Origin of the sequence: Azospirillum griseum (genome assembly GCF_003966125.1) — a bacterium.
GTDB classification, from domain to species: domain Bacteria; phylum Pseudomonadota; class Alphaproteobacteria; order Azospirillales; family Azospirillaceae; genus Azospirillum; species Azospirillum griseum.
Map to the genome: position 1 here is coordinate 1 of NZ_RXMA01000012.1, position 115,343 is coordinate 115,343.

Consider the following 115,343-nt stretch of genomic DNA (forward strand, 5'->3'; position numbering starts at 1 on the left):
ACACCGACTCAATCCGAGCCAGGCGAAAGCGGGCAGGTTGGTCCGACGAATACGCCAGAGCCATCCTCGGCCAAATGCGATAGCCCTGAAGGATTGCGTCACCGCCATTGCCCGGCGTCAAGAAACTGTGCAGAGTGTCTGACGCAGCAACGCTGTGTCACGGCCATCGCTGATCTTCTCGGCTCCTAGGGATTCACGATTGCACCGCCCCGCCGCTCACATCGACGACGACGCCACGCTCTGTTCGATTGAGATTCTCGCCGAAGCGGTCGAGATGGCCTTTGTGCCGGGCATCCTGGAATTGCGCACCCTGCGCGACGCGTTGCAGGACGCCCTGCGTTCGAACTCGCCCGACGCCATCCGTCTGGCCTACAGCGCCTTCAGCCGGGTGGACCGCGATTTCCGCCAGCGCATCAGCCACCACGCCCTGTCACTGGCCAACATCCGGCGGCAAAGCGCCGGACCGATCCGCCAGTCCGCAAGGCGCTGACGATCAATGCGCTGGATCGCCCGGCCACATCGCGGGATCCATGATCGCATCAAAGCCCCACGGGCATTCCGGCGGAAAGACCGAGTCCGGCAGGCCGGTTTCACCCGCCGCCTCGATCCGGGCGAGATCATAGGCGTCAACCACGGTTTCGGTGATGACCGCTTTCAGGCTCGGGTTCTTCCGGATGTGCTTGGTGATCGCCACGCGCTGGACGCGAATCGTCGCCTGCCAGGAGCTGCCCCGCCGTTCGGGCTGATGCTGCCATTTCAACAGGTGATGCAGCAGGATCGTCAGGCGGTGTTCAAGCTCACGCTGTTCGCTGCGGCCCATGCTTTCGATTTCCTCGGCGATGTGGGCGATGTCGGCCGCCGCCAGCTTTCCGGCGCGCAGCAGCGCCGCCTGCTCCTTGGCCCAGGCGTAAAAATCGCGGTCGTACAGGGTCGGGTCGGACATGGGGGAATCTCCGCCGGGAGGGTCGTCGGCATGGTGGAACGGATCGCCCAACGGGGCAAGCCCCCCGCCAGTGCGTCGCCCCACCGGTTCGTCAGGCCGCCGGACCGTCAGGCCGCCGCCTCCCCCGGTCCGTGCAGGCGCAGCGCCAGCAGGCGCGACACGCCCCACAGGGCGCTTTCGGCCAAGCCCAAGGCGGCGAGCAGGCGGGCGCGCTCGTTCAGGGGGATGTCGCTGTCGCTGTTGAGGTAGCTTTGCCGCAGCCGGGCGGCGGTCCCGCTGCGGTCGCCGATCAGTCCGTGCATCATCCGCAAATCCTCGGCGTTGCCGCTGTCCAGCGCCGCCAAGCTTTCCAGCAGAACGGCGTCCAGCGCCTCCAGCAGGATGTCGGCGAAGCGTTGCCCGCCGTCGGACAGGGGCGCGCCGCCCAGCTCGCGGGTGAAGTCGTAGAGCTGGCGTTCCAGCGTCCGGGCGTGGTCCTGGGCCTGCAAGGTGGCCATCAGCACCGGGACCAACGGCGGCGGCGGGTTGCGGGTGCAGAGCGCGGCGCCAAACCCGTCGATCTCCTTGCCCAGCGCGGCGAGCGCGGCGTGCAGCGCGTCGGCCCGCCGCGAACCCTCCACCCCCGCGCGCAGGCTGGCCAGCAGCGGGGCGAGCGCGGCGCGGTAGCGCGCCTGTTCCTTTTCCAGCAGGCGCAGGCCCGATTCCGGTTCCTCCACCGCGCGGGCGAAGAGGAATTTCGGCAGGGACAGATCGTCCTCGGCCCCCTGCCCCGCCCCGACCCGCGACAGCAGCCGCGCCATCAGCGGCACAAAGGGCAGCATGACCGCCGTGTTGAAGACGTTGAAGCCGGTGGAATAGGTGGCGATCGCGATGGGAACCAAGGGGTGGCTGACCGTGCCGTCCGCCGCCGTCACCGCCTGACCGGGATCACCGCCCAGCGTCCAGGCGACCAGCGACAGCGACAGCGGGAACAGCGGCAGCATCAGCCCGACGCCGATCAGGTTGAAGGACATGTGGGCGTAGGCGGTGCGCCGGGCGTTGATCGACAGGTTGAGCGCGGCGACGTAGGAGGTGGCGGTCGTCCCGATGTCGGCCCCCAGGGTGAAGGCAAGGGCGGTGTGCCAATCCATCACGCCGGACGCCCCCAGCCCCATGACGATGCCGACGGTGGCCGAGGAGGAATGGATGATCGCCGTGACCAGCGCCGACAGGGCCACGCACAGCAGGATGCCGCCATAGCCGTCCGCCGACAGCAGGGTGAAGACCTCCATCATCGCCGGGGCGGAGCGAATCGGGCGGAAGCCGCTGGTCAGCAGATCCAGCCCGTAAAAGATCATGCCCAGCCCGAGAATCGCCAAGGCGGAATAGCGGATCTTCGGCTTGCCGACGAAGAGATAGATCAGCGCGGCAACCCCGATGACCGGCAAGCCCCATTTGCCGATCGGCAGGGCGACGAAGACCGTGGTCAGCGTCGTGCCGATGTTGGCCCCCATGATCAGGCCGATCGCCTGTTCCAGCGTGACGATGCCGCTGTTGACGAAACCCACCACCATCACCGTCATCACCGTGCTGGATTGGATGACGCCGGTGACGAAGGTCCCGGTCAGCAGGGCAAAGATGCGGTTGGTGGTGAAACGCTCCATGATCTGGCGCATGCGGTCCACCGCCAGCGACTGGATGCCGTCGGACAGGAACTCCATCCCCAGCATGAACAGCCCCAGCCCGCCCAGCACGCGAAAGATCATGTCCTGAATGACCGCGCCGTCCATCCCGCTCCCCCTTCCTGCGAACCGACCAGCAGGATAAGCGGCTTTTCCGCCGAACGCACCGCGAAGTCGTGAAAGCGGGAGGAAATGCGCTGTTGCCGCCCCATCGCGCCCTATCTATGATGCGCCGCCCCGGCCAGACGGTCGATCTCCGCGCTCAGATTCGGATCCCATGCTCCAGTTCATTCGCACTTTCGCCGGTTCGTGGGTCGTCAAGATCCTGTTCGTGCTGTTGATCCTCAGCTTCGGCATCTGGGGGATCGGCGACGTGTTCCGCTCCAGCACGCCGACGTCGGTGGCGGAGGTCGGATCGGTCGAAATCGGGCGCGACGCGCTCGACCAGGAATTCCGCCGCCAGATCGAACGGCTGCGCCCGATGCTGGGCGGCAACCTGACGACCGAACAGGCCAAGCAGTTCGGCCTGCTCGACCAATCCTTGCAGTCCCTGATCCAGCGCTCGCTGTTCGATCAGGCCGCCAAGGATGTCGGCATCGCCGTGGGGCCGGAGGTGGTCAAGCTGCGCATCGCCGACGAACCGGCCTTCCGCAACGCCCAGGGCCAGTTCGATGCCAACCAGTTCCGCACCGTCCTGCGCAACAACCAGTTGACCGAGGACGGTTACATCGCCCTCATCCGCCGCGAAACCGCGCGGGAGCTGGTGGCCGGGGCGGTCAACGCCGGGGTGGCCGCGCCCAAGCCGCTGACCCAGGCGCTCTACCGCTATCGCGGGGAAAAGCGCGTGGCCGAGATGGTGACGCTGCCGCACGCCGCCATCGGCGACGTCGGCACCCCGGACGACGCCGAGATCACCCGCGCCTATGAGGACCATCAGGTCCGCTACACCGCGCCGGAATACCGCGCCCTGACCGTGGCCCAACTGCTGCCCGACGCCATCGCCGCCGACATCAAGGTCGATGACGCGCAGCTCCGCGCCGCCTATGACGAGCGCGCCGCCGAGTTCGGCACGCCGGAAAAGCGCAACGTGCTGATGACCGTCGTCGATGACGAGGCCAAGGCCAAGACCATCGCCGAGGCCGCCAAGACCAAGGGTCTGGCCGCCGCCGCCAAGGACGCCGGGGTTGAGCCGCTGACCCTGGACGGCATCGCCCGCGCCGAACTGCCGGAGCTGGGCGACGCCGCCTTTGCCCTGGAGATGGGCAAGACCAGCGAGCCGGTGAAAAGCGGCCTGGGCTGGCACGTTCTGGCCGTCACCGGCGTCCAGCCGGGCACGACCAGGAGCTTCGAGGAGGTGCGCGAGCGCCTGTCCGCCGACATCCGCAAGGAAAAGGCGCTCGACGCCGTGTTCGCCATCGCCAACCGCGCCGAGGACCAACTCGCCAGCGGTGCCTCGCTGGAGGAGGTCGCCAAGGCCCAGGGCTTGACCCTGACCAAGGTGGCGGCGGTGGACAGCACCGGCAAGGCCCCGGACGGCAAGGACGCCACCGCCGCCCTGCCCGCGCTCAAGCCCCTGCTGGCCAACGTCTTCCAGCTGAAGGCCGGGGCCGCCACCAATCTGGCCGAGGGCCAGGGCAGCGTCTTCACCGCCGCGCGGGTGGACAGCGTCATCCCGGCGGCTCTGCGCCCGCTGGCCGAGGTGCGCGATCAGGTCATCAGCGGCTGGCAGGCCGACAAGCGCGCCGCCCTCGCCGCCAAGAAGGCCGAGGAGATCGCCACCAAGCTGGCCAAGGGCCTGGAGGAGGCCGCGCAGGACGTCGCCACCCAGGCGGGGGCCAGTTTCGCCATGACGGTCCCCTTCACCCGCGACGCCAAGTCGGTCAACGGCCTGTCCGCCGATCTGGTGCTGAAGCTGTTCGACGCCAAGGCCAACGCCGTGGTCAGCGGGTCCACCGCCGACGCCCAGGTGGTCGCCCGCCTGCGCGAGGTGATCGCCGCCGACCCGTCGGCCGCCGACGCCGCGCTTGGCCCGGTCGAGACCAGCGTCAACCAGGGCATCGAGAGCGACCTGATGGCGCAGTTCGGCAACGCCCTGCGCGCCCGCTACCCGGTGCAGATCCACCGCCAGCGCATCGACCAGTTCTTCGCCGCCAACAACTGATCCGGTGGCAACTGATCCGGTGGCAACCGACCCGGCGCGGGTGCCACCGGTGCCCGCCGCCTTCCTCTCTGACAAAGGTTCGATCCCGTGAAGGTCCAGCCCGACTCCTCCGCCTTCGACGCCGCTTACGCCGACGGACGGCAGCAAGTGGTCTGGACCACCCTGGTCAGCGACCTGGAAACCCCGGTGTCGGCCTATATGAAGCTGGCGGACGGGCGGCCCTTCGGCTTCCTGCTGGAATCGGCGGAACGCGGGGCCGGATCGCGGCGCGACCGCTATTCGGTGATCGGCTTCAAGCCCGATGTGGTGTGGCGGTCGCGCGGGAATCAGGCGGAGATCAACCGCAGCGCCCTGCACGATTCCACCGCCTATGAGCCGCTGACCGCCGCCCCGTTGGAGGCGCTGCGCACGCTGATCAACGAAAGCCGCATCGCCCTGCCGGCGGAGCTGCCGCCGATGGCCGCCGGTCTGTTCGGCTACATGACCTACGACATGGTCCGTCTGATGGAGCGTCTGCCCGACGCCAACCCGGACGAGCTGAACATCCCCGACGCCATCCTGACCCGCCCCAGCATCGTGGCGATCTTTGACAGCCACACCGATTCGATCACGCTGGTGACGCCGGTCTGGCCCAAGCCGGGGGTCTCGGCCAGCGCGGCCTACGCCGACGCGCGCGAACGGCTGACCGACGCGCTGTCCGACCTGGAACGCCCGCTGCCCTACCGGCGCGAGCCGCGCAGCGAAGCCGGGTTGCCGCTGGCCTGGACCTCCAACACCACCCAGGCCGAGTATCACGGCATGGTGGAGAAGGCCAAGGAGTACATCCGCGCCGGGGACATCTTCCAGGTCGTGCCGTCGCAGCGCATCCGCTTCCCGTTCAAGCCGTCGCCGCTGGCGCTCTACCGCACGCTGCGCCGCCTTAACCCGTCGCCCTTCCTGTTCCATTGCGATTTCGGCGAGTTGACCATCGTCGGCTCCAGCCCGGAAATCCTGGTGCGCGTGCGCGACGGCAAGGTGACGGTCCGCCCCATCGCCGGAACCCGCAAGCGTGGCGCGACGCCGGAGGAAGACCAGGCGCTGGCCGAGGATCTGCTGAGCGATCCCAAGGAGCTGGCCGAACATCTGATGCTGCTCGACCTGGGCCGCAACGACGTGGGCCGGGTGGCGAAGATCGGGACCGTCAAGGTGACGGCCAAGATGATCGTCGAGCTGTACAGCCACGTCATGCACATCGTGTCGAACGTGGAAGGCGAGCTGGATCCGAAATTCGACGCGCTCGACGCCCTGATCGCCGGGTTCCCCGCCGGAACCGTGTCGGGCGCGCCGAAGGTCCGCGCCATGCAGATCATCGACGAGCTGGAAAAGGCCCGGCGCGGCGTCTACGCGGGCTGCGTCGGCTATTTCGGCGCGTCCGGCGCGATGGACACCTGCATCGCGCTGCGCACCGCCGTGCTGAAGGACGGCATGATGTATGTCCAGGCCGGTGGCGGCGTCGTCGCCGACAGCGACCCGGAAGCCGAATATCAGGAAACCGTCAACAAGGCCAAGGCCCTGATCCGCGCGGCGGAAGAAACCGTGCGCGCAACGTCGGAGCGGTGAGCCCCGCGCCGATGGCGGCGTTCCCCGGAAAAATAGCCTGACAACAGAAAGCCCCCGGTTCCACGCAGGACCGGGGGCTTTTCGTTTGGGGCCGGTTTTCCCCGCACCGCACTCACACCTTGATCGACGCCACAAAGCGGTCCGCGTCGGCTTCCAGCTGTTGCAGTTCGCTGGTGAGTTGACCGGCGGAGTACATCATTTCGATGGCGGATTTGCCGGTTTCGGCGGCGGTGATCGCCATGGTGCTGACGCTTTCCGACACCTCGTTCGAATTGTGGGTGGCGCGGTCGACCGCCAAGGCGATTTTCTGGGTGTGTTCCAACTGCTCGCTGACGGCGGCGGACACCTCGCTGGACAGGGTTTGCACCTCCTCCACCGTGCTGCGGATGGCCCGGATGGCGTCCACCACGTCGGCCGTCGCCCCCTGGATCGCGCCGATCTGGCCGCCGATGTCCTCCGTTGCCTTGGCCGTCTGGTTGGCCAACAGCTTGACCTCCTGCGCGACCACGGCAAAGCCCTTGCCCGCCTCCCCGGCGCGCGCCGCTTCGATGGTGGCGTTGAGCGCCAGCAGGTTGGTTTGACCGGCGATGTCGGTGATGAGGCGGACGATCTCGCCGATGCGCTGGGAGCTGTCGGCCAGCGCCTGCACCGCCGTGTCGCTCTGGCGCGCCCGGTTCACCGCGCGGTCCACCGCCGTCGCCGTGGTGCTGACCCGCCCGCCAATCTCGCCGATGGAGGTGGTCAGCGTCTGCGACACCGTGTTGACGATGCCCACCACTTCGGAGGTCTGTTCGGCCTTTTCCGCCGTGTGCAGCGCCTGGTTCTTCATCGTTTCGGCGATGTCACGCAGCAGATGGGCGCCGTTGCGGATCTGCTCGGTCGCGTTGCCGACGGTCCCAAGCACGCGGCCAAAGGCCCCGTCGAAATCGGTGGCGACCGCCCGCAGCGACTCCTTGCGGTCGGCCTCGGCCCGGCGTTCGGCCTCGCGCGCTTCGATTTCCAGATCGTGGGTGCGTTGCAGATTGTCCTTGAACACCGCCACGGCGCGGGCCATCGCGCCGATCTCGTCGCCGCGCGTCGTTCCGGGAACGGCGGCCTGCCGGTCGCCCGCCGCCAGCTTCTCCATCGCCGTTTCGATCAACAGCAGCGGGCGGGTGATGCTGCGGGCCACAAACAGGCTGGTGACGACGAAGCCGACCAGCAGGACCGATCCGGCCATCAGCGCGTTGGCGATCACGCTTTCCCGCACCGCGTTCTGCTTGTCCACCGCCCCGGTCATGCCGGCATTGGCGTTGACCAGCAGCGCGTCAAAGCGGGGAACCAGCGCCTGGAAGGTTTCGTTGAAGCTGGCGACCTGGGCGCGGAACGCCTTGCTGCCATCGACGAATTTGCCGAGATCGCTGCGGTAGGCGCGCGCCAGCTTTTCCATCTTGGCCTGGGTCGGCTCGTCCAACCCGGAATCGGCCAGGAAGAAGGTGAATTCGTTGAAGACCTTGCGCTGGCCCGCCAGCATCGCCTCGTCCTGGTAGATGATGAAGTCCTTCTCCATCTTGCGCATGGATTCCATGCGGCCGGTCAGCTTGTCGGCGTTGGGCCACTGCTTCAGCTCGTCCTCGATCTGCTTGGCCGAGGCGCGCAGCTTGCCGCGCAAACCGGCCTCGTCGGTCAGGCCCAGTTCCTTGGCCTTGTCCACCACGGCGGCGAATTGCCCCTTCAGGCCGGTCAGGCCCTGCACCACCGGGTCCAGATCCTCCGCCGACGCACCGGCCTTGTCCTTGATCTCGACCAGCATGGTTTGCGCTTCGCTGGCGGTGCTGTCAAAGGCGCGGGCGGCGGCCTCGTCGCGGTCGGTGACGAAGCGCTGCCCCTGATATTGCAGGCGGGCAACCCGGCGTTCGATCTCGGACGCGTGTTCGTAAATCTCGCGGTAGCGGTTCATCTCCGCCGTGGCTTCGAACACCTGTCCGGCCCCGACGAACACGGTTCCTCCCAACAAGCCCAGCGTGACCAGCGACGCGACAACCAACAACGCGATCCGCGTGCCGATGGGAAGGTTGGACAGCATGGGCAAGATTCCTTTGGACCGATCCGAACGCCCGCCCGATCAAATGTTATCGGCGGAGCGGCCCACATCTACGCCCCGCAGACGACGCCCTTGTTAAGGTTTGATGTCGTTTTTGTGTCATCGACTCCCGGCGTTGCCGACCTCACCGCCCACCGCCTATGGTCCGCGACGGTGCCGCGCGGAACGGAGAGAACCGGTGTTGTCCTTTGCGCTGTCGAAGCTGCTGTGGGGATTGGTGAATCCCGGCAATCTGATGGTTCTGCTGCTGCTGGCCGGGCTGGTGCTGCGTCGGCGCGACCGCTGGCGGCGGTTGGCCGACCGTTTGACCGCCGTGGCCGCCGTGGCGCTGGCGCTGGTGATGCTGACCCCGCTGGCCGCCCTGGTCGCCCTGCCGCTGGAAAGCCGCTTCCCCCGCGCGGAGGAGCCGGAACGGGTGGACGGCATCATCATGCTGGGCGGCGCGGTCAACCCGACCATCACCGCCGACCGGGGCGACCCGTCGCTGAACGACGCGGCGGAACGGGTTCTGGCCTTCGCCGATCTGGTCCGCCGCCACCCGCAGGCCCGCGCGCTGTCCACCGGCGGTTCCGGCGTGCTGCTGCGCCAGGGCATGAAGGAGGATCAGACCGTGCGCGCCGTGCTGGCCCAGGCGGGGATTCCCGACGGCCGGGTGCTGTACGAAACCGAATCCCGCAACACCTGGGAAAACGCCCTGTTCGGCCAGGCCATCGCCGCGCCCAAGCCGGGGGAGCGTTGGATCCTGGTGACGTCGGCCCTGCACATGCCGCGTTCGGTCGGCATCTTCCGGCAATTGGGCTGGCCGGTGATCCCCCACCCCGTCGATTACCGCACCCGGAGCGACGCCAGCCCGCCGGTTCCGGCGGAACTGGACCGGCCGCTGGCCTTGCTGGACGACGCCGTGCGGGAGTGGATCGGCCTGCTCTCCTATCATCTGATGGGGCGGACCGACCGGCTGTTCCCGGGGCCGTGACGGGGGGACGCCGCCGCCCGCCAAGGATTTCAAGCGCTTGGAAAAAAAGCGTCACCAAGCGCTTGACCGCGCCGCGCCGGGGCGCTATACCACCGCTCCACACCACGGCGCACCGCAACAGCGGCCCGCGCCGGAGCCGGTTGGGATGGCGCGGTGGCAGAGTGGTGATGCAGCGGACTGCAAATCCGTGTACGTGGGTTCGATTCCCGCCCGTGCCTCCATCCCGACAGAGCGGCATACAGGCAAGCCTCACCCAGCGGTGGGGCTTTTTTGTTGCGCCGATTGTGTTTCCGGGGGGCACGCCGGGAACGCCCCCCTCCCTCCGTCAACCAAACCGTCAGTTCAGCAGGCCCAGGACCGTTTGGGTCATCTCATCGCCGGTGGTGATGATCTTGGACGAGGCCGAATAGGCGCGTTGGGTGGTGATGAGGGTGGTGAACTGCTCCTCGATCGACACGTTCGATCCCTCGACCGATCCGACTTGCAGCGATTCACCGCTGTTCTGGCCGGTGCCGAAATCGCGGAAGGTGATGCCGCCCGAATCCGTCGTCACCGTGAACGCGGTCCCGGATTGCGCCTCCAGATCGGTGGGATTGACCACGGTCACGTCGGGGACCCGGAAGAAATCGCGGGTCTTGCCCCCGGCGAAGGTCCCGCGCACGAAACCGTCGGAGGTCAGATCGACGCTTTCCAAACTGCCCGAGGGAATGCCGTCGTTCGAGGTCGCGGCGTTGGTGATCGTCGTCTCGTCGGTCGAACCGCTGCCGACCGCCACCGACAGCCCGTCGCCGGTTGAGCCATAGGCCCCGAGATCGAGCGTCATCGCCGGAAGATTGCCCGCCGCGCTCAGGCTCAGCGTCGCCTCGGTCCCGCTGGTTCCGCCGCTCAACGTGCCGTCGGCGGCGAAGGTGACGCTGCCCAGCGACTCCCAACTGGTGGAATCGGTCACGCTCGCGCTGCCCGCCGCCGTGCCATCGCCGTTGGTGGCCCCGGCGCGGTACACGGTCCACACGCTGGTTCCGTCGGCGTTGCTGGCCGTTTTCATGAAACGCAGATCGACGCTGCCCGCCGCCCCGCCGCTGTCCACCACCGGCAGCTTGAGGCCGACGGTGGTGTCGTCGCTGGGGGTCTGCGCCACCGCCAACCCGCCCGGCAGAGTGGCGCTCAACGCGATGGTCGAGGTGGCGGCGTAATAGCTTTGCGCCGTGTCCAACGACACCAGTTGCAGATCCGCCGCGCTGCGGTTGGCCGTGCTGGCGGTCGGGTTGGCCGGATCGACGGCAAAGCCCATCAGGGCGCGGCCCGACCCGTTGACCAGATGGCCGAACCGGTCCTGCTGGAAATCCCCCGCGCGGGTCAGTTCCGGCGTGGCGCTGGCCGAGGTGCCGACGCGGCTGACGGTCCCGGTGGACGGATCGACGGCGGCCACGGCGAAAAAGCCCTGCCCGACGATGGCGGCGTTGGTGGTCAGGCCGGTCTGGCTGAGGCTGCCGCTTTTCTCCGCCGACAGGCGGGTGTCCGCCCGCACCCCCGCCCCGCTGTAGGACGCCCCCTGCGCCACCAGGGCGCTGAATTGGGTATCCCCCGCCTTGTAACCGGTGGTGGTCGAGTTGGCGATGTTGTCGGAAATGGTGGTGAGCGCCGCCGACTGCGCGGTCATCCCGGTGACGCCCTTGTTCATGATCGTGGTCAGCGACATCGCCCGTCACTCCTCATCACCCGGCTGGATCGCGCGCCCGCCGGACGGATTGCACCCTGCGTGGTACGGACGTCGGTGGCCACCTCCTGCGCGGCCCGATCGATGCCATGCGAAAGAACGGCGTTCGTCGATTTTTTGACAAATAGGGCTTGGCAGAGCGGCGATGTTTCGCTATACACCCGCCCACGCCAACAACGGCGCACGCCACACGGCGCTGCACCGATCCCGGTTAGCTCAGTTGGTAGAGCAGCGGACTGTTAATCCGCTTGTCGCTGGTTCGAGTCCAGCACCGGGAGCCAGACAGAAGGGCCGAACGCTTCGCGCGTTCGGCCCTTTTTCTTTATCCACATCGGTTTTTGTTGGGAAGGCCGCGCGTTGTCTTTGCCGCAACAGATGTGTTCGAAATGTCGCATCCATCAACAGAGCGCAACGGTTGGCCAAAAGACTCTGCCGCTTTCCCAGGCAAAGGGCTAGGCTGAAGGCATCCGAACCGCCGCGTCATCCGGGTGGTCGCCTCGGATGGCCGTTCCGGCGGGTTTGCCGGTTCCCCCATCCCCCGCCCCTGCACCCAAGGCGTTGGCTGAAGGCTTCTCCGAACCTGGAGGACCATCATGCTGTTGCCGCTTCACCTGCACCAACAGGCCGACACCGGCTTGGCCCACGACCACGACGAGCCGCTGCACGGCCGCGACTGCGTCGCCCCCTTGATTCTGTCCATCGTCGCCGCGCTGCTGGCGTTGGCGGTGCTGGGGGCCGACTGGCGCGGCACCTGGCTGGACCGGGACGCGTCGCTGCCGCCCAGCACGCGGAGCCTGGTCATCACGCCGATGCCGCGCTGAGTGGCCCGTTCGGCCCCGCGCCGATCAACTGACGAGATCGTCGTAAATCGTGGCCTCCGGGTCGCCATCGGCGGTTTGCGACAGCACGCGTTTCCATTCGCCGCACCAGGCGCTGGACAGGGTGACGGGAAAGTCGCCCTCCGGGCTGCGCGGTGTGACCACCGGCGGGTAGCGGTGGCAGGTCCCCTTCGGCCCACGCTGGCGCAGGCCCTGCCCCTCCCAGTACCGGCAGGAGTAACAGCTGTCGAGACGCTTCATCGCGGATCAGCCCCCTGTGAGCGGGTGTGCGGCGGTCATCCTGGCCGACCCCCCAACGTTGGCGACTGGCGTAATACGCCCGACCGCCCGCGTCCAGCCCCCAATGCCCGGCGGCATGGTTCAAGAATGACAGGACCGACGCCTTGATGCCACCGCCCGGCGCGCAATGTCATAGAGAGCGCCCGTGCATCGTTGCCGGGCGCGGCGGACGGGAGGGCGGGATCATGCGGATCACGGTCGCAACCCCATTCCGGCGGCGCTGGCCCGCAAGGGCGGTTGCCGCGCGTCTGCTGATGGCTCTGGTTGTGGCGCTGGTGAGCGGCTGGAGCCTGCCGACGGCGCGGGCCGACTCCGCAAAGCCGGACGGGCTGGACAGCGAACGGCTGGTGCAGGCCGTGGTCGGCGTGTCCGCCGTCATCCCGCCGGATTCGCAAAGCGCGCGCAATCTGGGGACCAGCCGCGAAGGGACCGGCATCGTCATCGACGGGGCGGGTCTGATCCTGACCATCGGCTACACGGTGATGGAGGCGTCCAGCATCGAGGTGACGACCGCCAGCGGCAAACGCTTCCCGGCCTCGCTGGTCGCCTATGATCCGGTCAGCGGCTTTGGCCTGCTGCGCGGGGAGATGGGGTTTGACGCGCCGTGGCTGCGGCTGGGTGGCAGCGCGGGGTTGTCGGAAGGCGACACGCTGCTGGTGCTGACCGGTGGGCGCAGCCGGGGAGCGGCGGCGGTGCAACTGGTCAGCAAGCGCGAGTTCGCCGGTTACTGGGAGTATCTGCTGGACGAGGCGCTGTTCACCTTCCCGCCGATCCGCGCCTTCAACGGGGCGGCCCTGGTCAACCAGGACGGCGCGCTGGTCGGGGTCGGGTCGCTGCTGGTGGCCCAAGCGTTGGAAGGGCGCGGGTTGCCCGGCAACATGTTCGTGCCGGTGTCGGCGCTGCAACCGATCCTGGCCGATCTGCTGGCCTATGGCCAACGGCAGGACCCGCCCCGCCCCTGGCTGGGCGTGACCCTGCGCGAGGAGAACGGGCGGTTGCTGGTGGAAAAGGTGTCGCCGCGCGGGCCGGCGGAAGGTGCCGGGCTGCGCCCCGGCGACTGGATCGTCGGCGTGGCGGGCAAGCGGTTCGACGGGCTGGCCGATTTTTACCGCAAGCTGTGGAGCGTCGGCCCCGCTGGCGTGGTGGTTCCGCTGGAGATCATGCGCGGCGCGCGTCTGGAGCCGCTGGCGGTCCCCTCGGCCGACCGCGTCCGCTTCCTGCGCCTGAACCCGACGCTGTGACCTCCGCGCCGGTTGGACAGAGGGGGGACAGGGTGGCGGTTGGTCCGGCGCTGCGCTAGACAGGGGGGCTTCCCCTCCCACGCAGACGCGGCCCCGCCCCGATGACGAACCACCCCGACATTGAGATCCTGAACAAGAAAACCGTCTACAAGGGCTTTCTTCAGGTCGATTCCTACGATCTGCGCCACAAGAAGTTTGACGGCACCTGGACCGGGGTGCTGCCGCCCCGCGAGGTGTGCGACCGTGGCCCGGCGGTGGGCGTGCTGCTCTATGATCCCGACCGCGACGCGCTGGTGATGATCGAGCAGTTCCGCGTCGGCTCGGCCATGGTGGGCGGCCCGGCCTGGATGACGGAGATCGTCGCGGGCATGATCAACCCCGGCGAAACACCCGAGGACGTCGCCCGGCGGGAAACGTTGGAAGAGGCGGGCTGCACGCTCGAAACCCTGGAGTTCATCGGCGACTATTTCGTCAGCCCCGGTGCCTTCACCGAACAGGTCTTCGTCTATTGCGGCCGGGTGGACAGCCGCAACGTCCCCACCAGCGGCGGGCTGGAGGAGGAGCATGAGGACATCCGCATCATGGTGGTCCCGACCGACGAGGCCATCGCCCTGATGGACCAGAACCGCTTGCGCAATTCGCTGGCCATCATCGCCATCGGCTGGCTGGCCCGCCACCGCGACGCCCTGCGGCGGCGCTGGTTGAATGAGGATGTGGATACAACGAAATAATTTCGTTCAATACAGGGTTTCACAGCGCAGTCTTGAATCCAGAAGCCTGAACCCCGATAGTCAATCAACCAACTTTCATTCGGTCAGGAGAGCACGCCGTGGACATTCGCAACGGCTTCATCGGCGCCATCGGCAACACCCCGCTGATCCGCCTGGACGGCCCGTCGAAGGCCACCGGCTGCGAGATTCTCGGCAAGGCGGAGTTCCTCAACCCCGGCGGGTCGGTGAAGGACCGCGCCGCGCTGGCCATCGTGCAGGACGCGGTGGCGCGCGGGGCGCTGCGCCCCGGCGGAACCATCGTGGAAGGCACGGCGGGCAACACCGGCATCGGGCTGGCGCTGGTCGGCAACGCGCTGGGCTATCGCACCGTCATCGTCATGCCGGAGACCCAGAGCCAGGAGAAGAAGGACATGCTGCGACTGGTCGGCGCGGATCTCCGTCTGGTTCCGGCGGTCCCCTATTCCAACCCGGACAATTACGTCCGCTACTCCGGCCGTCTGGCGGAGGAGTTGGCGCAGACGGAGCCGAACGGCGTCGTCTGGGCCAACCAGTTCGACAACACCGCCAACCGCGAGGGCCACCGCCTGACCACCGGCCCGGAAATCTGGGAGCAGACCGGCGGCCGGATCGACGCCTTCACCTGCGCCGTCGGCAGCGGCGGCACGCTGGCGGGCATCGGGCTGGCGCTGAAGGCGCGCAACCCGGCGGTGCGCATCACGCTGGCCGACCCGATGGGCGCGTCGCTCTATCATTACTACACCCATGGGGAACTGAAGGCCGAAGGCAGCTCGATCACCGAAGGCATCGGCCAGGGGCGGATCACCGCCAATCTGGAGGGCGCGCCGATCGACGACGCCATCCAGATCACCGACGACGAGGCCCTGCCGATCGTCTTCGACCTGATCAAGACGCAGGGGCTGGTGCTGGGCGGCTCCTCGGGCATCAACATCGCCGCCGCCATGCGGGTGGCGCGCGACCTCGGCCCCGGCCACACCATCGTGACGATTTTGTGCGACGGTGGGCAGCGTTACCAATCGAAGCTCTTCAATCCCGCCTTCCTCCGTGAGAAGAATCTCCCCGTGCCGGATTGGCTCGACTGATTCTGTTCGCGAGGGTTCATGGACGCGTTGTTTCGCGAGGACGCTTACGCCCAACGCTGCGCCGCCACCGTGGTTTCGGTGGACGAGCGCGGCGTCCGCCTCGACCGCACGGTGTTTTACCCGACCGGCGGCGGGCAGCCCGGCGACACCGGGGTGCTGCGGGGGGATGGGGCGGAGTGGCCCGTCGTGGACACGGTCAAGGGCGACAACGGCCCCGACGACGTGATCCACATTCTGCCCCCCGACACCCCGCCGCCCGCCGTGGGCGCGGTGGTGGAGGCGGTCATCGATTGGGACCGGCGGCACCGCCACATGCGGATGCACACCGCCCTGCATCTGCTCTGCGCCGTGGTTCCGGGATCCGTCACCGGCGGGCAGATCGGCGCGGACAAGAGCCGCCTGGACTTCAACGTTCCCGCCGAAAGCCTGGACAAGGACGCCATCGCCGCCGCCGTCAACGCGCGCATCGCCGCCGACAGCCCGGTGAGCACGCGATGGATCACCGACGAGGAGATGGCCGCCGCGCCGGAACTGGTGCGCACCATGTCGGTGAAGCCGCCGACCGGATCGGGCCGGGTGCGGCTGCTGAACGTCGAGGGCGTCGATCTCCAGCCCTGCGGCGGCACCCACGTCGCCCGCACCGGCGAAATCGGTGGGATCGAGGTGGTGAAGATCGAAAACAAGGGCAAGCAGAACCGGCGCGTCGTGATCGCGCTGACCGGCTGATCCGCGCCCACGCACCCGGCCCCAACACCCCAAAAGGAAACGCCCCCATGACCGAAACGGTCGAAGCCCTGACCGGCCCCGTTGTCTCCACCGATTGGCTGGCCCGCAATCTGGGCCGCCCCGGCCTGCGCGTGCTGGATTGCTCCTGGTATTTCCCTTCGCAGAACCGCGACACCCACGCCGAATTCACCGCCAGCCGGATCCCCGGCGCGCAATTCTGCGACGTGGACGACGTGTCGGCCCCCGACACCCACCCCCTGCCCCACATGGTTCCCGACGCCGACCGCTTCGCCGCCAAGATCGGCGCGCTGGGCATCGGCGACGGCGACACCATCGTGACCTATGACACGGCGGGGATCGCCACCGCCGCCGCGCGGGTGTGGTGGATGGTGCGCCTGTTCGGCAGCGACCGCGTGGCGGTGCTGGACGGTGGCCTGCCGAAATGGCTGGCCGAGGGGCGTCCGACCGAGTCCGGACCGGTCCCCGCGCCGGAGGCCCGCCGCTTCACCGCCGCCCTGCGCCCGGACCTGCTGCGCCGGGTGGGGGACATCCAGGCCAACATCGACAGCGCCGCCGAACAGGTGGCCGACGCCCGCGCCCAGCCCCGCTTCGAAGGGGCCGCCGCCGAACCCTGGCCGGGCCGCCGCAGCGGGCGGATTCCCGGCAGCTTCAACCTGCCCCACACCGACCTGATCGACGCCGACGCCAAGACCCTGCTGCCGCCCGAGGTGATCGTGGAGCGGGCCAAGGCCGCCGGGTTGGACCTCGACCGGCCCATCGTCGCCTCCTGCGGCAGCGGAATCACCGCCTGCGTCATCGCCTTGGCGCTGGCGACGGCGGGCAAGACCGACGTGGCGATCTATGATGGGTCCTGGGCCGAATGGGGCCTGCGTGCCGATCTGCCGCTGGCGACCGGCCCCCGCAACGGATAACGGGCGCGGATGACCGGCAGCGGGCGCGCAGCGGCGGCGTTTGGTGCATGAGACCAACCATCCGGTTGTGGCCTTCTGCGGGCGGTTGGGGTATGCCAGATCGCCCGCAAGGATGATGCAAACATGGCTGACCACACCTTCTCGCTGACGCGCCCCGCCCTGCCGATCAACGACACCCCCGGTCGTCTGTCGGTCATCGTCACCTATCTGGAGATGACGGCCCCGCCCGCCCATCCGCCGTTGGAACGGCCCAAGGGCGATCTGGCCCTGGTGCGCGCCAACCCGCCAAGCTGGTCCTTTTACCGCTATCTCTACGACACGGTCGGCGAACCCTGGCTGTGGCACGAACGCCGCCGCATGCCGCGCAAGGAGCTGGAACGCAGCCTGAACGACCCGCGCGTCGAAGTCTGGGTCCTGTACGTCAACGGGACCCCGGCGGGCTACGCCGAGATCGACCGGCGCGAGGCGGCGACCGATCTGGCCTATTTCGGCATGCTGCCCGACTTCATCGGCCTCAAGCTCGGCCCCTGGCTGCTCGACACGGCGATCCGGCTGGCCTGGGATGGCGGGGCGACAAAGCTGGTGGTCAACACCTGCAGTTTCGACCACCCGCGCGCCCTGCCGCTGTACCAACGCATGGGCTTCGTGCCGGTGCGCCATGTCGTGCGCGAGATCCACGACCCGCGCGTGAACGGCCCGCTGCCGCGCAGCGCCGGGCCGCATGTTCCGATCGTGGAGTGATGGGGCTGGGTGGTTGGATCTTTTGACACCGATGAACACAGATGGACACAGATGAATTTTTGATGCGCGCCTTTTGGAGGAAACAACACCAAAACTATGAATAAGCGGAATATTCTTTTTCTTTTTTCTTCAGTCTGATTTTATATCATTCATCCTTCATAATCGTCCTTTCGCATCTTTTATCTTTCTACATCTGTGTTCATCTGTGTTCATCTGTGTCAAAAATAATCCCCCCTACCCCAACACCTCCGCCAGCGCCACGATCAGGGCCTTGTTTTCCTCCTCCCGGCCCACGGTGATGCGCAGGCAGTCGGGCAGGCCATAGTCGGCCACCGGCTTCACCAGCAGGCCGCGATGGGCGAGATGGTCGATCACCGCCTGGACACCCAACGATGGATCGGTCGGCACACGGGCGAGCACGAAATTGCAGACGCTGGGGTAGACGCGCAGGCCCACCCGCTCCAATTCCCGCGACAACCAGGGCAGCCATTGGGCGTTGTGGGCGTAGGTCGCCTCTTCATGCTCCGCGTCGGCCAGCGCGGCGGCGGCGGCGGCCTGGGCCGGGCTGGACACGTTGAAGGCCCCACGGATCGCGTTCACCGCCTCAATCACCGCCGCCGGGCCATAGCCCCAGCCGACCCGCAGGCCCGCCAAGCCATGCATCTTGGAGAAGGTGCGGATCATCAGCACGTTGTCGGAGTTTTCGACGATTTCGGTGCCGTCGCTGTAGGTCGGGCGGCGGCAATAGTCGGCGTAGGCCGAATCGAGCACCAGCAGCGTGTGCGGCGGCAGACCGGCGCGCAGGCGCTGGACCTGATCGGCGGGGATGAAGGTGCCGGTCGGGTTGTTGGGGTTGGCAAGGAAGCAGATTTTCGTGCGGTCGGTGGCCCGGTCGATCATCGCCTGAACATCGACGACGAACTCACGCTCCGCCGCGATGGTCGCCGTTGCGCCTGCCGCGCGGATCGCCTTGAGAAAGCCGCGATAACCATGCTCGTGGCACAGCACCTCGTCCCCCGGCCCGGCAAAGGCCTGGGTGACAAGATGGATCAGCTCCTCCGACCCGTTGGCGCAGACGATGTGATCGACGTCGATGGAATGGCGGCGCGCGATGGCGTGGCGCAGCGCGTCCTGACTCCAATCGGGGTAACGATGAATCGCGGACGCCGCCTCGCGGTAGGCGGCCAAGGCCAGATGGCTGGGACCCAGCGGGTTTTGCGTCAGGGAGAGATCGATCCAGCGCCGACCGTCCTGCGGTGGGCGCTGCGACCGATAGGGTTTGATCTGGCCGACACCAGGGCGCGGGCTGAGCAAATCCATGGCATCATCTCCGTTGTGCGTTGCAGCGAACAGCGCGTCACGGACAATGATTGAACCCTATTCCGGGGTACGACGCCATTGGATATTGCGTCGCACACCGGATAGGTTGCAAAAAATTGCAGCCGATCAGTGATTCAGGATCTGGCTGAGGAACAGGCGGGTGCGGTCCGACTTCGGGTTGGTGAAGAAGGAATCCGGGGTGTCCTGTTCCACGATCTCACCACGATCCATGAAGATCACGCGGTCGGCCACCGACTTGGCGAAGCCCATTTCGTGGGTCACGCACAGCATGGTCATGCCGTCTTCGGCCAGGCCGATCATGACGTCCAGCACCTCCTTGACCATTTCCGGATCAAGGGCGGAGGTCGGCTCGTCGAACAGCATGACCTTGGGGCTCATGCACAGCGAACGGGCGATGGCCACGCGCTGCTGCTGACCGCCGGAAAGCTGGCCGGGGTATTTGTGGGCCTGTTCGGCGATGCGCACGCGCTTGAGATAGCGCATGGCCATTTCCTCGGCCTCGGCCTTCGGCTTCTTGCGCACCCAGATCGGGGCGAGCGTGCAGTTTTCCAGCACGGTCAGGTGCGGAAACAGGTTGAAGTGCTGGAACACCATGCCGACCTCGCGGCGCACCAGCTCAATGTTCTTCAGATTGTTGGTCAGCTCGATGCCGTCCACCACGATGGTGCCGCGCTGGTGTTCCTCCAGCCGGTTGAGGCAGCGGATCATCGTCGATTTGCCCGACCCGGACGGGCCGCAAATGACGATGCGCTCACCCTTCTGCACGCTGAGATTGACGTTCTTCAGAACGTGGAACTCGCCGTACCACTTGTTGACGTCCGTGCAGCGGATGATTTCTTCGCCGCTCGGGATGTGACGGGCCTGTTGGGCGGCCTGGGACATGATGAGAGTGCTCCCTTAGCGACGATGGCTGCGGTTGAGGTCGCGTTCCAGCTTCTGGCTGTATTTCGACATGCTGTAGCAGAAGATCCAATAGATCACGCCGATGAACAGATAGGCCTCGCGGTAGAAACCGCGCCACAACGGATCGGACAGCGCCGCCTTGGCGGTGCCGAGCAGGTCGTACAGGCCGATGATGATCACCAGCGACGTGTCCTTGAAGAAGCTGATGAAGGTGTTCACCAGCGGCGGGATGGCGATGGCCAGCGCCTGCGGCAGGATGATCTTGATCATCTTCTGCCAATAGGACAGGCCCAGGCCGTCGGCGGCCTCATACTGCCCCTTCGGGATCGCCTGCAGGCCACCGCGAATCGCCTCGGCCATGTAGGCGGCGGCGAACATGATGAAGGCGATCTGGGCGCGCAGCAGCTTGTCGATGGACACGCCGTTCGGCAGGAACAGCGGCAGCATGACCGACGCCATGAACAGCAGGCTGATGAGCGGCACGCCGCGAATCAGCTCGATGTAGGTGACGCACAGCACCTTGACGGCGGGCATGTTGGACCGGCGGCCCAAGGCCAGAAGAATGGCGGCGGGAAAGGCCACGGCCAGACCGATCACCGACAGGATGATGGTCAGCGGCAGACCGCCCCACAGGGTGTTTTCCACCGGGGTCAGCCCCAGCACCCCACCCCACATCAGGCAGCCGACCGTCACCAGACCGGCGGCCCAGACCAGACCGAACCACGGCTTCCAGAACCGGCGGTCGCAGCTCGCCAGCAGCAGGGCGATGAAGATGGCGATGGTCGCCAGCGGACGCCACTGCTCATTCCACGGGAACTGGCCGAACAGGATGAAGCGCAGCTTTTCACCGATGAAGCCCCAGCACGCCCCGCTGGTGTCCTGGCGACAGGCCGGGGAGGTCGAGTCGAAGCCATGGGCCTTGATGAGCAGCCAATCCAGAAAGGGCGGAATCGCCGACCCCAACAGGGCCAGCACCAGCACCGTCAGGATGGCGTTGTACCAGGTGTTGAACAGGTTGTTCCGCAGCCACGCGATGGGGCCGACGGTGTTGGCCGGCGGACGTTCGTCCGGCAGGCCGACGCGTTGCACGTTGTCGGTCATGGCCGTTACCGCTCCACCAGCGCGATGCGCTTGTTGTACCAGTTCATGAACAGCGAAATGCTCAGGCTGATCGACAGATAGGACCCCATGATCATCGTCACGCCTTCAATCGCCTGGCCGGTCTGGTTCAGGGTGGTGTTGGCGATCGACACCAGATCGGGGTAGCCGATGGCCAGCGCCAGCGAGCTGTTCTTGGTCAGGTTCAAATATTGGCTGGTCAGCGGCGGCACGATCACCCGCAGCGCCTGCGGCAGGATGACCAGACGCAGCGTCGGACCGCTGGGCAGCCCCAACGCGCGCGCCGCTTCGGTCTGGCCCCAATTCACGGCGATGATGCCGCTGCGCACCACCTCGGCGATGAAGGCGGAGGTGTAAACGGTCAAGCCGGTCAGGATCGCGAAGAACTCCGGCGAAATCACCATGCCGCCCGCGAAATTGAAGCCCTTCAGCACCGGCATGTCGAGCGCCACCGGCGCGCCACCAGCGATGTAGGCCACCAGCGGCAACCCCAGAATGAGACCCAACCCGGTCCAACCGACGGGGAAGATCTGGCCCGTGCGCGCCTGCCGCGCCTTGGCCCAGAACCGCAGGGCAAGGGTCACGACGACGGCAACGACCAGGGCGATGCCCATCATCTTCCACACCGGATCGTCCGACGGGGCCGGAACGATCAGGCCGCGCTGCGACAGGAAGACGCCCGGCAGCGGATTCAGCGCCGACCGAACCGGCGGCAGCCCATCCGACACCAACGCGTACCAGAAGAAGAGCTGCAGCAAGGGCGGGATGTTGCGCACGATCTCGACATAGGCCGAGGCCAGCCGCGCGATCAGCCAGTTGCTGGACAGACGCGCCACACCCACCAGCGTGCCGATGATGGTCGCCAGAATGATGCCGATGATCGACACCTTCAGCGTGTTGAGGACGCCGACCAGGAAGGCCCGGCCATAGGTGTCCTTCGGCGAGTAATCGATCAGATGCTCGCCAATGCCGAAGGCCGCTTCACGCTCCAGGAAACTGTATCCGGTGGCGATCGACCGCCGCGCGAGATTGTCGAGCGTGTTGGAAATCAAAAACCAGCCAACCAGAACGACCGCGCCGACCACCAGAACCTGGTAGACGATGGCGCGAACCGTCGGGTCGCTGAGGGAAAACGATGAGCCACCGGGGACCGATGCCCCCTGTGCGGTCCGGGTCTCTGTCGCCACGGATACTCTCCCCCAACCATCGCGAACCGTACGGTGTCCTCGCGCAGCCGGACGTGCTTCCGGCCCCTATCCCACACCGACGGATGCGATCATGTCTCCCACTGCGGTCTTGCACGCGCGAACGCTTCGATGGCGCTCTTCGCAACCGCTCTCCTCACGGTCGGGCCGTTGCACCGGTTGACGGTGCCGGACGGCCCCCGACGAACAGGCTTACCGGAACGGCGCGGTGTATTGCAGGCCGCCCTTGGTCCACAGCGCGTTCAGACCGCGTTCCAGCTTCAGCGGGGTGGCCGGGCCGACGTTGCGCTCAAAGATCTCGCCGTAGTTGCCGATCTTCTTGATGATGTTGTAGGCGTATTTCTCGTCCAGGCCCAGCGCCTTGCCCATGCCCGGCGTCGTGCCGATGAAGCGCAGGATGTCCGGGTTCTTCGAATTGACGAACTCGTCGACGTTCTTGGAGGTGATGCCGAACTCTTCGGCCTGGATGGTGACGTTGATGGTCCACTTGACGATGTCGAACCACTGGTCATCGCCATGGCGAACCGCCGGGGCCAACGGCTCCTTCGAGATCACTTCCGGCAGAATCACATGGTCTTGCGCGCCCGACGCAACGCTGCCACGGGTGGCGGCCAGATCGGACACGTCGGCGGTGCGCACGTCGCAACGACCGGCGAAATAGGCGGCGTTGACCTCGGCTTCCGACTCGATGACGACCGGCTTGTATTCCATGTTGTTCGCACGGAAATAATCCGCAAGGTTCAGTTCGGTGGTCGTGCCGGACTGGACGCACACGGTGGCCCCGTTCAGCTCCTTGGCGCTCTTCACACCGAGCTTCTTGTTCACCATGAAGCCCTGGCCGTCATAATAGGTGACGGGGGCAAAGTTCAGGCCAACCGAGGTGTCGCGGGTGAGCGTGACGGTGGTGTTGCGCGACAGCACATCGACTTCGCCCGACTGGATGGCCGGGAAACGCTGCTGGGCCGACAGCGGGGTGAATTTGATCTTGGTCGGATCATTGAAGATCGCAACCGCGATCGCGCGGCAGAAATCAACGTCAAGCCCGGTCCAATTGCCCGCGCTGTCCGGGCTGCCGAAGCCCGGCAGACCGGCGTTGACACCGCACTGAATAAAACCGCGCGACTTCACCGTGTCGAGCAGGCCCGCTTCAGCACCAACGCTGGCGGTAACAACCACAGCCGCAGCGGCTGCGGCCAGGATTCCCGATTTCATGTGTTGCTCCACCCTGTTTTTGAATTTTGACATACCGAACAGTCTGATGCCTGCGCCTGCCCCCTCTGGTGGTGTGCGATTTTGCAGGGGAGGCATGCGCGCGGTTCAAGAGTGCATCAACGGCAACCCTGTTGTCGAATCCTTCCGAACGGCCTTCCTCCGCAGGGGTCCACGGCGGCTCCATGCCGGACAGTGACTTAGGCCGGAGGCCGCAGCGCCGAAACACAGCGCTGCGGTCTCCGGCGAACAGGCTTACCGGAACGGCGCGCTGTATTGCAGGCCGCCCTTGGTCCACAGCGCGTTCAGACCGCGTTCCAGCTTCAGCGGGGTGCGCGGGCCGACGTTGCGATCAAAGATCTCGCCGTAGTTGCCGACCTTCTTGATGATGTTGTAGGCGTATTTCTCGTCCAGGCCCAGCGCCTTGCCCATGCCCGGCGTCGTGCCCAGGAAACGCAGGATGTCCGGGTTCTTCGAATTGACGAACTCGTCCACGTTCTTGGAGGTGATGCCGAACTCTTCGGCCTGGATGGTGACGTTCACCGTCCACTTCACGATGTCGAACCACTGGTCATCGCCGTGACGCACCGCCGGGGCCAACGGTTCCTTGGAGATGACTTCCGGCAGAATCACATGGTCATCGGGAACCGGAGCCACACCAGCCCGCGTTCCGGCCAAGCCGGACACGTCGGTCGTCAACACGTCGCAACGGCCGGCGAAGTAGGCGGCGTTGACCTCGTCGTTCGATTCGATGACGACGGGCTTGTAATCCATGCTGTTGGCACGGAAATAGTCCGCAAGGTTCAGTTCGGTGGTCGTGCCGGACTGAACGCAGACGGTGGCCCCGTTCAGCTCCTTGGCGCTCTTCACACCCAGCTTCTTGTTCACCATGAAGCCCTGGCCGTCGTAATAGGTGACGGGGGCAAAGTTCAGGCCAACCGAGGTGTCGCGGGTGAGCGTGACGGTGGTGTTGCGCGACAGCAGATCGACTTCGCCCGACTGGATGGCGGGGAAACGCTGCTGGGCCGACAGCGGGGTGAACTTGATCTTGTTGACATCGTTGAAGAGAGCCACGGCGACCGCGCGGCAGAAATCGACGTCAAGCCCGGTCCAATTGCCCGCGCTGTCCGGGCTGCCGAAGCCCGGCAGACCGGCGTTGACACCGCACTGAACAAAACCGCGCGACTTCACCGTGTCGAGCGTACCGGCGTTGGCACCTGCGGCAGCGAAAACGACCAGAGTCGCAGCGGCTGCGGCCAGGATTCCCGATTTCATGTGTTGCTCCACCCTGTTCTTGAGTTTTCAAGTACCGAACGATCCGATGCATGCGCCCAGCGTCCCAGCCACCGGCGACTCGCCAATTTGCAGGGGAGCCATGCGCACAGCACAAGAGTGCATCAACAAGAACCCCATTGTCGAATCCTTCCGAACATCCTCCATCAGCAATTTCTCAACGACGAACCCATCCGGGACAGTGACTTAGCCGATCACCACCCGCCAGACGCCGCACCACGCCCACAAGCGCAAACCGACACCGGCGGCCTGCCCCGGCATGCGATGCAGCGACAAAAAAACCAGCAGAAAAAATTGAATAATACAATATTATCAAATGTACATTTCAATCGAACACATCAATTCTTCAGCCAACCCGCCATCACCCATTTGACTGTTCCGTCCCAGATGTCACAACCAACACAGACAACCCGAATGAAAACAGCAAAAATATCAAATGCTCTTCAGGAACATTCGGGATTTCTGCTTGCAACGCTTATGTTTTTTGAACCGCATATTTGCGCAACTGTATGTATCACATCAATATGATATTAATGTTCAATTTTATAAACACGATGTGAATGGAATGTGAACAGGCGCTGATTCCGGCGATCCCATGATCCATCATCCGATCAGCCGCCTCCCTCTTGCGAACCGATTGGTTCGGCCGATCCTGCGCATGCACATGGTGCGCATGCACATGGGGTTCAAACACCACGCGGGCCGTACCGCCTTGCGACGACCGTGACCTGTCCGTGAAAAGGTCTGCGCAAGCGCCAATCGCCCCAAATCCTCCGTAGCGCCAGAGAAAGAGCGGTGACAAGATGCGGCCTGCGTGACCAAACCCGCCAGACAGAAAAACGGACAGTCGATGAAGGACGTTGCCAAGGACACCATTCTGGTCCATGCCGGACGCGATCCCAAAAACAACCACGGCATCGTGAATCCGCCGGTCTATCATTGCTCGACCGTGCTGTTTCCGACGTTGGATGCGCTGGAGGACAGCGACCGCCGCCCGTTCGAGGTCATCAATTACGGCCGCGTCGGCACCCCCACCACCTTCGCCTTTGAAAAGGCGGTGGCGGAGCTGGAAGGCGGCTTCGGCGCGGTGAACACCGGATCGGGCCTGTCGGCCATCTCCATCGCCCTGTCCGCCGTCACCAAGGCGGGCGACCATGTGCTGATCACCGACAGCGCCTATGGCCCGACACGGCGCTTCGCCAACGAAACGCTGAAGGGCTATGGCGTGGAGGTCGAGTTCTTCGACCCCAACATCGGCGCTGGCATCGCCGCCCTGCTGCGCCCCAACACCTGCGCCGTCTTCCTGGAATCGCCCGGCTCGCTGACCTTCGAGATTCAGGATGTTCCGGCCATCGCGGCGGCGGCCAAAACGGTCGGCGCGGTGGTGATGATCGACAACACCTGGGCCACCCCGCTGTTCTTCCGCCCGTTCGACCACGGCGTCGATCTGTCGATCCACGCGGCGACGAAATACATGGTCGGCCACGCCGACGCCATGCTGGGGGCCATCGTTTGCCGCGACGAAGCGCTGTGGACGACGGTGAAGAAGACCGCCACCCGCTTTGGCGTCTGCGCCGGGCCGGACGATCTGTTCCTGGGGTTGCGCGGCCTGCGCAGCATGGCCGTGCGGCTGAAGCAGCACCAGGAAAGCGCGCTGATCCTGGCCGACTGGCTGGCCGCCCGCCCCGACATCACCCGCGTGCTGCACCCCGCCCGCCCGGATTTCCCCGGACACGCCCTGTGGAAGCGCGACTTCACCGGCTCCAGCGGGCTGTTTTCCGCCCTGCTGACTCCGGTTCCGCGCGCCGCCCTCGCCGCGTTTTTCGACGGGTTGGAGCTGTTCGGCATCGGCTATTCCTGGGGCGGATTCGAAAGCCTGATCCTGCCCGCCCGCCCCGCCGGGGTGCGCACCGCCACCCGTTGGGACGAGCCGGGTCATCTGCTGCGCTTCCACGCCGGGCTTGAGCATCCCGACGATCTGATCCGCGACCTGGACGCCGCGTTCCGTCGGCTGAACGCCGCCCTGTGAACGGACGCCAAGCGACCTGAAGAGACGAAAGGGTTCGTGACATGACCGACGCCACCGCCTTTGCGGACGCGCTCGACGCCGTTCGGTTCAACGCCGACGGGCTGGTTCCCGCCATCGCCCAGGCCGAGGGCAGCGGCGAAATTCTGATGATGGCCTGGATGAACCGGGACTCGATCCTGGAAACCCTGTCCACCGGCCGGGTCTGCTACTGGTCGCGCTCGCGCGGCGGGCTGTGGCGCAAGGGCGAAACCTCCGGCCAGATGCAACGGCTGAAGGAGTTCCGGGTCGATTGCGACGGCGACACGCTGCTGCTGATCGTCGAACAGGACGGCGTCGCCTGCCACACCGGGCGGCGGAGCTGCTTCTACCGCGCGTGGCGCGACGGCAAGCTGGAGATCATCCAGGAGGTCGAAACCGATCCGAGCGTGCTGTACGGCCAATCGGGCGGCCATCACGGCCACAGCCACGGCTGAACGGGCGCAGGACGGAATGCCGCAGCCCCATGTTCGCGGATTCCATCATCGGTTTGATCCACATCAAAGGACAGGCAGAGCGATGGGTGTAGAGATCGTGGTGTCTCAAACCCTCCCTGTATAGGACTGCGCCGGGCATTCGCTGTAATGCCCGGCCAATTTTTTATGGGCTGCGCGCATCGCGCGAGACGGCGGATAAAACGCTCGCCATTTGATGCAGATCAACGTCAGTGGCGTGGCAAACCACTAGGGTCCGTTTGTCTCTAAACCTCCCTGTATTCACTGAGCCGGACGTCCCTCGCGACGGTCCGGCTTTTTCTTTTGTGCGTCAACGATCTTGGTCACTCGGGAATTTTCCCGGGAGGCTGGAGAGCCACCGGGCAACGACCTGCATCTCCTCCTCGCTGAATCCCGCGCTGAGACGGGCGTTGATGTCGGCCAGCCCGTTCTTGGCTTCCACCAGCGCCCGACGCCCCGCCGGAGTCAGAAACAACCGCCAGGCCCGGCCGTCCCGCCGGTCGGGCCGCCGTTCGATCAGGCCGGATTCCACCATGCGATCCGCCAACCCGCTCATCGCCGAGGGAGCCGCGTCCAGCGCCTGCCCGACCTCGCCGATCAACGCCCCATCCTGCCGGGCCAGATGGAACAGCACCCCCGATTGCGCGGCGGTGACACCGCTGTCGGCGGTGCGGGCCTGAATCCACCGCTGCAAACGGCGGTGCCCGACGTTGAGCAGATAGACCAGCCGCCGGTCGATCGCGCCGGTCACGCCGCCACCGCGCGGGCTTCCAGCCAGTCCAGCAGGGTTGGCCACAGCGTCGCCTCGTGCTGGCGGCGGAAGAAGCCGAAATGACCGATGGGGCCGCTGCCAACCGCCTTGGCCGACAGGTGGTGACGCTCAATCCGGGCGGACGTGAAGTGGCTGGCCAGCAGATCGATCCCCGGTGGGGTGGCCCAGGGATCATCGTCAAAGCCCAGGATCAGCAGCGGGGTGTTCACGCGGGCAAAGCGTTGCGCGGCGTCCACCGCCGGGTCGTCGAAGAAATAGCGCGGCAGGCTGGTCCAACGGCTCCACTGGCGGGCGACCCCGGCGGGCAAATCCTCGCCGATGCCGATCCGGCGGCTGGGCACATAGCCCAACATCGCCGAGGTCAGCGGGCAGACCAGCTTCAGCAAGGCGGTGGCGCGCCAGCGTTCGACGGCGGGGGTGATGAAGCGCAAACACCCGGCGTGCGAGGCGACCAGCGCGGCGGCGGTCAAATGCCGACTGCTCGCGCACAGGCCGATGGCGTGGCCGCCAAAGCTGTGCCCGACCGCCAACAATGGCGCGTCCGGCCAGCGTTGGCGCGCCCACTCCGTGACGCTGTCCACATCCAAATCGGCCCAGTCCAGCATCGTCGCCGAAAAGCCACGCAGGCGCGGCGGGCGCGACCGCCCGATCCCCCGATAGTCATAGGTGACGACGGCAAAGCCACGCGCCGCCAGCGCGTCGGCGATCGGGGCATAAAGCCGTTCCGGCACCGCCGTAGCCGGGTGAAGCAGCACAACCCCCAACGCCCGCCGCGCCGGTTCCCGCAGGGTCACGCCCAGGGAATGCCCGTCCAACGATGGCAGGCACAGTTCGGAAACCACCATGTGTCAGACCTTTATCGGAAAGTGTTTCGTGTATGAAATAGTTGATCGTGGACCATCCTTTGTCCAGATGATTCACGTTATCGCGATGAAATTGACCTATAGGTCACTCGAGACCACCCATCCCGCCGCCGCGCCTTTCCCCGGTGACGGCCAAAAGCAGCACACGCCATCCGTGCCCTGACCGCGAGGCAAGGCATGGCGCGCCGCAAAATGTGTGGAAAAACTGGTAGGCCTGGCCGGATTTGAACCGACGACAACACCGTTATGAGCGGCGCGTTCTAACCACTGAACTACAGGCCCATCCAGGGAGCGGCACTTTGCGACAAAGCGGGGGCGTTTTGCAACCCCTCGTTCACATGTTCAAACCACTGCCCCAAACGGAAACGGGGGCCGCAAGGCCCCCGTTCCCACACAGTGCAACAACGGCGAACGCCCGGTCAGGTGTCCAGGAAGCTGCGCAGCTTGCGCGACCGCGAGGGGTGCTTCAGCTTGCGCAGCGCCTTGGCTTCGATCTGGCGGATGCGTTCGCGGGTGACGTTGAACTGCTGGCCGACCTCTTCCAGCGTGTGATCGGTGTTCATGCCGATGCCGAAGCGCATGCGCAGCACACGCTCCTCACGCGGGGTAAGCGAGGCGAGCACGCGGGTGGTCGTTTCGCGCAGGTTCGCCTGGATGGCGGCGTCGAGCGGCAGGACCGCGTTCTTGTCCTCGATGAAATCGCCGAGATGCGAATCCTCCTCGTCACCGATCGGCGTTTCGAGGGAAATCGGCTCCTTGGCGATCTTCAGGACCTTGCGGACCTTTTCCAGCGGCATCATCAGCCGTTCCGCCAGCTCTTCCGGGGTCGGCTCGCGGCCGATCTCGTGCAGCATCTGGCGGCTGGTGCGCACCAGCTTGTTGATCGTCTCGATCATGTGGACCGGGATGCGGATGGTCCGGGCCTGATCGGCGATGGAACGGGTGATGGCCTGACGAATCCACCAGGTGGCGTAGGTGGAGAATTTGTAACCGCGCCGGTACTCGAACTTGTCCACCGCCTTCATCAGGCCGATGTTGCCCTCCTGGATAAGATCCAGGAATTGCAGGCCACGGTTCGTGTATTTCTTGGCGATGGAGATGACGAGACGCAGGTTCGCCTCGACCATTTCCTTTTTGGCGCGGCTGGCTTCCTTCTCGCCCTTCTGCACCGTGGAGACGATGCGGCGGAATTCGCTGATCGGCAGACGGCCTTCCTCGGCGACGCCGGAAATGCCCTCGCGCACCTTGCGGATGTCGGCGTCGTACTTCTCGGCGAACTTGCCCCAGGTCTTGGGGTTCAGGCCACGGATGCGGTCCAGCCAACCCGGATCCAGCTCGTGCCCGAAATACTGGTTCAGGAAATCCTCGCGCTTCACACGGCAATCGGTGGCCATGCGCAGCAGGCGGCCTTCGAAACCGGTCAGCTTCCGGTTCAGGATGTAAAGCTGTTCGACCAACTGTTCGATGCGCTGGTTGTTCAGGCGCACCGTGTTCATCAGCTCGACCATTTCGAGCTTCAGCTTTTCATACTTCTTGTCGGTCTGCTTGGTCACGTCCTCGCCCCGCTGCATCGCAGCGATGCGGGATTCGTGAATCTTGTGCAGCTTGTCGTAGGTCGCCTTGATGCTCTCGAAGGTCTCGATGACCTGCGGCTTCAGCGCGGCTTCCATCGCCGACAGGGACAGGCTGTTTTCGCCCTCTTCCCCTTCCTCGCCCTCTTCGCCCTCGCCTTCGGGGCGCGACGGCGGCGGCTCGTCGCCCTCTTCCCCGGCGGGACCGGGGGCGGCGCCCTCGACCGCTTCGGCCAGCGCCTCCGGCATCTCCTCGCCATCGGGACCGCCGCCATAGGTGGCGTCGAGGTCGATGATGTCGCGCAGCAGCATTTTGCCTTCCATGAGGGCGTCGTGCCACTCAAGGATCGCGCGGATGGTCAGCGGCGATTCGCAGATCGCGCCGATCATCATCTCGCGCCCGGCTTCGATGCGCTTGGCGATGGCGATTTCGCCTTCGCGCGACAGCAGCTCCACCGATCCCATTTCGCGCAGATACATGCGCACGGGGTCGTCGGTGCGGCCGATGTCGTCATCGTCGAGGTTGCCCGACGAGCGGCCTTCGCCGTCGCTGGCCGCTTCGGCGTTGTTTTCCGAATCCTGCTCTTCCGATTCGACGATGTTGATGCCCATTTCGGACAGCATCGCCATCGTGTCTTCGATCTGCTCGGAGGACGACGAGTCCTGCGGCAGAGCTGCGTTCAGCTCGTCATAGGTGACATACCCGCGCTCTTTCCCGCGCGCGATCATCTTCTTGACGGCAAGACCCATGCCATCCATCAGAGGACCGTCGCCGGATTCCTCCCGCGTTTCGGAAACTTCCACGCTGTTCGCAGCTTTCGTGGCCATGCGATCGGTGCCCCCGCATTACCCCAGTGAAAAAAATACGAAGAGGACGCCCGGTCGCGGTTGCCCGCACCGTCCGCCCCCACCCACACGCTCTGTACCCGCCTTGCGGCCCAGCCGACGATGACCGCCTGCGCGGTCAGAAATCGTCCGAATCATCGCCATCCGTCATTCCCATCGCGGACTTGATGACCTCCTGTTGAAGCGCCACGACCCGCGCGAGGTTGGCCTCGCTGTTGTCACGGGTCAGAGCCGCCTTGGCCTCCCTGAGATCGTCGAGCATCCGCCGGTGAAGCAGATGCTGCCACGTCGGCCACCATCCCTTCCGCGCCTCGTCGGTCGAGGCGTCCGGGCGGGCGAAGGCGGCGTGAACATAGGTCGATTCACTCAGCAACGCGCTGACCAGCTCCTCCTGACCAGCGGAAGACAAGTGGCGACAAAGGGCAGCCGCGTCAAGTCCCGAGTCGCGGTTGCGGTCGTCCGACAGGCATTCCTGCACCGCCCAGCGCAATTTTTCCATCTCAGGGTCGCCCAACGGCAACAGACCCAGCGATTCCCCGACCTCGCCGAACAGCTCGGGGTGGTTGATCAGGGTGGCCAGCAGAATCCGTTCGCGCACCGTCCCCAGCCGCGCCGCGCTGCCCCGCCCCTGCCCGACCGGCTTGGCGGTCAGCCGCCCCGGCGTGCCCGGCACATGGCGGCGCGGCGGTTCGCCCGGACGGCGGCCCGGAACCCAGGGGCCGCGCCCGCCCCGGTCGCGCGCGGGCGGGGCAAAGGCCTCGTCCACCCGGCGGCGCATCTCGGTGCGGTAGAAGCCCTGGACGTCGCGGTCGGCGATGGTGGCCACCCGCGCCTCCAGCGCCGCCTTGACCGCCGCCTTGGCTTCCGGCGTGTCGGTGGGACGCCCCTCCGTCTCCATCCGCCACAGCGCATCCGACAGCGGGATCGCCTGCTCCAACAGCCCGGTCATCGCCTTTGGCCCGTGGGCGCGGATCAGGCTGTCGGGATCCTCGCCCTCCGGCATGAAGACGACGCGGGCCGACTGGCCGGGGGCCAGATGGGGCAGGATGCGCTCCACCGCCCGCCACGCCGCCCGCCGCCCGGCGTTGTCGCCGTCAAAGCAGAGGCAGGGGATCTTTTCCGACGCCGGAATCAGCTTCCACAGCTCCTGAACCTGGGTTTCGGTCAGGGCCGTGCCCAGCGGGGCCACCGCGCCCTCGAACCCGGCGCGGACCAGGGCGATGACGTCCATATAGCCTTCGGCGACGATCACCGGCTTGCCATCCGCCGCCGCCTGCCGGGCGCGCGACAGGCCATAGAGCAGAGTGCCCTTGTGGAACAGCGGCGTGTCGGGCGTGTTGACGTATTTCGGCCCGTCGCCCTCCAGAATGCGCCCGCCAAAGGCGACGACCTGCCCGCGCCGGTCGGTGACGGGGAACATCACGCGGTTGCGGAAGAAGCTGTAGGCGGTGCGGCCATCGTCGGGCCGCTTCAGCAACCCCGCCGTGACCATGTCCTCCTCGTCGAACTTCAGCCGCAGCAAATGTTGGCGCAGCGCCCCCGAATCGCCGGGGGCAAAGCCCAGACGGAAGCGCGCCAGCGCCTCGCCATCCAAACCGCGCCGCCGCAGATACTCCAACCCGGCCCGCCCGGCCCCGGTCTGCAATTGCTGTTCGAACCAGCGCGCCGCCTGCTCGACCAGATCATGCAGGGTCTTGCGCCGTTCGTAATGGTGGCGGTCCTCCTCCGTCGGGCGCGGAACCGGCAACCCGGCCTCGCCCGCCAGATGCTCCACCGCCTCGGGAAAGGCGAGGTTGTCGTGGCGCATGACAAAGCCGATGACATCGCCGTGCGCGCCGCAACCAAAGCAGTTTCCGGTCAGGATGTGGTCTTCCAACGCAAAGGCGTGTTCGCCCGGCACGCTGGCGCAAAAGACCTCCTCCTCCCGCTCCGTCTCTTCCACCGTCGCCACCACCCAGCGCAGCCGCCCAAAGGATTTGTCGGCGGCTTCGAACCGTTGGCGCGCGGTCTCCCCCAGGAACAGATCCGGGTGCAGCGTGGACGGCACGAAATGGATGCGGAAAATGTCCCTCATCTCCGACGCCAAACCTTGGCGCGTCGCCATGGTGATGCCATAGGTGCCGATGCCCAGGCGTAAGGCGGCGGTGCGCACCCATTCCAGATGCGCCCGGTTGGCGCTGTGCAGCATCACCGTGCCATCCTTGGCGACATGACCGTCGGCGGCGAGGTAGCCTGCGAGAAAACCCAAAAGATAGGCGTCGCTGCTGTCCAGCGACGGAAGCTCCTTCATATGGCCGAAGGATTTCCCCCCGTAGATGCGCAGATAGGGTTTGCCATGCTCCGTCAGGCGGGGCTGCGGCGATTGGTTGGGAAACCACTCCGCCAGCACGCGGTCCTTGTCGCCGTGCAGGTGAACATGGCCGTAGCCGCCCTTATCCACCGATCCGTCGCCAAACACCACACCATGCGCGACGCCTTCCGGATCCAGCGTCCAATCCTGGCGCGCTTCGGGAAGGACCGCTTCGAGTCGATGCCCCGGCCGCAGCGCGGTGGTCAGCACATCGCCCTGAACGCCGCGCACGAACCAGCGATGCCCGGCGGTGGCGTGGAGCGTTTTGGTCTGGCCGTTGCGGGTCAGCGTGATGCGGTGAAGCTTTTGGACACCATAAGCGCGGAATTCCGCCGGAACCCAGACACCGCCGCGCGTCAGCACCGTTTGCGTCGTTCCGGCCAAATCGGCAATCGCCCGTTCCCCGTCGCGCAGCAGCACACGGGTTTCCGCCGCCAGACAATGAAAGAACCCCTTCTGGTCGTTGACGTAGAAGGAGGGGGATTTCTCGTTGTGGAAGGGGCACGGCGCCTTGAATTCCCGACCGGCGCGGATCAGGCGCAGCCGTTTGGACACCACGTCCGACAGGGCCAGCCGGTTGCGCAGCTCTTCCAGGAATTGGGGGGGGAAGGCCATGGGTCACATCACCGGGTCATGCGGGGGACAGCGTAACGCGGATCGCCGCGCGCCGCATCAACGGCGGCGGCGGCGATCCGGCGCGCGGACACACCCGGCGTCGGGCGGTTCCGGTCAGGCCGACAGGCGTTGCTTGACCAGCGGCCCGGCCTTGGCGAAATCCATCTCGCCCGCGTGGCGGGTCTTCAGCTCCGCCATCACCTTGCCCATGTCCTTGATCGAGGTGGCCCCCAGCTCCGCCACGATGGCGGCGATGGCCGCAACGACCTCCTCCTCCGACAATTGCTTGGGCAGGAAGCGTTCGATGACGGCGATCTCCTCGCGCTCCTGCTGGGCGAGTTCGGGGCGGCCGCCCTGCTCGTACATCGTCGCCGATTCGTTGCGCTGCTTGATCAGGGTTTGCAGCATCGACAGGACCTCGCCATCGTCGATGCCGTCGGTGACGCCGCGCGTGCGGGCGGCGATGTCCCGGTCCTTCAGGCCCGCCAGGACCATGCGGAGGGTGGAGACGGCGCGCGTGTCCTTGGCGCGCATGGACTCCTTCAAGGCATCGTTCAACCGGGTGCGCAGCATGTTCCTGTTCCTCATCGTCTGGCCGACGGCAACCTGGAGCCATCAGCGGCGGGCCATCGGCGGCGGGCGACTATCGGCAATCGCCCATCAAAGGTCACGCCTTATATAGAGCGGCGGCGTTTCCTCCGCGACTCCCCGTGTTGCGGAATCGTCGGGGAAAGCGCCATCGCAACGCCGCCCTGCAAAGCTATTGCTGGAAATCGGTCGGCCATTCGTCCTATAGGATGTCCGGCTTGCCCTGACCCGCCCACTCGATCCCGTCACCGCCCCTTTCGGCGGGGAGGGGGTGCGAGCGGGTCTGCGCGCGCGCCCGGTGGGACGCCAGACCGTCGCCGTTCCGCCCGCCCATTTGGTCGATCCGGTTTGGTCGATCCGTCGACGGTCGCGGTTTTTGGAAGGTCCAACGGAATGACTCTCGCCTCTCCCCCCTCCGACAAGGCCGTTCACACCGGCGTGCTGGTTCTGGCTGACGGCACCGTGTTCCGTGGCCGAGGCATCGGGGCCGTCGGGGATTCGGTGGGCGAGGTGTGCTTCAACACCTCGATGACCGGCTATCAGGAAATCCTGACCGATCCCAGCTACGCCGGGCAGATCATCACCTTCACCTTTCCGCACATCGGCAACACCGGCACCAACGCCGAAGACATCGAGACGGTGACTCCGGCGGCGCGCGGCCTGATCCTGCGCGCCGACATCACCGCCCCGTCGAACTGGCGCGCGAACGACCATCTGGACGGCTGGTTGAAGAAAAACAACCTGATCGGCCTGAGCGGCATCGACACCCGCCGCCTGACCCGCCGCATCCGCGACCAGGGCGCGCCCAACGGCGTCGTCGCCCACGCGCCGGATGGGGTGTTCGACCTCGACGCGCTGGTCGCCAAGGCCAAGGGCTGGCCCGGCCTGGAGGGCATGGATCTGGCCAAGGACGTGTCCTGCCGCCAGACCTATGGCTGGGATGAAGCGGCCTGGAGCATCTCCGGCGGCTACGCCACCCAGACCGAGCCGAAATTCCACGTCGTCGCCATCGATTACGGGGCCAAGCGCAACATCCTGCGCTGCCTCGCCGCCGCTGGCTGCAAGGTGACGGTGGTCCCGGCGACCGCCAGCGCCGACGACGTGCTGCGCCACAAGCCCGACGGCGTGTTCCTGTCGAACGGTCCCGGCGACCCCGCCGCCACCGGCGTCTACGCCGTGCCGACCATCCAGGCGCTGTTGGCCACCGGCCTGCCGATCTTCGGCATTTGCCTGGGCCACCAAATGCTGTCGCTGGCGCTGGGGGCCAAGACCGCCAAGATGCCGCTGGGCCATCGCGGGGCCAACCACCCGGTCAAGGATCTGGCCTCGGGCCGGGTGGAGATCACCAGCCAGAACCACGGCTTCGTCGTTCTGCCGGAATCGCTGCCCGCCGACGCCGAAGTCACCCATGTCAGCCTGTTCGACGGCAGCAACGAGGGCATCCGCCTGACCGGCAAGCCGGTCTTCTCGGTGCAGTACCACCCGGAAGCCTCGCCCGGCCCGCAGGACAGCCATTATCTGTTCGACCGCTTCGTCGGCTTCATGGCCGACAAGGCGGCGGCCTGATCGCCCGCCCCCACCCGCTCAACCGACCGGGTGGGGGCGTGTCTTTGCTTTGATGTCGTTTTGAGGCATCAGCCATGGCGGATGACCGGCCGCCCTGCCCGCTCTGCGACCGCCCGATGATCGCCGGGCCAAGCCTGAACGAGCATCACCTGATCCCCCGCACCTATGGCGGGCGGGTGACGGTGACGATGCACCGGATTTGCCACGCGAAAATCCACGCCGTGCTGACCGAACAGCAATTGCGCGATCACTACCACGATTTTGACAGCCTGCGCGGCCATCCCGACATCGCGCTGTTCATCCGCTGGGTCCGCCGCAAGCCGCCGGAGTTCACCGACGGGCACGCGTCGGGCCGTCGGCGCTGACACCATCGACCACAGCGCCGCAGGTCAGCCGGTGCGCCGGTTGGTCGGGTTGGGTTTGGGCAGATAGTCGCGGACCTCGCCGCCGCAGGATTTGGACACCCGCTCATACTCCTCGGCGGTGTCCACCTGGGCCTGACGCTGGTCACGCTCCCGCCCGAACTCCTGCATGATCGCCCGCATGGTGGCGTCGAGGCGGCGGCGGAAGGCTTGCATCGCCTGGTTTTCGCCGCGCACCCGCACCGGCTCGAACTGGGCCAGCGTCTCCTCCAGCCGGCGACGGATCTGCGGGGCGGCCTCGCGCAACAGCGCCTCGTCCACCGCGATGTGCTTCATCTCGTGCTCCAGCACCTCGCGGAAGATGCAGCTGGCCGTCGGCAGTTCGCGGGCCACCAGGACCACGCGCTGTTGAAAGCCGAACGACACCGTCATGGTCTTCAGCGAGGCGCAAAAGCTGCCGTCGCTCATCGGCTGGAACTGGGCGCTGATTTGCGATTGTTCGCCGTAGCGGGCCTGGGTCAGCCCCAGCACATGGCCGCGCGCCGAACCCGCCGGTCCGGGCGCACGCCCCGGTTGGCGGGCGAGCTGGGCGATGGACAGGCCGTCGTTGCGCTCGATGGGGGCGAGCGCGACCTCAAACGACAGGCTGGCCCGCGCGGACGGCGGGCAGCTTTGCGCCACGGCGCTGGTGGGCAGGAGGCTCCACCCCAGCAGCACGGCGCAGACACCGGAACGGAAGAGCCAGCAAGGGGAAAGCCGATGAGCGGTCATGCGAGCCATATCGCCCCGCCACCGCCCATCGGCAAGCCCCAAAGGATCGCTTAACGCTTGCTCGGGAACAGGAAGCGCGCCTTCAGCGTGCCTTCGATCGCGCGCAGATCGTTGTAGACCTCCAACTCGTCCACCTCGCCGTCGACATCGACGACGACATAGCCAAGCTCGGGGTCGGTTTGCAGGAACTGGGCGGCGATGTTCAGGTCACGGCCCGAAAACACCTCGTTCACCTTGCGCAGCATGCCCGGACGGTTTTCGTGGACGTGCAGGAAGCGGGTGCAACCGGCCTGGATCGGCAGGGCGGCTTGCGGGAAGTTGACCGCGCCGACGGTGGAGCCGTTGTCGGAGTATTCGATCAGCTTCTGCGCCACCTCGGTGCCGATGTTGGCCTGCGCCTCCACCGTCGAACCGCCGATGTGCGGGGTGAGGATGGCGGTCTTGATCCCGCGCAGGGCGCTTTCGAACACCTCGTTGTCGGCCCCCGGCTCCTTCGGAAACACGTCGATGGCGGCCCCGATGATGTGATCGCGCTTCATCGCGGCGGCCAGCGCCTCGATGTCCACCACCTGACCGCGCGCGGCGTTGATGAGGTGGCTGCGCGGCTTCATCGCCGCCAGCTCCGCCGCACCGATCATGTTGCGGGTCTGCGGGGTGTCGGGAACGTGCAGGGTGACGACGTCGGAGACCGACAGCAGCTCTTCCAGCGAATCGCAGGCGCGGGCGTTGCCCAGCGCCAGCTTGCGCACGACGTCGTAATAGCGGACCTGCATGCCCATGGCTTCGGCCAGGATCGACACCTGGGTGCCGATGTGGCCATAGCCGATGATGCCCAGCGTCTTGCCACGGATCTCATAGGAATCCTTGGCCGACTTCATCCAGCCGCCGCCATGGACCAGCGCCGACTTTTCGAAGATGCCGCGCATCAGCATGATGATCTCACCGATCACCAGCTCCGCCACCGACCGGGTGTTGGAATAGGGCGCGTTGAAGACGGGAATGCCCAGACGGCGCGCCGCCTTCAGATCGACCTGATTGGTGCCGATGCAGAAGCAGCCGACGGCCATCAGCTTCGTCGCCGCTTCCAGCACGCGGGCGGTCAGGTGGGTGCGCGACCGGATGCCGAGGATGTGGACGGAGCCGATGCGCTCCAGCAATTCCGCTTCGTCCAACGCGCGCGGCAGGCGCTCGACGGAGGCGTAACCGCCCCGCGCCAGTTCCTCGATGGCGTTGTCGTGAACACCTTCCAACAGGAGGATGTTGATCTTGTCCTTGGAGAGCGAGAGCTTGGTCACGGTCGGCATCCGTCTTGGTCAATGGCCCGTCCGCCCCACAGGGAGGTGATGGAACGGCGGGCCTCGGCAAAGCGAGTGCGCACCGTACCGCCAACAGCGGGGCTTGTCATCCAACCGATGCTGCGCTGCCATAGTGCGTGGCGCATGACGGCGTGGCGGAAAACGCGCGGAACGCCACCGTATGGCCCCCACCCGATCCGCCGCGCGGCGGGACGGGACAGGCACCTGCGCCATAATCAGGGCCGCCTTGATCTGGGCCGCGAGGCGGCTCGCGACCCGGATGTTCCGGCGGTCGTTGCCGGGCGGAGCGCGATCGGTTAGGAATAAAGACCCCAAACCCCACCCGGAACCACCGCCATGCGCCCCACCCCGGCCCCGTTCGGTCGCGTCTCCCCGGCCCGTGCGCCGCAGGGCCGCGCGCGTCGTGCAACCGGTGAACAGCGCGCCGGAAACTGTTTCACGGTGTTTCAAACGTTCCATTCGCCCCGGCGTGGCCTTTCCCGCGCAGGCGCGGTGATCGGCTGTTGCGTGGAATCGTTCCAGGCGTATGGTGTGGCCGCCTGCGGATTGCCAGAGTTTTGAGACGCCGACCATGCCATCCCCCAAAGCCACCCCGTCCCGGCCCGACGCCCCCCCCACCCAGGCGGAAAACGACCGCCCGACGTTCACACACGCCGAGATCGTCAGCGTGTTCAGCGGCGTGGCGCTGGCCATGCTGATGGCGGCGATGGATCAGACCATCGTGGCAACCGCGCTGCCGACCATGGCCGGGGAGCTGGGCGGGCTGGAGATGCTGCCCTGGGTGGTCACGGCCTATCTGCTGGCCTCCACCACCACCACGCCGATCTATGGCAAGCTGTCGGACCTCTATGGCCGCAAGCGGGTGTTGGAGGTGGCGATCCTGCTGTTTCTGGCCGGATCGGCGCTGTGCGCGGCGGCCCAGACGATGACTCAGCTCATCCTGTTCCGCGCGTTGCAGGGGCTGGGCGGCGGCGGGCTGATGGCGCTGGCCTTCACCATCATCGGCGATGTCGTCGCCCCGCGCGAACGCGGGCGGTATCAGGGGATGATCGGCGGGGTGTTCGCGCTGGCCAGCGTCGCCGGGCCGCTGTTGGGCGGGGCCTTCACCGAAACCATCGGCTGGCATTGGATTTTCCTCATCAACCTGCCCATCGGGCTGGCCGCTCTGGTGATGACGCGGCGCACGCTGGGCCGCCTGCCGCTGGGCCGGGCCAAGCCGACCATCGACCTGCTGGGCGCGCTGCTGCTGACCGGCGCGGTGACGAGCCTGCTGGTGGTGGCGACGCGCGGCGGCGCGCCGGGGTTGGAATGGACCTCCCCGCTCTGCCTGGGGCTGGCCGGGGGCGGGGCGGCGCTGCTCGCCGCCTTTGTGTGGCACGAGGGGCGGACGGCCGAACCGATCCTGCCGCTGCCGCTGTTCCGTCTGCCGGTGGTGGCGGTCGCCACACCGGTGGTGGCGGTGTCGGCCATGGTGCTGTTCGCCGGGATCGTCTTTCTGCCGCTGCATCTGCAACTGGTGCAGGGGGCCAACGCCACCGCGTCGGGCCTGATGCTGCTGCCGATGGTGCTGGGCATGACCTTTGGCGCGGTCGGCGGCGGGCGGCTGATCGCCAAGACCGGGCGCTACAAGCTCTACCCGCTGGCCGGACTGGCGCTGGCCGCCGCCATGTATCTGGCCCTGGGCCTGCTGCCCTGGGTGGCCGGGAACGGGCTGTGGTCCACCGTGATCCTGGTTCCGCTGGGCATGGGGTTGGGGCTGGTCATGCCGGTGATGACGGTGGCGGTGCAGAACGCGGTGGGCCAACGCGATCTGGGCGCGGCGACGGCGGCGGTCGGCTTTTTCCGCTCGCTGGGCGGGTCGGTCGGCGTGGCGGTGTTCGGCGCGGTGTTCCACGCCACCGTGTCGGACCGGCTGGACGCGGCCGGCCTGTCGGGCCGCGCGGTGCTGGAGCATGGCGCCTCCGCCCTGGCCGGGCTGCCCGACGGGGTGAAGGCCGGGGTTCTGGCGACGCTGGAGCACGGCTTTGCCACCCTGTTCCTGCTGGCCGCCGGGCTGGCGGTGCTGTCCTTTGCCCTGACCCTGTTTCTGGAGGAACTGCCGCTGCGCTCCGGGACCGCGCCCGCGAAGGCGGAGGAGGCGGTGGCCTGATGAGCAAACGCCGTTGGGGGGCTGGCAACGCGCCGCGCCCTCCCCATATGTCAATCGTGACCCATGCGTTTTGTGTCAGTCCCGCTGTGACCTGAAGGCCCGTCCACTCCCGGCGGGCCTTCTTTCTGTCTGGACCGCGTTGTCAGCCCGCCCGCAGTTCGGCGGGGAAGACCAGGGCGACGCACAGGCCCGGCCCGTTGTCGGCCAGTTCCAGCCGCGCCCCGTGCAGCGAGGCCACCGCGTCCACCAGACTCAGGCCCAAGCCGTTGCCGGGCGACGCCCGCGCCGTGTCCAGGCGGACGAAGCGTTGCAGCACCTTGGCCCGCGCCTCCTCCGGGATGCCGGGGCCGTTGTCGGCCACGGTGACGCGGGCGGCCTGCCCGGCGGCGGGGCCGTCCAGCCGCAGGGTGATCGTCCCACCCTCCGGCGTGTATTTGATGGCGTTGTCCAGCAGGTTGGACACCGCCTGCGCCAGCAATTGGCCGTTGCCGCGCACCGGGACTCCCGCTGCCCCCAACCCGGCGGGGATCTCCATGGTCAGGCGCTGGCCGCGCTCCTCCGCCACCGGCTCATAGAGGTCGGCGGCGAGTTGCACGACGTCGCGCAGATCGACCGGCACGAAATCGTTGCGCTTGGCCCCTGATTCCGCCTCGGCGATCGACAGCAGGGCGGTGAAGGTGGCGATCAGCCGGTCGGCCTCGGCGATGGTGTCCTGCAGGACGGTGCGGTAATGCTCCGCGTCGTCGGTCTCGCGGATCAACGCCAGTTCGATGCGGGAGCGCAGGCGGGTGAGCGGCGTGCGCAGGTCATGGGCCACGCTGTCCGTCACCTGCCGCATCCCGGTCATCAGCCGTTCCAGCCGGTCGAGCATGGCGTTGAGGTTGCCCGCCAGCCGGTCGATCTCGTCGCCGCCGCCAAAGCGCGGCACCCGGTCGCTGAGGTCGCCCGCCATGATCTGGCGGGTGGTGCGGTTGATCGCCTCGATCCGCCGCATCGCCCCCCGGCTGACAAGCAGCCCGCCGCCCAACCCCAGCATCGCCGTGGCGGCGATGATCCAGCCCAGCGAGCGCACCATGCGGTCGCTCAACTGGTCCAGCTCGCTCATGTCGCGCCCCACCAGCAAGCGGAACTGCCCCGGCAGGGTGAAGGTCAGGGCCTGGGCGGTGGACGGCCGGTTGTGGACGCCGCTGGTGTCCGACACCTTGAAATGGGACCAGCCGTTGGCGCTGGGGACCACATCGGGCCAGCGCGACAGGTTGCCCGCCAGGATGCCGCCGTTCGCGGTGGTCAGCAGATAGATGGCGTTGTTGTTGACCACAGCGCTGCGCCCGCGCACCAGATCCACCAGTCCGGGCAGGCCGTATTTGTTGTAATGGTCCTGGAACGCCTCCACCTCCAACGCCACGGTTTCGCCGATCTCCTCGCTGAGGAAACCGGCGGTGGTGCGGTAGACGACGACCAGGATCAGGCCGACCGACAGCACGAACAGCACGAGGTACAGGGCCGACAAACGAACGGCGGTGGTGCGGAGCAACCGCAACACCGCCGCCACGCAGAGCCGAAAACGCGACCGCGCGACTTCACCCGCCGCCGACGATGCGGGCATCAGGACGCCGCCCGCAGGCTGTACCCCGCCCCGCGCACCGTGTGGATCAGGGGCGTGGGGAAATCCTTGTCGATCTTCTGGCGCAGCCGGGCGATGTGCACGTCGATGACGTTGGTCTGGGGATCGAAATGATAATCCCAGACATTTTCCAGCATCATCGTGCGGGTGACGACGCTGCCGGCGTTGCGCATCAGATACTCCAGCAGCGCGAATTCGCGCGGCAGCAGATCGATGGATTTGCCCGCCCGGCGCACGCCGCGCGTCAGCAAATCCAGCTCCAGATCGGCGACGGCCAGCTTGGTTTGCGGTTGCCCGGCCCCGCGACGGCGGACCAGCACCTCGATCCGCGCCAGCAGTTCGGAAAAGGCGAAGGGCTTGGTCAGGTAATCGTCACCCCCCGCCTTCAGCCCCTTCACCCGATCCTCCACGCTGCCCAGCGCGGTGAGGAACAGCACCGGCGTGTCGTTCCCCGCCGCCCGCAGCACCTGGACCAGCGACAACCCATCGCGCCCCGGCAGCATGCGGTCGACGATCATCACGTCGTAATGCTCGCCACCGGCCAGATAGAGGCCTTCCTTGCCGTCGTGGGCGACATCGACCACATGCCCGGCCTCCTTCAACCCCTTGGCGAGGTAGCTGGCGGCCTGCTGGTCGTCTTCAATGACGAGGACTTTCATGTCCATCAGTGTAGCTCCCCCAAACCGCCGGGCCAAGCGCGCCGAGGCGCTGTGGATGATCAGGCCTTCAGCTTCAGCGCGACGAAGGTTTCGTTGCCCTGGCGGTTGATCAGGACCAACACCGCCTTCAGCCCGGCCTTTTCCGCTTCGGCCACCTTGCGGGAGACGTCGGCGGGGGTCTTCACCGGCTCGTCGCCGACGCGGACGATGATGTCGCCGGTGCGGATCGGGGTCTCGGTCTTCGGGGCCAGACCGGTGACGACCACGCCCTTCACCGTCTCATCCACGCCCAGACGCTTGCGGGTGGCGGGGTCGAGCGTGGCCAGCTTCAGGCCCTGCACGGACTCGCCGCCCGCGCCATGCTCGCCCTTGCCGGTGTTGGCGGCGACCTGGGTGTCGGCCAGACGGTCGATGTGGACGGCGACGGTCTTTTCCTGACCCTGGCGGATGATCTTCACATCCACCTTGTCGCCCGCCTTGGTGTCGGCCACCCGGCGGGTCAGATCGCGCAGGGTGTCCACCGGCTTGCCGTCGTAGGACACCACCACGTCGCCGGGGCGCAGACCGGCGCGGGCGGCGGGGCTGTCGGGTGTGACCTCGGCCACCAGCGCGCCCTTGGCGTTGGGCACGCCGACGCTGTCGGCCAGATCGGGCGTGACCTCCTGGATCTTGACGCCCAACCACCCGCGCTCGACCTTGCCGTTCTCCTTCAACTGGGCCACCACCTCCTTGGCGAGGTTGGAGGGGATGGCGAAGCCGATGCCGACGGAACCGCCGTTGGGCGAATAGATGGCGGTGTTGATGCCGATCACCCGGCCCGACAGGTCGAAGGTCGGCCCGCCGGAATTGCCCCGGTTGATCGCGGCGTCGAGCTGGAAATAATCGTCGTAGGGGCCGCTGTGGATGTCGCGGCCACGGGCCGACACGATGCCCTTGGTCACGGTTCCGCCCAGGCCGAAGGGGTTGCCGACGGCCATCACCCAATCGCCGACGCGGGTCTTGGCGCTGTCGGCCCAATCCACGGCGGGCAAGGGCTTGTCGGATTTGACCTTCAGCAGGGCGATGTCGGTCTTGGCGTCGCGCCCGACCAGGGTGGCGGGAAAGGCGGTCCCGTCCTGAAGCGTGACGGTGATCTCGCTGGCCCCGTCGATGACGTGGTTGTTCGTCACCACATAGCCCGCCGGATCGATGATGAAGCCGGAGCCGAGCGCGCCGGTCTTGCCGCGCGGCGCGCCGTCTTCATCGTCATCCGGCCCGGCGTTGGGGCCTTGCTGGTCCTGGAAGCGGCGGAAGAACTCCTCGAACGGCGATCCCGGCGGGAACATCGGCACACCGGGAACCCGGCGTTGCGCGTTGGCGGTCGGCTTGGCCTCCTGCGTGGCGGCGATGTTGACCACGGCCGGGCTGACGGCGGCGGCGAGATCGGCAAAGCTGCGCGGGGCCAGATCGGTCTGGACGGCCACCGGCGGTACGGCCTGGGCGTGGGAGGCGGCCCAACCGGTCAGGGCCGGGCCGGTCAACACCGTCGTGCCAAGCAGCACAGCGACGACCGCCCGGCGCAGGCGCTGCGGGCGCGTCGGGGTGGTGGTGGCCGAGCGGGCGGGGGAAACGGTGGTGCTCATGGCGGCGTCACTCCAAATCACTGGGCATCCAAGGGCCGGAGGGTCGGAGCCGTCCGGCGATGGATGCCACGATAGGGAGGTGCCGCTGTCCGGTGTCTTGCGCGCGGATGAAAAGTTTTTCAGGCGGGAGGCTGGCGCGCAGAGTGCGGCGCGAACGGTCACACGGCGTCAGCGCGGCTGCGCGCCCAAATCCTCGAACACCATGCCCTTGGAACCGTTGAAGAAGCGCCCCTTGCCGTTCACCGTCATCTGCGGTTGGCCGGGTTGGGGAGAAAAGGTGGCGGCGTAATAGCAATCATGCTGGCCGGGCTTCTCCTTGGAATCGACGCAGCCCTGTTTGCGGAAGCCGTCAAAGGCGCGGAACGGAATGCCCTGACGTTCCAGCGCCTTTCGGGTGTGGCCCTCCACCAGATTGCGCATCTCGCTTTCCGACGGTTCGCCGGAACAGCCGGTCAACAGCGGCAGGGACAGCGCGAGAAAGGCAAACGCGGGTTTCACCGAGGCACCCGTCACCGCCCACCCAGCAGCCGATCCACCCGCTCCTTCAGGGCGGCCAGCGACGGCGGCTTGACGACGAAGCCGTTCACCCCCAGCGCCATCGCCTGCTTCACGATTTCGGATTCGGTGTGGTTGGTCAGGAAGACCACCGGGGCGTTGGGGTTCGCCGCGTCCCCGCTGGCGCGCAGTTGGGCCAGGAACTGCAAGCCCGACACCGGTTTCATGTCGATGTCGCAGACGATCAGGTCGGGTTTGGTGCGGATGCATTCCTGCATGCCGGTTTCGCCGTTGTCAGCCTCGGCAATCGCGGTGAAACCGATCTGGGTCAGGATCTGCACAATGGTGCGACGAACAAACGGCTGGTCTTCGATCACAAGGATGCGAGACACGCCATAATCGACCGGTTGCTTGTCCATCCTTGCCTCTCCACCCAAACCAATCGCGCCACAGTCCGAAACACAGATCGACGGGTGCGCTTCATCTGATTGAACGCACGATCATCCATACTGTCTGACGTGGCAAGCGGCAACCTCAACCCGGTTACAAGTTTCGACAATGTGATGTTTTTTCTGCAAAACGCCGACCGCTCATGATGACAGCGCCACCGCATCCAGGCACGCGTCGCAGATCTCCACCCGGTTGCGGCCATTGGCCTTGGCGGTGTAAAGCGCGCGATCGGCGCGCACCAGCGCCCGTTCGATCGTCACATCCCCATCCCGGCACAGCGTGACCCCAACGCTGACGGTCATGCGCAACACCCCGTCCAGGCACGGAATGTCGGTGGCGGCCAAACGCTGGCGCAACCGCTCCGCCACCTCGCGTGCGGCGGGCAGATCGGTTTCCGGCAGAATGATGGCAAACTCCTCGCCACCCAACCGCCCGATGTGATCGGTGTCGCGCACCTCCGCCTGACACACCGCCGCCAGCGCGCACAGGGCCTGATCGCCCACGGCGTGACCAAACCGGTCGTTGATCGTCTTGAAACGGTCGATGTCCAGCATCAGCACCGAGACCGGACGGCCATAGCGGCGCAGGCGCGCAATCTCCACCTCCGCCAGTTCCCAGAAGCGGCGGCGGTTGTGCAGGCCGGTCAACGGATCGGTCGTCGCCATCCGTCGCAACTCCGTCTCCACCCGCTTGCGTTCCGACACGTCGCGGATCACGGCGGTGTAGATCCGCCCATGGGCGTGGCGCATCTTGGCGATGGACACCTCGGCGGGGAATTCACGGCCGTCGCGGGTCAACCCCACCACCTCGCGCCGGGACGCCATGACGCGGGATTGAACCGGCCCGGCACCGAACTCTGCCACGCTGGCCTCATGCCCCGCGCGCAGTGGTTCGGGAATCAGGATCGACAGCGGCTGCCCCAGGATTTCGGCCGCGTCATAGCCGAACAACCGCTCCGCCGCCTGGTTGAACAGGGTGATGGTCAAGCGGTCGTCGGCGGTCAGGATGGCGTCCTGCGCCAACCCGATGATGCCCTGCAACCGCTCCTCGGACAGGCGCAAATCCTCTTCCAGCCGCTTGCGGGCGATGGCGTGCTGCACGGCCCGCCACATCAGCGGCCCGTCGGTCTGGCCCTTCACCAGATAGTCCTGCGCCCCGGCTTCCAGGATGTGCAGGGCGAAATCCTCGTCGTCAAAACCGGTGAGCACCACCAGCGGCAGGGAGGGGCTGTCCGTCCGCAAACGGCTGACCGTGTCCAGACCGAAGCTGTCCGGCAGCGACAGGTCCAGCAGCACCACATCACAGACATTGCGCTCCAACCAGGCCAGCGCCTCACGCAGGGACGTCACCCGTGTGACCTGGGAGCGGCGGGCGTAGGGGCGCAGCGCGCGCACCACCAGCGTGGCATCGGCGTCGTCATCCTCCACCACCAGAATCGCGGTCAACCGAGCCGGAGCGGGACCAACGGAGGCCTCAGTCATCGCCGCCCTCCGTCACATCAACGTGGCAACCGAACAACGCGAAACCAGTACTCCTCCACGCTTTTGATCGCATCAAAGAACGCGTCCATGTCCATAGGTTTGGTGATGAAACTGTTTGCACCCAGCAGGTAACTGGCGTTCACATCCCGGTCAACATCCGATGTGGTCAGAACCACCACGGGAATCGTTTTCAGCTCGGGATCGGCCTTCAACTCCTGCAACACCGCACGCCCATCCAGGCGCGGCATGTTCAGATCCAGCAAAATCAGATCGGGCCGGGATGCGCCGATGTAGCGGTCCTGGCGACGCAGATACTCCAACGCCTCCACCCCATCACGCACATGGTTGACCCGGCAAAGGATGCGTCCCTCGCGCAAGGCCCGCTTGGCCAGTCCTGCGTCAGCCGGATCATCCTCGACCAGCAGAATGTCAAACGGTGCGCTGTCGTTCTGGATCACGAGAAACCTCGAAGGGGATGATTCGGAAGATACACGGCAAACACACTGCCAACGCCAGGGGTGGACTCGACGGTGATGCGACCGCCCAGCCGCTCCACCATCTTGCGGGCGATGGCCAACCCCATGCCCGTGCCCGGATGCTCATCGCGCCCGTGCAGACGGCGGAACACCTCGAAAATCTGGTCGCGAAACCGTGGGTCGATGCCGATCCCGTTGTCGCGCACCTCGATCACGTCATAGCCATCCTGACGGCGATGGCTGACACGGATTTCCGCCGCCCGATAGCTGTGACGATACTCCACCGCGTTGCCGATCAGCACGACGAAGATCTCGCGCAGGCGTCGCTCGTCGGCGGCCACCAGCGGAAGATCGCTGGCGATGATCGTGGCCCCGGCCTCGGCGATGCGCTTTCGAAGCAGGGTCACGGCGGCGTTGAGCGCGTCTTCGGCCAGCACCGGGCGGTTGGACAATGGGACCCGATCCTCGGCCAGGAAAAGCTGGACGTCGCGCAGCAGCATTTTCAACCGTCCTGCGCCATCGACGATTTCGCGGATGAACCCCTCGCTTTCCTCGTCCAACCGCCCCTTCTGCTGTTTTTCCAAAAGCTGCGCGTAGCTGGCGATGACCCGCAAAGGCTCCTGCAAGTCATGGGCGGCGGCGTAGGCAAACTGCTCCATTTCGTTCTTGGCGCGCCCCAGTTCGGCGGTGCGCCGCTCCACCAGACTTTCCAAGGTTTGTCGCCGGCTGAAGGCCAGAAAGGCCAGCGTCTCGATCAAACACGCCAGCAGCAGGAAGGCACCCTGAAAAGCCAGAAAGGACTGATCCCCGCGCGCCAACGCCGACCAGCCCGCACGCGCCGCGATGGCCAGTTTCCAATGGCTGTCGGGCAACTCGATGCGTTCGATCAACGGATCGCGCTTGAGGATTGCGGCGTCTCCCGCCACCTGCTGGCCGTTGTCCGTGTGAAGCGCAAACCCCAGATGCGGCGGCACCCGATCAAAATGCACCTCGTCCAGCACAGAGCGCAGATCGAACACCATGCCCACCGCCCCCCATGGGCGGGCGCCCTCGCCAACGCCGGGAACCACTTGCCGGGCGATCAGGCCCTGCCCCCCCTGGATGAGCGCAACCGGTCCATGCACGGTGACGTCCATGGTCACGATGGCCCGCTGGACCGTGTCCGCAAAGCCCGGACGGGCGTCCTGCAAGAGATCGTTGCCCAAAACTTTTTCGTTGCCCTCCAGCGGATGAACGTGGCGGACAACGAAACCCGGCGCGGCGGAGATGTTGCGCACCCCCGGCACGGAACGCCGCAACCCCTCTGCGTAGCGGGGAAACTCGCTGGGCAAATGCCCGCTGGTGACTCCGACGTCGACAAAGCTGGTGAGTCCCCGCACCAACGCCAAACGCTCGTTCAACGCGCTGGTCAGGGAACTGGCCAGCGACGCAGCGGTCAGCGCCGCCGCCGTCCGATGCTCCGCCACCAGGAAACGGGTGTAGACGCCGGAACCCCACCAATAGACCGCCAACAACAGCAACGTCACACCGGCCTGTGCGGCAACCAGACCACCGACACGGTGGAGTTTCCCGCTCAAAGCGCGCACGCGATTCATCACGGCCCGGCCTTGCACCCAACGCACCATGGCAGCGATCATACGGCGTTCACCGCATCATGGCGCGTTGCCGGAATGGGAAGGGTCAGGGTGAACAGGCTGCCGCCGACCAGGTCATCGTTCGGCGTGTCCGCCACCCCAATATGACCACCATGGTGTTCAACGATCTTCTTGCACACCGCCAGACCAACCCCGGTCCCCTCATACTCATCGCGCCGGTGCAACCGCTGGAAAATGCCGAAGACGCGATCACGATCCTCGGCGGGAATGCCGATGCCATTGTCGCGGATGTCGATCCGCCAGCCACCGGAAACCGCCGCCGCCGTCACCCGCACCACCGGCGGGCGATCCGGTGCGCGGTATTTCACCGCGTTGCCGATAAGGTTCTGGAACAACCGCATCAGTTCGTTGTCGTCACCGGATACGGTGGGCAGATCGTTGGCGACCATCACCCGCGCGCCCGCGTCGGCGATGGCCACCTCCAAATTCAGCAAGGCCAGATCGACCACCTCGGCCAACGGCACGGGGCGGAAGGGAGCCGCCTTGCGCCCCACCCGTGAATATTCCAGGAGATCGACGATGAGCCGGTCCATCCGCTGGGCACCGTCGCGGGCGAAGTCGATGCATTCCCGCGCCTCCGCGTCCAGCCCCTCCCCCATCGTCCGGTCCAGCAGGGTCAGATAGCTGTTGATGACGCGCAGCGGCTGGCGCAAATCGTGGGAAGCGACATAGGCGAACGCCTCCAACTCCGCGTTCGAACGCTCCAACTCACGCGTCTTGCGGCGCAACCCCTCCTCCGCCTGGAGGCGGTCGGTGATGTCGTGAACCAGCGACAGCAACAGCGTTCGCCCATGCACCTGCACCGGGCTGGAATACACCTCCACATCGCGGACAGCGCCGGAGGCCAGCCGGTGGCGGAACAGGAAATGCTGCCGCCGCTCGCTGCGGGCCTTTTCGATTTCGGCCGCGATCTCCGCTTCGGACAAGATGTTGATCGCGCTGATGCGCAGCGTGCGCAGATGATCGAGCGGGTGGCCGTAAAACTCAGCCGCCGCCGGATTGGCGTCCACGATCCGCCCGTCGATGGGGTCGATCAACAGCTTGATCGCGCAACTCGTCACGAAAATCTGTTCGAACAGTTGCTGGCGTTCCAACAGCGCCTGCTCGGCCCGCTTGCGCTCGCTGATGTCGGTCAAGGCCCCGACGATTCCCGCCGGTTTGCCGCCAACCCGGCAATAGACCGCCTTGGAAAACAGCACGTCGCGCAGCGCGCCATCGGCGCACCGCATCTGCGTTTCATAACTTTGCGGCTGTTGATCGGCGAGCAGCGCGCGGTCGGCCGCCTCGTCGGTCGCGGCGAGGTCGGGCGGGGCCAGATCGAAAATGGTTTTGCCGAACAGGGCCTGCCGGTCCATTCCCATCCAGTGTTCGAACGCCCGGTTGGCGTCCACATAATGCCCCATCACGTCCTGGACAAAAATGGGAACCGGAACCGTATCCAACAGCACCCGTTGGAAGCTGGCGCGATCGTTCAGCGCCTGTTCGGCGCGGCGACGCACCGTCACATCCTCGATCACCCAGATGTAGCCCAGCGCCGGATCGCCCGCCCCCACCGACCGCCCGATCAGACGGCAGCGGATGTCCGTGCCGTCGGCCCGGCGCATCATCGTTTCCTCGTCGAAAGTCCCGCCGGACTCCAACAGCGGATAGGCCCGTCGCCCGATGTCCTCGAACACCGCGTCGTTGCCATAGATCAGCCGGGCGCTGGCTCCGACCATCCCCTCCAACGAGCATTGGAAAATCCGGGCAATCGCGTCGTTGGCGCGCAGGATGCGCCGCTCGGCGTCCACCAGAAGCACACCGACCGGGGCGTTGTCCAAAATCGCGTTGAGCTGCAGGCGGCTTTCCTGCGCTTCGGCCTCGGCCTGTTTGCGGGCGCTGACATCGGCGCAGACACCGATCATGCGCAGCGCACGACCCGCCGAATCCCACTCCACCACCCGGCCCCGACTGAGCACCCACAACCAGGCCCCGGATTTGATCTGCACCCGATGCTCGCACTGGTAGGTCGCGGTCAAGCCGTCCAGATGCCGCCGCAACGCCATCCGCACCCGGTCCCGGTCATCGGGATGAAAGCGCGCGGCCCAGAAACGACCGGTTGGCTCCACCTCACCGGCCCGAAATCCCAGCATGTCCAGCCAACGGGAACTGCCGGACAGCGCGTCGGTTTGGAGATTCCAGTCCCAAAAACCATCACCGATGGCATCGATCAAGGCCTGCGGGCACGCTGATGGAACGCGGCGGCGCAAGGTCCGGCTGCTGTACCGCAAACGGCGTGGCAGCACCGCGTTGGACCGGACCAGCAGCGGGTGGGTGATTGCCATGATCCAAGCCTGCCTGTGCGCCACGATCGCGATGCGGAAACCTGACGGCTCCCGTCTTGCGGCCACCATTGTAATCGGAGCCGATCACCACCACAGTCTGCAAAATGTCACAGGTGGATGGTTATCGACCGCCGCCTCCGCAACCGCTACGCTGCAATATCAATCGGAGCAAGTCCTTTTGTGATCTCATCGACCGTGCGCAGAAAATCCTGCGGACAATCCTTGTCAAAGGCCAGATGGACGCGGTTGTGCTCCACCGCCTTGACAAACACGGTCGTCTCTGCAGCAAAGCGATCCAACCGCAAGACCCCGTGCGCGCCAGCCGACAGCCCGGCCACCGGCGCGATCATCGCTCCGCCGGTGGACAGGTTGTGAATCGCCACCGCGTGCCGTTGACCACCAAGGATCAACGCACCCGCTTCCTCCACCCGATAGCGCGGCTTGCGGCGGCGGTCGGCGTCGCCGGTGGAGGTGCGGACGATCCGGACCAGCACCTGCCGCAGCTCCTCAATGGCGCGGGCAACGTCGCTGGAGCCGAGTTTGACCTGGCTGGCCTGTGCGCCGGTGTGGTCGGCCTCCTCCGACACCGACGCGATGCGGCGCGACACCTCTTGCGCGGCGGTTGAAGTTTCGATGACGTTTCGGCTGATTTCCTGGGTGGCGGCCGTCTGCTCCTCCATCGCGGCGGCGATCGACCCGGCCACTTGATCGATTTCAGCGATGGTGCGCCCGATTTCCTCCACCGCCGCGACCGCGTCCGACGTCACCAATTGAATCGCCACAATCTGGCGAGTGATCTCTTCGGTCGAATGGGCGGTCTGGTTGGCCAGGTTCTTCACTTCGCTGGCGACCACGGCAAAGCCCTTGCCCGCGTCACCGGCGCGCGCGGCTTCGATGGTCGCGTTCAACGCCAGCAGGTTGGTCTGCCCGGCGATGGACTGGATGAGATTCACCACCTCCCCCACCCGACCAACGGTTTCGGACAGGGAACGGATCGTTCCCTGCGTCGCCAGCCCGTTTTCCACCGCACGCCGGGTCATCGCGCTGGAATGCGCCACCTGAGAGGCGATCTCACGGATCGACGCGGCCAGTTCCTCCGCCGCCGCCGCCACGGTTTGGGCGTTCGCCAACGCCTGCCCGGCGGCGGACGCCACGGTTTGGGCGTTGACGCTGACCCGTTCCGCCGATCCCGACATGCCTTCGGCGTCGTGCGCCATGGAACCGGTGCGCGCCGCCACCTCCTCAACCGCCCGACCGGCTTCCCGCTCGACGGTGGAGGCCATGGTTTCCAGGGCGCGGCGACGGTCCTCGTCGGCCTGACGGGTGCGCTCGACCCGTTCCTGCACCGCGTAGCCAAGACGCGCCTTCAAACCACGCAGATGGCAGGTCAACGGATGGAATTCGGTGGCGGACGGCAATTCGATGATGTGGGTCTGGTCGTTGCGGGCGATGGCGTCGAAATCCAACGCAAAGCGATCCAATGGGCGGCGCACCGCGCGCAACAGCAGCAGGCCGCACAGCAGCGATCCCAGCACCAGGATCAACCCGGCCACCGCGCTGAAACCGACATGCCACCGGAAATCCGACGCCGCCGCGTCATAATCGGCCTTGGCTGTCCGGATTTGCCGATCCAGCAACGCGCGGTTGGCCTCACGGGCGGCCTCGAACAGCGCCGGAGCCTTGTCGCGCAACAGCCCTTCCAGGCGCAGGGCGTCGCCGGATTTGGCCAGCCCCAGCGCCGGAAGGATGATGTCGTTCTGGAACGCCGCGCGATGGCTGGCAAAGCGATCCGCCAGCGCCCGCCCTTCGTTCGTCGAATCCGATTTGAGGATCTCCGTCCACAAGGCGTCAATCTCGGCACCGCTGGCCAACAGCCGCGCCGCGCGACCGTCGCGCACCGCCGGAGACGCCCCGTCGCGCAGGTCGATGACGAGTTGCTGCAACGTCTGGGCCTGATCGCGCATGCGGTCGAGCGCATCACCGATTCGAACCGCCGGAACCGTGCGATCCTCATACACCGCCTTCAGGGAGGCGTTGGAATCCGCCATCCCCTTCAGCGTCACCCCGCCCACGGTCAGCGTCGCCATCAGCAGCGCGGCGAAAATCAGGGTCAGGCGTCCACCCACGCTGTGCGCCCACCGCCGGAGCGCCGCAACCGTTCCCCGCCGCACCGCCTGCCCGTCGCGCACCAGAAGATGCGGCGCACGCCCTTCGCGCAGATCGGCGTAGAGCGCCTCCGCCGCTGCGATCTGGTCGCGCGACGGCTTGGTGCGGATGGAGATGTAGCCGGTGACGCGCCCGTCCTCGATCACCGGCGTCACATTGGCCCGCACCCAATAGAAATCGCCGCTCTTGGTGCGGTTCTTGACCAACCCCTCCCACGGACGCCCGTCCTTGACCGTCGCCCACAGGTCGGCGAAGGCCGCCGGGGGCATGTGCGGGTGCCGGATCAAATTGTGCGGCGCGCCGATCAGCTCGCTTTCGGCGTAGCCGCTGATGTCGACGAACGCCTTGTTCACAAAAGTGATGCGCCCGCCCGTGTCGGTGCGCGACACCAGCAGTATGCCATCGGCCATCTCGACTTCGCGGTTGGTGATCGGTTCGTTCAGGCGCATGGTCGTGAACTCGCAACGTCAGAGATGGCAGAGGGTGCGGTCCCGAGGCAACGATTGCCGGTTGTGCAATATCGACCCCAAAATCCGAATGCTCTCTATGCCGTGCGCCCACCCCTCGCACTGACGCAGATCAAATCTGCACGCCGCGCATGTCACATTAGGTGTTTTGCATGAACATCCTGTAACGGCCTGCAACACTTCTCCGCGCCACGCAGGGCGCACAGCAAAACGCCCCCCGTCCATGGTGGACGGAGGGCGCTTTGATGAACCGCAGCCGCTGGTGTCAACCGAAGCGGGGAGGGGTCAGTCCTTGGCCATCAGCTGTTCCAGCCAATGGATGTCATACTGACCGTCCTTGAACGCCTGTTCGGCGATGATGCGGTCGTGCAGCGGCAGCGTGGTTTGGATGCCGCCGATCACATACTCTTCGATCGACCGGCGCAGCCGCATCAGGCATTCGTTGCGGGTCGTCCCGTGCACGACCAGCTTGGCGATCAGGCTGTCGTAATGGGGCGGCACGCGGTAGCCGTCGTACAGCGCCGAATCGACGCGCACGCCCAGACCGCCCGGCGCGTGATAGCCGTCGATCTTGCCCGGCGACGGGATGAAGGTTTCCGGGTTTTCCGCGTTCACCCGGCATTCGATGGCGTGGCCTTCGAACCGGATGTCGGATTGCCCATAGCCCAGCGCCTCGCCAGCGGCCACCCGGATCTGCTCGCGCACCAGATCGACGCCGGTGATCATCTCGCTGATCGTGTGTTCGACCTGAAGACGGGTGTTCATTTCGATGAAATAGAACTGGCCGTCCTCGTAGAGGAACTCCATCGTGCCGACGCCGCGATAGCCGATGGCCGCCGTGGTCTTGGCCGCGAGATCGCCGATGAAGACGCGCTCCGCCTGGGTCAGCGCCGGGCTGGGCGCTTCCTCGATCACCTTCTGGTGACGGCGCTGCACCGAGCAGTCGCGCTCGCCGAAATGCACGCAATGGCCGTGGGTGTCGGCCAGAAGCTGGATTTCGATGTGGCGCGGACGCCCCAGGTATTTTTCCAGATAGACTTCGTCGTTGCCGAAGGCGGCGCGCGCCTCGCCACGGGCCAACTGGTAGGCTTCGCGGAGCTGGTCGGGGTTGCGGGCGACCTTCATGCCCTTGCCGCCGCCGCCCGCCGCCGCCTTGATCAGCACCGGATAGCCGACGGTGTGGGCGATGGCCTCCGCCTCCTCCAGCGTGGTGACGGGGCCGTCGGAGCCGGGAACCACCGGCAGACCCTGCTCCATCACCGTCTTCTTGGCCGTCACCTTGTCGCCCATGATCCGGATGTGCTCCGGGGTGGGGCCGATGAAGGTGAAGCCATGCTCCTCCACCATTTCGGCGAAGGTCGCGTTTTCCGACAGGAAGCCGATGCCGGGATGGATGGCGTCCACGTTGGTGATCGACGCCGCCGACAGGATGGCCGGAATGTTCAGGTAGCTGTCCCGCGCCGAAGCCGGACCGATGCACACGCTTTCGTCGGCAAGCCGGACATGCATGGCGTCGGCGTCGGCGGTGGAGTGCACCGCGACGGTCTGGATACCCATTTCGCGGCAGGCGCGGTGAATGCGCAACGCGATTTCACCACGGTTCGCGATCAGAACCTTTTCAAACATCGCCAAGGGAATGGCTCCGCTTATTCGATGATGAGGAGGACTTCGCCGAACTCAACCGGCTGGGCGTCGCCGACCAGGACTTCGACCACGGTGCCGCCGCGCGGCGCCTTGATCGGGTTCATGACCTTCATCGCCTCGATGATCAGCACGGTCTGACCGGCCTTCACCACGTCGCCGGGGCGGACGAAGGGGGTGCCGCCGGGTTCCGGCGCGGTGTAGGCGGTGCCGACCATCGGCGAGGTGACGGCACCCGGATGGTTGCCCGGCTTGGCCGCCGCCACGGGGGCCGCCGCCGCGACCGGAGCCGCCGCAACCGCCACCGGCGCGTGAACCGCCGTGGCCTGGGGGGCGGTCGGACGGGTGACGCGGATGCGCTTTTCGCCCTCGGCGAACTCGATCTCGCTCAAGCCCGTTTCACGCAAGAGTTCCGCCAGCTTGCGGACCAGATCGCCGTCGATGTCGAAGCTCGCCATGATGTCAGTCGTTCCCGTTTCCTTAATCGCGGTCGATGATGTTCGCGATGGCGTCGAGCGCCAGAAGATAGCCATGCGGCCCGAACCCGCAGATCATGCCCTTCGCCACCGGCGAAATGTGGGAATGATGGCGGATCGGCTCCCGCTTGAAGATGTTGGACAGGTGCACTTCGATCACCGGCAGCTCTGACAGGATCAGCGCGTCCATGATGGCGACCGAGGTGTGGGTGTAGGCACCGGCGTTGATGATGATGCCGTCATGCTCCGTGCGGGCCTGTTGGATCCACGTCACCAACTCGCCCTCGTGGTTCGACTGCCGGAAATCGACGGTCAAGCCGAACTGCTCCGCCCGCTCATGGCAGGCGGCCTCCAGGTCGTCGAGCGTCAGCGAGCCGTAAATCTGCGGCTCGCGCACCCCCAGCATGTTGAGATTGGGTCCGTTGAGAACCAGAACCGACGCGTCGATGGCCACAGCCCGCGCCCCTTTTCCAAAATCGAAACCGCGCGTTTATAGCACGCTGCACCGCGCTGTCCATGGTGACGGCGTGGTATCGGGTGGGAAATCGTTCAACGTGGGGCCAAAGCGGTGTGTCGCGCCAGCAATTCATCATAAACCCCGCTGTCCCTCAGGGCTTTCAGCCCATCGTTGAAGCGGGCGATGATGGCGGGCGCGTCCGGTGTCATCCGCCCGACCATCAGATGCAGGGTGAGGGTGCCGTAAGGCCGCTCGGCCACACGAATGTCGTTGATGACCCCGGCGTTGATGATCGCCGCGCTGCCCGTGTACTCGTCCAGAACAAAGGCGTCGGCCCGCCCGGTGGCGACCATGCGCACGCAGGCGGTCAGGTCCGAGGGGGTGTCGCGCCGCAACTCACCCCGGCGGATCATCGCCTCCAACTCTTCCGGCAAGCCGAAACCCAACGGGGCGCAAACCACGCGCCCCCGGAAATCCTCCGGCCCGGCGAAGCTCATCCGCGTGTGGGTCGACAGGTACACGAATTGCCGCACCTGGATCAGCGGATCGGAAAACAGCGCGTCCCGCTCCCGCTCCGGGGTGCGGGCGAACGGAAAGGTGGCGATGAAACGACCGGACATCACCCCGTCATACCCGCGTTTCCATGGCACGAAGCGCAGCTCGTAACCGCGCCCCGCCGCCTTGAACGCGCGCTGGACCAGATCGGACATCCACCCGCCTTGCGGCAAATCCTCCCCCGTGAAGGGCGCGAAGCCGGGGCCGGTGACAAGCTCCGGCATCACCGGGCTGTCGGCCCGCACCGTGTTCGCCATCCCCACCAGCCCGACGACCGCCAGGGCACCGGACAGGACCGTGGCCCACCCAAGCCTCATCCCCCACATCCTCCGAACCGGTCGCGTTGCGCCGGTGCACACTGTGAATATTCGGATATCGTGATGGTGTAGGCGGTTCGCAAGGACGCTGTAAAGTCTCTTGTCGATGGAGAGAGTTCGCCCTTAGGCTGTCGGCTTTCCGTTCTGCCGCCGCCCTGCCGGATCGGTGTAGATGTCGTTCAGACGCTGAACATGCACCGCCGTCCCCTCACGAATGGCAAAGATCCGTTTTCTGGCTCCAGCGCTCCACCCAGCCGGGCGTTTGGCGAACAGGCTGCGGAAAAAACGGGTGCTTTTCAGGAAACCCTGGCGCAGGTTGAGATCGACATCACCAAAACGGTCCGGCAGGGTGGCCGCCACCGACCGCGCGACAACACCGCGCAGCCAGCCATGGCCTGCCAGAAAGGCCGCTGCGAACAGCCCCAGCGCCGCCGCCAGCCGCACTGGCTGTTCGCCGAACCATTGCGGGCGGGCGTCCATCAGCCACTCCAGCCACGCGCCGACCCCACCGCCAAGCGCGTAGCCCCCGCCACCGATCAGCCCCAGAAGCGCCACAAGCCAGACCGCATCGCCGATCAGCACGCCGCGCCGCCAACGCGCCACCGCAGCGGTCAGGGTGGGGATAACCTCCCCCTCCAGCTCCTTCACCAGGTTGTCAATGGACCCAACGATGCGGTAGGCGCGCGCCACCTCGACCTCGGCGACGCGGGCGTGGATTTCGGCCAGATCGGCGTCGCGCCGGGCTTCGTACCGGGCGCGGCGGGCCTCATCCTCAATCGACACCGCCGATTGCGCATCGTAAATGGCGTAGAAACGGCCGGACACCAGCCCGGCTTGGGCAATCGCCCGCTGCCAGGCCCCGAACACCGCCTCCAGATTGTCCTCCTTGGCGGTGGTGTCGACCTGATTGAGGATGTAACAGACCTTGCGGGCATCAGCCCGGTTGACCGTTTTGGCGACGAGATGGCGCAACGTGTCCTGCATCGCCCCCGGTTCGGGGTGTCGGGCGTCAAAGAAAACCAGCACCAGATCGGACAGATCGACGATGTGATCGACCAGTCGCAGCACGGAGCGCCGTTGATCGTCGGCGTCAAAACCAGGGGAATCGACGAAGATCTTGCCCTTGGTTCGATCGCCGCTGACCGCCTTCAGTTGCAGGTAATTGTCGATGCGCTTGCCCTCACCCGCCGCAACCTTCTCGATCTCGTCAGCGATGCGGTAGAAGGGAAATCGCGGATCGGCGTTCAGCGCCGTGCCGGGCAGCGCCTCTTTCCGGGTCTGCGGCCCATGGCAGATGACGGTGAATTTGTCGTCCACCGCCTGATTGCCGGTGTTTTGCAGCGCCTCGCCCAGATACCCGTTGATGAAGGTCGACTTGCCCGCCGAAAAGGTGCCAAGCACCGCCACCATCGGCCACCAGGGAATCCGGGTGGTCAGCGATTCGTAAGGACCGATCAACCCCAAGCCGACCAAAAGCCGGTCAAAGGCGCGAAAGGTTGGCAGAACCGGCAGAAGATTGGGGTTCTCGGCGCGCAGATGAGCGTCCAACGCGGCGAGTCGCTGGTGAAGGGCTTGCCTGGGGGTCATGACCAAGGGGTGTCCCGCATGGTGTGGGCCAAAGAATCCACCGGACCCGCCGGGGCCGTGGACCAGGTTGAACAGGGCCGCAGGCGACGGGATCCGGCATGACCTTGCTTTAGCACGGGGGGACGGAGCGCCGCTCAGAAAAACGCGCCTGCGCTCATGATCAAGCAGAGCGTCGCCACCCTATGGTTTCCCGAAAGTTAACGCCAACGAATCAAATGCTTATGTTGCAGACACACGGTCCACAGCATCCATCAACGCGCACTAAGCCACAGAAGCCATTCAACAGAAAAAATGTTTCCCGATTTTCAATTTCTTCGAGGTGGCATGATGCATGCCAAAGTCGGTTTATTTTTGATTTGAAACATTCTCTACTCATTAAAATAATTTGATGTCGAACAAAACAAACATCGTGTCTCATGGAAATTCATAATGAACCAGACAGTTAAAACAGAGTTTCGTCATTTTGAATTTGGACACAATCAGTCCATCGGTGGAAATATAACAAAACAATTCATTGTTGAAACACGGAAAAGACCACTGAATGTTGATTTCCACGTTCCTGCCTATCGGAATATGACGCATGGTCTGGAATATTGAAAAGTTTTCTCTTGAAACACCACAAAAGACGTGCAAACAATCTCTTCGTTTCCATAAGAGCAAACCGCGTTTCGAAAGCCAGTTTAAGCATCGGAGACCAATTGAAATGACGGGATCAACAGCGCGCAAAAGAGGGCGACGCGGATCGCCAGAATCGTGGTCTGTTGATGCTCATGTCGGCCAAAGAGTGCGGATGCGGCGAACCTTGTTGGGGATGAGCCAAGAAAAGTTGGGCGAAGCGATTGGCCTGACATTTCAGCAAGTCCAGAAATACGAACGGGGATCAAATCGTATTTCTGCTGGAACTCTGTATCGTCTGGGTCAGGTCCTGGATGTTCCAGTCAGCTTCTTCTTCGATTGCTATGAGGATCCCGATTCACCAAACCGATCCTTGGCTCGCGACGACAACGCCCCGCTGTCTGACAGCCAGATCAGTCGGCGGGAAGCTCGTCTTCTGCGTTTGTGGCGCGCCGCTCCCAGCCATGTGTCGGATGAATTGCTCTCGTTGCTTTCGTCCCTGTCACCGGGTTTGCGTGAGGCCCAGGACGGGGGCGAACCCATCGCCCCCGGCTTTGCCGAGGCAAGCGCCCCATCTCCTCGCCCGGTCGCACCGCCCTCCGACGGGACCACACCGGCAAAGACAGACGGCGCGCGCCGCTACGCTCACATCGACACACCGCCACGCCTGAGATCCAACGGTGATGAGGGAGGGGCGGGAGTCGCGAAAGCCACCAAAATGGATCGCAACAAACCGAGGCGCCGCCACGGCGCTGTCTGGGATCCTGCGGACATCGTGCGCGCGTCCAAAACACAGAACCGAGAGTAACCCGTACAAACAGCCCGATGCGCCTCATCGGAACGCATAAGCCAGCAATCTGACTCACAAAAGAAGCCCGGCCGCGAGGACACGCGCCGGGCTTCTTTTGTGATCCGAAACACTGTTGTGATCCGAAACACTGTTGTTCAGCCATCATCCAGCCGATGCAACGGTCGATCACACCGCAGAGCGATCACTCCGAAGAGCGATCACACCGGAAGGGTCATCACCAGGTGCGAACCGGCCCGGTGTCGAGGTGAACGAACCCGCTGCGCGGGTAATACCCAACGCCACCGGCCTGAATGGACTTGGCAAATTCCGAAACACCGCGCAGAGAAGCGTCGGGCAAGCGGATGTCGATGGCCATGCCACGGGTGTGGTAACTTTCTTTCGCAACACCGCGCGAACGACGGCGCGCCATCGCGTTGGTCTTGCGCGAACGATACCCGCAGATCACCTCAAACGGAGCGTCGGAATCAAGGCTGGCGTGAACACGGGCCAGCAGATCGAACAGGCGCGGATCGTAATGGCAGACCTGCTTGGCGCGGTGATCGCGCAGCAGAACATCCAAGCGCTTCAGAGCGTCAGGCTTGTAATTGCCATCGGCCCAATACACCCCGTCAAAGCTCTCGCCTGTGTTGACGTTGTGCAGGGCCAGCCGCCGAACCGAACCAGCCAGCGGGGCCGCTTCCACAGGGGAAGAACCAAGAACCACCGGGGCAACCGTGGCGGTGATCAGGGTGGGAACCGTGGCCGCCGAAAGAGCCGCTGCGGCAAAGCTCAGGAACCCGCGCCGCCCCATCTCTGGCGCGGCACGCTCATCATCCCCAAAAAGCATTCCGAAACCTCTTTGGCTGTGCGTGACTGGCGAGTCGTTTGGCACCCGCAACCGATCTGCGATCGACCGCCAGCGCCGATCCGGGACGTTCCAAATTCTGGTAATCTTTCCCGGACGGTTATCCGTATAGGGAACGGTTGCGCCCCACGCAATCGAAAAATTCCACAACTGTGTCTTAAAAGCACAGGAATTCCCGCTCCAACTGGCATGGGATTGGCAAGAAGATCACACATCGGAAGGGAATCGGTGTCAAAGCGACACCCATCTCGCCATCACCACTTCCACTGCATAGATTGCTTTCACACCGTTGATGCAGGAGATCCTGTCCGGGACTCCAGCAAGCGTTCAAAAGGATTGCCCGCATGTCCACAGCCGCCACCGTTCGCAAAATCTGGCTGCTCTCCCCGCTCCGGTCGCTGGTTGTCGTTGTCGGCATCGCGGCGTTGGCCTTTGGACTGCTGTCGACTGCGCCATCCGCCCAGGCCACTCCCTTTCGCGACACGCTGACCCAGTGGGCCGACCGCTTGGATTCAGCCGCCGCCGAACTGGATGGCAAACCCGATCTGCTCAGCCCCCGGATCGGTGACGGCAATGTCCTGAAAAAGGGCAGCTCTGGGGAACGGGTTGCCCGCCTGACCCAGCGCTTGATCGAATTGGGTCATCTGCCCGCCGACCAGGCCACCGATCAGTTCACCCGGACGGTGGATGAGGCGGTGCGCGCCTTCCAGACGGCGCAGGGGATGCGGGCCGACGGGTTGGTTGGGGGCGGCACCCGGACGGCGCTGGACCGCAGCCCTGCGGAAGCCGCTGGGCAAATGCGCCAGAGCGCGGCGGCCATGCGCAGCTTCCGCGACAGCGCGCCGGACACCATTCTGCTGGTCAACCTTCCCAACCAGACCACCACGCTGGTGCGCGGCGGCGAGGCAACCCTGTCGATGCGCGCGATTGTCGGACGCCCGTCCCGCTCGACGCCGTTGCTCCAGGACCAGATCACGCATGTGATCGTCAACCCGACCTGGACGGTGCCCCCGACCGTTCTGAAGGAAGACAAACTGCCGCTGCTGAAAGCCAAAGGCACGCCGGGTATCCAGCACGCCATCGTCTATCTGGACGGGGTGGAGGTCGCGCCCGAAACCGTGGATTGGAGCGCGGTCACTCCCGGTCGTGTGCGGATCGTCCAGCAGCCGGGCAATCACAACGCCCTTGGCCGCTTCCGCTTCAATCTGACCAATCCGTACAACATTTACCTTCACGGCACGAACGAGCAGTATTTGTTCGACCGAGAGGTGCGGACGATCAGTTCCGGCTGCGTCCGGTTGGAAGACGCCCGTAAAATGGCCGAGACTCTGTTGGCCGACACCACCATCACCCCCGACCGCATCAACCGGATGCTCGACAAACCCGAACCGCAATGGGTGAAGCTGCCGACCCCGGTTCCCGTCCAGTTTGTCTATTGGACCGCCACCGTGGATGAAAATGGCAACATTCACCTCCATCCCGACGTGTATGATCGCGCGGATGAAGCCACCGCCACCCCTGTCGCCACACGCGCCTAAACACAGCCTGCAGCACAGCTCGCGCCACCATCCCCGCCGATTTGGGGTGGTGGCGTTTTGTTTTTCCCACATAAGCCCAGAATTCGCCATATTTGCGCCCGGACTGTCCGCTTGCCGTTTGAAATAAGGTCTTTCTGATGCTATTCACGCGAAGCTGAAAGCGGCCCTGCGGTTGGTGGTTGGGCCAAACACGGAACACGAGATGTTGAGCTTGCCTGGTCCTGTCGCTTGCCCGCCCCACCGTCGGTATCTGCGGCACGCCCTTGGCCATGCGGTGGTGCTGTCCCTTTTGGCGATTCTGACAACTCCGGTCGCGCACGCCCAGACCCGCGCGGACACCCGGACCGACGGCAAGCGCCCCCAGGTGGCCAGCTTGCCGGTCGGAAAAACGGACAAGGCTGGCAAAGCCAAGGCAACCGCCACCAAATCAACCACCACCGACCGCAAAGCGACCGACCGCAAGGCGAAAGACGCCAAAACCGCGACGCCCGCACCCACTGCCGCCCCTCCTGGCACCGCCGCCAAGCCTGGGATTAGCGTGCCATCCGCGTCGGCGGTCGCTGGCAGCGCCGCATTGGCCATTGGTGTCGGCGCGAACACGGCGCCGGGAAAGCCAATGCCCGTGTTGCAATTGGGCCTTTATTCCCGGGAAAGCGATGCCTGGTACGCGTGGGAAAGCCTTCAACGCCGCCAACCCGAACTGACGCGGGATTTGAAGGCGACGGTCTCCTTCTTGGATGGCAAAACCGAATCCAGCGGGGCTGTGCTGCGCGCGACGGCGGAAGGCGATGTCGACGCGCAGCGGCTGTGCCGCCGTATGGTCGGAGCCGGTTTTGGCTGCCTGCTGGTTGAAGCCCAGCCCCCCGCCACCGGTGGCGCGTCGCAGAACGCGGACGCATCCCCTGCCCGTGCCGCCGCGAATGCCGGATCAGAACCAGTCCCTCCTGCTTCCCCTGCCCTGGTCTCGCCGCCCACGGTCATCGGCGCGCCAGCCCCGGCGGTGGGGACAGTTCCAGCGCCGATGCCGACCACCACCCAAACCGCGATGGCCGCGCCGACCGTGACCGTTCCGGTGACACCGACCGCAAACACAACCGCCACCGCCCCGCTGGCGGACGCGACGGTCAGGGCGGTCGCCCCCATCCCCACCATGCCCCCTCCGTCCGGGACCACATCCATGCTCGCGCCCATCGCAAGCGCGACGGCGGCCCCGATTGTTCCGCCGCCGAGCGTGATGGCGGCGGTCCCACCGCTTGACGGCACGGTGATCTACACCGAAGAAGACGCACGCACCATGGCGGACATCGAGCAGCACGGCCGGACCAAGGGCCGCCTGCGCTCCGTGGTCCCGGATTCGCGCATCGACGTGATGCCCGCCACCTTGAAACGGGAAGGCTGGAATCTGTGCGCCCTGACCTTTGACGATGGTCCTCATCGCACCGTGACCCGCCAGATTCTGGAGGTGCTGAACCGTGAAGGTGTGCGCGCCACCTATTTCCCGGTGGGGCGCGTCGCCCAACACCAGGGCGACCTGATCCGCGATTTCGTCACGAGCGGTCATGAAATCGGCAACCACAGCCTGACCCACTCCGATCTGCGCGTGATGCCCGTCGAAGCGCAGCGGTACGAGGTTGCCGAAACCAACCGCATCCTGCGCAGCTTTGGGGCCAACCCGGTGCTGTTCCGCCCGCCCTACGGTCGCTATTCCCTCAGCCTCCTGGGGGTTGCCCGGAACGAGCAGATGAATTCGGTTCTGTGGACGGTGGACACGCGGGATTGGAAGGTCCGGAACGCGGATAAGATTGTTGAGCACATCAAAACCGCCGCTGGAACCGGCAGCGTGTTCCTGATGCACTCGACCTATCCCAGCACAGCGGAAGCCTTGCCCCGCGTGATCGCCGAACTGCGGGCCAAGGGGTGCGAGTTCGTCACCCTGACCCAATGGCTGGAACGGATGCGCGAGCTGGCGTTGCCCAAGATCGTCAACGCCGGAATGCCCACCCCGCCCGCCGCGAACGCCGCCCCAGCGGCGCGCAACTGATCCACGGCTTCGCATCGCCCCGCACAGGGGCCGCGCCCTATTTCTTGACCGTCTTTTGCTTGGCGCGGATCTGGGCGTATTGACGGATCACGTCTTCGACCTCCGTCGGCAGCATGGTCCAGTTGCCGATCAACCGGCCACCCTGGGTGTCCGTGACCGCAATGGTTGCGGCAAAGGTGAACTTGCCCGCCTGATCATCGACCTTCACCGTCACCCGGGCGTTCTGCCCCTGGATGAGCGAGCCGTCGAAGGTGGTGGTTGCAAAGCCTTTCGTGGTCAGCGCCGCGATGGGAAAGCTGCGACCGTCATACTCGATCAGGCTATGACCGGCACGGGGAGCAGATTTCGCGGGCGTCTTCGTCTTAACCGAGACTTTCAGAAAATCAAACAACCCCATCGTCGAGATCCATCCCCGTTGCGCCGGGGCGGATGCGCCACTGGCCACGTCATTAAACGCAGACCACGCTGCAACGGCAACCGTTTCATGGATGGTCGCCGTTTGAACGGACACCACACCACTCTCCACAGAGTCTGTGGATAAGTGTGTTGGCAAGTCTTCCGCTTGTCCGATTCGGTTGAGCGCTTTCAAGGGTCTCGCTGTGTTTGGTCAAAAAATAGGCAATTTCTGCAATCTATTGATAAATATGAGAAAAGTGTATTTTGCGCGGTGAACGTCAGCAACAGCATGTCAAACGGATTCTGCGCGTTCGGCCTCGTCCACCGCAAAAGCCTTGCACCTGTGCCCTGTTGACAACCAAACAACGCCATGCGTCGCAGCACCCATTGTTGAGACACACTTCGATACCCGACGGCTGAAGTCTTGCCTCCGGATGATGCCGACGCCCCGTCGATCCGACAGACCGGACCAGCAAAGCGCGAACATCCGCAACCCTGCTCCCTGGGATAGTCTGCGGGGCAATCCACCCCCTTTGCCGCGTTGCCGGAGACCGTCTGATGCTCGGAACGTTAACCATTCTGTTGCTCTGCCAGCTGGTGGGGGAGTTGATCGCCCGCCTGTTGCACCTGCCAATCCCCGGCCCGGTGCTGGGCATGCTGCTGCTGTTCGGCGGCCTGCTGATCCGGGGCGGAGTCCCGCGCGCGGTCCAGGACACAGCGGGCGGCCTGCTGCGCCACCTGTCTCTGCTGTTCATCCCGGCGGGGGTTGGCGTGATGGCGCATATGGAGCGGTTGAGCGGCGAGGCGTTGCCCATCGTGGTCGCCCTCTTCGGCAGCACGCTGTTCGGGGTGGCCGTGACCGCCAAGGTGATGGCGCTTCTCGCCCGCAACACCCCACCACGCACCGGCCAACCCGACACCTCCACCCAAACACCGGAAACCGCGCCATGACCGACAGCCTGAACGCCGATCTGCGCGACATCTGGGTCTATCTGTCGGCCAGCCCGCTCGCCGGGTTGACGATGACGCTGGTGGCCTATCAGGCCGGGCTGTGGGTGTTCGAACGCTGCGGACGGCGGCCGGTGCTGAACCCGGTGCTGATCGCCGTGCTGCTGCTGGCCGGGGTGCTGACGCTGTCGGGCATCGAATACCGCACCTATTTCGCCGGGGCGCAGTTCGTCCATTTCCTGCTGGGTCCGGCCACGGTGGCGCTGGCGGTTCCGCTCTACAACCAGTTTCAGCAGGTGCGCCAATCGGCCCGCGCGATGATCGTCGCCCTGCTGGTCGGCTCCTCCGCCTCGGCCCTCAGCGCGGTGGGGTTGGCGTGGGTTTTTGGCGGATCGGCGGCGACGTTGCGCTCGATGGCCCCGAAATCCGTCACCTCCCCCATCGCGATGGGCGTGTCGGAACAGATCGGCGGGTTGCCGTCGCTGACCGCCGTGTTCGTCATCCTGACCGGCATCATCGCCGCCACCTTCGGCACCTGGGTTCTCAATCTGGCGCGGGTGACGGATTGGCGGGCGCGCGGCTTTGGCATGGGGGTGGCGGCGCACGGCATCGGCACCGCCCGCGCCCTTCAGGTCAACGAGGTGGCCGGAGCCTTCGCCGGGTTGGGCATGGGGTTGAACGGGTTGGCCACAGCGCTGCTGCTGCCCACCCTGTACCGCCTGTTCTGGTGAGGGGCGTCGCCTGGTGACGGAGCGCCGATTTTCGCCCAATGGTTGGCCCGCACCGCAATCCGGGGCTTGACAGCCATGCCGCAGCTGCGCACAGTGCGCCCCATGATGACGACCGATCGCATGAACGCCCTTCTTCGACTTGCCAACCCGGCGCTTTGAAGCGTCCGGGTCAACGCGTTCGCATTTCCCTGCCCATCGGTCGAAGTGTCTGTTCCCATGAGTGGTTTTTGTTTCGGCGCTGAACCCGCCGTGTCCCGGCCGAGGCCGGGGCTGCGACTTAGCAACGGTCGTTGAGCCACACCGGCGGCTCCGCGACCGTAGCATCGCCGGTTTCCCATCGCCTCCGCTTTGAACACACCGTCCCGTCCGATCCGCCGAGCGCCAAGAGCCGCGCCGCGATCCGGGACCACAGGAGCCAGACACCGATGACCGCCACCTCGACCGCCGCCACCGCCCCGACCGTCAAGGCCGCCGACAAATACACCCCCTTCCCGCCGGTGAAGCTGACCAACCGCGAATGGCCCTCGCGCGTGCTGGACAAGGCCCCGATGTGGTGTTCGGTCGATCTGCGCGACGGCAACCAGGCCCTGATCGAGCCGATGGGGCCGGACCGCAAGCGCGCGATGTTCGACACGCTGTTGCAGATGGGCTTCAAGGAGATCGAGGTCGGTTTCCCCGCCGCGTCGCAGACCGATTTCGATTTCTGCCGCGAGATCATCGACGGCAACAAGATTCCCGACGGCGTCACCATCCAGGTCCTGACCCAGTCGCGTGAGGAACTGATCCGCCGCACCTTCGACGGCATCAAGGGGGCCAAGCGCGCCATCGTCCACCTGTACAACTCCACTTCGGAGTTGCAGCGCCGCGTGGTGTTCGGGCTGGACCGCCAGGGCATCATCGACATCGCCGTCGCCGGGACCAAGCTGATCAAGCAGTTGGCCGACGAAACCCCGGACACCGACATCGTCCTGCAATACTCGCCGGAAAGCTTCACCGGCACCGAGCTGGATTTCGCGGTCGAGATTTGCGAAGCGGTGATGGCGGTCTGGCAGCCGACGCCGGAGCGTAAGATCATCCTGAACCTGCCCGCCACGGTCGAAATGTCGATGCCCAACATCCACGCCGACCAGATCGAATGGTTCTGCAAGACGCTGAAGAACCGCGAGAGCGCCATCATCTCCCTGCACCCGCACAACGACCGCGGCACCGGCGTCGCGGCGGCGGAGCTGGGCCTGCTGGCCGGGGCCGACCGGGTGGAAGGGACCTTGTTCGGCAACGGCGAGCGCACTGGCAACGTCGACGTCATCACCCTGGCGATGAACCTGTTCACCCAGGGCGTCGATCCCGGCCTGACCATCACCGACATCAGCGAGATCGTGCGTGTGTCGGAATATTGCACGCAATTGCCGGTCCACCCGCGCCACCCCTACGCCGGTGAGCTGGTGTTCACCGCCTTCTCCGGCTCCCACCAGGACGCCATCAACAAGGGGCTGAAGGCGCTGAACAAGTCGAACAGCGGCAAGTGGGAGGTTCCCTATCTGCCCATCGACCCGCAGGATCTGGGCCGCAGCTACGAGGCGGTGATCCGCATCAACAGCCAGTCGGGCAAGGGCGGCATCGCCTATGTCCTGGAAAAGGATTACGGCCTGCAAATCCCCCGCAAGCTGCAAATCGAGTTTTCCAAGATCGTCCAGCGCGTCGCCGACGAAACCGGCAAGGAGCTGTCGCCGGTCAACATCTATGAGACCTTCAAGACCGAGTATCTGGACGCCGACACCCCGCTGGCCCTGATCGAGCACGCGACCGAGCCGCGCGGCCCGAACTCCGGCACCCGTGTGTTGAGCGCGGTCGTCACCCGCAACGGCAAGACCGAAAAGATCAAGGGCAGCGGCAAGGGGCCGGTGGACGCCTTCGTCGACGCGCTGCGCCAGGGCTGCGGCATCGACCTGCATGTGCTGGATTACCGCGAACACGCCATCGGCGAGGGCGAGGACGCGCAGGCCTGCTCCTACTTCGAGGTCAAGACCAGCGACGGGCGCACTTTGTTCGGCGTGGGCATCGACGCCGACATCGTGACCGCCTCCCTGCGCGCCCTGGTCAGTGCGGCGAACCGGGCGATCCGCTGACGCGTCTCCGTTCCTTGCTGTCGGCAAACGACACCCTCCCCCGCCCCCGGCGGTGGGAGGGTGTTGCATTTTTGGGCGGCACCTTGCCCCGCCGCACCGCACCGGCCTATAAGAGCCGGACCAGTCAGGCAGAACAGCGGGTATTGGCATGATCGTCGTCACCGGCGGGGCCGGGTTCATCGGCTCCAACCTTGTCGCGGCGCTTGCGGCGCGTGGCCTGACCAACGTGGCGGTGATCGACCGTTTCCGCGACGGCGACAAATGGCAGAATCTGGCCAAGCGTGAGGTGGCCGCCCTGGTGCGCCCCGAAGACACCATGGCCTTTCTGGACCAGCACGCCGCCGAGATCGACACGGTGTTCCATCTGGGGGCGATCTCCGCCACCACCGAACGCGACGTCGACAAGATCGTCGCCAACAACGTCGCCCTGACGCTTGATCTGTGGCGCTGGTGCGCGTGGCGCGGCTGCCGGTTGATCTACGCCTCCTCCGCCGCGACCTATGGCGACGGGTCGGCCGGGTTCGACGATGACGGCTCGTGCGAGGGGCTGGCGCGGCTGCGCCCGCTCAACGCCTATGGCTGGTCCAAGCATCTGATCGACCGCCGGATCGCCCGCGCGGTGGCCGATGCCGACCTGCTCCCGCCGCAATGGGCCGGGCTGAAATTCTTCAACGTCTATGGCCCGAACGAGACGCACAAGGGCGACATGATGAGCGTGGTGGCCAAGCTGCACCCGGTCCTGTCCGCCGGTCAGCCCGCCCGCCTGTTCAAATCGCACAAGGACGGGTTCGAGGATGGCGGGCAGTTGCGCGACTTCATTTTCGTCGATGACTGCGTCGCCGTGATGCTGTGGCTGTACGACACCCCGTCCGTCAGCGGCCTGTTCAACGTCGGCACCGGGGTGGCGCGCAGCTTCAAGGATCTGGCGCTCGCCACCTTCGCCGCGCTGAACCGCGATCCGGTGATCGACTACATCGACATGCCGGAGCATCTGCGCGGCAAGTACCAGTATTTCACCCAGGCCAGCACCGACCGCCTGCGCGCCGCCGGATTCGACCGCCCCTTCACCAGCCTGGAGGATGGGGTGCGCCGGTACGTTCAGGATCATCTGTCGAAACCCGACCCGTACCGTTGAGCGGAGCCTGATCCGATGGCCATGGCCTTTCCCTCCATCGACCCGGTGGCCTTCAGCCTCGGGCCGCTCGTCGTGCGCTGGTACGCGCTGGCCTATCTGGCGGGCTTCGTGCTGGGGTGGCGCTATTGCCTTTCCCTGGCGCGGCGGAGCGGGCAACGCCCGTCGCCGGAGGATTTCGACGATTTCCTGACCTGGGCGGTGATCGGGACCATTCTGGGCGGGCGGCTGGGCTATGTGCTGTTCTACAACCTCCCCCATTACCTCGAAGATCCGCTGGACGCCGTCCAGGTTTGGCACGGCGGCATGTCGTTCCATGGCGGGATGACCGGCGTGCTGCTCGCCATCGTTCTGTTCTGCTGGCGGCGCGGGCTGTCGCCCTTCGTTTTTGGCGATCTGATCGCCGCCTGCGCGCCGATCGGGTTGTTCTTTGGCCGCATCGCCAACTTCATCAACGGCGAACTCTATGGCCGCCCGGCCAACGATGTGGCGTGGGCGATGGTGTTCCCGCGCGACCCGTTGCAGACGCCACGCCACCCCAGCCAGCTTTACGAAGCCGCGCTGGAAGGGGCGGTGCTGTTCGTTCTGCTGGCGGTGGCGGTGCGCAGCCCGGCCATCCGCCACCGCCCCGGCATGGTCAGCGGCCTGTTCTTCGTCGGCTATGGTCTGGCCCGGATCACGGTGGAGTTTTTCCGCGAACCCGATCCGCAGCTTGGCTTCCTCTTCGCCGGGGCGACGATGGGGCAATTGCTGTCGCTGCCGATGCTGCTGATCGGCGCGTGGCTGATGCTGCGCGGCCAACGCGCCGCCCAGCCCGCCGCCTGATCCGGGGAGACCGCTCCTATGAGCGAGGACACGCTCGCCCGCCTGCTGGCCCGCCGCATCCTGCTGGACGGCCCCCTGCCGGTCAGCGCCTTCATGGCCGAGGCGCTGGGCCACCCGCGCTTGGGCTATTACAGCCGCCAGGATCCGTTCGGGGCCGCTGGCGATTTCACCACCGCGCCGGAAATCAGCCAGATGTTCGGCGAACTGGTCGGATTGTGGTGTGTGGACAGTTGGGTGCGCATGGGCGGCCCCGGCCCCTTCCATCTGGTGGAGCTGGGTCCTGGACGCGGCACGCTGATGCGCGACGCGCTGCGCGCCGCCGCCGTGGTTCCACAATTCCAGGCCAACGCCACCCTGCATCTGGTGGAGACCAGCCCGACCCTGCGCGCGCGCCAGCGGGAGACCTTGGAAGCGCAGCGGAACGGCATGGTCATCCACTGGCACGACCGGTTGGAGGATGTGCCCGACGGCCCGACCCTGCTGGTCGCCAACGAGTTTTTTGACGCGCTGCCGATCCGACAGGTGGAAAAGACCGCTCACGGCTGGTTCGAACGTCTGGTCGATCTCGACCCGGCGGGGACGGAGGACGCGCCGCGCTTCCGCTTCGTGCTGGAGGCCTTCGGCAGTTCCGGCACCCGGCTGGTCCCGGAGGCGCTGCGCGTCCGCGCCGCCATCGGCAGCGTGGTGGAGGTGTCGCCGGTGTCCTGCGCCGTCGCCCGCCTGATCGGCGCGCGTCTGGCCGCCGCCCCCGGCGCGGCGCTGGTCATCGATTACGGCTATGGCCATGGCCCGGCGGTGGGCGACACGCTGCAAGCGCTGCGGCGGCACGCCTTCGCCCAGGTTCTGGACGATCCGGGGGAAGCCGACATCACCGCGCATGTCGATTTCGCTGCGCTCGCCGCCGCCGCCCGCAGCGCCGGGGCCGAGGCGTTCGGCACGGTGGAGCAAGGCGATTGGCTGACCGCGCTGGGCATCCGCCAACGCACCGCCGCGCTGTCGACCAAGGCCAACGCCGCCCAGGCCGCCGACATCCGCTCGGCGCTGGCCCGTTTGGTGGATCCCGACCAGATGGGGCGGCTGTTCAAGCTGCTGGCCCTGACCTCCCCCGGTGCCTTTCCCGACGGCGGCGCACCGGCGGGTTTCCACCGGCTGTGGACGCCAACGGAATCCGACGGAAGCCCTTGACCCGTCGGGCGCAAGCCGCAAGTCTAAGGGGCTGTGCCTGACCGACACAGGCCTGACCAACACAGGATGGTGTTTGTGATTACCCTTGGCGCGCTGAACGACATCACCCACATCCGCCACGCCTTTTTCACGCGGAACGGGGGCGTGTCCACCGGGCTTTACACCTCGCTGAATTGCGGGTTGGGATCAAAGGACGACCCGGCGGCGGTTCGGGAGAACCGCGCCCGTGCTGCCACGCGGATGGAAGTGACGCCCGACAGCCTCGTCACCTGTTATCAGATTCACAGCCCGACCTGCGTCGTGGTGGACACGCCCTGGACGCCGGACGCCAGCCCGCAAGCCGACGCCATGGTGACGAACAAGCCGGGTGTTGCGCTGGGCATCCTCACCGCCGATTGCGCGCCGGTGCTGTTCGCCGACACCAAGGCCCGCGTCATCGGGGCCGCCCACGCCGGATGGAAGGGGGCCAAGGGCGGCGTGCTGGAGGCGACGGTTGCCCGCATGGTGGAGCTGGGGGCCAGCCCCAACCGGATCGTCGCCTGCATCGGCCCCTGCATCGCCCAGCGCTCCTACGAGGTCGGCCCGGAATTCCCCGCCCCCTTCCTGGCGGAGGATGAGCGCAACCGGGATTACTTCGCCCCCGCCCGCCGCGCCGGTCACTTCCTGTTCGACCTGCCCGCCTACGTGACCCGCCGCCTGGGCGACGCCGGAGTCGCGATGATCCAGCGCTGCCCCAACGACACGGTGGCCGAGGAGGACCGCTTTTTCAGCTACCGTCGATCCTGTTTGCGTGGGGAAGGCGACTATGGCCGGGGCCTGTCGGCCATCGTCCTGCAAAGCTGAGTGGAAAACCCCTGTCCGGGTTGCCCGAGCCGATATCGTTCGAAATTGAAGCAATTGCCGCCAACCGCGATTCGCGCGATGATCTCCATCAGGCATCGGCGCGCGGCTCACCGATGCGTCGGTCCCTGATCCGACTGGTTCCACCACGCCGCGCCCACCGTCCTTGGCACACGCAGGGGGCTGGCCGATGCAGGACTGGAACAGTGACATGGTCATCGACCATGGGGTTTTGGACGAGGATCACCACCGGACACATGAGCTGATCCGCCGTTTTCTGGCGCTTCCAGCAGAGGACGATCAAAGGCTGCGCGCCATCGCGCTGTTGGAACGTTTGCGCGACCTGTCGATCCAGCATTTCATGAGGGAAGAAAAGGTTCAGATCGCCATCCGCTACCCGCTGCTCAACGAGCATCGCGCCCAGCACCGCCGGATGATCGTTCTGCTTGGCGAGATCATCGAACAGGTGGAGGCGCGGGAATCGGTGTTTCCATTCGGTTACATCAAGACCCAGACCGACCAGCTGCTGCCCCATTGGTTCCTGGAGCATTTCACGCGGGCGGACCTGCCGCTCAAGCTTCACATCGCCAAAACCCCCACCGTCATGAAGGCCCTCGCCCGATGAGGGAACCAGACGGGCGACCACTCAATCAAAGCGGTCATGGCCGAACCGGCTATGCCCCCGGTGCAGGGGGGTATTCCCGATCCGGGACAGCCCGAACGTCATGGAACGTTTACACACGCACGCCCCCCTGTTATGGTCCCGCCCGTTTTCAAGGGGCGACGGCGCGCAAGCGGCGAGCGCATCTTGAGCCGTTTCCCTGCAAAGAGAGCCGACTCCGATGAAGGTGCTTGCCGGCAACAGCAACCGTCCGCTGGCCGAGGCGATCTCCACCTGTCTGGGGGTGCCGCTGACCAAGGCCAGCGTTCGCCGCTTCTCCGACATGGAGGTGTTCGTCGAAATTCTGGAAAATGTGCGTGGCGAGGACGTGTTCGTCGTCCAGTCCACCTCCTTCCCAGCCAACGACAATCTGATGGAACTGCTGGTCACGATCGACGCCCTGCGGCGCGGTTCGGCCCGGCGCATCACGGCGGTCATACCCTATTACGGCTACGCCCGGCAGGATCGCAAGACCGGCCCGCGCACTCCGATCTCGGCCAAGCTGGTCGCCAACCTGATCACCCAGGCCGGTGCCAACCGCGTGCTGACGATGGATCTGCACGCTGGCCAGATCCAGGGCTTCTTCGACATCCCGACCGACAATCTGATGGGCGCGCCGGTGTTCGAAAAGGACATCCGCCAGACCTTCGAAGGTCACATGGGCGAAGTCACCATCGTGTCGCCGGACGTCGGCGGCGTGGTGCGCGCCCGTGCGCTGGCCAAGCGGTTGGACGCCGATCTGGCCATCATCGACAAGCGCCGCGAACGCGCGGGCGTGTCGGAGGTGATGAACATCATCGGTGACGCCGAAGGCCGCCGCTGCATCCTGGTCGACGACATCGTCGATTCGGGCGGCACGCTGTGCAACGCCGCCGTCGCGCTGATGGAGGCCGGGGCCAAGTCGGTTCACGCCTATTGCACCCACGGCGTTCTGTCGGGCGGTGCGGTGGCCCGCGTCGCCGTGTCGCCGCTGGAACAGCTCGTCACCACCGACAGCATCCAGGCGACCGAGGCGGTGCGCGTGTCGCGCAACACCCGTCAACTGACCATCGCCCCGCTGATCGCCGAAGCGATCATGCGCATCAGCGAAGAGCGGTCGGTGTCCAGCCTGTTCTCGTAACAGCGCCGGTTCTGTTTTCAACAAAACGCCCGCCTTTCCCCGGAAAGGCGGGCGTTTTGCTGTGCGCGGTTCCCCAGAGCCGTTCCAACCTGCCGAATCGCGCGATTTGGGATTTGCCCCCACCGCGACAAGTCTATAAGAACAGCCTCGCCAGATGGCCGGATGGCCGCCTTCGGTTTCGACCGGGGGAGGAAAGTCCGGGCTCCACGGAAACACGGTGCCGGTTAACGACCGGCGGGGGCGACCCTAGGGACAGTGCCACAGAAAGCAAACCGCCGACGGTTCGCCGTCGGTAAGGGTGAAAGGGTGCGGTAAGAGCGCACCGCGACCCCGGCAACGGGGGCGGCACGGTAAACCCCACCGGGAGCAAGACCGAATAGGAGCGGCCCGATCACCCGTCCTTTGGGACGGCATGGGGTCAAGCGCGTTTCCGCGCCGCCGCTCGGGTTGGTCGCGCGAGGCGTCCGGGCAACCGGCGTCCCAGACGAATGGCCATCGCCTGAATCTTCGGGTTCGGGACACAAAACCCGGCTTACAGGCCATCTGGCGCTTTCCACTCCACACGCTTTCCAGTCTGTCGATGGCCCACGCCGTCCCATCCACAGCATCGGGCGGGGCGCGCCGTCCCATGCCCGCCCATGACCGACACCGTTTTTGATGGTCGGCGGCGGTTCTTTTCCCATTCCCATCGTGGTTCTCAGGAACGATCACCATGATCGCGGACCGTTCCGATTCGCTCCGGCTTTTCCACCCCAGACCGGACGCAAAATCTTAACTCTACCCCCAGCATTTCCGCCGTTTTTCACCCCTTACCCCCAGAACGATCCACAGGCGGTGGATAAGTTTTGCCATTTTCCCATGCCATCCCATGCCCAACCCATACTCAGACCGCCAAAGAAATCGCCAAGTGTAACCTTCGATTCGTCTCTTGGAACCATTATAACTCGTATGAATTTCGTAAAATGCGGGGAACATTCGTCGAACCTCTGTGGATAACGTTATCCACACCCTTGCATGACCTTGAATTACTGCGACGACTCGCCGAGTCCCTTTAACAATTGATCCAAAAGCCACAGCCGATTCAGAAACTCTTGACACCCCTCTGTGAATACTGGCCCCGCCGTTGACGCCCATACCGTCCCATGCTATCCCATGATTGCCCAATCCGATGGGGGTCCGGACCTCGATTTGGTTAACACCAGCGGGACCGGATGGAGGGGCAAGAGGGGCTGGCGCGGGGCGTGCACCGCGCGGGGGATAGCTGGGGGATCATCAGGCCGATGGCCGTTTTCCTGTCCACATACGTCAACAAAGTTGACAGGAAAGGGCGTGTGTCCATCCCGGCACAGTTCCGGCAGTCGCTTGCCAAAACCTCGGCCCCCAGCACCATCTATCTGTGGCCGTCGCTCAATCATCAGGCTCTCGAAGGGGCGGATCAGGATTACCTGGACGTTCTCTCCGAAAGCCTGGAGTCCCCCGACCTCGACGCCGCCGAACGCGACCTGATCGAAACCTTCATCTTCGGCAAATCGATCCCGGTTCCGATGGATGGCGAGGGCCGCATCGTCCTGCCGCGCGAGCTGGCCGAATTCGCCGGAATCGAAGAAGAGGCGTCCTTCATCGGTCGCCGCAAGACCTTCCAGATTTGGGAACCCAACGCCCTGAAGGCGCACGAAGCCACCCTGCGCGAACAGGCGGTGCGCAAGGACATCTCGTTGAGCCAGATCGTCGCCAAGGCCGCTCGTGGTGCCTCCAGCCGGAACGGGGGTGACGCATGAGCGACCAACCGATGAACAGCCCGCACATCCCCGTTCTGCTGGCCGAGGTGATCGAGGCGCTGGCCCCCCGCGACGGCGGCGTCTATGTCGATGGCACTTTCGGGGCCGGAGGCTACACCCGCGCCATTCTGGAGGCCGCCGACTGCCACGTCTGGGCCATCGACCGCGACCCCGCCGCCATCGCGCGCGGTCGGGCGCTGGCCGACCGTTACCCGGGCCGCTTCAGCATCATCGAGGGCTGCTTCGGCGACATGGCCCGCCTGCTGGCCGACCAGGGCGTCGCCAGCGTCGACGGCGTGGCGCTCGACATCGGCGTGTCCTCCCCGCAGATCGACGAGCCGGAGCGCGGCTTCTCCTTCCGCTTCGACGGGCCGCTGGACATGCGCATGGGCCAGAGCGGGCCTACCGCCGCCGATGTGGTCAACCACGCCAGCGAAGCCGAACTGGCCGACATCTTTTATCATTATGGGGAAGAGCGGATGGCCCGCCGCGTGGCCCGCGCCATCGTCGCCGCCCGCCTGACCGCCCCGATCCTGCGCACCCGCGACCTGGCCGAACTGATCCGGTCGGTGGTCCCGAAGGGGCGCAAGGACATGATCGACCCGGCCACCCGCAGTTTCCAGGGCCTGCGCATCCATGTGAACGACGAGCTGGGCGAGTTGCGGCGCGGTCTGGCCGCCGCCGAATCGCTGCTGGCGTCGCCGGGCGGGCGGTTGGCCGTCGTCTCGTTCCATTCGCTGGAGGACCGCGAGGTCAAGACCTTCCTGAAGGATCGGTCGTCCCCGCCGCCCGCCCCGTCCCGCCACACGCCGGTGGCTGCCGCCACCGCGCGTTCGCCATCCTTCCGCCTGCTGGGGCGCAAGCCCGTCGCCCCCAGCGAGGCCGAAGCCCGTCACAACCCGCGCGCCCGGTCCGCCCGGTTGCGCGCGGCGGAACGCACAGCGGCACCGGCCTTCCCGGTGTCCGGCAAGGAGGCCGCATGAAAGGCAAGACCTGGCTGTTCTGGGGTGGTCTGATCGCCGCCGCCGGGGCCGTGTTGTTCCAAACCAGCTACGACGTCCAGGATTTGGAAGAAAAGCTGGCCGGGCTGAACCGCAAGATCGTGACCGAGCAGGAATCCATCCAGGTGCTGCGCGCCGAATGGAGCTACCTGAACGATCCGGCCAAGCTGGAAGAGTTGGCCCGCGCCCATCTGGCCCTGCAACCGACCGAGGCCCGCCAGTTCGTGGCGCTGGACAGCCTGCCGATGCGCCCGGCCCAGGCCCCGGATGCCGCGCCCCAGCCCTTGCCATTGCCCGGTCGCGGGGTGAATCCGGCCCTGCCCGCCAGCGTCGTCCCGGTCGCCGCCCGCGCTCCGTCGGCACCGGCACCGATCGCCACCGCGCGCCTCGCCGCTCCCGTCCCAGCCCAAGCCCCGCAACCCGTCAACACCGCCCGCGTGCCCGCCCCGACGCCCAAGCTGTCGATGGACAAGGCGCTGGAAAAAACCCCGGTGATCGTGCCCGCCGCCCTGCCCGTCGCCCCGACGGTGAAGAGCGCGCCGATCAAGCCCTCCACCCTCATTCCCGCCGCCGCCAAGGCCCCGCCCGCTCCGGCCCCGGCGGCCCCGGTTGCCGCCCCGGCTCCCACCGCTGCCCCGCAGCCGGTTCCCGCCGCACTTCCCCCCGGCAAGATGGCCCCCAACGCCCCGCTTCCGCCGATGAACCGTCCGACCGACATTGCGAACCGCCCGATTCCGCCCGCTCCGTCGGCGGGCAAAACGCAGGCTTCCGCCCCGCAACCCAAGGCCACCGACAGCCTCGGGCTGCTGGTGGCCCGGTTGGGAGCGAATCGATGACCCTGCCGCCGCCCGGCCAACTTCTGAGGCGCGTCTTTGCCGCCTTGACCCACCGGTCGAAGCCCTCGGCGACGGCGGCGATGGAGCAGACGCGCTATCGGCTGATGGTGACGGCGGCGGTCGTCACCACCGTGTTTTCGGCCATCGGCGTCAAGCTGGTGATCGCCACCCTGTTCAGCCACGGCGGCGAACCGCGCCAGCATCACGCGCTGGAACTGGACACCACGACCACCAACCGTGCCGACATCATCGACCGCAACGGCAACCTGCTGGCCACCTCGCTGGTCACGCAGTCGCTCTACGCCGATCCCAAACTGATCTCCCGCCCCGACGAGGCAGCGCGCAAGCTGGTCTCCGCCCTGCCGGAACTCGATTACAAAGAGGTCTATGGCAAGCTCAGCGGTGACAAGCGCTTTGTCTGGCTCAAGCGCAACCTGACACCAAGGCAGCAATACGCGGTCCATCGCCTGGGCATCCCCGGCATGTCGTTCGAGCGGGAGGAGCGGCGCTTCTACCCGGCGGGCAATCTGACCTCGCACATCGTCGGCTTCACCGGGGTGGACAACAACGGATTGGCCGGGCTGGAGCAGGGGTTCAGCAAGCGGCTGAACGAGGATCCGGCCACCCCGCTGCAATTGTCCATCGACCTGCGGCTTCAGCATGTGCTGCGCAAGGAACTGATCGCGACGATCCAGGAATTCCGGGCCATCGGTGCGGCGGGAATCGTCTTCGACGTCCGCACGGGCGAGGTGATGGCGATGACCTCCCTGCCCGATTTCGATCCGCAGGACCCGACCGGCCTGAACCCGGAAACGCTGTTCAACCGCGCCACGCTGGGCGTGTACGAGATGGGATCGACCTTCAAGATCTTCAACTCGGCGTTGGCCCTTGATTCCGGCAAGATCCGGGTGACGGACACCTTTGACGCCGTCCACCCGATCAAGATCGGGCGGTTCACCATCAATGACTATCACAGCCTCCGCCGCGCCCTGACCGTGGCGGAGGTGTTCCAGCACTCCTCAAACCTGGGGTCGGTGCGCATGGCGCAGGTGGTCGGCATCGCCGCCCAACGCGCCTTCATGGCCAAGATGGGCTTCACCCGCCCGACCGCGCTGGAACTGCCGGAAAGCGGCTGGCCGCTGGTTCCCAACCCGTGGCGGGAAGTCAACAGCATGACGATCTCCTTCGGCCACGGCATTTCGGTCAGCCCGATGCACACGGTGGCGGCGGCGGCGTCGGTCATCAACGGCGGCGTGTTCCACCCGCCCACCATCCTGCTCCGCCAGCCCGGCGCGCCGATCCCCGGCGAACAGGTGGTGTCGCGCCAGACCTCCGACATGATGCGGCGCATGTTCCGCTTCGTGGTGACGGAAGGGACCGGCAAGTCGGCGGGGGTCAAGGGCTATGTCGTCGGCGGCAAGACCGGGACCGCCGACAAGCAGAAGGGCCGCCATTACCAAAAGAACTCGCGCATGTCGTCCTTCCTGGGCGCGTTCCCGATGCACGACCCGCGCTACATCGTCTATGTGCTGATCGACGAACCGCAGGCCACCGCCAAGACCTATGGCTACGCGACCGGCGGCTGGGTCGCCGCGCCCGCCGTGGGCCGGATCATCAAGCAGATCGGTCCGTTGCTGGACGTGCCGACGGTGGACGAAAGCGCGCCGGAGATTCTCAGCGCCACCTATCTGAACGCCGCCGGGTCCACCAACTGGGCGCAGCAACCGCCGAACACCCCAACCGCCGCCGCTCCGAACCCGCCGAAGGGAAGCACCGTTGCGTCTGTCCCAGCTCCTGCCAAAACCCGGTAGCGCCAGCGCGCCCGCCGATCCGGACGTGACCGGGCTGACCGCCGACAGCCGCGCGGTCAGGCCCGGTTTTGTCTTTGCGGCCTTGGCGGGTGCGAAGGCCGATGGGCGCGCCTTCATCCGCGACGCGCTGGACAAGGGGGCCGTCGCCATCCTGGCCGCCGAAGGAACCGAGCTGCCGCCCGACGCGGCCGGAGCCGTGCTGCTGACCGATCCGCAGCCGCGCCTGACCTTTGCCCGCATGGCCGCCGCCTTCCACGGCCACCGCCAGCCGGGAACCGTGGTCGCCGTCACCGGGACCAACGGCAAGACCTCCACCGTCCAATTCGCCGCCCAAATCTGGGAACGCATGGGCAAGGCGGCGGCCAGCCTGGGCACGCTGGGGTTGATCGGGCCGGGGTTGGGCGGCTACGGCGCGATGACCACGCCCGATCCGGTGGCTCTGCACCGCCAGTTGGCCGCCGTCGCCGACGCGGGCATCGACCATCTGGCGATGGAGGCGTCGAGCCACGGCCTGGACCAATTCCGTCTGGACGCGGTGACGCTGGCCGCCGGGGGCTTCACCAACCTGACGCGCGACCATCTCGACTATCACGGCACGATGGAGGCGTACCGCGACGCCAAGGCGCTGCTGTTCAGCCGCGTCCTGCCGCCCGGTGCGGCCGCCGTGCTGAACGCCGATTCGCCGGATCACGCGCATTTTGCCACCGCCAGCCGGGCGCGCGGGCTGCGTGTGCTGTCCTACGGCTTGGCCGGGGAGGAGCTGCGCGTGCGCGCCGTCACCCCGCTGGCCCACGGGCAACGGCTGGATCTGACCGTTCTGGGCCGCGAGGTCCGCGTTGATCTGCCGCTGGCCGGTCAATTCCAGGCCTGGAACGTGCTGTGCGCGCTGGGTCTGGTGATCGGGTCGGGCGGGGATGTGGACACCGCGCTGGCCACCCTGCCGACGCTGGACGGCGTGCCGGGCCGCTTGCAGCACGTCGCCACCCACCCGAACGGGGCCACCGTCTACGTCGATTTCGCCCACACGCCCGACGCGCTGGACACGGTGCTCACCGCCCTGCGCGGTCACGCGCAACGCCATCTGGTCGCCGTGTTCGGCTGCGGCGGCGACCGCGACCGGGGCAAACGCCCGGTGATGGGCGCGCTGGCCGCCCGTCTGGCCGACCGCGCCATCGTGACCGACGACAACCCGCGCACCGAGGATCCGGCCTTCGTGCGCGGCGAAATCCTGGCCGCCGCCACCGGCGACCTCGCCGGACGGCTGGAGGAGATCGGCGACCGGGCCGAGGCGATCCGCGCGGCGGTGCGCGGCCTTCAGCCCGGCGACGTGCTGGTGATCGCCGGCAAGGGCCATGAACCGGGGCAGATCGTCGGGACCGAGGTCCGCCCCTTCGACGACGCCGAGGAAGCCCGCAAAGCGGTTGCGGAGATCGCATCATGACCAGCCCCCCCCTGACGAACCACCCCCTGACAAACCTGCCCATCCTGTGGACCGACGCCAGCGCCGTGGCCGCCACCGGCGGACGCGCCACCCGGCCATGGGCGGCGACCGGCCTGTCGATCGACAGCCGCAAGATCGCGCCCGGTGATCTCTTCATCGCCATCCAGGGGCCGAATTTCGACGGGCACGCCTTCACCGCCGCCGCGCTGGCGGCCGGGGCCGCCGCCGCTCTGGTTTCCCGCGTGCCCGACGATGTCCCCGCCGACGCGCCGCTGCTGATCGTGGACGGCGACACGCTCGACGCCATGGCCGCGCTCGGCCAAACCTCCCGCGCCGCCTGCGGCGCGCGCATCGTCGGCGTCACCGGCTCGGTGGGCAAGACCAGCACCAAGGAGACGCTGCGCCATGTCCTGGCCGCGCAGGGGGCGACCTACGCCACCGAAGGCAGCCTGAACAACCATTGGGGCGTGCCGCTGTCGCTGGCCCGCCTGCCCGCCGACAGCCGGTTCGGCGTGTTCGAACTGGGCATGAACCACGCGGGCGAGTTGGGGCCGCTGTCCCGGCAGGTCCGCCCCCACGTCGCGCTCATCACCAACGTCGAGGCGGTGCATCTGGAGTTCTTTGACTCGGTGGCCGCCATCGCCGACGCCAAGGCCGAGATCTTCGAAGGGCTGGCCCCCAATGGGGTGGCGATCCTGAACCGCGACAACGCGCAGTTCGACCGCCTGGCCGCCGCCGCCCGCGCGCGGGGCCTCAGCCGCATTCACAGCTTCGGGACCGCCGACGGGACCGACGCCCAACTGCTGGATCTGACGCTGGGCGCGACCAGCAGCGCGGCCACCGCGCGCGTTCATGGTCAAACCCTGTCCTTCACCGTGGCGATGCCGGGGCGGCATTGGGTGATGAACAGCCTGGGCGTTCTGCTGGCCGTCGCTGCCCTGGGCGGGGACGCCGCGCAGGCGGCGCAATCGCTGGCCACGCTGAACCCGGTCAAGGGGCGCGGCGTGCGCAAGACGGTGACGCTGGCCGATGGCGGGACCTTCACCCTGGTTGATGAAAGCTACAACGCCAGCCCGGCGGCGATGGCGGCGACGCTGGGGGTGCTGGGCAATCTGCCGGTGGCCGAAGGCGGGCGGCGCATCGCCGTGCTGGGCGACATGCGCGAACTGGGCGACACCGCCGACGCGCTGCACGCCGATCTGGCCGGACCGCTGCTCGCCGCCGGGGTGGAGCGCGTCTATGCCTGCGGCCCGCACATGCGGGTGCTGTTCGACCGGCTGCCGCCGGACCGGCGCGGGGCCTGGACCGAATCCAGCCGTGATCTGGCCCCCATCGTGGCCGACGCGGTGCGCGCGAACGACGTGGTGATGGTCAAGGGATCGCTGGGCAGCCGCACCGGATTGATCGTGGACGCGCTGTTGACGCTCGACACCGCGCAAAACGCTGCTAAAACCCCCGCGACGACCAACACCGCAAATCCGCCCGACACCGCCAACGGTCCGCGAGGCTGATGGGAACCGATGCTTTACAACCTTCTCTTTCCGCTGGCGGATGTCTTTTCGCCGTTCAACCTGTTCCGCTACCTGACCTTTCGGACGGGCGGCGCGGTGTTGACCTCGCTGATCATCAGCTTTCTGTTCTTCCCCCGGCTGATCGCGTGGCTGAAGAGCAAGCAGGGGGAAGGCCAGCCCATCCGCGCCGACGGGCCGGAAAGCCATTTCAAGAAGAAGGGCACGCCCACCATGGGCGGCCTGATGATCCTGATCGCCATGACGGTCAGCACCATCCTGTGGGCCGACGTCACCAACGCCTATCTGTGGATCGTGCTGCTGGTGACGATCGGCTACGGCCTGATCGGGTTCGGCGATGACTATCTGAAGCTGACCAAGCGCAACACCAAGGGGCTGTCGGGCCGTTTCCGCCTGGGCTGGGAGATCGGCATCGGGTTGACCGCGTCGGCGCTCATCATGTGGGTGTCGGCCCCGCCCCTGGCGGGCGGCATCTCCGTGCCCTTCATCAAGGACTACCTGATCCAACTGTCGTGGTTCTTCGTGCCCTTCGGGGCCTTCGTCATGGTCGGGGCCTCGAACTCCGTCAATCTGACCGACGGGTTGGACGGGCTGGCCATCGTGCCGACGATGATCGCGGCGGGTTGCTTCGGCCTGATCTCCTACCTGACCGGCAACGCCATCTTCGCCAACTACCTGCAAATCCACCATGTGCCGGGGTCCGGTGAACTGGCGGTGTTCTGCGGCGCGCTGGTGGGGGCCGGGCTGGGCTTCCTCTGGTACAACGCGCCGCCCGCCATGGTGTTCATGGGCGACACCGGCTCGCTGTCGCTGGGTGGGGCCTTGGGCGCGGTCAGCGTGGTGACGAAGCACGAAATCGTGCTGGGCATCATCGGCGGCCTGTTCGTGCTGGAGACGGTGTCGGTCATCGTGCAGGTCCTGTCCTTCAAGCTCACCGGCAAGCGCGTGTTCCGCATGGCCCCGCTGCACCATCACTTCGAGAAAAAGGGCTGGGCGGAGCCGACCGTGGTCATCCGCTTCTGGATCATCGCGTCGATCCTGGCGCTGGTCGGCCTGTCCACCTTGAAACTGCGGTGAGGCCGGAATGATCGACCTGTTTTACATGGAAGGCTTGCCGGTCGCGGTCATGGGTCTGGGGAAATCCGGGCTGGCGACCGCCGCCGCCTTGCGCCGCAGCGGGGCCGAGGTCTGGGTGTGGGACGACAACCCCGCCAGCCGCGCCAAGGCCGAGGCCGACGGCTTCCGTGTGGTCGATCTCGCCACCGCCGATCTGTCGGAGTTGACGACCATCGTCTGGTCGCCCGGCATTCCCCACACCCACCCGGCCCCACACCCGGTGGCCGTCCGCGCCCGCGCGGCGGGGGTTGAGCTGGTGTGCGACGTCGAGTTGCTGGGCCGGTCCGAGCGCGATTCGTCCTTCATCGGCATCACCGGCACGAACGGAAAGTCCACCACCACCACCCTGATCGGCCACATCATGGCGGCGGCGCGGCGGCCCATCCAGGTGGGCGGCAACCTCGGCACGCCGGTCCTGTCCTTCGACCCGCTGGGCAGCGGCGGGACCCACATTCTGGAGATGTCGAGCTATCAGCTGGAGCTGACCTTCTCCATCACCTTCGACGTCGCCATCCTGCTGAACATCACGCCCGACCATCTGGCCCGCCATGGCGGCATGGACGGCTATGTGGCGGCGAAGTCGCTGATCTTTCATCGCCAGACCGGCCCGCGCACGGCGGTGATCGGGGTGGACGACGCGCCGAGCCGCCGGATTTGCGCCGAGCTGACCGCCGCCGCCGATCAACGGATTTGGCCGATTTCGGCGCGTGGTCCGGTGGCCGGTGGCGTCTACGCCGCCGACGGCGGGTTGATCGACGACACCGACGGGCGGGCCGAACGGGTGGCCGAACTGGCCGATTTTCCCAACCTGCTGGGCGCGCACAATTGGCAGAACGCGGCGGCGGCCTACGCCGCCTGCAAGGCCGCCGGGGTGCCGGTTGCCACCATCGTCCAGGCGATGACAAGCTTTCCCGGCCTTGCCCACCGCCAGCAATTGGTCGCGACCGTGAACGGCGTGCGCTTCGTCAACGACAGCAAGGCGACCAACGCCGACGCCACCGAAAAGGCGCTGGCGACCTTCGACCCGATCTATTGGATCCTGGGCGGGCAAGCCAAGGACACCGGGCTGGCCGGGTTGGAGGGTTATATGGGCCGGGTCCGCCATGCCTTCCTGATCGGCGAGGCGCAGGACCAGTTCGCCGCGTGGCTGACCGCGCAGGGGGTGGCGCACACCCGCTGCGGCACGCTCGACATCGCCACCACCAAGGCCGCCGGTCTCGCGCTGGCCGAGGGGCTGGACGGGGCCTGCGTGCTGTTGTCGCCCGCCTGCGCCAGTTGGGACCAGTTCGCCAATTTCGAAAAGCGGGGCGAGGCCTTTGCCGGGTACGCCGCCGCCATCGCCGCCGCGCGCGAACCGGAGGGGAGTGAGGACGAATGATCACCTTCGACCGCACCGACCAATCGATCTTCGGCCGCTGGTGGTGGACGGTGGACCGCTGGCAGTTGGGGGCCGTCGCCCTGCTGATGTTCCTGGGAACGGTGCTGATCACCGCCGCCAGCCCGCCGGTGGCCGAGCGCATCGGCATCCAGGACATGTTCCATTTCGTCGAACGCCACCTGATGATGCTGGTCCCGTCCATCGCCATCATGTGCGGCGTGTCGTTGCTCAGCCCGCGCGGCGTGCGGCGGTTGGCGCTGGGCGTGTTCCTGGTGGCGCTGCTGCTGGTGTTCGCCACGCTGGTCGTCGGGGTGGAGATCAAGGGCGCGCGCCGCTGGATCCACATCCCCGGCCTGTCGATCCAACCATCCGAGTTCGTGAAACCCGCCTTCGCCGTGGTGGCGGCCTGGCTCTTTTCGCTGTCGCGCACCCTGCCCGGCTTTCCCGGCGCGCTGGTGTCGATGGCGCTCTACGGCGTGACCACCGCCGGGCTGATCCTGCAACCCGATCTGGGCATGACCTTCGTCGTCTCGGCGGTGTGGTTCACCCAATTCTTTCTCGCCGGGCTGAACATCATGCTGGTGATGGCGTTGGGCGGGGTCGGCGTGGCCGGACTGTTCGGGGCCTATCTGCTGCTGCCGCACGTCACCAGCCGCATCAACCGCTTCCTCGACCCCCACGCGGGCGACAATTATCAGGTCAACCGCTCGATGGAGGCCTTCGCCAACGGCGGGCTTTTCGGCACCGGCCCCGGTCAGGGCACGGTGAAATTCTCCCTGCCCGACAGCCATGCCGACTTCATCTTTGCCGTGGCGGGGGAGGAGATGGGGCTGGTCTTCTGTCTGTTCCTGGTGATGCTGTTCGCTTTCGTCGTGCTGCGCGGCTTTGCCCGCGTCTTCAACGACAGCAATTATTTCGTGCTGCTCGCCACCGCCGGCCTGCTGATCCAGTTCGGCCTGCAGGCGGCGATCAACATGGGGTCGGCGCTGCATCTGATGCCAACCAAGGGCATGACGCTGCCCTTCATCTCCTATGGCGGCTCGTCGCTGCTGGCGCTGGGCTTCGGCATGGGCATGGTGCTGGCGCTGACGCGCAAGCGCTTCGGCCCGATGGAGTGACGCGGCGATGACCTCCCCCACCACCAACAGCATCGTGCTGGCCGCTGGCGGCACCGGCGGGCACATGTTCCCGGCCGAGGCGCTGGCCCGCGCGCTGCTGGCCCGTGGCCGGTCGGTGACGCTGGTGACGGACCGGCGCGGCCACGCCTTTGGCGAGTCGCTGGCGGAGGTCCCGGTCCACCGCATCCGCGCCGCCTCCCCCGGGGCGGGCATCGTCGGCAAGCTGAAGGCCGCCGTCGAAATGGCGCTGGGGCTGCTGGAGGCCCGCAGCCTGCTGCGTCGCCTGCGCCCGGCGGCGGTGGTCGGCTTTGGCGGCTACCCGTCGGTTCCGACCGTCTACGCCGCCATCCAGGGCCGGATTCCCGCCCTGCTGCACGAACAGAACGCCGTTCTGGGCCGGGCCAACCGGATGCTGATCGCCGGGGCGCGCCGTCTGGCCGTCGCCTTCACCGGGGTGTCGCGCATCGGCGAGGCCGACCGCGCCAAGATCATCCGCACCGGCAACCCGGTCCGCCCGGCCATCGCCGCCCACCGCGACGCCCCCTATCACGCGCCGGAGGGGACCGCGCCGATCCACCTGCTGGTGATGGGCGGCAGCCAGGGCGCGCGGGTCTTTTCCGAGGTGATCCCGCAGGCGCTGGCCCTGCTGCCCGCCGACACCCGCGCCCGCATCCATCTGTCGCAGCAATGCCGACCGGAGGATCTGGAGGCCGCGCGTGTCGCCCTGTCCGATCTGGGCCTGGGCGGCCTGACGTTGGAGAGCTTCTTCCGCGACGTGCCGGACCGTCTGGCCGCTTGCCATCTGGCCATCACCCGGTCGGGGGCCTCGACCATCGCGGAATTGACCTGCGTCGGCCGCCCGGCGATCCTGGTCCCCTACCCGCACGCCACCGACGACCACCAGACCGCCAACGCCCGCCAGTTGGCGGAGGTCGGGGCGGCGTGGCTGGTTCCGCAGCCGGAGTTCACCGCCCGCGCGCTGGCCGACCGCCTGGGGATGCTGCTGACCGACCCCGCCGCCCTGCGCGCCGCCGCCATGGCGGCCCGCGATTGGGGAACCGCGCAAGCCGCCGACGCGCTGGCCGACGCGGTTCTGGCGATGCTCGCGACACCAGAAACCAAGGGGGCAGCCGCGCCATGATGAAGACCCGGACGACCGCCCGCGCGCTGACCAAACCCGACGCAAAGGGGTTGGAGAATTGGCCGCACTTGACCCGGACCGAGGGAGGATGGTTCAACCGTCCTTATTGTCCCCTCGTACCCCGGTCGATCCTTGGCACCAGCTTTCTACGCAACCGCCTGCACGCCATCCATGGGGCGCAGCCCCTTCCCGCCGACCTGTCCGACGACGCGGTCGACGCCACCCTTCGCCTGATGCTCCGACGCGGAAAGTAAGTCCAGATGCGCGCTCTTCCCCTCTCCATCGGCACCATTCATTTCGTCGGCATCGGCGGCATCGGCATGAGCGGCATCGCCGAGGTGCTGCGCAATTTGGGCTACACGGTCCAAGGCTCCGACCTGACGGAAAGCGCCAACGTCAAGCGGCTGCGCGACCTGGGCATCCGCGTCTTCATCGGCCATCAGGCGGAGAACATCGTCGGGGCCACGGTTCTGGTGGTGTCCTCGGCGGTCAAGCGCGACAACCCGGAGGTCGTCGCCGCCCGCGCCGCCCTGGTCCCGGTGGTGCGCCGCGCCGAAATGCTGGGCGAGCTGATGCGGCTGAAATGGGCCATCGCCATCGGCGGGACCCACGGCAAGACCACGACGACCTCGATGGTCGGCCACATGCTGGAACACGCCAACCTCGACCCCACCGTCATCAACGGCGGCATCATCAACGCCTACGGCTCCAACACCCGGCTTGGAACCGGCGACTGGATGGTGGTGGAGGCCGACGAGAGCGACGGAACCTTCGTCAAGCTGCCCGCCTGCATCGCCGTCGTCACCAACATGGACCCGGAGCATCTGGACTTCTACGGGACCTTCGACAACGCGCGCGCCGCGTTCGACAGCTTCGTCCAGAACATCCCCTTCTACGGCTTCGCCGCGCTCTGCATCGACCATCCGGAGGTGCAGGCGATGATTCCGCGCGTGTCGGATCGCCGCATCATCACCTACGGTTTTTCCCCGCAGGCCGACATCCGCGCCGTCAACGTCGAACACAGCCCGGCGGGGGCGAAATACGACGTGCTCGTCTATGACCGCCACACCGGCGAAACGCGCGCCATCACCGGGGTGCGCCTGCCGATGTACGGCCCGCACAACGTCCAGAACTCGCTGGCCTGCTTTGCCGTCGGCAACGAAATGGGCCTGCCCGATGTGGTGATGCGCGACAGCATGGCCAAGTTCCAGGGCGTGAAGCGCCGCTTCACCAAGACCGGCGAGGTCAACGGCATCACCGTGATCGACGATTACGGCCACCACCCGGTCGAGATCGCCGCCGTGCTGCGCGCCGCCCGCACCGCCGGGACCGGACGCACCATCGCCGTGGTCCAGCCCCACCGCTATTCGCGTCTGGCCAATCTGTTCGAAGAGTTCTGCACCTGCTTCAACGACGCCGACGCCGTCGTCGTCGCCGATGTCTACGCGGCGGGCGAGGCCCCGATCGAGGGCGTCAACCGCGACACGTTGGTCGAAGGGCTGCGGATGCACGGGCACCGCCACGTCGTCGCCCTGCACGGCCCGCACGAACTGCCGCAGATCGTCCGCGAGATGGCCAAGCCCGGCGATCTGGTGGTGTGCCTGGGTGCCGGCAACATCACCCAATGGGCCAACAGCCTGCCCGCCGATCTGGCCGCCCTGTACGGCGTCAAGCCGTGACCGCCGTGCGCTCCATGACCCAACCGGGCCAATCGCACCTGATCGAGCGGATGCCGCCCTGCCGGGGCCGTCTGAGCGCCGACGCGCCGCTGGCGCAGGTGACATGGTTCCGCGTCGGCGGCCCGGCGGAGGTGCTGTTCCGCCCCGCCGACGCCGACGATCTGGCCGGGTTTCTGGAGCGCCTGCCCGCCGACATCCCGGTGACGCTGATCGGCGTCGCCTCCAACCTGCTGATCCGCGACGGCGGCATTCCCGGCGTCACCATCCGGCTGGGCCGGGGCTTCACCGACATCGCCCGCGACGGTGACACCCTGACCGTGGGGGCCGCAGCACTCGACCTCAACGTCGCCGTGATGGCGCGGGACGCTGGGCTGGCGGGGCTGGAGTTCCTGTCCGGCATTCCCGGAACCATCGGCGGGGCGCTGCGCATGAACGGCGGGGCCTATGGCCAGGAGATGGCCGACGTGCTTTTGTCGGCCCAGGCGGTGGGCCGCGACGGCGCGCGCCTGATCCTCTCCAAGGACGCGATGGGCTTCACCTACCGCCATTCCGGCGCGCCGGAGGATTGCGTCTTCACCGCTGCGGTGCTGCGCGGCGTGCCGGGCGACCGTGAAGCGATTGCCCAACGGATGGCCGAGATCGCCGAAAAGCGCGCCGACAGCCAGCCCGTGCGCTCTCGCACCGGCGGATCCACCTTCAAGAACCCGCCCGGCCACAAGGCGTGGGAACTGATCGACCGCGCCGGGTGCCGTGGCCTGTCCATCGGCGACGCCCAGGTGTCGGAACTGCACTGCAACTTCCTCATCAACCGGGGCAGCGCCACCGCCGCCGATCTGGAAGGCTTGGGTGAAGAGGTGCGGCGGCGAGTGTTCGACCACAGCGGCGTGACGCTGGACTGGGAAATCAAGCGCGTCGGTATCCCCGGCGCAGGAGCCGCACCATGACCGAAGCCCTGCTGCACGCCCACAAGAAGCACGTCGTCGTCCTCATGGGCGGTTGGTCGGCCGAACGCGAGGTGTCTCTGGTCAGCGGGGCCGGTGTGGCCAAGGCGCTGGAGGAGGAAGGCTATCGCGTCACCGCCGTGGACGTGCAGCGCGATCTGGCCGGGCTGATGCACGCCCTGACCCACCCGCGCCCCGACGTGGTGTTCAACGCCCTGCACGGGCGCGGTGGGGAGGATGGGACGATCCAGGGCGTGTTGGAGTTCCTCGGCCTGCCCTACACCCATTCCGGCGTGCAGGCGTCGGCCATCGCCATGGACAAGGCGATGACCAAGCGGGTGCTGGATTCGGTCGGCGTCCGCTCGCCCAAGGGCATGGTGCTGGCGCGCGGGGCGATCACCGGCGGCGACCACCCGATGCCCGCCCCCTACATCGTCAAGCCGGTCGATGAAGGCTCCACCGTCGGCGTCACCCTGGTGCGCGAGGGGCAGAACAGCCCGGTCGGCGACGCCTGGAGCTTTGGCGACCGCGCCTTGGTGGAGGAGTTCATTCCGGGCCGCGAACTGACCGTCGGCGTCATGGGCGACCGCGCCCTGACGGTGACGGAGATCGTGTTCCAGGCGCAGGTGTATGATTACACCGCCAAATACAGCAGCGGCCACGCCGTCCACACCCTGCCCGCCGCCATTCCCGACGCGGTGGCGGAGGAGGCCAAGCGGATGGCTGTGCTGGCCCATCAGACCCTGGGCTGCCGGGGGGTTTCGCGCAGCGACTTCCGTTGGGACAACAGCCGACCGGGGACGGAGGGGCTGTATTTCCTGGAGATCAACAACCAGCCGGGGATGACGCCCCTGTCGCTGGTGCCCGAACAGGCCGCGCATGTGGGGATCACCTACGGCGCGCTGGTCGGCTGGCTCGTGGAGAACGCCTCATGTCAGCTCGCCTGATGGCCAACCCGCAGTTCCGCCCGACCCTGGCCGGACAGGGACGCGACGAGATGCCCCGCCCGCCCCGCGCGATGGCGGCCTCGGCCCGCAAGGGCAACCGCCGCCGCGCCATGCCGCGCTGGGCCAAGCCCGCGTTCAAGGCGGCGTTGATCGGCGTGCCGACGCTGGTCCTGCTGGTGTCGGCGCTGACGGCGTGGAAGCGCCCCAGCCTGGCCGAAACGCTGGCGGCGGCGCAGGAAGGGTTGTTGGAGAGCACCAGCTCCCTCGGCTTCGTGCTGGACGAGGTCCTGGTCGTTGGCCGCAACGAAACCGAACGCAGCACGGTGATGGATTCCCTGGGCATCGTCCGGGGCGACTCGATCCTGGCCTTTGACCTGGCCGAGGCCAAGGCGCGGTTGGAGGAATTGCCCTGGGTGTCTTCAGCCTCCATCGAACGCCGCTTGCCCGGAACCCTCTACATCCGCCTGACGGAACGCCAGCCGATGGCGATCTGGCAGCATGACCGGCAGTTCACCGTCATCGACCGCGCGGGCCGCCCGCTGGCCGATGCGGTGGAACTGGCCCGGCGCGGCAACCAGCGGATCGAAACCCTGCCGCAGGTGATCGGCACCAACGCCCCGCAACAGGTGCAGGCGCTTTTGGAGGCGCTCGACAAGGTGCCGTCGATCCGCCCACGCGTGACCTCGGCCAATTGGATCAGCGATCGGCGGTGGAATCTGCAACTCGACAACGGCGTGACGGTGAAGCTGCCCGAAGGCACCGGTATGCCGATGGCCCTGCGCCAACTGGCCGAAATGAACAGCAAGGGCAAGGTGCTGGACCGCGACATCGTCGCCATCGACCTGCGCCAACCCGACCGGGCGATCCTGCAAACCTCCGCCACCGCGCAACTGCCGGGGATGGAGGATGAGGCCGCCAAGAAGAAACCTCCCGGAAAGAAAACCTGACACCCCAAACACGGCGGATGGATCGGAACGGCAACAAAAACGGCGGGCAGCGGCGATGAGGTTGGACTGAGGGTATGTTCGGCATCGGTTTCAACGGGGCGAAAAAGTCGAAACGACCGGCGCGCGGCAGCATCGTCGCGGCGCTGGATGTCGGCTCCAGCAAGGTGTGCTGCATCATCGCGCGGCTGGACGAACCGGGTTCGTTCCGCGTGATCGGTGTCGGCCATCAGATCGCCACCGGAATCCGCGCCGGGACCATCATCGACATGGAGGCGGCGGAAACCGCCATCGGAGCCGCCGTGCACGCGGCCGAACAGATGGCGGGTGAAACCGTCCATGATCTGGTCGTCAACCTGTCCATGGGCCACCCGCGTTCGCACAGCTTCACCGCCCATGTGCCGGTGTCGGGACAGGAGGTGACGGACGGCGACATTCGCCGCGCCCTGTCCAACGCCCGCAACGTCCAGGCCGGACCCGACCAGACGCTGGTCCACACCATTCCGCTGGGCTTTTCGCTGGACGACAGCACCGGCATCCGCGACCCCAAGGGCATGTTCGGCACCACGCTGGGGGCGGAACTCCACGTCGTCACCGCTTCGTCGGGGGCCATCCGCACCCTGCAAACCTGCATCGCCCGCTGTCATCTTGAGATCGAACGCATGGTGGTCAGCCCCTACGCCTCTGGCCTCGCCTGCCTGGTCGAGGACGAGATGGAGATGGGCGCGGCCTGTGTGGACATCGGCGGCGGCGGGACGACGATCTCCATCTTCACCGAAGGCAATCTGGTGTGGACGGGCGCGGTTCCCCTGGGCGGTCGCCACGTCACCAGCGATCTGGCCCACGGGCTGGCCACCTCGCTGGTCCACGCCGAACGGCTGAAGGTTCTGCACGGCAGCGCGCGGGGCAACCCCGCCGACGAACGCGAGATGATCGAGGTCCCGCAAATCGGCGAGGACGAGCGCAGCGGCCAATCCACCGTGACCCGTGCCTATCTGGTCAACATCGTCCAGGCCCGGATGGAGGAGATCCTGGAAGGGATCCGCACCGCCATCGAACGGTCGGGCTACGCCCGCAAGGTGAGCCGCCGCATCGTTCTGACCGGCGGGGCCAGCCAGCTTCCCAACACGCGGGAGTTGGCCCAGCGCATCCTCGACAAACAGGTTCGCATCGCCCGCCCGACGCGAATCGAGGGGTTGAGCGAGGCCCATGGCGGACCCGCCTTTTCAACGGCGGCGGGCCTTTTGTTGCACGCGGTGCGCACCCCAACCGACCTTCTGGTGTCCGGGCACGATGTCGTGTTCGCCACCGGGGTTCTGGGACGCGTCGGGCAATGGCTGCGGGAGAATTTGTGATGGGATTCCCCCTCGGCTCGATCACACTGGGTACCGATCCGGCACGCCCCGGACACAACCGGGGTCCGATCGTGACACGTCTTACAAAACGCAAAGCAAAACAGGTTGTGGAGGCCTGAACAGAATGATCAACGTGACCATTCCGCAGATCGAACCGGAATTGAAGCCGCGCATCACCGTGTTCGGTGTGGGCGGTGCGGGCGGCAACGCCGTCAACAACATGATCAAGTCGAACCTGGAAGGCGTGGACTTCGTCGTCGGCAACACCGACGCGCAGGCGCTGAAAGGCTCGCTGTGCGAAAAGCGCCTGCAACTGGGGACCGCCACCACGCGCGGCCTGGGTGCCGGATCGAAGCCGGACATCGGTCGCGCGTCCGCCGAAGAGCAGATGGACGAGATCGTGCAGCACCTGGAAGGTGCGAACATGGTGTTCATCACCGCCGGGATGGGTGGGGGCACCGGCACGGGGGCGGCCCCGGTCATCGCGCGCGCGGCGCGTGAACGCGGCCTGCTGACCGTTGGCGTCGTCACCAAGCCGTTCCATTTCGAAGGCGCGCACCGCATGCGTCTGGCCGAAGGCGGCATCGCCGAGCTTCAGCAGTATGTCGACACGCTGATCATCATCCCCAACCAGAACCTGTTCCGCATCGCCAACGAAAAGACGACCTTCGCCGACGCCTTCAAGATGGCCGACGACGTGTTGCATTCGGGCGTGCGCGGCGTCACCGACCTGATGGTGATGCCCGGCCTCATCAACCTCGACTTCGCCGACATCCGGTCGGTGATGACCGAGATGGGCAAGGCGATGATGGGAACCGGCGAGGCCGGCGGTGAACGCCGCGCCATCGAAGCCGCCGAGGCCGCCATCTCCAACCCGCTGTTGGACGATGTGTCGATGAAGGGCGCGCGCGGCGTGCTCATCAACATCACCGGCGGCTATGACATGACCCTGTTCGAGGTGGACGAGGCGGCCAACCGCGTCCGCGACGAGGTCGATCCCGACGCCAACATCATCTTCGGTTCGACCTTCGACGCCGCGCTGGACGGCACGATGCGCGTGTCGGTCGTCGCCACCGGCATCGACGCCGCCGCGATGAGCAACCCGCGCACGCTGCACCCGGTGAACCTGTCGCCGATGGACCGCAACAAGAAGCCGTCGGGTCCGGCGGGCCTGACCAGCGCCTCGCCCTCGGGGCCGGGCAGCGCCTCCCCCGGCATTCCGTCCGGCAACTCGGTGCTGCGCCAGTCGCAGCCGGTCACGACCGGTGCCACACCCCACCAGCATGATCCGGCCCACCAGCACGCGCCGCACGCCTACGGCCACCAGCAGCCCACCGAGTCGCCGCAGCCGCAGCGCTCGGCCAACGGTCCGCTTCATGGCGAGAATCAGGGGGGCCATTTCTACGCCCCAAAGCCCGCTGACGCCGGGCAGCGCCAGCCGACCACCGTCGGCCAGCCGCAGCCCCCGCAGCATTACCCGCAGCAGGCCCCCCACCAGCACGCGCAGCCGCAGCAGGGCTATCAGCCGCAGCAGCAACCGATGCCGCCGCAACAGCCGGTCCAGCAGCATCCCCAACAAGCCCCGCAGCAGGCCCCACACCAGCCCCATGCGTCCTACGGGCATGCCCCGGCGGCTCCGGAACCGGCGGCCCCGCGCAAGCAGAACTTTCTGTTCGGTCTGGTGACGGGCCTGGGCCGTGGCAAGGCGGAACCGCCGCCGCCCGCCGTTCCCCAACCGGTGCCGCAGCCTGTGGCCCAGCCGCAACCCGGCTACGCTCCCCAGCAGCCGAGCTATCCGCCACAACAGGCCTACGCCCCCCAACCGCAGCAGCAGCCCGCCTACGCGCCGCAGCCGAGCTACCCGCAACAGCCGCCGCAGCAGGCTTACGCGCCCCAACCGCAACCGCCGCAGCACCAGCCGCCGCAGCAGCCGACCTACGCGCCGCAGCCGAGCTACCCGCAGCAGCCGCAACAGGCCTACGCACCCCAACCGCAACCCCAACCGCAGCCAGCGCCGCAGGCACAGCCGGTGTATTCCCAACAGGCTCCGCAACAGCCGCAGGCCGCCCAGCCGCAACCGGCGGCCTACCCGCCGACGCAGCAGCCGCCCGCCGCCTACCCCCAGCCCCCGGCCGCTCCACGCCCGTCGGGTTTGAACGTTGAAGGTGCCCAAGCGAAAACCGGCCACGAGCAGGAGGAACTGGACATTCCGGCCTTCCTGCGCCGTCAGGCCAACTGATCCCGGCGAAAGCCGGAGATATCCGTCGGTCGCCGCTTCGAACCGCGACGACCGACGGCTCCACAACCTGACCGAAAATTTCGGCCCCTGGACTGACCCTCGTGTCCGTCCAGGGTTTTTTTGTTGGTCATCTCATTTTGTTCGTCATATCAATGGTTTGCACCATCCTCATCCTCTGCCGTCCTGCAACAAACGGTAACAAAGAGTGATTTGTCCTGTTGCGGTGCCGGTGGTACCTAACAGCATGGCAGTAAGAGATTGGGTCCGGTCAAACGTCTTCGATGAGAAACGTTTCTAGGCACCATCACCGAACGCCAATGCATGACGAAGATGGACAAACATCGTGGCAAACAATCGCGGTAATGCGGACGGCCTGTTTCAGCAGACCCTGAAGAAGTCGGCGACCATCGCCGGTGTCGGTCTGCATTCCGGTGCCATCGTCACGCTGACGATTTCCCCTGCCGATGCGAATTCTGGCATCACCTTTGTCCGCACCGACCGCCAAGGGGCGGAGGGCGTGATCCCGGCGCGCTGGGACACGGTGGTTGACACCCGCATGTGCACCGTGATCGGCAACGAACACGGCGTCACCATCGGGACCATCGAACATCTGATGTCGGCCCTGTCCGGCTGCGGCATCGACAACGCGGTCGTGTCGTTGGACGGCATCGAGGTGCCGATCATGGACGGCAGCGCCGCCCCCTTCGTCGCCGCCATCGAACAGGCGGGCATCGCCGTCCAGTCCGCGCCGCGCCGCATCATCCGCATCCTGAAGCCGGTCAGCGTCGGCGACGGCGTCAAGAGCGCCTCCTTCGCGCCGGATGACGCCACCACCTACAGCTTTGACATCGATTTCGAAAGCGCCGCCATCTCCCGCCAATCGCGCGCGGTGGAACTGGACAGCGACGTGTTCAAGGACGAGATCAGCCGTGCCCGCACCTTCGGCTTCCTGCACGAGGTCGAAGGGCTGCGCAAGATGGGCCTGGCCCGTGGCGGTTCGCTCGACAATGCGGTGGTGATCTCCGGCGACACGGTGATGAACGCCGAAGGGCTGCGCTTCACCGACGAGTTCGTGCGTCACAAGATCCTGGACGCGGTTGGCGATCTCTATCTGGCCGGTGCCAGGATTGTTGGTCATTTCCACGGGGTTCGCGCCGGTCACGCGCTGAACAACCAACTGTTGCGCGCCCTGTTCGCCGATCGCAGCGCGTGGCGCTATGAAATCCAGTCTTCGGTCGTCACGGCGACCCGCCCGGCCTACGCGCTGGCGGTGGCCTGACCGACCGCAGCGGCTTCCCGCTTCGGCGATGGCCTCCAAGCCGAATCCTGCCCTCCCCACCGGGGAGGGCATTTTTCGTTGGGGCCAATGCTTGGGTCTGAATACAGAAAAGGCGTCGCTTCCAGTCATAAGCGACTCCTGATACCAGGGTCAGAAAGTTTTGACTTCTGACCCTGGTATCGGTCGCGACGGCGACCGCGCGGGACCATACCCGCGAAGCCAAGGCCTGCGGACGCGGGCCGCCCGGCGTCTGAGGGACCGGAAAGTGCCGACCACAGGTCGGTGCTTTCCGGTGCTGGTGTCAGAGCAGGAACCAGCTCTGCGCCATCGCGGCGCTCGTCTGTCCAGTCAGCGTGATTGATCCCAGGCTGCCGCCCAGCCCGACCGTCAGGCCAGCGGCGCCGTCCGACGGGGTGAGAGAGGCATAGCTCAGGCCAAGGCCGCTCAGATCGATGAGGTCGCCGGCGGCGGGGTCGAAATCGGTGATCGTGTCCTGGAAATAATAGGGACCGGACCACAAGCTGTAATTGTAATCGGGATCGAAGCGGAAACGGTCGGCCCCAGCCCCGCCGACCATCGTGTCGGCCCCGGCCCCGCCGTCGAGCGTGTCGTTGCCGGCGTCCCCATACAGGATGTCGTTGCCCGATAGGTTGGTGCCGCGCGTGCTGAAGCTGCGACCGCCCAGCACCAGATCGTCACCGGCGCCGCCGAACAGCCGGTTGGCGGTCTGGTCATTCAGCGCCGTTCCCTCGATGGTGTCGTTGCCCGCCGTGCCATGCTGGTCGTTGCGGATGGGATCGCGGCCCTCCGCCTTGCCGTAAGCGGCGTAATGCTGGAAACCGTTGGCGAAGCCGTCGGCCGCAACCACCGCCGCCACGTCTGGATGCGCGCGCAGGTAGACCGTCTCTCCGGCAAACACCCCGTCCGGCGAACGGTTCTCGCCCAGGCCGAAGTTGATCCAGTGATCGTAGCCGGAGGCGAAGGACCCGGCCCGCACCGCCGCCGCGACATCCGGGTATTGGAACAGGTAATAGGCCTCGCTGAAGCCAGCGTTCGGGTTGCGCCCTTCAAAACGACCGTAACGTTCATAGTGCAGGGACGGCGCGGCCCCCCAGCCGGAGGCGACGTCGGGGTTCAGCCGAAGATAATAGGCCTCGTCAAAGAAGCTGATGGTCATTCCGCCTCCCCTTTCTCCACACAAGTATCGAAAACCGGAGAAAGAAGGAAGGGAGGAGTGAGAGTCTGATTCATAATCGGTCAGGTTGATGAAGCTCTTGCGATTTTCCGCGAGAACAGCTTGACGCTGGCGATCATGACCCAGGCGACATCGCTCTCGATGGATGCCTCGACATCCTTGGCAAGACGTCGGTCTGGTCTGATCCAGGCGATGGTTCTTTCCACCGCCCAGCGCCTGGTATCGGTCGCGACGGCGACCGCGCGGACCCATGCCCGCGAAGCCAAGGCCTGCGGACGCGGGCCGCCCGGCGTCTGAGGGGCTGGAAAGTACCGACCACAGGGCGGTACTTTCCGGTGCTGGTATGATTCATCTGGATCGGATGGGCTGCCCCGTTATCCGATCAGTTCCGCCGGTTCCCTCACGGCGCTGCCCGCGTATTCGCCGAATCGGGTGTCTTCCTTCAGGATGTGCTTGCCCAGCCACGCCGCACAGAAATCAAACACCTCCTCGCCGCTGATGCCCGCGCGGTTGGCGACGAAGCCATCGCGGTACGCCTCCACCTGCCGGGTCAGGGCGTCGTGCAGCGCCTTGTGGGCGGCGAAGGTCGGGTAGTTCGACCGCTGCATGCACGCCTCTTCCGCCGCGAAATGGTGGCGGGTGTAGGCGATCAGTTCATCCAGAATGGCTTCAATCAGGGCCGGGTCCTGGCGGTTGGCGTCGTCGGACAGCTTGTTGACGATGCCGATCAGGGTTCGATGATCCTCGTCCAGATCATCAATCCCCACGCTCATCCAGCGGGACCATTGTATGGGTTCCATGGCGTTTCCTTCCCGTGCCGTGGCCTTGCCACGCCGATCCATGGGCGTGGCGCAATGGCCCATGGCGTGCGGACGTTGATCGTCCGTCATCCTGGCCGTCGTAGTTGGGGGGCGTGCGCCCACCGCTCCCGAAGCGTCCAGCAGCGTTTTCTTATGTCAGCGCGTTCGCGCCCCGACGTCAACCAGGGTTGCCCCGCGTGCGACATTTTGGCGACGGCCCGTTGGGGACCGGCGAGGGTCCGGGGATCACCCGGCAATCATCGCCAACCACTCCTCCTCGCTCAGGATGGTCACGCCCAGGTCGCGGGCCTTGGCCGCCTTGCTGCCCGCGTCGGCCCCGGCCACCAGGAAATCGGTCTTGCCGGACACCGATCCGGCCACCTTGGCCCCCAGCGACTCGGCGCGGGTCTTGGCCTCCGTTCGCGTCATCTTCTCCAGCGTGCCGGTGAACACCACCGTCTTGCCCGCCACGGGGGAGCCGCCGGCCTTGGGCGCTTCCGCCGCCAGCACGGTCAAGCGGTCGGCCAGCGCCTGCACGATGGCGCGGTTGCGCTCCTCCTGGAAGAAGGAGGCCAATTCCTCGGCCGCCACCTCGCCAACGTCCGGGATCGCCACCAGCTCGTTCCACTCCGGTTTGGGGGCGTGGTCCACGGCGTCGCGCATCGCCCCCGCCCAGGACTCGAGCGTGCCGTAGCGCTCGGCCAGCGCCTGCGCCGCCCGGCTGTTCAGCGGCTTGATGCCCAGCGAGGTGATGATGGTTTCCAGCCGCAGCGCCTCGTTCCCGGCGTAGAAGGCCAGCTTGGCCGCGCTGTCGGGGTCGGCGAACCAGGCGAGGATGGCGTTGACCGTGGTCGGCCCCACCCCGGTGATGGCGTGCAGGTCGCGCCACGCCTCCCCCGGCATCGCCCGGCCGGCCCGCTCCATTCCGGCCATCCAGGCGTCCATCGTGCCGTAGTGGCGGGCCAGCGACTTGGCCGTCACCTCGCCGATGTGGCGGATGCCCAACGCGAAGATGACGCGGTGCAGATCGATGCCGTCGCGCCGCTGGTTGATGGCGGCGAACAGGTTCTCGACCGACTTTTCCTTCCAGCCCGGCCGCCCGATCAGCTCGACCCGGTCTTCCCGGCCCTCCTGGCCCCGCTCTTCCAGGGTGAAGATGTCCACCGGGGATTTGACGAACCCGGCCTCCCAAAACTCCTCGATGATCTTTTCGCCCAACCCTTCGATGTCGAAGGCGTTGCGCGACACAAAATGACGCAGCCGCTCCTTGGCCTGGGCGTCGCAGATCAGGCCGCCGGTGCAGCGGCGCACCACCTCGCCCGCCTCGCGGACCGCCAGACTGCCGCAGACCGGGCAATGGGTCAGCGGGTGATAGGGGGTGGTTCCCGCCGGGCGCTGGTCCAACACCACGCCGACGATCTGGGGAATGACATCGCCCGCGCGCTGGACGATGACCAGATCGCCTTCGCGGATGTCCTTGCGGGCGATCTCATCCTCGTTGTGCAGGGTGGCGCGGCTGACAACGACGCCGCCGACGGTGATGTCCTCCAGTTCCGCCACCGGGGTCAGCGCGCCGGTGCGCCCGACCTGGACGGTGATCGCCTTCAACCGGGTGTGCGCCTGTTCAGCAGGGAATTTGTGGGCGATGGCCCAACGCGGCGCACGGCTGACAAAGCCCAATCGCTGCTGCCAATCCAGGCTGTCCACCTTGTAGACGACGCCGTCGATGTCAAAGGGCAGATCGGCGCGGCTGCGCCCGATCAACCCGTAATGGGCCATCAGCTCCTCGGCCCCGTCGCACAGCGCGGTCGGGTGATTCAGGGCAAAACCCCAATCGGCCAGACGCGCACGGATGCCCGATTGCGTGTCGGCGATCGGTTCCGACAGATCGCCCAGCGCGTAGCCGAAAAAGCGCAACGGCCGGGCGGCGGTGACGGCGGCGTCCTTCTGGCGCAACGATCCGGCGGCGGCGTTGCGCGGGTTGGCAAAGGGTTCCTCCCCCGCCGCGACCAGCGCGTCGTTCATCGCCTTGAAATCGTCGCGCGCCATGTAGATTTCGCCGCGCACCTCCAGCACCTCGGGGACCGGGGCGGGCAGCCGGTGCGGCACGTCGCGGATGGTGCGGACGTTGGCGGTGACGTTCTCGCCCTCCGCCCCATCGCCGCGCGTGGCCGCCAGCACCAGCTCGCCACGCTCGTAGCGCAGGGAGCAGGACAGCCCGTCGATCTTCGGTTCGGCGACGAAACGGACCGCCGCCCCCTCCTCCAGCCCCAGGAAGCGGCGGACGCGCGCGACGAAATCCGCGACATCCTCGGCGGAAAAGGCGTTGCCCAGCGACAGCATCGGCACGGCGTGGCGCACCTTGCCGAACCCGGCGGCGGGGGCCGCCCCCACCCGCAGCGACGGCGAATCGGCCCGGCGCAGATCGGGAAAGCGCGCTTCGATGGCGCTGTTGCGGCGGACCAGCGCGTCGTAATCGGCGTCGCTGATCTCCGGCCGGTCCTGCTGGTGATAAAGCCGGTCGTGATGGGCGATCTCGGTGGCCAGAGCGGCAAGGTCGGCCGCCGCCTGCTCCGGCGTCAACGCCTCCACAGCCACGCTGCGAGGGTTGGGGGGCGTGTCGAACAGGTCCATCATGGTGCGTCTCGTTGAAGGCCGGTGAAGAGAGGGCCGGTGAGGTGGGCCGCGCAGCATAGCGTCATCCCGCACCAGGGTGGAGTCTCCCCGACTCGCGACGCCACCGGTTCGACCGTGTATAGTTCCCGGACGATCATCAACGGAAAGCCCCATGGACCACGCGCCCAGCGCCAGCCTGAGCATCGACGACCGTCTGGTCGTCGCCGCCACGCTGGACCGCATTTTCTACGACGACCCCGACCATTTCCGCCGCGAGGACGCGCTGACCGTGCGGCGGCTCATCCCGCACACGCGCTCCTCCTGGCTGCGGCTGGGCTTTCGCGCCATCTCGCAAGGGCCGTCGGTGAAGGGCGAAGCCGCCGGGGTGGGCGACGTCCGCATGGAGGGGGACAAGCGGGTGGTCGAGGGCAATGTCGGCGAATCGACGGTCTGGCGCTGTGGCCAATACAAGATCACCAACCACGACGGCGATCTGGAAGTCTGGCAGGTGATGAGCGACGAGTTCGCCCAGGATCCCAAGGGCGCGCGGCTGGAGTTCGGCCCGACCGGCGAGCCGGAGCGGCTGACCTTCTTCCAGCCGCGCGACATCGAATTGCGCATCCCCTTCACCAGCTTCGCCGTGGGCGTGCGGCTGGGCGGCTGGAATTACTGGAAACAGGCGGCCCCGTCGGCGGGGTGAGAGCGGGTTCGCCGCACCCTGCTGCAAACCATCACCCCAACCCGGCCATCACCCCCGCCCGGCGATCAGGCTTTCGGCGGCGGCGCGGGCTTCCGCCGTCACGGTGGCACCGGACAGCATGCGGGCGATCTCCTCGCGGCGCTCGTCGCCGTCCAGTTCGGCCACGCCGGTCGTCACCTGTTCGCCCGTCTGGGTTTTCTGCACCTTCAGATGCACCGCGCCGCGCGCGGCCACCTGCGGGCTGTGCGTGACCACCAGCACCTGAAGGCTTTGCCCCAGAACCGCCAAACGGTCGCCCACGGCGGCGGCCACCGCCCCGCCGATGCCGGTGTCCACCTCGTCAAACACCAGCGTGCCAACGGTGGAGGTCTGGGCCAGCACCACCTTGAGCGCCAGCATGAAGCGGGCCAATTCACCGCCCGAGGCGATCTTGTTCAGCGCGCCCGGCGGGGAGCCGGGGTTGGTCGCCACCTGGAAGGCGACGCGGTTGATGCCCGCCGCCGACCATTCCGCTTCGTCGAGCGGCTCAACCAGCGTGCGGAACTTCGCCTTGTCCATCTTCAGCGGGGCGAGTTCGACCGCCACCGCCGCGTCCAACCGGCCCGACGCCGCGCGCCGTTCCGCGCTCAGCGCCTCGGCGGCGCTGTGATAGGCGCTGCGGGCAACCGCCGCTTCCTTGGCCAGACGGGTCAGCAGATCGCCCTGGTCCTCGATCAACAGCAAGCGCCCGGCCATCTCCTCGCGCAGGGCGGCCAGCGCGTCCACCGCCACCCCATGCTTGCGGGCGGCGGCGCGCAGGGCGAACAGCCGGTCTTCCAGCTTTTCCAGCGCGCTCGGATCCATATCGACGCCACTGGACACGGCCTGAAGCCCGGCGATGCCGTCGGCCGCCTCCGTCGCCGCGCGGTCGAGCGCGGCGATCACCGGGTCGAGCGCGCCGCCCGCCTTGTCGGCCAGACGCGACAGCGTGCGGATGGCCGACGCCAGCGCGCGTTCCACCCCCCGGTCGCCCGACAGGTCGGCGAAGGCGGCGTTGAGGCCATCGACCAGCTTTTCGCGGTGCATCAGCACGGCGCGCGATTCGGCAAGCTCGGCCTCTTCCCCGGCGCGCGGGGCGAGCGCGTCCAACTCAGCGACGGCGTGGCGGAGATACTCCTCCTCCGACCGGGCGCGGGCGATGTCGGCGGCGGCGGTGTGGCGGGCGTCCTCCACCTGACGCCACGCCCGGTGCGCGGCGGCCACCTGGGCGGCGCGGGCGGACAGACCGGCGTAGGCGTCGAGCACGCCGCGATGCGTTTGCGGGTTGAGCAGACCGTGGGTGTCGAACTGGCCATGAACCTCGACCAGCTCTTCGCCCAGCTTCTTCAGCAGGGTGACGCCGACCGCCTGATCGTTCACCCACGCACGGCTGCGGCCGTCGGCGCTGACGGTGCGGCGCACGACCAGACGGCCATCGGCGTTGGCGTCGGCGTCCAGCCCCTGTTCCTTGAGGATGGCAAAGGCCGGGTGATCGCCCGACAGCTCGAACTCAGCGGTGACGGCGGCCTGATCGGCCCCATGGCGCACCAGCCCCGATTCGGCCCGCGCGCCCAGCGCCAGACCCAGCGCGTCGAGCAGAATGGACTTGCCAGCGCCCGTTTCACCGGTGAGCACGCACAGCCCCCGGCGAAAGGACAGAACCAGCTTTTCGATCAGGACAACGTCCCGGATCGTCAGGGACGCCAACATGGAGCGGCCTAGAACAGGGAGTTCCAGGCTTTGCTGAGCCAGGACTTCTCGTTTCGCTCGGGGGTGAGTTTGGCGTCCACCAGAAGAGCGTAGCTGTCCGTGTACCATTCGCTGCCGGGGAAGTTGTGGCCGAGCACGGCTGCGGCGGTCTTGGCTTCGTCGGTCACGCCCAGCGCCAGATAGCATTCCACCAGTCGGTGCAGCGCCTCGGCGACGTGGGAGGTGGTCTGGTAGTTTTCCACGACCACGCGGAAACGACCGATGGCGGAGGTGTATTGCTGCTGACGCAGATAGAACCGCCCGACCTCCATCTCCTTGCCGGCAAGGTGGTCGTTGGTCAGGTCGATCTTCAGCTTGGCGTCACGGGCGTATTGGCTGTCCGGGAAGCGGCGCACCACCTCCGACAGCGCGTCGAGCGCCAGACGGGTCATGCGCTGGTCACGGCGCACGTCGGTGATCTGCTCGTAATAGGACAAGGCCCGCATGTAATACGCGTAAGCGATGTCCGGGTTGCCCGGATGAAGCTGGATGAAGCGGTCGAGCGCCAGAATGGCGTCGTCATACTTCAAATCCTGGTAATGGGCGTAGGCGGCCAGAAGCTGCGCCTTGCTCGCCGATTCCGAATAGGGGTGCTGACGCTCGACCTCGTCGTACAGCTTGGCCGCCTTTTTGAAAGCGTCCTCCTTCATCGCGCCATCCGCTTCGGACAGAAGCTGATCGGCGGAGCGTTCGACGTAGGCATCCTCCTTGGTGGAGGAACAGGCGGCGAGCGTGGCGGACAGGAGAATGGCCGTCAGCGGCAGGCGATAGGAGCGAGGCAGCATCGTCGTCATAAGCTCTTTCAGCGTTGCCCCTGTATAGCACGCTGGGGTGCGGGCGCAGCAAGTGGTTCTCGGGCTTCCCGACCGGAAGGGCCGTGATGAATTGCGGTGTCGGATCAACCGAACAGCGCGTCGATGTCCGCCTGGCTGATGTTGCCGCTGTCGGGGGTGAATTCGGCGGGACCGTGCAGATCCAGATTCTCGTCCTTCTTGGTGACGGACGGCGGCAGCGGCATCGCCTCGAACTCGCGCTTGTTCCACAGCCCCATCATCGCGTCCACGCGCTCTTCGATGAAGGCCATGGCGCGCACCACCTTGGTGATGCGCTGACCGGTCAAATCCTGGAAGTTGCAGGCTTCGTAGATGCGGACGATGACGTCGGCCATGTCGTTCACGCGGTCGCGCTGATAGCCTTCCGGCATCGACGACTTCAGCTCCGACATCACCTCGTCCAACTCTTCGGCACAGGCCATGATGGTGTTGGTCGCGGCCTCCGTCGCCGAGACGACGGCGCTCAGCTCCTGGCTGGCCTGCTGGAACTTGTCCTCGCCCCCGGCCAGCGGGTGGCGGATGGCGGCCATTTCAACCTTGGTCGCCTTGATGCGGCCGGAGATGTCGGCGATTTCAACCTGGATCTGATCGATCTGCGCCGCGTCCATCGTCAGGAAGCGGTCCAGCTTGTCACCCAGTGTGCTGATGGCGCGCAGGACCTCGGTGTTGTCCATCGTGACGGTCTGCACCGCCGTGACCGCCGGGGTCGCCGCCGATTCGTCAACCAGCGCCTGGAAGGGGTGTCCCGTTTTGCGGGCCTTCTGAAGCTCGGCCATGAAGGGCTTGGACATCTGCTTCATCCTTGGTCCCGCCTTTGTCGCTTGGCCGCACCCGGCCTTGAAGTGGTCGAATGACACGCGCGGGACACCGCACGCCGTCGCTTGGTCAGCGCGATGCCGCCGCTGTCTCGAATCCTGATCCGCTGCTCACCGCTTCCGCCCCTCGCCTGACCGCCGACCACCCCGTTCCCCACACCGATCACCCGAACAGCGCGTCGATGGCCGCCTGATCGAGCGGTGTCGGCGGTTCCTCCGCCGCAGGCGGCGGCGGTGGGGGGGCTGGTTTGGCGGCGGGTTTGCTTGCCTTGATCGACGGCCCCGGCGGCTTGGGCACCGGTTTTTTCGCCGGTGGGGCCGCAGGAGGAGGCGGGGCATCGAACATGCTGTCAATGTCCGCCTGGCTCGCCTTGACCGGAGGCGCATCGAACATGTTGTCGATGTCCGCCTGGCTCGCCTGCACCGGGGCCGCGACCGGTTCCGGCGCGGGCGGTGGTGGTGGTGGTGGTGGCGGTGCCACACTCATGGGCATGTCGAACATGCTGTCCACGTCGGCCTGGCTGACACCATGCCCGTCAAGCTGAGGGCCGTTCAGCAGATGCGCGTCGGGTCGCATGTCCACCGGTTCTTCGACGGCCGCCATCTTGGCCAGGCCGTCTTCGCCCCAGATGTTGATCATCGCGATGACGCGCTGTTCGATGTAGCGCAGCGCGTTCACCACCTTGCTGGTCCGTTGGCCGGTCAGGTCCTGGAACGAGCAGGCGGTGAAGATGTTGTTCACCTCGTTGTCGATGTCGCCGCACAGCGCCGTGTCCGCACCGGCGGCGCGCAGCTTGGCCGCCAAATCCATCAGCCGTTCGGCGGCGTTCAGGATTTCGAACGAGGCGCGTTCGGTCGAGATGACGATGGCGTCAAGCTCATTGGTGGCGGAGAGGATTTTGTCGCCAGCCCCGTCGGCGGGCCGCAGGGCTGCGACCTCCCGCCGGGCCTGTTCGATGGAGGCGGCCATTTCCATCAGTTCGCGCCGCAGAACGCCGACATGCTTGCCGGCCTCCACGGCGTCGTTCTGACGGTTCCAGGACGTGCGGAACTCCTGGAGCATCGCGCGAACCTCTTCCGTCGCGGCCCCCAGGGACCGGCGATGGAGACGACGCAGAAAGGCCCGCCCCTTGGTCGATCGAGCGATCGCTTCTTCGATCTGCTCAAACTCTTCCTCGGACAGCTGTGCAAGCTGTTCCAACCCGTCCACTCCCCCAACCCGATGCATCAACCGCCGATGACCGCCTGGATCTTCATCTTGAGCGTGTCAGCGTTGAACGGCTTGACGATGTAGTTGTTCACGCCCGCCTGTTTGGCCGCGATCACGTTCTCGGTCTTGCTTTCCGCTGTGACCATGATGAACGGGGTCGGCGCCAGCTTGGCGTCGGCGCGGATTTCCTTGAGGAGCTGGAGGCCGGTCATCGGCTCCATGTTCCAGTCGGAGATGATGAGGCCGAACTTGCTTTCGCGCAGCTTCGCCAACGCCGACACGCCGTCGCCGGCCTCGTCGATGTCGGTGTAGCCGATCTGGGTCAACAGGTTCCGCACGATGCGCCGCATGGTGGCGTAATCATCGACGACGAGGATCTTCATCTAGACGTCTCCGCATAAGTCCGTTGCCGGTGGATGATCCGGCGTTACGCTCACCCGGCGCAGGGCCGCGCCGTAATCCGGGAAGTGTGTGCCAACTGTGATGCCCTAACTTTTCTGAAAAGTCATCCCTTTGAGACACAGTGAAGCAGGCTGGTAAAGAACGGGTTACTGAACCGATCCGGACCTTGCCAGATTCGTCCGGCGAACGCACGGGTTGATTTCACCAGAACCGTGCGTCATCCCCCTTTCCGGCCCCATCCCTCCCGCTGCCCTCAGTCTGCCTTTGCCAGCGGCGCGGTGGCGGCGGTCAGCCACGCGGCCACGTCGCTCTCCAGCAGCGGCGTCAGCGACTCACACACATGGGCGTGATAATCGTCAACCCACGCGATTTCGGCGGCGTCCAGCAGGGTCGTGTCGATCAGGCTGCGGTCGATGGGAACCAGCGTCAGCGGGTCAAAGCCCAGCGTCGGCCGCTCGGCCCCCGCCACCTCCACCGGTTGGACCACCACCAGATTCTCGATGCGGATGCCATAGGCCCCGGTCTTGTAATAGCCCGGCTCGTTGGACAGGATCATCCCCGGTTGCAAGGCCACACTGTTGCCGACCTTGGAGATCCGCTGCGGCCCCTCATGCACCGACAGGAAGCTGCCGACACCGTGGCCGGTCCCGTGATCGTAATCCAACCCGACCCGCCACAGCGGCAGCCGGGCCAGCGCGTCGAGTTGCGACCCGGTGGTCCCGCGCGGAAACCGCGCGGTGGACAGGGCGATGTGGCCCTTCAGCACGCGGGTGAAGCGGTCCTTCATCTCCGCGCTGGGGATGCCGACCGCCAGGGTGCGGGTGACGTCGGTGGTTCCGTCGCGGTATTGCGCGCCGCTGTCCAGCAGGAACAGGCTGTTGGGTTCCAACCGCCGGTTGGTTTCCGGCGTGGCGCGGTAATGGACGATCGCCCCGTTCGGCCCCGCCCCGGCGATGGTGTCAAAGCTCAGGCCGCAGAACCGCTCGTTGACCGCGCGGAAGGCCAGCAGCCGGTCCACCACCGCCAATTCGGTCAAATCGCCCTTGGGCGCTTCACCGGCAAACCAATGGAGGAAGCGGACCAGGGCCGCGCCGTCGCGGGTGTGGGCCGCGCGGGTTCCCGCCAGCTCCGCCGCGTTCTTGCACGCCTTGGGCAGGGCGCAGGGGTCGCTGTCGCGCTCCACCTTCGCACCCGCCCGATGCAGCCGGTCGAACAGCCACGCCGAGGTGCAGGACGGATCGGCCAGCACCCGCGCGTTGCCGCGCCCGACGGCGTCCAGCGCCGGGCCAAGCTCCGCCACCGGGCGCACCCGCACCGCGTTGCCCAGATGGGCGCCCGTCGCCGGGGCCAGCTTGCGCGGGTCCAGGAACAGATCGACCGCGCCGTCGTTGGTCAGAATGGCAAAGGACAGCGGCAGCGGCGTGCAGGGCACATCGGCCCCCCGGATGTTCAGCAGCCACGCGATGCTGTCGGGCTGGGTCAGCACCAGGGCGGACAGACCGCGTTCGGTCAAGCCCTGGGCCAGCCGGGCGCGCTTGTCGGCGGCGCTGTCGCCGGTGAAGGCGATGTCCTGCGGCGTCACCGGCGACAGCGGGGCCGGGGGTTGGTCCAGCCACACCGAATCGAGCGGGTTGTCCTCGCAGGCGATCAAATGGACGCCGTGGCGTTCCAGGGCGCTGCGCGTCTTCTCAACCCACCCGATGGTGTGCAACCAGGGATCATAGCCCAGCCGCCCGCCGTTGGGCAGCGCCGCCGCCACCCAATCGGTCAGCGGATCCTCGACCAGATGCAGATGCTCGTAATGGGCCGGAACCTCGTCCCGCGCCTGAAGGGTGTAGCGGCCATCGACGAACAGCGCCGCCCGCTCCGCCAGCGCCACGGCGATGCCCGCCGATCCGGTGAAGCCGGTCAGCCAGCCCAAACGCTGGGCGCGGGCCGGGACATACTCGCCCTGATGCTCGTCGCCACGCGGAACCACAAAGCCGTCCAGATCCCGGCGCGTCAACGCCGCGCGCAGGGCGGCCAGCCGCGTTGCGGCGTCCCCCACCGGCGTGGGGCGCGGGGCGCTCTCCAACGCCGCCTTCAGGGCGTGCAACTGGTCGATCAGGGCGTCGGGCAGCCCCTCCCCCACCATCAGCAACCAATCGGCGGGGTCATGGCTTGGCGGAGCGGCGAGAACGCCCGCGAGCAGCGCGCGCAGATCGTCGGGGGTCTGTTGAAGACCGGCGTCGGCCAACAGGGACGCCAGGGCGTCATCGCCACGGTAGAGGCTGGACACGGCGGAAACACCTCGGGAAACGGTGACGACCGGGATCGGTCGGGTCGCTTCAGGCTAGGCATCCCCGCGCGTCGGCGCAAGCCACAGGCGTGTGAAATTCCGCGTCGAGGCGGTGACGCCGCCCCACCACACGCCGGATTCTCAGCTCAGCGCCCAACCCTCAGCGGCGGACCACCAGCGTCGTCCATTCGCCCACCGGGATGCGGGCGACCAGACGCAGACCCTGGTTGCGGTGGGCCTGGATGACGTGCCGCTCCTGTCGGTTCAGCAGCCCGGCGAGCACGGCGTAACCGCCCTTTTTCAGGTGACGGCGCAGTTGCGGGGCCATGCGGGCCAGCGGGCGGGCCAGGATGTTGGCGGTGATCAGGGTGTAGGGCTTGTGCCGCCCGACAAGCCGGGTGTTGTAGCCGTCGCCGCCCTGCGAACGGATGCGGCCCTTCAACCCGTTGATCGCGGTGTTGATGCGGGTGACGCGCACCGCTTCGGGGTCGATGTCCACCGCCGTCACCGGCACGCGCCAGCGCTTGGCCACCGCCAGCGCCAGAATGCCGGAGCCGCAGCCCATGTCGAGCGCCCCACCCCGCCCCCGGCGCGGCAAGGGCAGATGGCGCGACAGCCGGTCCAACGCCTGAAGGCAGCCGTTGGTCGAGCCATGCTCCCCCGTGCCGAAGGCGGTGGCGGCGTCGACCAGCAGCGGGATGCAGCCCGCCGGAACGCTGCCCTCATGGTGGGAGCCGTGAACGAAGAAGCGCCCGGCGCGGATCGGCGGAAAGCCCTGGTAGCTGTGCGACACCCAATCGATCATCGGCAGGCTTTCGATGACGACCTTCGGTTCATCGATCCCCACCGCCTGGGCCAGAACGGCCACGCGCGACAGCAGGCGGGGTTCGTCGGGCTGGCCGTGAACGGTCGCCTCGACCAGCCAGTTGCCGCCCTCTTCCAGTTCGAAGGTGGACACCGCGTCGGCGTGGTCGCCCACCGCATCGGCGAACACCGGCGCGTGGGTTTCGTGAACGACGAGCGCGATGCGCCAGAGGGTGTTGGACGGCATGGGCGGGGGCTTTCCGGTGCGGACACAGTGAACCGGTGCTTTTTAACCGCCCGCCCTTGCCGAAACCAAGAAAATTGCGCGGCGCTCAGTTGCCGGGCACGATCACCGGATGGACGACGAACAGCTCCGGCGAGGCCGGGTTGACGTCCACCCGCACCCAATGGGCGTTGGGGCTGCCGAAGGTCTCCACGCGCGTCAGGTTGGGGATGAGGTTGGCCTGGTTGATGAACGGCTTGTCCACCTTGAAAAAGTGGGTGTCGCCGTGCACGAGCAGCACCTGCCCGTCATAGGCCCGCGTTTCGGCCACCAGCGCGTCGATGAAACGGTCGTACCCGTCGAAGCCGGGGGCCTTGCGTTCGTCCTTGCCCTCGGTTTCCGGCAGGTCGAAGCCCAGATCGGCCTGGATGGTGATGACCAGACCCGGCAGTTTCTTCGCCTTGGCGGCGGCAAACGCCTCCTTCATCCAGGCGATGTTGGCGGCGTCGCGTTCCTCATACTCGGCGTTGTCGGCGGCGCACTGCTCGGCCTTGCGCGCGCTTTTGTTGGTGCAGTCCTTTTCGTCGAGCACCTTGTTGTTGTTGCTGCCGGGGATGTTCAGACCGATGAACAGAATGCCGTTGTGCAGCAGGCGGGTGTTCTCGGAAAATTTCTCGCCCGGCTTGCCCTGCTGCTCCAGCGTCAGCTTGGTTTGGCCAAAGCTCTGGTTGGTGGCGAACATGGTTTTGCGGATGTGGGCCAACCGCTCCAGATTGTCGTAGCCGCCGTTGTTCAGGCGGTGGCAATCGGTCCATTCGTTGTCGCCGGGCACATAGATCATCGGGCGCTTGAGCGACTCGAACATCGCCACCGTGTCACGATAGCTGGCGTCGGTGCATTCGGAGCTGCCGTCCTTGGTGTCGCCGTCGAAGACGGAAAAGGCGATGTCGGCGGCGTTCATGTGGTCGATCAGCCGCTTCATCTTCGGGCCGTCGTTGTTCTTGGCGTAGGGCAGATCGCCCCACAGCCCGAAGGAGAAGGGCGTCACCGTCTGGGCGACCGCCCCACCAACGGGCAGCAGCGCGGCGGTGGCGCAGATGGACAGGGCCAGCGCGGCGGTTCCCCGGCGCAGGCGGCGGGCAAAGGCGGTGTGCAGCGGCATGGAAAACCCTCAAAGCCGGTGTGGGGGGCTGGTGTGCGGGCCGGGCGGACGGTGCCCGCGTCATGACGCCTGTATAAAAGCCCACCACCGACCGGGTCATGTGAAGTTCCCGTGACCGCGCGAGCACGCGCAGACCCCACAACACCGTCGGTTTCAGCCCCCGGACGTCACGCCCCCGACAATTGATCGGCGATGTGGTGCATTCCCTGTTCGCGCAAAATCGCCTGACGGTGGCGCACCATCCGCCGCTCCAGCGCCTTGGCGACCGGTGCCCCACCCAGCGGCTGATCGTCCGGCCCCTTCAGGCGCTGGGTCAAATCCTGGATCAAGGCCCCTTCGGCCTTGGCGTCGCGCCGGTCAAGCGGTTGGTCGGTCAGCAGGGTCTGCCGCAACCGGTCGATCAGCACGATCCGGCACAGCGGTGCGCGCCCGCGCAGCGTCAGGTCGCACACGCGCGACAAAGCCACGGTCGGTTGCGGGACCACCGGATCCGGATCGCGGCCATAAAGCGCGTCCACCAGCGCGCACAGTCCCATGAACAGGCTGGGCTGCGGCCCCAGCAGTTCTTTCAGCGTGTCCGCCGATCCCAGCGCGTCGGCCATCACGCCATCCAGCAAAATCAGATGGCGGGGGCTGGTGTCGTCGTCGATCAGGTCCAGCAGCAGATCCAGCTTTCCGGCAAGCGTGCCGCCTTCCACCAGATGCAGGGTCAGCAGGCTGAGGAACAGCGTGTCGTGCGCCTCCTCCCCCACCGCCAGATCGATGCGGCGGCTGGTGTCGTCCAGATCCTGGGCGTTGAAGGCAGGCAGATTTTTGCGTTCGGCCAGGAAATCGCGGGCTTCCGCTGCGGCGGCGTCCACCAACCGCCGCAGTTCCTTCACCCGCGTGGCGACGACGGTGCCGTGCAGGTCGGCGTGGTGGCGGGCGGTGGCGTGGATGGCCGCGCTCAACAGCGCGCCCTGCTCGTCCAGCTTGCGGAAATGCGGCCAGGAGTGCAGCAGTTCGGTCGGCGTGATGCGCAGCCGGTCCAGGAACACGCGCAGCAAGCGCCCGATCACCACCCGGCTCTCAAAGCCGCGCAGATCCTCCAGCGTGCGGCAGACCGGCGCGCCCTCCGCCGTGCCGCCCAACATCAGGGGCTTGCTTTTCACCTCCGGTGCCTTCTTGTGCAGGATCACGGTTTCCAGGCTGAGACCGGCCAAGGTCCGGTATTTGATGACCTTGACCTCCTCCACCCCACCAGCGGCCAGGAGCGAGCGGGCGCAGGACAGCGACGCCTCCTGATCGGTGAAGGCACCCTGAATGTTCCAACGCCCCTCGCGGCGGCTCTGAACCTCGTAGCTGGTGCTGCCCTTGCCGAACACCGGACGCGCCCTCCCCTGACCAACCGTTTGTTATCGGTGCAGAGTGCCTCGTCGCGGACTCAACGCGCTGTGACGGCCATCACAGGGGTTTCATCCAACGGTTGGGCCTCAACCCGCTTTTTCAGCCGGAACGACGAAACTGTCCATCACCTTCTTGGTTCCGGACTGGTCGAAGTCGATTTCCAACTTGTCCTGCTCCACCCCGCGAACGGTGCCATAGCCGAATTTCTGATGAAAGACGCGGGAACCCTTATTGAACGCCGATTCCGGACGCGCGCGCGGGGCCACCGCGTAAGCCCCTTGCTCCAACGTGATGGTCTTGGGAGCCGGAGGCTGCCGGGTCTGCCCACGAAAGGCGAATCCGCCGCCAAACCCACCCATGGCACCACCGCCCATCGCCCCGCCCCCCATCGCACCACCACCGGCGCGCAGGCCGGGGGCGGCCTCCGTCTCCACCACCTCCTGCGGCAATTCGTCCACAAAGCGCGAGGGCAGCGCGCTGACCCAATTGCCGTACAGGCGGCGGTTGGCGGCGTGGCTGACATAGGCGCGTTTGCGCGCGCGGGTCAGCCCGACATAGGCCAGCCGCCGTTCCTCCTCCAGCCCGGCGATGCCGGTTTCGTCCAGGGCGCGCTGGTTGGGAAACACCCCTTCCTCCCAACCCGGCAGGAAGACGCGGTCGAACTCCAGCCCCTTGGCCCCGTGCAGGGTCATCACCGTGACCTGATCGCCCCCGGCGGCCTCGGCGTTTTCCATCACCAGGGCGACATGCTCCAGGAATCCGGCGAGCGTTTCGAAATCGCCCATGGCGGTGACGAGTTCCTTGAGGTTCTCCAGCCGCCCCGGCGCTTCGGGGGTCTTGTCCTCCTGCCACATCCGGGTGTAGCCGGATTCATCCAGGATGAGCCGCGCCATCTCGGTGTGCGGCACGGTGTCCAGCATGGTCCGCCAGCGGAAGAAATCCTGCAACAGCCCGCGCAGGGTGCTGCGCAGCTTCGGTTTCAGCTCGTCCGTGTCGGTCAGCAGCCACGCCGCATCGGTCAGCGACACGCCGCGCGCGCGGGCGGCGGTGTAGAGCGTCTGCATCGCCGCCGGGCCGACGCCGCGCTTGGGCAGATTGACGATGCGCTCGAAGGCCAGATCGTCGTCGGGCGAATTGACCACCCGGAAATAGGCCATGGCGTCGCGGATTTCCTGCCGCTCGTAAAAGCGCGGACCGCCGAGAACCTTGTAAGGCAGGCCCATGGTGATGAAGCGCTCTTCGAACTCGCGGGTCTGGAACCCGGCGCGC

At 66.5% G+C, this 115,343-nt stretch carries 95 protein-coding genes, 3 tRNA genes, 1 other RNA gene and 3 pseudogenes (1 of these 102 running past the window's edge); 51 read left to right on the forward strand and 51 right to left on the reverse strand.

The window, feature by feature from the left end; translation table 11 throughout:
* The first annotated feature begins 199 nt into the window (after nt 1–199).
* Nucleotides 200–490, forward strand: coding sequence for a hypothetical protein (locus EJ903_RS13780; protein WP_126616312.1), 291 nt, complete (start codon nt 200–202; stop codon nt 488–490).
* Between the two features lie 3 nt (nt 491–493).
* Here the strand turns inward: EJ903_RS13780 and EJ903_RS13785 are convergent, their stop codons facing one another.
* Nucleotides 494–943: a DUF29 domain-containing protein gene (locus EJ903_RS13785; protein WP_126616315.1), complete on the reverse strand. Its 450-nt coding sequence runs from the start codon at nt 941–943 to the stop codon at nt 494–496.
* Nucleotides 944–1,050: 107 nt separating this feature from the next.
* A complete protein-coding gene (locus tag EJ903_RS13790; protein ID WP_126616318.1) occupies nt 1,051–2,712 on the reverse strand; it encodes a Na/Pi cotransporter family protein in 1,662 nt (553 codons plus the stop codon).
* 169 nt (nt 2,713–2,881) lie between these two features.
* Between EJ903_RS13790 and EJ903_RS13795 the strand changes: the two genes are divergently transcribed.
* Nucleotides 2,882–4,765: a peptidylprolyl isomerase gene (locus EJ903_RS13795; protein ID WP_126616322.1), complete on the forward strand. Its 1,884-nt coding sequence runs from the start codon at nt 2,882–2,884 to the stop codon at nt 4,763–4,765.
* A gap of 87 nt (nt 4,766–4,852) precedes the next feature.
* Nucleotides 4,853–6,364: an anthranilate synthase component I gene (trpE, locus tag EJ903_RS13800; RefSeq protein WP_126616325.1), complete on the forward strand. Its 1,512-nt coding sequence runs from the start codon at nt 4,853–4,855 to the stop codon at nt 6,362–6,364.
* Nucleotides 6,365–6,476: 112 nt separating this feature from the next.
* Here trpE and EJ903_RS13805 read toward each other — a convergent pair whose 3' ends face one another.
* Entirely contained in the window at nt 6,477–8,429 is a 1,953-nt protein-coding gene (locus EJ903_RS13805; RefSeq protein WP_126616328.1) for a methyl-accepting chemotaxis protein, read from the reverse strand.
* Nucleotides 8,430–8,625: 196 nt separating this feature from the next.
* Between EJ903_RS13805 and EJ903_RS13810 the strand changes: the two genes are divergently transcribed.
* The gene (locus EJ903_RS13810) at nt 8,626–9,420 is read left to right on the forward strand and encodes a YdcF family protein (RefSeq protein WP_246015559.1); all 795 of its coding nucleotides are present in this window, start codon (nt 8,626–8,628) and stop codon (nt 9,418–9,420) included.
* A gap of 147 nt (nt 9,421–9,567) precedes the next feature.
* Nucleotides 9,568–9,641: transfer RNA gene (locus EJ903_RS13815), tRNA-Cys, on the forward strand.
* 116 nt (nt 9,642–9,757) lie between these two features.
* Here EJ903_RS13815 and EJ903_RS13820 read toward each other — a convergent pair.
* Nucleotides 9,758–11,119 carry a flagellar hook protein FlgE gene (locus EJ903_RS13820; protein WP_126616331.1) on the reverse strand — a complete coding sequence of 454 codons (1,362 nt, stop codon included), beginning with the start codon at nt 11,117–11,119 and terminating at the stop codon, nt 9,758–9,760.
* Between the two features lie 223 nt (nt 11,120–11,342).
* Between EJ903_RS13820 and EJ903_RS13825 the strand changes: the two genes are divergently transcribed.
* Both EJ903_RS13825 and EJ903_RS13830 read left to right on the forward strand, forming a co-directional pair.
* Nucleotides 11,343–11,418: transfer RNA gene (locus EJ903_RS13825), tRNA-Asn, on the forward strand.
* A 312-nt stretch (nt 11,419–11,730) separates the two neighbouring features.
* Entirely contained in the window at nt 11,731–11,958 is a 228-nt protein-coding gene (locus tag EJ903_RS13830) for a hypothetical protein (protein WP_126616334.1), read from the forward strand.
* Nucleotides 11,959–11,982: 24 nt separating this feature from the next.
* Here the strand turns inward: EJ903_RS13830 and EJ903_RS13835 are convergent, their stop codons facing one another.
* The gene (locus EJ903_RS13835; protein WP_126616337.1) at nt 11,983–12,216 is read right to left on the reverse strand and encodes a hypothetical protein; all 234 of its coding nucleotides are present in this window, start codon (nt 12,214–12,216) and stop codon (nt 11,983–11,985) included.
* 224 nt (nt 12,217–12,440) lie between these two features.
* Here EJ903_RS13835 and EJ903_RS13840 point away from each other — a divergent pair, with 224 nt between their 5' ends.
* The 6 genes from EJ903_RS13840 to EJ903_RS13865 all read left to right on the forward strand — a co-directional run bounded on the left by EJ903_RS13840 (nt 12,441) and on the right by EJ903_RS13865 (nt 17,726).
* Nucleotides 12,441–13,496, forward strand: a complete 1,056-nt coding sequence (locus EJ903_RS13840; RefSeq protein WP_246015561.1) for a S1C family serine protease — start codon at nt 12,441–12,443, stop codon at nt 13,494–13,496.
* A 101-nt stretch (nt 13,497–13,597) separates the two neighbouring features.
* Nucleotides 13,598–14,227: an NUDIX domain-containing protein gene (locus EJ903_RS13845; RefSeq protein WP_126616340.1), complete on the forward strand. Its 630-nt coding sequence runs from the start codon at nt 13,598–13,600 to the stop codon at nt 14,225–14,227.
* Between the two features lie 98 nt (nt 14,228–14,325).
* Nucleotides 14,326–15,327, forward strand: a complete 1,002-nt coding sequence (locus EJ903_RS13850) for a cysteine synthase A (protein WP_126616343.1) — start codon at nt 14,326–14,328, stop codon at nt 15,325–15,327.
* A gap of 18 nt (nt 15,328–15,345) precedes the next feature.
* Entirely contained in the window at nt 15,346–16,053 is a 708-nt protein-coding gene (locus EJ903_RS13855; RefSeq protein WP_126616345.1) for an alanyl-tRNA editing protein, read from the forward strand.
* Between the two features lie 47 nt (nt 16,054–16,100).
* Nucleotides 16,101–16,985 (forward strand): sulfurtransferase, encoded by an 885-nt coding sequence (locus EJ903_RS13860; protein WP_126616348.1) that lies wholly within the window; start codon nt 16,101–16,103, stop codon nt 16,983–16,985.
* Between the two features lie 123 nt (nt 16,986–17,108).
* The gene (locus EJ903_RS13865) at nt 17,109–17,726 is read left to right on the forward strand and encodes a GNAT family N-acetyltransferase (protein ID WP_126616351.1); all 618 of its coding nucleotides are present in this window, start codon (nt 17,109–17,111) and stop codon (nt 17,724–17,726) included.
* A gap of 234 nt (nt 17,727–17,960) precedes the next feature.
* Here the strand turns inward: EJ903_RS13865 and EJ903_RS13870 are convergent, their stop codons facing one another.
* The 6 genes from EJ903_RS13870 to EJ903_RS13895 form a co-directional block, all read right to left on the reverse strand.
* Nucleotides 17,961–19,046 (reverse strand): pyridoxal phosphate-dependent aminotransferase, encoded by a 1,086-nt coding sequence (locus EJ903_RS13870; RefSeq protein ID WP_126616354.1) that lies wholly within the window; start codon nt 19,044–19,046, stop codon nt 17,961–17,963.
* A 126-nt stretch (nt 19,047–19,172) separates the two neighbouring features.
* The gene (locus EJ903_RS13875; RefSeq protein WP_126616356.1) at nt 19,173–19,949 is read right to left on the reverse strand and encodes an amino acid ABC transporter ATP-binding protein; all 777 of its coding nucleotides are present in this window, start codon (nt 19,947–19,949) and stop codon (nt 19,173–19,175) included.
* A 15-nt stretch (nt 19,950–19,964) separates the two neighbouring features.
* On the reverse strand, nt 19,965–21,071 hold the full coding sequence (locus EJ903_RS13880) for an amino acid ABC transporter permease (protein ID WP_126616358.1): 1,107 nt from the start codon (nt 21,069–21,071) through the stop codon (nt 19,965–19,967).
* Between the two features lie 5 nt (nt 21,072–21,076).
* Nucleotides 21,077–22,276 (reverse strand): amino acid ABC transporter permease, encoded by a 1,200-nt coding sequence (locus EJ903_RS13885; protein WP_126616360.1) that lies wholly within the window; start codon nt 22,274–22,276, stop codon nt 21,077–21,079.
* A gap of 210 nt (nt 22,277–22,486) precedes the next feature.
* Nucleotides 22,487–23,506: an amino acid ABC transporter substrate-binding protein gene (locus EJ903_RS13890; RefSeq protein WP_126616362.1), complete on the reverse strand. Its 1,020-nt coding sequence runs from the start codon at nt 23,504–23,506 to the stop codon at nt 22,487–22,489.
* Between the two features lie 252 nt (nt 23,507–23,758).
* A complete protein-coding gene (locus tag EJ903_RS13895) occupies nt 23,759–24,778 on the reverse strand; it encodes a transporter substrate-binding domain-containing protein (protein ID WP_126616364.1) in 1,020 nt (339 codons plus the stop codon).
* A gap of 3 nt (nt 24,779–24,781) precedes the next feature.
* Here EJ903_RS13895 and EJ903_RS13900 point away from each other — a divergent pair, with 3 nt between their 5' ends.
* The 3 genes from EJ903_RS13900 to hisI all read left to right on the forward strand — a co-directional run bounded on the left by EJ903_RS13900 (nt 24,782) and on the right by hisI (nt 27,298).
* Nucleotides 24,782–25,324 carry a hypothetical protein gene (locus tag EJ903_RS13900; protein WP_126616366.1) on the forward strand — a complete coding sequence of 181 codons (543 nt, stop codon included), beginning with the start codon at nt 24,782–24,784 and terminating at the stop codon, nt 25,322–25,324.
* A 322-nt stretch (nt 25,325–25,646) separates the two neighbouring features.
* Complete coding sequence (gene metC / locus EJ903_RS13905; protein ID WP_126616368.1) at nt 25,647–26,825, forward strand: cystathionine beta-lyase; 1,179 nt, start codon at nt 25,647–25,649, stop codon at nt 26,823–26,825.
* Between the two features lie 41 nt (nt 26,826–26,866).
* Nucleotides 26,867–27,298, forward strand: coding sequence for a phosphoribosyl-AMP cyclohydrolase (gene hisI / locus EJ903_RS13910; RefSeq protein WP_126616370.1), 432 nt, complete (start codon nt 26,867–26,869; stop codon nt 27,296–27,298).
* 328 nt (nt 27,299–27,626) lie between these two features.
* On the opposite strand, the gene EJ903_RS13915 is transcribed toward hisI, so the two are convergent.
* From EJ903_RS13915 to EJ903_RS13950, 7 genes and pseudogenes are all read right to left on the reverse strand, one after another.
* The gene (locus EJ903_RS13915; protein WP_126616372.1) at nt 27,627–28,067 is read right to left on the reverse strand and encodes a MarR family winged helix-turn-helix transcriptional regulator; all 441 of its coding nucleotides are present in this window, start codon (nt 28,065–28,067) and stop codon (nt 27,627–27,629) included.
* Nucleotides 28,064–28,933 (reverse strand): alpha/beta hydrolase family protein, encoded by an 870-nt coding sequence (locus EJ903_RS13920; protein WP_126616374.1) that lies wholly within the window; start codon nt 28,931–28,933, stop codon nt 28,064–28,066. Before EJ903_RS13920 ends, EJ903_RS13915 begins: the two co-directional genes overlap by 4 nt.
* A 224-nt stretch (nt 28,934–29,157) precedes the next feature.
* Nucleotides 29,158–29,233 (reverse strand) — tRNA-Met (locus EJ903_RS13925).
* Between the two features lie 137 nt (nt 29,234–29,370).
* Nucleotides 29,371–31,350 carry an RNA polymerase sigma factor RpoD gene (rpoD, locus tag EJ903_RS13930; RefSeq protein WP_126616376.1) on the reverse strand — a complete coding sequence of 660 codons (1,980 nt, stop codon included), beginning with the start codon at nt 31,348–31,350 and terminating at the stop codon, nt 29,371–29,373.
* 136 nt (nt 31,351–31,486) lie between these two features.
* Entirely contained in the window at nt 31,487–33,658 is a 2,172-nt protein-coding gene (gene dnaG / locus EJ903_RS13935) for a DNA primase (RefSeq protein WP_377006669.1), read from the reverse strand.
* 498 nt (nt 33,659–34,156) lie between these two features.
* Nucleotides 34,157–34,333: pseudogene (locus EJ903_RS28150) on the reverse strand (CHC2 zinc finger domain-containing protein); the annotation flags it as partial.
* A 114-nt stretch (nt 34,334–34,447) separates the two neighbouring features.
* Nucleotides 34,448–34,906 (reverse strand): GatB/YqeY domain-containing protein, encoded by a 459-nt coding sequence (locus EJ903_RS13950; protein WP_126616378.1) that lies wholly within the window; start codon nt 34,904–34,906, stop codon nt 34,448–34,450.
* 408 nt (nt 34,907–35,314) lie between these two features.
* On the opposite strand from EJ903_RS13950, the gene carA reads away from it, so the two are divergent.
* Together carA and EJ903_RS13960 are read left to right on the forward strand one after the other, a co-directional pair.
* On the forward strand, nt 35,315–36,487 hold the full coding sequence (carA, locus tag EJ903_RS13955; RefSeq protein ID WP_126616380.1) for a glutamine-hydrolyzing carbamoyl-phosphate synthase small subunit: 1,173 nt from the start codon (nt 35,315–35,317) through the stop codon (nt 36,485–36,487).
* 74 nt (nt 36,488–36,561) lie between these two features.
* On the forward strand, nt 36,562–36,852 hold the full coding sequence (locus EJ903_RS13960; RefSeq protein WP_126616382.1) for an HNH endonuclease: 291 nt from the start codon (nt 36,562–36,564) through the stop codon (nt 36,850–36,852).
* 24 nt (nt 36,853–36,876) lie between these two features.
* Here EJ903_RS13960 and EJ903_RS13965 read toward each other — a convergent pair whose 3' ends face one another.
* Nucleotides 36,877–37,620: a hypothetical protein gene (locus tag EJ903_RS13965; protein WP_126616384.1), complete on the reverse strand. Its 744-nt coding sequence runs from the start codon at nt 37,618–37,620 to the stop codon at nt 36,877–36,879.
* A gap of 50 nt (nt 37,621–37,670) precedes the next feature.
* Nucleotides 37,671–38,915, reverse strand: a complete 1,245-nt coding sequence (gene serA, locus EJ903_RS13970; RefSeq protein ID WP_126616386.1) for a phosphoglycerate dehydrogenase — start codon at nt 38,913–38,915, stop codon at nt 37,671–37,673.
* Between the two features lie 592 nt (nt 38,916–39,507).
* Between serA and EJ903_RS13975 the strand changes: the two genes are divergently transcribed.
* Nucleotides 39,508–41,085 (forward strand): MDR family MFS transporter, encoded by a 1,578-nt coding sequence (locus EJ903_RS13975; RefSeq protein ID WP_126616388.1) that lies wholly within the window; start codon nt 39,508–39,510, stop codon nt 41,083–41,085.
* Nucleotides 41,086–41,227: 142 nt separating this feature from the next.
* Here the strand turns inward: EJ903_RS13975 and EJ903_RS13980 are convergent, their stop codons facing one another.
* The 15 genes from EJ903_RS13980 to EJ903_RS14050 form a co-directional block, all read right to left on the reverse strand.
* The gene (locus EJ903_RS13980) at nt 41,228–42,691 is read right to left on the reverse strand and encodes a sensor histidine kinase (protein WP_126616390.1); all 1,464 of its coding nucleotides are present in this window, start codon (nt 42,689–42,691) and stop codon (nt 41,228–41,230) included.
* A complete protein-coding gene (locus tag EJ903_RS13985; RefSeq protein WP_126616618.1) occupies nt 42,691–43,368 on the reverse strand; it encodes a winged helix-turn-helix domain-containing protein in 678 nt (225 codons plus the stop codon). The genes EJ903_RS13980 and EJ903_RS13985 overlap by 1 nt, the downstream gene beginning before the upstream one ends.
* Nucleotides 43,369–43,427: 59 nt before the next feature.
* Nucleotides 43,428–44,990, reverse strand: coding sequence for a DegQ family serine endoprotease (locus EJ903_RS13990; RefSeq protein WP_126616393.1), 1,563 nt, complete (start codon nt 44,988–44,990; stop codon nt 43,428–43,430).
* Nucleotides 44,991–45,158: 168 nt separating this feature from the next.
* Nucleotides 45,159–45,488 (reverse strand): hypothetical protein, encoded by a 330-nt coding sequence (locus EJ903_RS13995; protein ID WP_126616395.1) that lies wholly within the window; start codon nt 45,486–45,488, stop codon nt 45,159–45,161.
* An 11-nt stretch (nt 45,489–45,499) separates the two neighbouring features.
* On the reverse strand, nt 45,500–45,904 hold the full coding sequence (locus tag EJ903_RS14000) for a response regulator (RefSeq protein WP_126616397.1): 405 nt from the start codon (nt 45,902–45,904) through the stop codon (nt 45,500–45,502).
* 171 nt (nt 45,905–46,075) lie between these two features.
* Nucleotides 46,076–47,416 carry a GGDEF domain-containing response regulator gene (locus EJ903_RS14005; protein WP_126616399.1) on the reverse strand — a complete coding sequence of 447 codons (1,341 nt, stop codon included), beginning with the start codon at nt 47,414–47,416 and terminating at the stop codon, nt 46,076–46,078.
* A 17-nt stretch (nt 47,417–47,433) separates the two neighbouring features.
* On the reverse strand, nt 47,434–47,874 hold the full coding sequence (locus tag EJ903_RS14010) for a response regulator (protein ID WP_377006649.1): 441 nt from the start codon (nt 47,872–47,874) through the stop codon (nt 47,434–47,436).
* Nucleotides 47,871–49,529 carry a sensor histidine kinase gene (locus EJ903_RS14015; RefSeq protein ID WP_126616401.1) on the reverse strand — a complete coding sequence of 553 codons (1,659 nt, stop codon included), beginning with the start codon at nt 49,527–49,529 and terminating at the stop codon, nt 47,871–47,873. Before EJ903_RS14015 ends, EJ903_RS14010 begins: the two co-directional genes overlap by 4 nt.
* Nucleotides 49,526–51,871, reverse strand: coding sequence for a PAS domain-containing sensor histidine kinase (locus EJ903_RS14020; RefSeq protein ID WP_158627935.1), 2,346 nt, complete (start codon nt 51,869–51,871; stop codon nt 49,526–49,528). Before EJ903_RS14020 ends, EJ903_RS14015 begins: the two co-directional genes overlap by 4 nt.
* Before the next feature lie 146 nt (nt 51,872–52,017).
* Nucleotides 52,018–54,486, reverse strand: coding sequence for a methyl-accepting chemotaxis protein (locus tag EJ903_RS28010; RefSeq protein ID WP_126616405.1), 2,469 nt, complete (start codon nt 54,484–54,486; stop codon nt 52,018–52,020).
* A 303-nt stretch (nt 54,487–54,789) separates the two neighbouring features.
* Nucleotides 54,790–56,130 carry an acetyl-CoA carboxylase biotin carboxylase subunit gene (gene accC / locus EJ903_RS14030; RefSeq protein ID WP_126616622.1) on the reverse strand — a complete coding sequence of 447 codons (1,341 nt, stop codon included), beginning with the start codon at nt 56,128–56,130 and terminating at the stop codon, nt 54,790–54,792.
* Nucleotides 56,131–56,150: 20 nt separating this feature from the next.
* Nucleotides 56,151–56,603 carry an acetyl-CoA carboxylase biotin carboxyl carrier protein gene (gene accB, locus EJ903_RS14035; RefSeq protein WP_126616407.1) on the reverse strand — a complete coding sequence of 151 codons (453 nt, stop codon included), beginning with the start codon at nt 56,601–56,603 and terminating at the stop codon, nt 56,151–56,153.
* A 22-nt stretch (nt 56,604–56,625) separates the two neighbouring features.
* Nucleotides 56,626–57,075 (reverse strand): type II 3-dehydroquinate dehydratase, encoded by a 450-nt coding sequence (gene aroQ / locus EJ903_RS14040; RefSeq protein WP_126616409.1) that lies wholly within the window; start codon nt 57,073–57,075, stop codon nt 56,626–56,628.
* Nucleotides 57,076–57,170: 95 nt separating this feature from the next.
* On the reverse strand, nt 57,171–57,950 hold the full coding sequence (locus EJ903_RS14045; RefSeq protein ID WP_246015566.1) for a substrate-binding periplasmic protein: 780 nt from the start codon (nt 57,948–57,950) through the stop codon (nt 57,171–57,173).
* Between the two features lie 123 nt (nt 57,951–58,073).
* Complete coding sequence (locus EJ903_RS14050) at nt 58,074–59,537, reverse strand: dynamin family protein (protein WP_126616413.1); 1,464 nt, start codon at nt 59,535–59,537, stop codon at nt 58,074–58,076.
* 703 nt (nt 59,538–60,240) lie between these two features.
* On the opposite strand from EJ903_RS14050, the pseudogene EJ903_RS14055 reads away from it, so the two are divergent.
* Nucleotides 60,241–60,499: pseudogene (locus EJ903_RS14055) on the forward strand (helix-turn-helix domain-containing protein); the annotation flags it as partial.
* 678 nt (nt 60,500–61,177) lie between these two features.
* Here EJ903_RS14055 and mepK read toward each other — a convergent pair.
* Nucleotides 61,178–61,789 (reverse strand): peptidoglycan L,D-endopeptidase MepK, encoded by a 612-nt coding sequence (gene mepK / locus EJ903_RS14060; protein WP_126616414.1) that lies wholly within the window; start codon nt 61,787–61,789, stop codon nt 61,178–61,180.
* A 362-nt stretch (nt 61,790–62,151) separates the two neighbouring features.
* Here mepK and EJ903_RS14065 point away from each other — a divergent pair, with 362 nt between their 5' ends.
* Both EJ903_RS14065 and EJ903_RS14070 read left to right on the forward strand, forming a co-directional pair.
* On the forward strand, nt 62,152–63,345 hold the full coding sequence (locus EJ903_RS14065) for a L,D-transpeptidase family protein (RefSeq protein WP_126616416.1): 1,194 nt from the start codon (nt 62,152–62,154) through the stop codon (nt 63,343–63,345).
* A gap of 1,021 nt (nt 63,346–64,366) precedes the next feature.
* Complete coding sequence (locus tag EJ903_RS14070; RefSeq protein WP_246015567.1) at nt 64,367–65,386, forward strand: polysaccharide deacetylase family protein; 1,020 nt, start codon at nt 64,367–64,369, stop codon at nt 65,384–65,386.
* A gap of 37 nt (nt 65,387–65,423) precedes the next feature.
* Here the strand turns inward: EJ903_RS14070 and EJ903_RS14075 are convergent, their stop codons facing one another.
* Complete coding sequence (locus tag EJ903_RS14075; RefSeq protein ID WP_246015569.1) at nt 65,424–65,897, reverse strand: hypothetical protein; 474 nt, start codon at nt 65,895–65,897, stop codon at nt 65,424–65,426.
* Between the two features lie 443 nt (nt 65,898–66,340).
* Between EJ903_RS14075 and EJ903_RS14080 the strand changes: the two genes are divergently transcribed.
* The 28 genes from EJ903_RS14080 to lpxC all read left to right on the forward strand — a co-directional run bounded on the left by EJ903_RS14080 (nt 66,341) and on the right by lpxC (nt 97,883).
* Entirely contained in the window at nt 66,341–66,733 is a 393-nt protein-coding gene (locus EJ903_RS14080) for a CidA/LrgA family protein (RefSeq protein WP_126616422.1), read from the forward strand.
* Nucleotides 66,730–67,461 (forward strand): LrgB family protein, encoded by a 732-nt coding sequence (locus EJ903_RS14085; RefSeq protein ID WP_377006639.1) that lies wholly within the window; start codon nt 66,730–66,732, stop codon nt 67,459–67,461. The genes EJ903_RS14080 and EJ903_RS14085 overlap by 4 nt, the downstream gene beginning before the upstream one ends.
* A gap of 425 nt (nt 67,462–67,886) precedes the next feature.
* Nucleotides 67,887–69,587 carry a 2-isopropylmalate synthase gene (gene leuA, locus EJ903_RS14090; protein ID WP_126616425.1) on the forward strand — a complete coding sequence of 567 codons (1,701 nt, stop codon included), beginning with the start codon at nt 67,887–67,889 and terminating at the stop codon, nt 69,585–69,587.
* 148 nt (nt 69,588–69,735) lie between these two features.
* Entirely contained in the window at nt 69,736–70,722 is a 987-nt protein-coding gene (gene rfaD, locus EJ903_RS14095) for an ADP-glyceromanno-heptose 6-epimerase (protein ID WP_126616428.1), read from the forward strand.
* Nucleotides 70,723–70,737: 15 nt separating this feature from the next.
* Nucleotides 70,738–71,544 (forward strand): prolipoprotein diacylglyceryl transferase, encoded by an 807-nt coding sequence (lgt, locus tag EJ903_RS14100; RefSeq protein ID WP_126616431.1) that lies wholly within the window; start codon nt 70,738–70,740, stop codon nt 71,542–71,544.
* A gap of 18 nt (nt 71,545–71,562) precedes the next feature.
* Nucleotides 71,563–72,729 (forward strand): class I SAM-dependent methyltransferase, encoded by a 1,167-nt coding sequence (locus EJ903_RS14105; protein ID WP_126616434.1) that lies wholly within the window; start codon nt 71,563–71,565, stop codon nt 72,727–72,729.
* Between the two features lie 75 nt (nt 72,730–72,804).
* Nucleotides 72,805–73,572: a peptidoglycan editing factor PgeF gene (gene pgeF / locus EJ903_RS14110; RefSeq protein ID WP_126616437.1), complete on the forward strand. Its 768-nt coding sequence runs from the start codon at nt 72,805–72,807 to the stop codon at nt 73,570–73,572.
* A 187-nt stretch (nt 73,573–73,759) separates the two neighbouring features.
* Nucleotides 73,760–74,194, forward strand: coding sequence for a bacteriohemerythrin (locus tag EJ903_RS14115; RefSeq protein WP_126616438.1), 435 nt, complete (start codon nt 73,760–73,762; stop codon nt 74,192–74,194).
* A gap of 217 nt (nt 74,195–74,411) precedes the next feature.
* A complete protein-coding gene (locus EJ903_RS14120; RefSeq protein ID WP_126616441.1) occupies nt 74,412–75,350 on the forward strand; it encodes a ribose-phosphate pyrophosphokinase in 939 nt (312 codons plus the stop codon).
* A 150-nt stretch (nt 75,351–75,500) separates the two neighbouring features.
* An RNA gene (gene rnpB, locus EJ903_RS14125) (RNase P RNA component class A) lies at nt 75,501–75,901 on the forward strand.
* A gap of 780 nt (nt 75,902–76,681) precedes the next feature.
* A complete protein-coding gene (locus EJ903_RS14130; protein ID WP_342772170.1) occupies nt 76,682–77,128 on the forward strand; it encodes a division/cell wall cluster transcriptional repressor MraZ in 447 nt (148 codons plus the stop codon).
* Nucleotides 77,125–78,111 (forward strand): 16S rRNA (cytosine(1402)-N(4))-methyltransferase RsmH, encoded by a 987-nt coding sequence (gene rsmH / locus EJ903_RS14135; RefSeq protein WP_126616446.1) that lies wholly within the window; start codon nt 77,125–77,127, stop codon nt 78,109–78,111. Before EJ903_RS14130 ends, rsmH begins: the two co-directional genes overlap by 4 nt.
* Nucleotides 78,108–78,965, forward strand: coding sequence for a cell division protein FtsL (gene ftsL / locus EJ903_RS14140; protein WP_126616449.1), 858 nt, complete (start codon nt 78,108–78,110; stop codon nt 78,963–78,965). Before rsmH ends, ftsL begins: the two co-directional genes overlap by 4 nt.
* Complete coding sequence (locus EJ903_RS14145) at nt 78,962–80,776, forward strand: peptidoglycan D,D-transpeptidase FtsI family protein (protein ID WP_126616452.1); 1,815 nt, start codon at nt 78,962–78,964, stop codon at nt 80,774–80,776. The genes ftsL and EJ903_RS14145 overlap by 4 nt, the downstream gene beginning before the upstream one ends.
* Nucleotides 80,742–82,217 carry a UDP-N-acetylmuramoyl-L-alanyl-D-glutamate--2,6-diaminopimelate ligase gene (locus EJ903_RS14150; RefSeq protein WP_126616455.1) on the forward strand — a complete coding sequence of 492 codons (1,476 nt, stop codon included), beginning with the start codon at nt 80,742–80,744 and terminating at the stop codon, nt 82,215–82,217. Before EJ903_RS14145 ends, EJ903_RS14150 begins: the two co-directional genes overlap by 35 nt.
* On the forward strand, nt 82,214–83,728 hold the full coding sequence (locus EJ903_RS14155) for a UDP-N-acetylmuramoylalanyl-D-glutamyl-2,6-diaminopimelate--D-alanyl-D-alanine ligase (protein ID WP_126616457.1): 1,515 nt from the start codon (nt 82,214–82,216) through the stop codon (nt 83,726–83,728). Before EJ903_RS14150 ends, EJ903_RS14155 begins: the two co-directional genes overlap by 4 nt.
* Nucleotides 83,729–83,737: 9 nt before the next feature.
* Complete coding sequence (mraY, locus tag EJ903_RS14160) at nt 83,738–84,823, forward strand: phospho-N-acetylmuramoyl-pentapeptide-transferase (protein WP_126616459.1); 1,086 nt, start codon at nt 83,738–83,740, stop codon at nt 84,821–84,823.
* Nucleotides 84,824–84,830: 7 nt separating this feature from the next.
* The gene (gene murD, locus EJ903_RS14165; protein WP_126616462.1) at nt 84,831–86,240 is read left to right on the forward strand and encodes a UDP-N-acetylmuramoyl-L-alanine--D-glutamate ligase; all 1,410 of its coding nucleotides are present in this window, start codon (nt 84,831–84,833) and stop codon (nt 86,238–86,240) included.
* Complete coding sequence (locus tag EJ903_RS14170) at nt 86,237–87,358, forward strand: FtsW/RodA/SpoVE family cell cycle protein (RefSeq protein ID WP_126616465.1); 1,122 nt, start codon at nt 86,237–86,239, stop codon at nt 87,356–87,358. Before murD ends, EJ903_RS14170 begins: the two co-directional genes overlap by 4 nt.
* Before the next feature lie 7 nt (nt 87,359–87,365).
* A complete protein-coding gene (murG, locus tag EJ903_RS14175) occupies nt 87,366–88,499 on the forward strand; it encodes an undecaprenyldiphospho-muramoylpentapeptide beta-N-acetylglucosaminyltransferase (protein ID WP_126616468.1) in 1,134 nt (377 codons plus the stop codon).
* Nucleotides 88,496–88,753, forward strand: coding sequence for a hypothetical protein (locus EJ903_RS14180; protein WP_246015571.1), 258 nt, complete (start codon nt 88,496–88,498; stop codon nt 88,751–88,753). Before murG ends, EJ903_RS14180 begins: the two co-directional genes overlap by 4 nt.
* Nucleotides 88,754–88,759: 6 nt before the next feature.
* Complete coding sequence (murC, locus tag EJ903_RS14185) at nt 88,760–90,178, forward strand: UDP-N-acetylmuramate--L-alanine ligase (RefSeq protein ID WP_126616470.1); 1,419 nt, start codon at nt 88,760–88,762, stop codon at nt 90,176–90,178.
* 14 nt (nt 90,179–90,192) lie between these two features.
* Nucleotides 90,193–91,122, forward strand: a complete 930-nt coding sequence (gene murB, locus EJ903_RS14190) for a UDP-N-acetylmuramate dehydrogenase (protein ID WP_126616630.1) — start codon at nt 90,193–90,195, stop codon at nt 91,120–91,122.
* Nucleotides 91,119–92,066 (forward strand): D-alanine--D-alanine ligase, encoded by a 948-nt coding sequence (locus EJ903_RS14195; RefSeq protein WP_126616473.1) that lies wholly within the window; start codon nt 91,119–91,121, stop codon nt 92,064–92,066. The genes murB and EJ903_RS14195 overlap by 4 nt, the downstream gene beginning before the upstream one ends.
* Nucleotides 92,051–93,013, forward strand: coding sequence for a cell division protein FtsQ/DivIB (locus EJ903_RS14200; RefSeq protein WP_126616476.1), 963 nt, complete (start codon nt 92,051–92,053; stop codon nt 93,011–93,013). Before EJ903_RS14195 ends, EJ903_RS14200 begins: the two co-directional genes overlap by 16 nt.
* Nucleotides 93,014–93,087: 74 nt before the next feature.
* A complete protein-coding gene (gene ftsA, locus EJ903_RS14205; RefSeq protein ID WP_126616479.1) occupies nt 93,088–94,365 on the forward strand; it encodes a cell division protein FtsA in 1,278 nt (425 codons plus the stop codon).
* Nucleotides 94,366–94,489: 124 nt separating this feature from the next.
* Nucleotides 94,490–96,604, forward strand: coding sequence for a cell division protein FtsZ (ftsZ, locus tag EJ903_RS28105; protein WP_126616482.1), 2,115 nt, complete (start codon nt 94,490–94,492; stop codon nt 96,602–96,604).
* 343 nt (nt 96,605–96,947) lie between these two features.
* On the forward strand, nt 96,948–97,883 hold the full coding sequence (gene lpxC / locus EJ903_RS14215) for a UDP-3-O-acyl-N-acetylglucosamine deacetylase (protein WP_126616485.1): 936 nt from the start codon (nt 96,948–96,950) through the stop codon (nt 97,881–97,883).
* Between the two features lie 301 nt (nt 97,884–98,184).
* Here lpxC and EJ903_RS14220 read toward each other — a convergent pair whose 3' ends face one another.
* The 4 genes and pseudogenes from EJ903_RS14220 to ligA form a co-directional block, all read right to left on the reverse strand.
* Nucleotides 98,185–99,060: a calcium-binding protein gene (locus EJ903_RS14220; RefSeq protein ID WP_126616488.1), complete on the reverse strand. Its 876-nt coding sequence runs from the start codon at nt 99,058–99,060 to the stop codon at nt 98,185–98,187.
* Between the two features lie 80 nt (nt 99,061–99,140).
* Nucleotides 99,141–99,296 (reverse strand): annotated as a pseudogene (locus EJ903_RS14225) (IS5/IS1182 family transposase); the annotation flags it as partial.
* 156 nt (nt 99,297–99,452) lie between these two features.
* Nucleotides 99,453–99,920 (reverse strand): bacteriohemerythrin, encoded by a 468-nt coding sequence (locus EJ903_RS14230; RefSeq protein ID WP_342772171.1) that lies wholly within the window; start codon nt 99,918–99,920, stop codon nt 99,453–99,455.
* A 204-nt stretch (nt 99,921–100,124) separates the two neighbouring features.
* Nucleotides 100,125–102,515, reverse strand: a complete 2,391-nt coding sequence (ligA, locus tag EJ903_RS14235) for an NAD-dependent DNA ligase LigA (RefSeq protein WP_126616493.1) — start codon at nt 102,513–102,515, stop codon at nt 100,125–100,127.
* A gap of 151 nt (nt 102,516–102,666) precedes the next feature.
* On the opposite strand from ligA, the gene EJ903_RS14240 reads away from it, so the two are divergent.
* Complete coding sequence (locus EJ903_RS14240; protein ID WP_126616496.1) at nt 102,667–103,194, forward strand: hypothetical protein; 528 nt, start codon at nt 102,667–102,669, stop codon at nt 103,192–103,194.
* A gap of 48 nt (nt 103,195–103,242) precedes the next feature.
* On the opposite strand, the gene recN is transcribed toward EJ903_RS14240, so the two are convergent.
* From recN to EJ903_RS14290, 10 genes are all read right to left on the reverse strand, one after another.
* Nucleotides 103,243–104,922: a DNA repair protein RecN gene (gene recN / locus EJ903_RS14245; RefSeq protein WP_126616499.1), complete on the reverse strand. Its 1,680-nt coding sequence runs from the start codon at nt 104,920–104,922 to the stop codon at nt 103,243–103,245.
* Between the two features lie 8 nt (nt 104,923–104,930).
* Entirely contained in the window at nt 104,931–105,746 is an 816-nt protein-coding gene (locus EJ903_RS14250) for an outer membrane protein assembly factor BamD (RefSeq protein ID WP_126616501.1), read from the reverse strand.
* A gap of 113 nt (nt 105,747–105,859) precedes the next feature.
* Nucleotides 105,860–106,585 carry a hypothetical protein gene (locus EJ903_RS14255; RefSeq protein ID WP_246015575.1) on the reverse strand — a complete coding sequence of 242 codons (726 nt, stop codon included), beginning with the start codon at nt 106,583–106,585 and terminating at the stop codon, nt 105,860–105,862.
* A gap of 187 nt (nt 106,586–106,772) precedes the next feature.
* On the reverse strand, nt 106,773–107,819 hold the full coding sequence (locus EJ903_RS28015) for a protein phosphatase CheZ (RefSeq protein WP_281274761.1): 1,047 nt from the start codon (nt 107,817–107,819) through the stop codon (nt 106,773–106,775).
* A gap of 17 nt (nt 107,820–107,836) precedes the next feature.
* Nucleotides 107,837–108,202 carry a chemotaxis response regulator CheY gene (locus EJ903_RS14265; protein ID WP_119829909.1) on the reverse strand — a complete coding sequence of 122 codons (366 nt, stop codon included), beginning with the start codon at nt 108,200–108,202 and terminating at the stop codon, nt 107,837–107,839.
* 272 nt (nt 108,203–108,474) lie between these two features.
* On the reverse strand, nt 108,475–110,499 hold the full coding sequence (locus EJ903_RS14270) for a M24 family metallopeptidase (protein ID WP_126616510.1): 2,025 nt from the start codon (nt 110,497–110,499) through the stop codon (nt 108,475–108,477).
* A gap of 160 nt (nt 110,500–110,659) precedes the next feature.
* Complete coding sequence (locus EJ903_RS14275; protein ID WP_126616513.1) at nt 110,660–111,550, reverse strand: 50S ribosomal protein L11 methyltransferase; 891 nt, start codon at nt 111,548–111,550, stop codon at nt 110,660–110,662.
* A gap of 85 nt (nt 111,551–111,635) precedes the next feature.
* Complete coding sequence (locus EJ903_RS14280; protein WP_210211443.1) at nt 111,636–112,688, reverse strand: hypothetical protein; 1,053 nt, start codon at nt 112,686–112,688, stop codon at nt 111,636–111,638.
* 167 nt (nt 112,689–112,855) lie between these two features.
* Nucleotides 112,856–114,052, reverse strand: coding sequence for a hypothetical protein (locus tag EJ903_RS14285; RefSeq protein WP_126616516.1), 1,197 nt, complete (start codon nt 114,050–114,052; stop codon nt 112,856–112,858).
* Nucleotides 114,053–114,160: 108 nt separating this feature from the next.
* Nucleotides 114,161–115,343: the 3' portion of an ATP-dependent helicase gene (locus tag EJ903_RS14290; RefSeq protein ID WP_126616519.1), read on the reverse strand. 1,187 nt of this gene lie beyond the right edge of the window; the window shows 1,183 of its 2,370 coding nt (coding positions 1,188–2,370); the start codon falls outside the window, past its right edge; it ends in the stop codon at nt 114,161–114,163.

Bases quoted from the DNA above. Each gene is read 5' to 3' on its own strand.
- EJ903_RS13920 (WP_126616374.1), bottom strand. From the start codon at position 28,933: ATGGTGGTTTCCGAACTGTGCCTGCCATCGTTGGACGGGCATTCCCTG.
- EJ903_RS14000 (WP_126616397.1), bottom strand. From the start codon at position 45,904: ATGGACAAGCAACCGGTCGATTATGGCGTGTCTCGCATCCTTGTGATC.
- metC (WP_126616368.1), top strand. From the start codon at position 25,647: ATGAAGGACGTTGCCAAGGACACCATTCTGGTCCATGCCGGACGCGAT.
- EJ903_RS14250 (WP_126616501.1), bottom strand. From the start codon at position 105,746: ATGCTGCCTCGCTCCTATCGCCTGCCGCTGACGGCCATTCTCCTGTCC.
- EJ903_RS13870 (WP_126616354.1), bottom strand. From the start codon at position 19,046: ATGGATTTGCTCAGCCCGCGCCCTGGTGTCGGCCAGATCAAACCCTAT.
- EJ903_RS14070 (WP_246015567.1), top strand. From the start codon at position 64,367: ATGCCGACCACCACCCAAACCGCGATGGCCGCGCCGACCGTGACCGTT.
- EJ903_RS14080 (WP_126616422.1), top strand. From the start codon at position 66,341: ATGCTCGGAACGTTAACCATTCTGTTGCTCTGCCAGCTGGTGGGGGAG.
- EJ903_RS13790 (WP_126616318.1), bottom strand. From the start codon at position 2,712: ATGGACGGCGCGGTCATTCAGGACATGATCTTTCGCGTGCTGGGCGGG.
- EJ903_RS13805 (WP_126616328.1), bottom strand. From the start codon at position 8,429: ATGCTGTCCAACCTTCCCATCGGCACGCGGATCGCGTTGTTGGTTGTC.
- ftsZ (WP_126616482.1), top strand. From the start codon at position 94,490: ATGATCAACGTGACCATTCCGCAGATCGAACCGGAATTGAAGCCGCGC.
- EJ903_RS14180 (WP_246015571.1), top strand. From the start codon at position 88,496: ATGATGAAGACCCGGACGACCGCCCGCGCGCTGACCAAACCCGACGCA.
- EJ903_RS14065 (WP_126616416.1), top strand. From the start codon at position 62,152: ATGTCCACAGCCGCCACCGTTCGCAAAATCTGGCTGCTCTCCCCGCTC.
- ligA (WP_126616493.1), bottom strand. From the start codon at position 102,515: ATGATGGACCTGTTCGACACGCCCCCCAACCCTCGCAGCGTGGCTGTG.
- EJ903_RS14265 (WP_119829909.1), bottom strand. From the start codon at position 108,202: ATGAAGATCCTCGTCGTCGATGATTACGCCACCATGCGGCGCATCGTG.
- EJ903_RS13785 (WP_126616315.1), bottom strand. From the start codon at position 943: ATGTCCGACCCGACCCTGTACGACCGCGATTTTTACGCCTGGGCCAAG.
- EJ903_RS14230 (WP_342772171.1), bottom strand. From the start codon at position 99,920: ATGGATCGGCGTGGCAAGGCCACGGCACGGGAAGGAAACGCCATGGAA.
- EJ903_RS14085 (WP_377006639.1), top strand. From the start codon at position 66,730: ATGACCGACAGCCTGAACGCCGATCTGCGCGACATCTGGGTCTATCTG.
- EJ903_RS13840 (WP_246015561.1), top strand. From the start codon at position 12,441: ATGCGGATCACGGTCGCAACCCCATTCCGGCGGCGCTGGCCCGCAAGG.
- EJ903_RS14005 (WP_126616399.1), bottom strand. From the start codon at position 47,416: ATGACTGAGGCCTCCGTTGGTCCCGCTCCGGCTCGGTTGACCGCGATT.
- murB (WP_126616630.1), top strand. From the start codon at position 90,193: ATGACCCAACCGGGCCAATCGCACCTGATCGAGCGGATGCCGCCCTGC.
- EJ903_RS13980 (WP_126616390.1), bottom strand. From the start codon at position 42,691: ATGCCCGCATCGTCGGCGGCGGGTGAAGTCGCGCGGTCGCGTTTTCGG.
- murD (WP_126616462.1), top strand. From the start codon at position 84,831: ATGATCGACCTGTTTTACATGGAAGGCTTGCCGGTCGCGGTCATGGGT.
- EJ903_RS13845 (WP_126616340.1), top strand. From the start codon at position 13,598: ATGACGAACCACCCCGACATTGAGATCCTGAACAAGAAAACCGTCTAC.
- EJ903_RS14120 (WP_126616441.1), top strand. From the start codon at position 74,412: ATGAAGGTGCTTGCCGGCAACAGCAACCGTCCGCTGGCCGAGGCGATC.
- EJ903_RS14170 (WP_126616465.1), top strand. From the start codon at position 86,237: ATGATCACCTTCGACCGCACCGACCAATCGATCTTCGGCCGCTGGTGG.
- rfaD (WP_126616428.1), top strand. From the start codon at position 69,736: ATGATCGTCGTCACCGGCGGGGCCGGGTTCATCGGCTCCAACCTTGTC.
- EJ903_RS14020 (WP_158627935.1), bottom strand. From the start codon at position 51,871: ATGGCAATCACCCACCCGCTGCTGGTCCGGTCCAACGCGGTGCTGCCA.
- EJ903_RS13830 (WP_126616334.1), top strand. From the start codon at position 11,731: ATGCTGTTGCCGCTTCACCTGCACCAACAGGCCGACACCGGCTTGGCC.
- carA (WP_126616380.1), top strand. From the start codon at position 35,315: ATGACTCTCGCCTCTCCCCCCTCCGACAAGGCCGTTCACACCGGCGTG.
- dnaG (WP_377006669.1), bottom strand. From the start codon at position 33,658: ATGAAGGAGCTTCCGTCGCTGGACAGCAGCGACGCCTATCTTTTGGGT.
- EJ903_RS28010 (WP_126616405.1), bottom strand. From the start codon at position 54,486: ATGCGCCTGAACGAACCGATCACCAACCGCGAAGTCGAGATGGCCGAT.
- accC (WP_126616622.1), bottom strand. From the start codon at position 56,130: ATGTTTGAAAAGGTTCTGATCGCGAACCGTGGTGAAATCGCGTTGCGC.
- EJ903_RS13985 (WP_126616618.1), bottom strand. From the start codon at position 43,368: ATGAAAGTCCTCGTCATTGAAGACGACCAGCAGGCCGCCAGCTACCTC.
- EJ903_RS14145 (WP_126616452.1), top strand. From the start codon at position 78,962: ATGACCCTGCCGCCGCCCGGCCAACTTCTGAGGCGCGTCTTTGCCGCC.
- leuA (WP_126616425.1), top strand. From the start codon at position 67,887: ATGACCGCCACCTCGACCGCCGCCACCGCCCCGACCGTCAAGGCCGCC.
- EJ903_RS14050 (WP_126616413.1), bottom strand. From the start codon at position 59,537: ATGACCCCCAGGCAAGCCCTTCACCAGCGACTCGCCGCGTTGGACGCT.
- rsmH (WP_126616446.1), top strand. From the start codon at position 77,125: ATGAGCGACCAACCGATGAACAGCCCGCACATCCCCGTTCTGCTGGCC.
- accB (WP_126616407.1), bottom strand. From the start codon at position 56,603: ATGGCGAGCTTCGACATCGACGGCGATCTGGTCCGCAAGCTGGCGGAA.
- EJ903_RS14195 (WP_126616473.1), top strand. From the start codon at position 91,119: ATGACCGAAGCCCTGCTGCACGCCCACAAGAAGCACGTCGTCGTCCTC.
- EJ903_RS14015 (WP_126616401.1), bottom strand. From the start codon at position 49,529: ATGATCGCTGCCATGGTGCGTTGGGTGCAAGGCCGGGCCGTGATGAAT.
- EJ903_RS13855 (WP_126616345.1), top strand. From the start codon at position 15,346: ATGGACGCGTTGTTTCGCGAGGACGCTTACGCCCAACGCTGCGCCGCC.
- EJ903_RS13875 (WP_126616356.1), bottom strand. From the start codon at position 19,949: ATGTCCCAGGCCGCCCAACAGGCCCGTCACATCCCGAGCGGCGAAGAA.
- lgt (WP_126616431.1), top strand. From the start codon at position 70,738: ATGGCCATGGCCTTTCCCTCCATCGACCCGGTGGCCTTCAGCCTCGGG.
- mepK (WP_126616414.1), bottom strand. From the start codon at position 61,789: ATGCTTTTTGGGGATGATGAGCGTGCCGCGCCAGAGATGGGGCGGCGC.
- EJ903_RS13795 (WP_126616322.1), top strand. From the start codon at position 2,882: ATGCTCCAGTTCATTCGCACTTTCGCCGGTTCGTGGGTCGTCAAGATC.
- EJ903_RS14220 (WP_126616488.1), bottom strand. From the start codon at position 99,060: ATGACCATCAGCTTCTTTGACGAGGCCTATTATCTTCGGCTGAACCCC.
- ftsA (WP_126616479.1), top strand. From the start codon at position 93,088: ATGTTCGGCATCGGTTTCAACGGGGCGAAAAAGTCGAAACGACCGGCG.
- EJ903_RS13890 (WP_126616362.1), bottom strand. From the start codon at position 23,506: ATGAAATCGGGAATCCTGGCCGCAGCCGCTGCGGCTGTGGTTGTTACC.
- EJ903_RS14155 (WP_126616457.1), top strand. From the start codon at position 82,214: ATGACCAGCCCCCCCCTGACGAACCACCCCCTGACAAACCTGCCCATC.
- EJ903_RS13820 (WP_126616331.1), bottom strand. From the start codon at position 11,119: ATGTCGCTGACCACGATCATGAACAAGGGCGTCACCGGGATGACCGCG.
- EJ903_RS13950 (WP_126616378.1), bottom strand. From the start codon at position 34,906: ATGCTGCGCACCCGGTTGAACGATGCCTTGAAGGAGTCCATGCGCGCC.
- EJ903_RS13990 (WP_126616393.1), bottom strand. From the start codon at position 44,990: ATGAGCACCACCGTTTCCCCCGCCCGCTCGGCCACCACCACCCCGACG.
- EJ903_RS14105 (WP_126616434.1), top strand. From the start codon at position 71,563: ATGAGCGAGGACACGCTCGCCCGCCTGCTGGCCCGCCGCATCCTGCTG.
- EJ903_RS13865 (WP_126616351.1), top strand. From the start codon at position 17,109: ATGGCTGACCACACCTTCTCGCTGACGCGCCCCGCCCTGCCGATCAAC.
- EJ903_RS13895 (WP_126616364.1), bottom strand. From the start codon at position 24,778: ATGAAATCGGGAATCCTGGCCGCAGCCGCTGCGACTCTGGTCGTTTTC.
- EJ903_RS14200 (WP_126616476.1), top strand. From the start codon at position 92,051: ATGTCAGCTCGCCTGATGGCCAACCCGCAGTTCCGCCCGACCCTGGCC.
- murG (WP_126616468.1), top strand. From the start codon at position 87,366: ATGACCTCCCCCACCACCAACAGCATCGTGCTGGCCGCTGGCGGCACC.
- EJ903_RS13835 (WP_126616337.1), bottom strand. From the start codon at position 12,216: ATGAAGCGTCTCGACAGCTGTTACTCCTGCCGGTACTGGGAGGGGCAG.
- hisI (WP_126616370.1), top strand. From the start codon at position 26,867: ATGACCGACGCCACCGCCTTTGCGGACGCGCTCGACGCCGTTCGGTTC.
- EJ903_RS14275 (WP_126616513.1), bottom strand. From the start codon at position 111,550: ATGCCGTCCAACACCCTCTGGCGCATCGCGCTCGTCGTTCACGAAACC.
- EJ903_RS13975 (WP_126616388.1), top strand. From the start codon at position 39,508: ATGCCATCCCCCAAAGCCACCCCGTCCCGGCCCGACGCCCCCCCCACC.
- EJ903_RS14045 (WP_246015566.1), bottom strand. From the start codon at position 57,950: ATGAGGCTTGGGTGGGCCACGGTCCTGTCCGGTGCCCTGGCGGTCGTC.
- EJ903_RS14115 (WP_126616438.1), top strand. From the start codon at position 73,760: ATGCAGGACTGGAACAGTGACATGGTCATCGACCATGGGGTTTTGGAC.
- EJ903_RS13880 (WP_126616358.1), bottom strand. From the start codon at position 21,071: ATGACCGACAACGTGCAACGCGTCGGCCTGCCGGACGAACGTCCGCCG.
- EJ903_RS13960 (WP_126616382.1), top strand. From the start codon at position 36,562: ATGGCGGATGACCGGCCGCCCTGCCCGCTCTGCGACCGCCCGATGATC.
- ftsL (WP_126616449.1), top strand. From the start codon at position 78,108: ATGAAAGGCAAGACCTGGCTGTTCTGGGGTGGTCTGATCGCCGCCGCC.
- EJ903_RS13860 (WP_126616348.1), top strand. From the start codon at position 16,101: ATGACCGAAACGGTCGAAGCCCTGACCGGCCCCGTTGTCTCCACCGAT.
- mraY (WP_126616459.1), top strand. From the start codon at position 83,738: ATGCTTTACAACCTTCTCTTTCCGCTGGCGGATGTCTTTTCGCCGTTC.
- EJ903_RS14255 (WP_246015575.1), bottom strand. From the start codon at position 106,585: ATGTCCAAGCCCTTCATGGCCGAGCTTCAGAAGGCCCGCAAAACGGGA.
- recN (WP_126616499.1), bottom strand. From the start codon at position 104,922: ATGTTGGCGTCCCTGACGATCCGGGACGTTGTCCTGATCGAAAAGCTG.
- murC (WP_126616470.1), top strand. From the start codon at position 88,760: ATGCGCGCTCTTCCCCTCTCCATCGGCACCATTCATTTCGTCGGCATC.
- EJ903_RS14240 (WP_126616496.1), top strand. From the start codon at position 102,667: ATGGACCACGCGCCCAGCGCCAGCCTGAGCATCGACGACCGTCTGGTC.
- rpoD (WP_126616376.1), bottom strand. From the start codon at position 31,350: ATGGCCACGAAAGCTGCGAACAGCGTGGAAGTTTCCGAAACGCGGGAG.
- EJ903_RS13965 (WP_126616384.1), bottom strand. From the start codon at position 37,620: ATGACCGCTCATCGGCTTTCCCCTTGCTGGCTCTTCCGTTCCGGTGTC.
- EJ903_RS14280 (WP_210211443.1), bottom strand. From the start codon at position 112,688: ATGCCGCTGCACACCGCCTTTGCCCGCCGCCTGCGCCGGGGAACCGCC.